The sequence below is a fragment of the Streptomyces sp. NPDC046712 genome (assembly GCF_040645695.1).
GTDB lineage: Bacteria > Actinomycetota > Actinomycetes > Streptomycetales > Streptomycetaceae > Streptomyces.
The window spans coordinates 56860-169158 of record NZ_JBEYYW010000016.1 but is presented as its reverse complement, the minus strand read 5'-3'; the positions used below and the strand labels follow the sequence as shown (position 1 = coordinate 169158).

105 protein-coding genes, 1 tRNA gene and 2 pseudogenes (2 of these 108 cut by a window edge) are annotated in these 112299 nt (G+C 72.1%); 66 read left to right on the top strand and 42 right to left on the bottom strand.

The window, feature by feature from the left end; translation table 11 throughout:
- Positions 1-2472: the 3' portion of a DNA polymerase III subunit alpha gene (gene dnaE, locus ABZ939_RS21860; protein ID WP_361857545.1), read on the top strand. It extends 1068 nt beyond the left edge of the window; the window shows 2472 of its 3540 coding nt (coding positions 1069-3540); the start codon falls outside the window, past its left edge; it ends in the stop codon at positions 2470-2472.
- Between the two features lie 72 nt (positions 2473-2544).
- On the opposite strand, the gene ABZ939_RS21855 is transcribed toward dnaE, so the two are convergent.
- Positions 2545-2718: a hypothetical protein gene (locus ABZ939_RS21855; RefSeq protein ID WP_361857542.1), complete on the bottom strand. Its 174-nt coding sequence runs from the start codon at positions 2716-2718 to the stop codon at positions 2545-2547.
- Between the two features lie 215 nt (positions 2719-2933).
- Between ABZ939_RS21855 and ABZ939_RS21850 the strand changes: the two genes are divergently transcribed.
- Genes ABZ939_RS21850 through ABZ939_RS21835 form a run of 4 tightly spaced genes read left to right on the top strand, consistent with a single transcriptional unit; the run spans position 2934 to position 6721 of the window.
- Positions 2934-4208: an NYN domain-containing protein gene (locus ABZ939_RS21850; RefSeq protein ID WP_361857539.1), complete on the top strand. Its 1275-nt coding sequence runs from the start codon at positions 2934-2936 to the stop codon at positions 4206-4208.
- Between the two features lie 28 nt (positions 4209-4236).
- Entirely contained in the window at positions 4237-5226 is a 990-nt protein-coding gene (locus tag ABZ939_RS21845; RefSeq protein WP_361857536.1) for an ABC transporter ATP-binding protein, read from the top strand.
- 19 nt (positions 5227-5245) lie between these two features.
- Positions 5246-6058: an ABC transporter permease gene (locus tag ABZ939_RS21840; RefSeq protein WP_361857597.1), complete on the top strand. Its 813-nt coding sequence runs from the start codon at positions 5246-5248 to the stop codon at positions 6056-6058.
- Positions 6059-6103: 45 nt separating this feature from the next.
- Positions 6104-6721, top strand: coding sequence for a DUF2567 domain-containing protein (locus ABZ939_RS21835; RefSeq protein WP_361857533.1), 618 nt, complete (start codon positions 6104-6106; stop codon positions 6719-6721).
- A 245-nt stretch (positions 6722-6966) separates the two neighbouring features.
- Here the strand turns inward: ABZ939_RS21835 and ybaK are convergent, their stop codons facing one another.
- From ybaK to ABZ939_RS21815, 4 genes are all read right to left on the bottom strand, one after another.
- On the bottom strand, positions 6967-7470 hold the full coding sequence (gene ybaK / locus ABZ939_RS21830) for a Cys-tRNA(Pro) deacylase (RefSeq protein ID WP_361857530.1): 504 nt from the start codon (positions 7468-7470) through the stop codon (positions 6967-6969).
- A 12-nt stretch (positions 7471-7482) separates the two neighbouring features.
- Positions 7483-8220: an LON peptidase substrate-binding domain-containing protein gene (locus tag ABZ939_RS21825; protein ID WP_361857527.1), complete on the bottom strand. Its 738-nt coding sequence runs from the start codon at positions 8218-8220 to the stop codon at positions 7483-7485.
- A 5-nt stretch (positions 8221-8225) separates the two neighbouring features.
- The gene (locus ABZ939_RS21820; protein ID WP_361857524.1) at positions 8226-9263 is read right to left on the bottom strand and encodes a hypothetical protein; all 1038 of its coding nucleotides are present in this window, start codon (positions 9261-9263) and stop codon (positions 8226-8228) included.
- A 150-nt stretch (positions 9264-9413) separates the two neighbouring features.
- Entirely contained in the window at positions 9414-11015 is a 1602-nt protein-coding gene (locus tag ABZ939_RS21815; RefSeq protein WP_361857521.1) for an oxidoreductase, read from the bottom strand.
- A 174-nt stretch (positions 11016-11189) separates the two neighbouring features.
- Here ABZ939_RS21815 and hisD point away from each other — a divergent pair, with 174 nt between their 5' ends.
- From hisD to ABZ939_RS21765, 10 genes are all read left to right on the top strand, one after another.
- On the top strand, positions 11190-12512 hold the full coding sequence (hisD, locus tag ABZ939_RS21810) for a histidinol dehydrogenase (protein ID WP_361857518.1): 1323 nt from the start codon (positions 11190-11192) through the stop codon (positions 12510-12512).
- A complete protein-coding gene (locus tag ABZ939_RS21805) occupies positions 12509-13639 on the top strand; it encodes a histidinol-phosphate transaminase (RefSeq protein ID WP_361857515.1) in 1131 nt (376 codons plus the stop codon). Before hisD ends, ABZ939_RS21805 begins: the two co-directional genes overlap by 4 nt.
- The gene (hisB, locus tag ABZ939_RS21800; protein ID WP_158986436.1) at positions 13636-14229 is read left to right on the top strand and encodes an imidazoleglycerol-phosphate dehydratase HisB; all 594 of its coding nucleotides are present in this window, start codon (positions 13636-13638) and stop codon (positions 14227-14229) included. The genes ABZ939_RS21805 and hisB overlap by 4 nt, the downstream gene beginning before the upstream one ends.
- 4 nt (positions 14230-14233) lie before the next feature.
- Positions 14234-14401, top strand: coding sequence for a hypothetical protein (locus ABZ939_RS21795; RefSeq protein ID WP_361857512.1), 168 nt, complete (start codon positions 14234-14236; stop codon positions 14399-14401).
- Positions 14398-15048, top strand: coding sequence for an imidazole glycerol phosphate synthase subunit HisH (hisH, locus tag ABZ939_RS21790; protein ID WP_361857509.1), 651 nt, complete (start codon positions 14398-14400; stop codon positions 15046-15048). The genes ABZ939_RS21795 and hisH overlap by 4 nt, the downstream gene beginning before the upstream one ends.
- A gap of 2 nt (positions 15049-15050) precedes the next feature.
- A complete protein-coding gene (gene priA, locus ABZ939_RS21785; RefSeq protein WP_361857506.1) occupies positions 15051-15782 on the top strand; it encodes a bifunctional 1-(5-phosphoribosyl)-5-((5-phosphoribosylamino)methylideneamino)imidazole-4-carboxamide isomerase/phosphoribosylanthranilate isomerase PriA in 732 nt (243 codons plus the stop codon).
- Positions 15779-16189 (top strand): RidA family protein, encoded by a 411-nt coding sequence (locus ABZ939_RS21780; RefSeq protein ID WP_361857503.1) that lies wholly within the window; start codon positions 15779-15781, stop codon positions 16187-16189. The genes priA and ABZ939_RS21780 overlap by 4 nt, the downstream gene beginning before the upstream one ends.
- The gene (hisF, locus tag ABZ939_RS21775) at positions 16186-16941 is read left to right on the top strand and encodes an imidazole glycerol phosphate synthase subunit HisF (RefSeq protein WP_361857500.1); all 756 of its coding nucleotides are present in this window, start codon (positions 16186-16188) and stop codon (positions 16939-16941) included. Before ABZ939_RS21780 ends, hisF begins: the two co-directional genes overlap by 4 nt.
- A 113-nt stretch (positions 16942-17054) precedes the next feature.
- Entirely contained in the window at positions 17055-17642 is a 588-nt protein-coding gene (locus ABZ939_RS21770; RefSeq protein ID WP_361857497.1) for a helix-turn-helix domain-containing protein, read from the top strand.
- Positions 17639-18892 carry an MFS transporter gene (locus tag ABZ939_RS21765; RefSeq protein WP_361857494.1) on the top strand — a complete coding sequence of 418 codons (1254 nt, stop codon included), beginning with the start codon at positions 17639-17641 and terminating at the stop codon, positions 18890-18892. Before ABZ939_RS21770 ends, ABZ939_RS21765 begins: the two co-directional genes overlap by 4 nt.
- A 96-nt stretch (positions 18893-18988) precedes the next feature.
- On the opposite strand, the gene ABZ939_RS21760 is transcribed toward ABZ939_RS21765, so the two are convergent.
- The gene (locus ABZ939_RS21760) at positions 18989-19624 is read right to left on the bottom strand and encodes a TIGR03085 family metal-binding protein (RefSeq protein ID WP_361857491.1); all 636 of its coding nucleotides are present in this window, start codon (positions 19622-19624) and stop codon (positions 18989-18991) included.
- 84 nt (positions 19625-19708) lie between these two features.
- Between ABZ939_RS21760 and hisI the strand changes: the two genes are divergently transcribed.
- From hisI to lgt, 11 genes are all read left to right on the top strand, one after another.
- Complete coding sequence (gene hisI / locus ABZ939_RS21755) at positions 19709-20059, top strand: phosphoribosyl-AMP cyclohydrolase (RefSeq protein ID WP_215074337.1); 351 nt, start codon at positions 19709-19711, stop codon at positions 20057-20059.
- An 11-nt stretch (positions 20060-20070) separates the two neighbouring features.
- The gene (locus tag ABZ939_RS21750) at positions 20071-21561 is read left to right on the top strand and encodes an anthranilate synthase component I (RefSeq protein WP_361857488.1); all 1491 of its coding nucleotides are present in this window, start codon (positions 20071-20073) and stop codon (positions 21559-21561) included.
- Between the two features lie 14 nt (positions 21562-21575).
- Positions 21576-22238 carry a TIGR02234 family membrane protein gene (locus ABZ939_RS21745; RefSeq protein ID WP_361857485.1) on the top strand — a complete coding sequence of 221 codons (663 nt, stop codon included), beginning with the start codon at positions 21576-21578 and terminating at the stop codon, positions 22236-22238.
- A gap of 212 nt (positions 22239-22450) precedes the next feature.
- On the top strand, positions 22451-22699 hold the full coding sequence (locus tag ABZ939_RS21740; RefSeq protein ID WP_361857483.1) for an HGxxPAAW family protein: 249 nt from the start codon (positions 22451-22453) through the stop codon (positions 22697-22699).
- A gap of 308 nt (positions 22700-23007) precedes the next feature.
- On the top strand, positions 23008-23550 hold the full coding sequence (locus ABZ939_RS21735) for a DUF2752 domain-containing protein (protein ID WP_361857481.1): 543 nt from the start codon (positions 23008-23010) through the stop codon (positions 23548-23550).
- A 142-nt stretch (positions 23551-23692) separates the two neighbouring features.
- The gene (gene trpC, locus ABZ939_RS21730; protein ID WP_361857478.1) at positions 23693-24502 is read left to right on the top strand and encodes an indole-3-glycerol phosphate synthase TrpC; all 810 of its coding nucleotides are present in this window, start codon (positions 23693-23695) and stop codon (positions 24500-24502) included.
- Positions 24503-24611: 109 nt separating this feature from the next.
- Entirely contained in the window at positions 24612-24812 is a 201-nt protein-coding gene (locus ABZ939_RS21725; RefSeq protein ID WP_361857595.1) for a tryptophan synthase subunit(beta), read from the top strand.
- A 297-nt stretch (positions 24813-25109) separates the two neighbouring features.
- Complete coding sequence (trpB, locus tag ABZ939_RS21720) at positions 25110-26405, top strand: tryptophan synthase subunit beta (RefSeq protein WP_361857476.1); 1296 nt, start codon at positions 25110-25112, stop codon at positions 26403-26405.
- On the top strand, positions 26402-27217 hold the full coding sequence (gene trpA, locus ABZ939_RS21715) for a tryptophan synthase subunit alpha (RefSeq protein ID WP_361857473.1): 816 nt from the start codon (positions 26402-26404) through the stop codon (positions 27215-27217). Before trpB ends, trpA begins: the two co-directional genes overlap by 4 nt.
- A gap of 64 nt (positions 27218-27281) precedes the next feature.
- A complete protein-coding gene (locus tag ABZ939_RS21710; protein ID WP_361857470.1) occupies positions 27282-28100 on the top strand; it encodes a thioredoxin domain-containing protein in 819 nt (272 codons plus the stop codon).
- 86 nt (positions 28101-28186) lie between these two features.
- Positions 28187-29203 carry a prolipoprotein diacylglyceryl transferase gene (lgt, locus tag ABZ939_RS21705; protein WP_361857467.1) on the top strand — a complete coding sequence of 339 codons (1017 nt, stop codon included), beginning with the start codon at positions 28187-28189 and terminating at the stop codon, positions 29201-29203.
- 99 nt (positions 29204-29302) lie between these two features.
- Here lgt and ABZ939_RS21700 read toward each other — a convergent pair whose 3' ends face one another.
- The 7 genes from ABZ939_RS21700 to ABZ939_RS21670 are packed head-to-tail and all read right to left on the bottom strand — an operon-like array spanning position 29303 to position 37221.
- Entirely contained in the window at positions 29303-30115 is an 813-nt protein-coding gene (locus tag ABZ939_RS21700; RefSeq protein ID WP_361857464.1) for an aldolase/citrate lyase family protein, read from the bottom strand.
- A complete protein-coding gene (locus tag ABZ939_RS21695) occupies positions 30112-31317 on the bottom strand; it encodes a CoA transferase (RefSeq protein WP_361857461.1) in 1206 nt (401 codons plus the stop codon). Before ABZ939_RS21695 ends, ABZ939_RS21700 begins: the two co-directional genes overlap by 4 nt.
- Entirely contained in the window at positions 31314-32234 is a 921-nt protein-coding gene (gene rbsK / locus ABZ939_RS21690; protein WP_361857458.1) for a ribokinase, read from the bottom strand. The genes ABZ939_RS21695 and rbsK overlap by 4 nt, the downstream gene beginning before the upstream one ends.
- On the bottom strand, positions 32231-33631 hold the full coding sequence (locus ABZ939_RS21685; protein ID WP_361857455.1) for an ADP-ribosylglycohydrolase family protein: 1401 nt from the start codon (positions 33629-33631) through the stop codon (positions 32231-32233). The genes rbsK and ABZ939_RS21685 overlap by 4 nt, the downstream gene beginning before the upstream one ends.
- On the bottom strand, positions 33628-34779 hold the full coding sequence (locus tag ABZ939_RS21680; protein WP_361857452.1) for an ADP-ribosylglycohydrolase family protein: 1152 nt from the start codon (positions 34777-34779) through the stop codon (positions 33628-33630). Before ABZ939_RS21680 ends, ABZ939_RS21685 begins: the two co-directional genes overlap by 4 nt.
- The gene (locus ABZ939_RS21675) at positions 34760-36214 is read right to left on the bottom strand and encodes an ADP-ribosylglycohydrolase family protein (protein ID WP_361857450.1); all 1455 of its coding nucleotides are present in this window, start codon (positions 36212-36214) and stop codon (positions 34760-34762) included. The genes ABZ939_RS21680 and ABZ939_RS21675 overlap by 20 nt, the downstream gene beginning before the upstream one ends.
- A complete protein-coding gene (locus ABZ939_RS21670; protein ID WP_361857447.1) occupies positions 36211-37221 on the bottom strand; it encodes an ADP-ribosylglycohydrolase family protein in 1011 nt (336 codons plus the stop codon). Before ABZ939_RS21670 ends, ABZ939_RS21675 begins: the two co-directional genes overlap by 4 nt.
- A gap of 218 nt (positions 37222-37439) precedes the next feature.
- Here ABZ939_RS21670 and ABZ939_RS21665 point away from each other — a divergent pair, with 218 nt between their 5' ends.
- The 3 genes from ABZ939_RS21665 (at position 37440) to ABZ939_RS21655 (ending at position 44588) form a co-directional block, all read left to right on the top strand.
- Positions 37440-38168, top strand: a complete 729-nt coding sequence (locus ABZ939_RS21665) for a VIT1/CCC1 transporter family protein (RefSeq protein ID WP_361857444.1) — start codon at positions 37440-37442, stop codon at positions 38166-38168.
- Between the two features lie 407 nt (positions 38169-38575).
- Positions 38576-43135: a glutamate synthase large subunit gene (gene gltB / locus ABZ939_RS21660; RefSeq protein ID WP_361857441.1), complete on the top strand. Its 4560-nt coding sequence runs from the start codon at positions 38576-38578 to the stop codon at positions 43133-43135.
- The gene (locus ABZ939_RS21655) at positions 43128-44588 is read left to right on the top strand and encodes a glutamate synthase subunit beta (RefSeq protein ID WP_361857438.1); all 1461 of its coding nucleotides are present in this window, start codon (positions 43128-43130) and stop codon (positions 44586-44588) included. The genes gltB and ABZ939_RS21655 overlap by 8 nt, the downstream gene beginning before the upstream one ends.
- A gap of 115 nt (positions 44589-44703) precedes the next feature.
- Here ABZ939_RS21655 and ABZ939_RS21650 read toward each other — a convergent pair whose 3' ends face one another.
- From ABZ939_RS21650 to ABZ939_RS21630, 5 genes are all read right to left on the bottom strand, one after another.
- Positions 44704-45609, bottom strand: a complete 906-nt coding sequence (locus ABZ939_RS21650) for a hypothetical protein (RefSeq protein ID WP_361857435.1) — start codon at positions 45607-45609, stop codon at positions 44704-44706.
- Between the two features lie 124 nt (positions 45610-45733).
- Positions 45734-46774, bottom strand: a complete 1041-nt coding sequence (locus ABZ939_RS21645; RefSeq protein WP_361857432.1) for a hypothetical protein — start codon at positions 46772-46774, stop codon at positions 45734-45736.
- The gene (locus ABZ939_RS21640) at positions 46771-47673 is read right to left on the bottom strand and encodes an alpha/beta hydrolase (protein WP_361857429.1); all 903 of its coding nucleotides are present in this window, start codon (positions 47671-47673) and stop codon (positions 46771-46773) included. The genes ABZ939_RS21645 and ABZ939_RS21640 overlap by 4 nt, the downstream gene beginning before the upstream one ends.
- Complete coding sequence (locus ABZ939_RS21635; RefSeq protein WP_361857426.1) at positions 47670-48395, bottom strand: glucose 1-dehydrogenase; 726 nt, start codon at positions 48393-48395, stop codon at positions 47670-47672. The genes ABZ939_RS21640 and ABZ939_RS21635 overlap by 4 nt, the downstream gene beginning before the upstream one ends.
- Positions 48392-49531 (bottom strand): LLM class flavin-dependent oxidoreductase, encoded by a 1140-nt coding sequence (locus tag ABZ939_RS21630; protein WP_361857423.1) that lies wholly within the window; start codon positions 49529-49531, stop codon positions 48392-48394. Before ABZ939_RS21630 ends, ABZ939_RS21635 begins: the two co-directional genes overlap by 4 nt.
- A gap of 79 nt (positions 49532-49610) precedes the next feature.
- Here ABZ939_RS21630 and ABZ939_RS21625 point away from each other — a divergent pair, with 79 nt between their 5' ends.
- Positions 49611-50306, top strand: coding sequence for a PadR family transcriptional regulator (locus ABZ939_RS21625; protein ID WP_361857421.1), 696 nt, complete (start codon positions 49611-49613; stop codon positions 50304-50306).
- 47 nt (positions 50307-50353) lie between these two features.
- Here the strand turns inward: ABZ939_RS21625 and ABZ939_RS21620 are convergent.
- Positions 50354-50695: pseudogene (locus ABZ939_RS21620) on the bottom strand (flavin reductase family protein); the annotation flags it as partial.
- Between the two features lie 222 nt (positions 50696-50917).
- Between ABZ939_RS21620 and ABZ939_RS21615 the strand changes: the two are divergent.
- Both ABZ939_RS21615 and ABZ939_RS21610 read left to right on the top strand, forming a co-directional pair.
- Positions 50918-52453: a FadD3 family acyl-CoA ligase gene (locus tag ABZ939_RS21615; protein WP_361857418.1), complete on the top strand. Its 1536-nt coding sequence runs from the start codon at positions 50918-50920 to the stop codon at positions 52451-52453.
- Entirely contained in the window at positions 52450-53487 is a 1038-nt protein-coding gene (locus ABZ939_RS21610; protein ID WP_361857415.1) for an acyl-CoA dehydrogenase family protein, read from the top strand. The genes ABZ939_RS21615 and ABZ939_RS21610 overlap by 4 nt, the downstream gene beginning before the upstream one ends.
- On the opposite strand, the gene ABZ939_RS21605 is transcribed toward ABZ939_RS21610, so the two are convergent.
- From ABZ939_RS21605 to ABZ939_RS21595, 3 genes are read right to left on the bottom strand one after another with little or no spacing between them, the layout of a single operon-like run.
- Entirely contained in the window at positions 53471-54247 is a 777-nt protein-coding gene (locus ABZ939_RS21605; RefSeq protein ID WP_361857412.1) for a hypothetical protein, read from the bottom strand. The genes ABZ939_RS21610 and ABZ939_RS21605 overlap by 17 nt on opposite strands.
- Positions 54247-54657, bottom strand: coding sequence for a hypothetical protein (locus ABZ939_RS21600; protein ID WP_361857410.1), 411 nt, complete (start codon positions 54655-54657; stop codon positions 54247-54249). Before ABZ939_RS21600 ends, ABZ939_RS21605 begins: the two co-directional genes overlap by 1 nt.
- Before the next feature lie 28 nt (positions 54658-54685).
- Positions 54686-57739 carry a CHAT domain-containing protein gene (locus ABZ939_RS21595; RefSeq protein ID WP_361857408.1) on the bottom strand — a complete coding sequence of 1018 codons (3054 nt, stop codon included), beginning with the start codon at positions 57737-57739 and terminating at the stop codon, positions 54686-54688.
- 81 nt (positions 57740-57820) lie between these two features.
- Here ABZ939_RS21595 and ABZ939_RS21590 point away from each other — a divergent pair, with 81 nt between their 5' ends.
- From ABZ939_RS21590 to ABZ939_RS21580, 3 genes are all read left to right on the top strand, one after another.
- On the top strand, positions 57821-58540 hold the full coding sequence (locus ABZ939_RS21590; protein ID WP_361857405.1) for a VWA domain-containing protein: 720 nt from the start codon (positions 57821-57823) through the stop codon (positions 58538-58540).
- Between the two features lie 101 nt (positions 58541-58641).
- Entirely contained in the window at positions 58642-59016 is a 375-nt protein-coding gene (locus ABZ939_RS21585) for a VOC family protein (RefSeq protein WP_361857403.1), read from the top strand.
- Between the two features lie 42 nt (positions 59017-59058).
- On the top strand, positions 59059-59571 hold the full coding sequence (locus ABZ939_RS21580) for a pyridoxamine 5'-phosphate oxidase family protein (protein WP_361857400.1): 513 nt from the start codon (positions 59059-59061) through the stop codon (positions 59569-59571).
- Here ABZ939_RS21580 and ABZ939_RS21575 read toward each other — a convergent pair.
- Genes ABZ939_RS21575 through ABZ939_RS21565 form a run of 3 tightly spaced genes read right to left on the bottom strand, consistent with a single transcriptional unit; the run spans position 59566 to position 62683 of the window.
- Positions 59566-60720, bottom strand: coding sequence for an acyl-CoA dehydrogenase family protein (locus ABZ939_RS21575; protein ID WP_361857397.1), 1155 nt, complete (start codon positions 60718-60720; stop codon positions 59566-59568). The genes ABZ939_RS21580 and ABZ939_RS21575 overlap by 6 nt on opposite strands.
- The gene (locus ABZ939_RS21570; RefSeq protein ID WP_361857395.1) at positions 60720-61853 is read right to left on the bottom strand and encodes an acyl-CoA dehydrogenase family protein; all 1134 of its coding nucleotides are present in this window, start codon (positions 61851-61853) and stop codon (positions 60720-60722) included. The genes ABZ939_RS21575 and ABZ939_RS21570 overlap by 1 nt, the downstream gene beginning before the upstream one ends.
- The gene (locus ABZ939_RS21565) at positions 61853-62683 is read right to left on the bottom strand and encodes an enoyl-CoA hydratase (RefSeq protein ID WP_361857392.1); all 831 of its coding nucleotides are present in this window, start codon (positions 62681-62683) and stop codon (positions 61853-61855) included. Before ABZ939_RS21565 ends, ABZ939_RS21570 begins: the two co-directional genes overlap by 1 nt.
- A 48-nt stretch (positions 62684-62731) precedes the next feature.
- On the opposite strand from ABZ939_RS21565, the gene ABZ939_RS21560 reads away from it, so the two are divergent.
- The 6 genes from ABZ939_RS21560 (at position 62732) to ABZ939_RS21535 (ending at position 68620) form a co-directional block, all read left to right on the top strand.
- Positions 62732-63880 (top strand): acyl-CoA dehydrogenase family protein, encoded by a 1149-nt coding sequence (locus ABZ939_RS21560; protein WP_361857389.1) that lies wholly within the window; start codon positions 62732-62734, stop codon positions 63878-63880.
- Entirely contained in the window at positions 63877-64662 is a 786-nt protein-coding gene (locus ABZ939_RS21555; RefSeq protein WP_361857386.1) for an SDR family oxidoreductase, read from the top strand. The genes ABZ939_RS21560 and ABZ939_RS21555 overlap by 4 nt, the downstream gene beginning before the upstream one ends.
- A 15-nt stretch (positions 64663-64677) precedes the next feature.
- The gene (locus tag ABZ939_RS21550) at positions 64678-65298 is read left to right on the top strand and encodes a TetR/AcrR family transcriptional regulator (RefSeq protein WP_361857383.1); all 621 of its coding nucleotides are present in this window, start codon (positions 64678-64680) and stop codon (positions 65296-65298) included.
- An 18-nt stretch (positions 65299-65316) separates the two neighbouring features.
- Positions 65317-66474 carry an acetyl-CoA C-acetyltransferase gene (locus ABZ939_RS21545; protein ID WP_361857380.1) on the top strand — a complete coding sequence of 386 codons (1158 nt, stop codon included), beginning with the start codon at positions 65317-65319 and terminating at the stop codon, positions 66472-66474.
- A gap of 165 nt (positions 66475-66639) precedes the next feature.
- Positions 66640-66843, top strand: coding sequence for a cold-shock protein (locus tag ABZ939_RS21540; protein ID WP_290114082.1), 204 nt, complete (start codon positions 66640-66642; stop codon positions 66841-66843).
- A 124-nt stretch (positions 66844-66967) separates the two neighbouring features.
- A complete protein-coding gene (locus tag ABZ939_RS21535) occupies positions 66968-68620 on the top strand; it encodes a DEAD/DEAH box helicase (protein WP_361857377.1) in 1653 nt (550 codons plus the stop codon).
- Here the strand turns inward: ABZ939_RS21535 and ABZ939_RS21530 are convergent.
- The 5 genes from ABZ939_RS21530 to ABZ939_RS21510 are packed head-to-tail and all read right to left on the bottom strand — an operon-like array spanning position 68617 to position 72950.
- Positions 68617-69519: a tyrosine-protein phosphatase gene (locus tag ABZ939_RS21530; RefSeq protein ID WP_361857374.1), complete on the bottom strand. Its 903-nt coding sequence runs from the start codon at positions 69517-69519 to the stop codon at positions 68617-68619. The two genes, ABZ939_RS21535 and ABZ939_RS21530, sit on opposite strands and share 4 nt — an antisense overlap.
- Before the next feature lie 29 nt (positions 69520-69548).
- Complete coding sequence (locus ABZ939_RS21525; RefSeq protein WP_361857371.1) at positions 69549-70598, bottom strand: nitronate monooxygenase; 1050 nt, start codon at positions 70596-70598, stop codon at positions 69549-69551.
- Positions 70598-71341 (bottom strand): CoA-transferase, encoded by a 744-nt coding sequence (locus tag ABZ939_RS21520; protein ID WP_361857368.1) that lies wholly within the window; start codon positions 71339-71341, stop codon positions 70598-70600. The genes ABZ939_RS21525 and ABZ939_RS21520 overlap by 1 nt, the downstream gene beginning before the upstream one ends.
- Entirely contained in the window at positions 71341-72183 is an 843-nt protein-coding gene (locus ABZ939_RS21515; RefSeq protein WP_361857365.1) for a CoA-transferase, read from the bottom strand. The genes ABZ939_RS21520 and ABZ939_RS21515 overlap by 1 nt, the downstream gene beginning before the upstream one ends.
- Positions 72180-72950 carry an enoyl-CoA hydratase family protein gene (locus ABZ939_RS21510; RefSeq protein ID WP_361857362.1) on the bottom strand — a complete coding sequence of 257 codons (771 nt, stop codon included), beginning with the start codon at positions 72948-72950 and terminating at the stop codon, positions 72180-72182. Before ABZ939_RS21510 ends, ABZ939_RS21515 begins: the two co-directional genes overlap by 4 nt.
- 68 nt (positions 72951-73018) lie before the next feature.
- Between ABZ939_RS21510 and ABZ939_RS21505 the strand changes: the two genes are divergently transcribed.
- Both ABZ939_RS21505 and ABZ939_RS21500 read left to right on the top strand, forming a co-directional pair.
- Positions 73019-73783: an SDR family oxidoreductase gene (locus tag ABZ939_RS21505; RefSeq protein WP_361857359.1), complete on the top strand. Its 765-nt coding sequence runs from the start codon at positions 73019-73021 to the stop codon at positions 73781-73783.
- A gap of 1 nt (position 73784) precedes the next feature.
- Entirely contained in the window at positions 73785-74663 is an 879-nt protein-coding gene (locus ABZ939_RS21500; RefSeq protein WP_361857356.1) for an SDR family oxidoreductase, read from the top strand.
- Positions 74664-74700: 37 nt separating this feature from the next.
- Here the strand turns inward: ABZ939_RS21500 and ABZ939_RS21495 are convergent, their stop codons facing one another.
- Positions 74701-75183 carry a MarR family transcriptional regulator gene (locus ABZ939_RS21495; protein WP_361857353.1) on the bottom strand — a complete coding sequence of 161 codons (483 nt, stop codon included), beginning with the start codon at positions 75181-75183 and terminating at the stop codon, positions 74701-74703.
- Positions 75184-75300: 117 nt separating this feature from the next.
- Between ABZ939_RS21495 and ABZ939_RS21490 the strand changes: the two genes are divergently transcribed.
- Entirely contained in the window at positions 75301-76695 is a 1395-nt protein-coding gene (locus ABZ939_RS21490) for an MFS transporter (protein ID WP_361857351.1), read from the top strand.
- A 30-nt stretch (positions 76696-76725) separates the two neighbouring features.
- On the opposite strand, the pseudogene ABZ939_RS21485 reads toward ABZ939_RS21490, so the two are convergent.
- Positions 76726-76899: pseudogene (locus ABZ939_RS21485) on the bottom strand (NADH-flavin reductase); the annotation flags it as partial.
- A gap of 1 nt (position 76900) precedes the next feature.
- Entirely contained in the window at positions 76901-77851 is a 951-nt protein-coding gene (locus tag ABZ939_RS21480; RefSeq protein WP_361857592.1) for an EamA family transporter, read from the bottom strand.
- A gap of 130 nt (positions 77852-77981) precedes the next feature.
- On the opposite strand from ABZ939_RS21480, the gene ABZ939_RS21475 reads away from it, so the two are divergent.
- From ABZ939_RS21475 to ABZ939_RS21450, 6 genes are all read left to right on the top strand, one after another.
- Positions 77982-78866: a LysR family transcriptional regulator gene (locus tag ABZ939_RS21475; protein WP_361857348.1), complete on the top strand. Its 885-nt coding sequence runs from the start codon at positions 77982-77984 to the stop codon at positions 78864-78866.
- A 139-nt stretch (positions 78867-79005) separates the two neighbouring features.
- On the top strand, positions 79006-80130 hold the full coding sequence (locus tag ABZ939_RS21470) for a Rieske 2Fe-2S domain-containing protein (protein WP_361857345.1): 1125 nt from the start codon (positions 79006-79008) through the stop codon (positions 80128-80130).
- On the top strand, positions 80127-80366 hold the full coding sequence (locus ABZ939_RS21465) for a hypothetical protein (RefSeq protein ID WP_361857342.1): 240 nt from the start codon (positions 80127-80129) through the stop codon (positions 80364-80366). The genes ABZ939_RS21470 and ABZ939_RS21465 overlap by 4 nt, the downstream gene beginning before the upstream one ends.
- Entirely contained in the window at positions 80350-81393 is a 1044-nt protein-coding gene (locus tag ABZ939_RS21460; protein ID WP_361857339.1) for a ferredoxin--NADP reductase, read from the top strand. Before ABZ939_RS21465 ends, ABZ939_RS21460 begins: the two co-directional genes overlap by 17 nt.
- 105 nt (positions 81394-81498) lie before the next feature.
- Positions 81499-81930 carry a ribonuclease gene (locus ABZ939_RS21455; protein WP_361857336.1) on the top strand — a complete coding sequence of 144 codons (432 nt, stop codon included), beginning with the start codon at positions 81499-81501 and terminating at the stop codon, positions 81928-81930.
- Positions 81931-82008: 78 nt separating this feature from the next.
- Positions 82009-83487 (top strand): PE-PGRS family protein, encoded by a 1479-nt coding sequence (locus ABZ939_RS21450; RefSeq protein ID WP_361857333.1) that lies wholly within the window; start codon positions 82009-82011, stop codon positions 83485-83487.
- Here ABZ939_RS21450 and ABZ939_RS21445 read toward each other — a convergent pair.
- Entirely contained in the window at positions 83471-84346 is an 876-nt protein-coding gene (locus tag ABZ939_RS21445) for an IclR family transcriptional regulator (protein ID WP_361857330.1), read from the bottom strand. The two genes, ABZ939_RS21450 and ABZ939_RS21445, sit on opposite strands and share 17 nt — an antisense overlap.
- Positions 84347-84587: 241 nt before the next feature.
- Here ABZ939_RS21445 and hsaA point away from each other — a divergent pair, with 241 nt between their 5' ends.
- The 5 genes from hsaA to ABZ939_RS21420 are packed head-to-tail and all read left to right on the top strand — an operon-like array spanning position 84588 to position 89653.
- Positions 84588-85763, top strand: a complete 1176-nt coding sequence (gene hsaA / locus ABZ939_RS21440) for a 3-hydroxy-9,10-secoandrosta-1,3,5(10)-triene-9,17-dione monooxygenase oxygenase subunit (protein ID WP_361857327.1) — start codon at positions 84588-84590, stop codon at positions 85761-85763.
- On the top strand, positions 85760-86623 hold the full coding sequence (gene hsaD / locus ABZ939_RS21435) for a 4,5:9,10-diseco-3-hydroxy-5,9,17-trioxoandrosta-1(10),2-diene-4-oate hydrolase (protein ID WP_361857324.1): 864 nt from the start codon (positions 85760-85762) through the stop codon (positions 86621-86623). The genes hsaA and hsaD overlap by 4 nt, the downstream gene beginning before the upstream one ends.
- An 11-nt stretch (positions 86624-86634) precedes the next feature.
- Entirely contained in the window at positions 86635-87543 is a 909-nt protein-coding gene (locus ABZ939_RS21430; protein WP_361857321.1) for a VOC family protein, read from the top strand.
- Positions 87543-88004 carry a flavin reductase family protein gene (locus tag ABZ939_RS21425; RefSeq protein ID WP_361857318.1) on the top strand — a complete coding sequence of 154 codons (462 nt, stop codon included), beginning with the start codon at positions 87543-87545 and terminating at the stop codon, positions 88002-88004. The genes ABZ939_RS21430 and ABZ939_RS21425 overlap by 1 nt, the downstream gene beginning before the upstream one ends.
- Positions 88001-89653 carry an FAD-dependent oxidoreductase gene (locus tag ABZ939_RS21420; protein ID WP_361857315.1) on the top strand — a complete coding sequence of 551 codons (1653 nt, stop codon included), beginning with the start codon at positions 88001-88003 and terminating at the stop codon, positions 89651-89653. Before ABZ939_RS21425 ends, ABZ939_RS21420 begins: the two co-directional genes overlap by 4 nt.
- Here the strand turns inward: ABZ939_RS21420 and ABZ939_RS21415 are convergent.
- Complete coding sequence (locus ABZ939_RS21415; protein WP_361857312.1) at positions 89613-91097, bottom strand: ankyrin repeat domain-containing protein; 1485 nt, start codon at positions 91095-91097, stop codon at positions 89613-89615. The two genes, ABZ939_RS21420 and ABZ939_RS21415, sit on opposite strands and share 41 nt — an antisense overlap.
- Positions 91098-91233: 136 nt before the next feature.
- On the bottom strand, positions 91234-92109 hold the full coding sequence (locus ABZ939_RS21410) for a hypothetical protein (protein WP_361857310.1): 876 nt from the start codon (positions 92107-92109) through the stop codon (positions 91234-91236).
- Positions 92110-92250: 141 nt separating this feature from the next.
- Here ABZ939_RS21410 and ABZ939_RS21405 point away from each other — a divergent pair, with 141 nt between their 5' ends.
- A complete protein-coding gene (locus ABZ939_RS21405; RefSeq protein ID WP_361857307.1) occupies positions 92251-93048 on the top strand; it encodes a serine protease in 798 nt (265 codons plus the stop codon).
- 46 nt (positions 93049-93094) lie between these two features.
- Here the strand turns inward: ABZ939_RS21405 and ABZ939_RS21400 are convergent, their stop codons facing one another.
- Complete coding sequence (locus tag ABZ939_RS21400) at positions 93095-94837, bottom strand: beta-galactosidase (RefSeq protein ID WP_361857304.1); 1743 nt, start codon at positions 94835-94837, stop codon at positions 93095-93097.
- Positions 94838-94921: 84 nt separating this feature from the next.
- Here ABZ939_RS21400 and ABZ939_RS21395 point away from each other — a divergent pair, with 84 nt between their 5' ends.
- The 6 genes from ABZ939_RS21395 (at position 94922) to ABZ939_RS21370 (ending at position 102648) form a co-directional block, all read left to right on the top strand.
- Positions 94922-95809, top strand: coding sequence for an AraC family transcriptional regulator (locus ABZ939_RS21395; RefSeq protein WP_361857301.1), 888 nt, complete (start codon positions 94922-94924; stop codon positions 95807-95809).
- 11 nt (positions 95810-95820) lie between these two features.
- A complete protein-coding gene (locus ABZ939_RS21390; RefSeq protein ID WP_361857298.1) occupies positions 95821-96126 on the top strand; it encodes a chorismate mutase in 306 nt (101 codons plus the stop codon).
- A complete protein-coding gene (locus ABZ939_RS21385) occupies positions 96126-97115 on the top strand; it encodes an asparaginase (protein ID WP_361857295.1) in 990 nt (329 codons plus the stop codon). Before ABZ939_RS21390 ends, ABZ939_RS21385 begins: the two co-directional genes overlap by 1 nt.
- A gap of 107 nt (positions 97116-97222) precedes the next feature.
- Positions 97223-99715, top strand: a complete 2493-nt coding sequence (gene pepN, locus ABZ939_RS21380) for an aminopeptidase N (protein ID WP_361857292.1) — start codon at positions 97223-97225, stop codon at positions 99713-99715.
- 111 nt (positions 99716-99826) lie between these two features.
- A complete protein-coding gene (locus tag ABZ939_RS21375) occupies positions 99827-101239 on the top strand; it encodes an aminotransferase class V-fold PLP-dependent enzyme (RefSeq protein WP_361857289.1) in 1413 nt (470 codons plus the stop codon).
- Positions 101236-102648, top strand: a complete 1413-nt coding sequence (locus tag ABZ939_RS21370; RefSeq protein WP_361857286.1) for a SidA/IucD/PvdA family monooxygenase — start codon at positions 101236-101238, stop codon at positions 102646-102648. The genes ABZ939_RS21375 and ABZ939_RS21370 overlap by 4 nt, the downstream gene beginning before the upstream one ends.
- 9 nt (positions 102649-102657) lie before the next feature.
- Here the strand turns inward: ABZ939_RS21370 and ABZ939_RS21365 are convergent, their stop codons facing one another.
- Positions 102658-104457, bottom strand: coding sequence for a 5'-nucleotidase C-terminal domain-containing protein (locus ABZ939_RS21365; RefSeq protein ID WP_361857283.1), 1800 nt, complete (start codon positions 104455-104457; stop codon positions 102658-102660).
- Between the two features lie 134 nt (positions 104458-104591).
- Between ABZ939_RS21365 and ABZ939_RS21360 the strand changes: the two genes are divergently transcribed.
- The 3 genes from ABZ939_RS21360 to ABZ939_RS21350 all read left to right on the top strand — a co-directional run bounded on the left by ABZ939_RS21360 (position 104592) and on the right by ABZ939_RS21350 (position 107831).
- On the top strand, positions 104592-105263 hold the full coding sequence (locus tag ABZ939_RS21360) for an SIMPL domain-containing protein (RefSeq protein ID WP_361857280.1): 672 nt from the start codon (positions 104592-104594) through the stop codon (positions 105261-105263).
- A gap of 123 nt (positions 105264-105386) precedes the next feature.
- Positions 105387-106823 carry a pyruvate kinase gene (pyk, locus tag ABZ939_RS21355; protein WP_361857277.1) on the top strand — a complete coding sequence of 479 codons (1437 nt, stop codon included), beginning with the start codon at positions 105387-105389 and terminating at the stop codon, positions 106821-106823.
- Between the two features lie 54 nt (positions 106824-106877).
- Entirely contained in the window at positions 106878-107831 is a 954-nt protein-coding gene (locus tag ABZ939_RS21350) for a DUF4331 family protein (protein WP_361857275.1), read from the top strand.
- 194 nt (positions 107832-108025) lie between these two features.
- On the opposite strand, the gene ABZ939_RS21345 is transcribed toward ABZ939_RS21350, so the two are convergent.
- Positions 108026-108098, bottom strand: a tRNA-Leu gene (locus tag ABZ939_RS21345).
- A 113-nt stretch (positions 108099-108211) separates the two neighbouring features.
- Between ABZ939_RS21345 and ABZ939_RS21340 the strand changes: the two genes are divergently transcribed.
- Positions 108212-108868 carry a response regulator gene (locus tag ABZ939_RS21340; protein ID WP_361857272.1) on the top strand — a complete coding sequence of 219 codons (657 nt, stop codon included), beginning with the start codon at positions 108212-108214 and terminating at the stop codon, positions 108866-108868.
- Between the two features lie 69 nt (positions 108869-108937).
- Here ABZ939_RS21340 and ABZ939_RS21335 read toward each other — a convergent pair whose 3' ends face one another.
- The 3 genes in view from ABZ939_RS21335 to ABZ939_RS21325 are tightly spaced (at most 5 nt apart) and all read right to left on the bottom strand, a layout consistent with a single transcriptional unit that may run on beyond the window.
- The gene (locus ABZ939_RS21335) at positions 108938-109654 is read right to left on the bottom strand and encodes an ABC transporter ATP-binding protein (protein WP_361857269.1); all 717 of its coding nucleotides are present in this window, start codon (positions 109652-109654) and stop codon (positions 108938-108940) included.
- A complete protein-coding gene (locus tag ABZ939_RS21330) occupies positions 109651-110661 on the bottom strand; it encodes an ABC transporter ATP-binding protein (RefSeq protein WP_361857590.1) in 1011 nt (336 codons plus the stop codon). Before ABZ939_RS21330 ends, ABZ939_RS21335 begins: the two co-directional genes overlap by 4 nt.
- Before the next feature lie 5 nt (positions 110662-110666).
- Positions 110667-112299, bottom strand: partial view of a branched-chain amino acid ABC transporter permease gene (locus ABZ939_RS21325; protein ID WP_361857587.1) — the 3' portion only. 131 nt of this gene lie beyond the right edge of the window; 1633 of the gene's 1764 nt are visible here — the last part of the coding sequence; the start codon falls outside the window, past its right edge; the stop codon is at positions 110667-110669.

The window sequence follows — 112299 nt, the reverse complement described above, 5'->3', positions numbered from 1 at the left end:
TTCCTCGTCGTCGCCGACTTCATCATGTGGGCGAAGAAGCAGGGCATCGCCGTCGGCCCCGGCCGAGGCTCCGCGGCCGGCTCGATCGTCGCCTACGCCATGGGCATCACCGACCTCGACCCGATCCCGCACGGACTGATCTTCGAGCGCTTCCTCAACCCCGAGCGCATCTCGATGCCCGATGTCGACATCGACTTCGACGAGCGTCGGCGCGTCGAGGTGATCCGGTACGTGACGGAGAAGTACGGCGCCGACAAGGTCGCCATGATCGGCACGTACGGCAAGATCAAGGCGAAGAACGCGATCAAGGACTCGGCCCGCGTCCTCGGCTACCCGTACGCCATGGGCGACCGGCTCACCAAGGCGATGCCCGCCGACGTCCTCGGCAAGGGCATCGACCTCAACGGCATCACCGACCCCTCGCACCCGCGCTACAGCGAGGCCGGCGAGATCCGGGCGATGTACGAGAACGAGCCGGACGTGAAGAAGGTCATCGACACCGCCAAGGGTGTGGAGGGCCTCGTCCGGCAGATGGGTGTGCACGCCGCCGGCGTGATCATGTCCAGTGAGCCCATCGTCGACCACGCCCCGATCTGGGTGCGGCACACCGACGGCGTCACCATCACGCAGTGGGACTACCCCCAGTGCGAGTCGCTCGGCCTGCTGAAGATGGACTTCCTTGGCCTGCGAAACCTGACCATCATGGACGACGCCGTCAAGATGGTGAAGGCCAACAAGGGCATCGACCTCGACCTGCTCGCCCTGCCGCTGGACGACCCGAAGACCTTCGAACTGCTCCAGCGCGGTGACACCCTCGGCGTCTTCCAGTTCGACGGCGGACCCATGCGTTCGCTGCTGCGGCTGATGAAGCCCGACAACTTCGAAGACATCTCCGCCGTGTCCGCCCTGTACCGACCGGGCCCGATGGGCATGAACTCGCACACGAACTACGCCCTGCGCAAGAACAAGCAGCAGGAGATCACCCCGATCCACCCCGAGCTGGAGAAGCCGCTCGAAGAGGTGCTCGCGGTCACCTACGGCCTGATCGTCTACCAGGAGCAGGTGCAGAAGGCCGCCCAGATCATCGCCGGGTACTCCCTCGGCGAGGCCGACATCCTCCGCCGCGTGATGGGCAAGAAGAAGCCCGAGGAGCTGGCGAAGAACTTCGTCCTCTTCCAGAAGGGCGCCCGGGAGAAAGGCTACAGCGACGAGGCCATCCAGGCCCTGTGGGACGTCCTGGTCCCGTTCGCCGGCTACGCCTTCAACAAGGCGCACTCGGCCGCGTACGGCCTGGTCTCCTACTGGACCGCGTACCTCAAGGCCAACTACCCGGCCGAGTACATGGCCGGTCTGCTGACCTCGGTCAAGGACGACAAGGACAAGTCCGCGGTCTACCTGAACGAGTGCCGCCGCATGGGCATCAAGGTCCTGCCGCCCAACGTCAACGAGTCCGAGTCGAACTTCGCCGCCCAGGGCGACGACGTGATCCTCTTCGGGCTCTCCGCGGTCCGTAACGTCGGGACCAACGTCGTCGAGTCGATCATCAAGTCCCGCAAGGCGAAGGGGAAGTACTCCACCTTCCCCGACTTCCTCGACAAGGTCGAGGCGGTCGTCTGCAACAAGCGGACCATCGAGTCGCTGATCAAGGCCGGCGCCTTCGACGAGATGGGCCACACCCGCAAGGGCCTGGTCGCCCACCACGAACCGATGATCGACAACGTGGTGGCGGTCAAGCGCAAGGAGGCCGAGGGACAGTTCGACCTCTTCGGCGGCATGGGCGACGAGGCGGCCGACGAGCCCGGTTTCGGCCTGGACGTGGAGTTCTCCGACGTCGAGTGGGAGAAGTCCTACCTGCTCGCCCAGGAGCGCGAGATGCTCGGCCTCTACGTCTCCGACCACCCGCTCTTCGGCATCGAGCACGTCCTCTCCGACAAGACGGACGCGGCGATCTCCCAGCTCACCGGAGGTGAGCACGCCGACGGCGCGGTCGTCACCATCGGCGGCATCATCTCCGGCCTCCAGCGCAAGATGACCAAGCAGGGCAACGCCTGGGCCATCGCCACCGTCGAGGACCTGGCCGGCTCCATCGAGTGCATGTTCTTCCCCGCCACGTACCAGCTGGTCTCCACCCAGCTCGTCGAGGACACGGTCGTCTTCGTGAAGGGCCGCCTCGACAAGCGCGAGGACGTGCCCCGGCTGGTCGCCATGGAGCTGATGGTCCCGGACCTGTCGAACGCCGGGACCAACGCGCCCGTCGTCCTGACCATCCCCACCGTGAAGGTCACCCCGCCCATGGTCAGCCGGCTGGGCGAGATCCTCGGACACCACAAGGGCAACACCGAGGTGCGGATCAAGCTCCAGGGCCCGCGCACCACGACCGTGCTGCGGCTCGACCGCCACCGGGTCCAGCCCGACCCCGCCCTCTTCGGCGATCTGAAGGTGCTGCTCGGCCCGTCCTGCCTCGCCGGGTAGCCGGGAGCCGTCCTACGCGCGGAAGGGGCGCGCCCGTCGTCACGGGTGCGCCCCTTCCGGGGTTTCGCGCGATCAGTTGTGACCGAAGCGCTTCTGCCGGCCCTTACGGGCCATGTCACCGGGAGTCACCTGCGAGGCGCGCTGCTCGGCCTGCGACTCGATCGACGACTGCTGCGCCTGCTGGGCGCCGCGCTCGGCCGGCGAGGACTGCTGCTGACTGCGGTTCTGCTTGCGATTCTTGGCCATGGTGATGCCTCCTCAAGGGGAACTCGGGGCCAGGGCCGCTGCCAGACTCACACACGGGGTGAACCGCCGCATTTTGGATCATTACCGACGGTGAGCGGGCCGCGCGGTGACATTCGCCACGCCGATGATCGAGTTCCGGCCGTCAACCTCCCGACGGTCGGGCAGACTCGGGGGAAATCCGAAGCAACTTCCGATCCCGAGGTTCCCGAAAGAAGGTGGAACACGTGGACCGCTGCGTCGTTCTGGTGGACGCCGGCTATCTGCTGGGCGCCGCCGCGAGCCTCCTCGCCGGGGAACCGGCCCGCTCCCGGATCACTGTCGACCATGCCGCGCTCATCCAGGGACTGCGCGAACGGGCCGAGGCCGACACCGAACAGCCCCTGCTGCGCATCTACTGGTTCGACGGCGCCCCCGACCGCGTGCCCCAGCCCGAACACCGCAGGCTGCGCGTCATGCCCCGGGTCACCGTCCGGCTCGGCGCCCTGACCCGCAGCGACGGCCGCTGGGCCCAGAAGGGCGTCGACGCGGCCATGCACGCCGAGCTCACCGAGCTGGCCAGAAATCGCGCCTGCTCCGATGTGGTGCTGGTGACCGGCGACGGCGATCTGCTGCCCGGTCTGATGTCCGCCAAGGAACACGGCGTCGCCGTCCACCTCTGGGCCGTGCAGGCCGCCGACGGCGACTACAACCAGTCCGAGGACCTCGTCGCCGAGGCCGACGAACGACGGGTCCTCGACCGGGTCTGGATCACCCGGGCCGTCCGGGCCAAGGACCTCTCCGGAATCTGCGCGCCGCCGCCGGCCCCGCGCCCCGAGATCGCCGCGATCCTGTCCGCCCCGCTGCCCGAGTCGGCGCTCGCCGCCTCCGCCGAACGGGCCGCCGAGGCGGCGGCCGCGGCAGCCGCCTCCGTACGCAACGGAACACCGGCCCCCGAGGCTCCCGCGCCCTCCGACGACGGCTCGGCGACCGGCGCGCCCACACCGGCCTCCGGCAAGGTCGTCCCCACCCCCAAGGACCTCGCCGGGCTGCGCGGCCCCGGAGCCCCGGCCGCCGCGCCGGCCGCCAACGCCACCCTGCGCTGGTCCTCCGACAAGGGCTGGATCGAACGCCCGGGCGGCGCACTCGGCGAGCCCCCCGAGACCGCGTCCCTGCCCACCCTCGCCCAGCTCACCAGCGCCGAGCAGCGCTGGGCCGACCGCGAGGAGGACATCACCACCGTCGGCGGCGACCCCTTCGAGGTCGGGCAGGTGTTCGCCCGACGCTGGATGGAGCGGCTGCCCGAGCAGAGCCACGTCCAGAAACTGTCGCTGATGTACCCGCGCATCCCGCACCGCATCGACGGCGAACTGCTCCGGTACGCGGCGAGGTTCGGCCTGCTCGCCCACAAGGACGACCAGATCGACGAGCACGACCGGTACGCGATCCGGGCGGGGTTCTGGCGCGAGATCGACGTCCGGGCGGCCTCGGAACGCGCCCCCGCGGGGGAGTAGGCCGAAGGACCCCGTAGGCTCTTCCTCCGTGAGTACGGTGTGCGTGGTGCGGGACCTGGTCAAGACGTACCCCGCCGCGCGCGCCCGGCGAGGGGCGCCCGCGACCCCCGAGATCCGCGCCACCGACGGGATCAGCCTCGATGTCCGCGGCGGCGAGATCTTCGGCCTGCTCGGCCCCAACGGTGCCGGCAAGTCCACGCTCGTGCGTCAGCTGACCGGGCTGATGCGCCCCGACTCCGGCACGGTCGAACTGCTCGGCCACGATCTCGTACGCCACCCGGAACGCGCCGCGCGCCTGCTCGCCTACCTCGGCCAGGAATCCACCGCGCTCGACGAGCTGACCGTCGCGCTCGCCGCCGAGACCACCGGGCGCCTGCGCGGGCTCACCGCACGGGACGCGCGGGCACAGAAGGACGCCGTCCTGGACGAGCTCGGCCTGACCGAGCTCGCCGGGCGGCCGCTCAAGAAGCTCTCGGGCGGACAGCGCCGACTCGCCTGCGTCGCCGCCGCCCTGGTCGGCGAGCGGCCGGTGCTGGTCCTCGACGAACCCACCACCGGGATGGACCCGATCGCCCGGCGGGCCGTCTGGTCCGCCGTCGACCGGCGGCGCGCCGAGCACGGCACCACCGTGCTGCTGGTCACCCACAACGTGATCGAGGCCGAGACCGTACTGGACCGGGTCGCCGTCCTGGAACGCGGACGGGTCATCGCCTGCGACACCCCGGCCGGGCTCAAGGAACGCGTCGCGGGCGAGGTCCGGGTCGACCTGGTCTGGCGCGAGCGCGCCCCGCTGGAGGTCCCCGAGGTCGCCGCGCTGCACGGGCTCGCACAGGAGTCGGGGCGGCGCTGGACCCTTCGGCTGGCCCCGGACGAGGCGCGGGCGACGGTCGCGGCGGTGACAGGCGGGGCGGCGTTCGCCGCGCTGGACGACTTCACGCTGGCCACGCCGAGCCTGGAGGACGTGTATCTGGCCCTGGGCGGCGAGATCGAAGGAGCCACGGGACTGGTGAAGGCATGAGGAGCTGTACGGAGTGAGTATCGTGCCCGCCGAGGTCGCGCCCGCCCTGGCCGCCAGGACACCGGCCGCGGACGGCGCCGCGCCGCTGGCGCCGCGCGCCCGGCTGCTGCCGGCCCTCGCCGCCGTGTACCGCGCGCAGCTCTCGCGCGCCCGGGTCTCCCGTATCCCGCTGCTGTTCGTGGCGACGTTCCAGTCCGTCGGGATCATGGTCCTGATGCGGGGCGTCGTCGACGGCGGGTCGGAGGCGCGGGCGGTCGTGGCCGGCTCGTCGGTCCTCGTCGTCGCCTTCGTCGCGCTCAATCTGCTGGCCCAGTACTTCGGGCAGCTGCGGGCCACCGGCGGCCTCGACCACTACGCCACGCTGCCGGTGCCTCCCGCGTCGGTGGTGCTGGGGGCGGCGGGGGCGTACGCGTCCTTCACCGTGCCGGGGACCGCCGTGACGGCGGTCATCGGGTCACTGCTCTTCGGGCTGCCGCTCGGGAACCTGTGGATCCTCGCGGCGATCGTGCCGCTGGCCGGGGCCGCGCTGGCCGGGCTCGGCGCGGCGCTCGGGCTGCTGGCGCCGCGGCAGGAACTCGCGACGCTGCTCGGGCAGCTGGGCATGTCGGCGGCGCTGCTCCTCGGGGTGCTGCCGGCGGAGCGGCTGCCGGAACCGATCGGCTGGGCGCGGGACCTGCTGCCGTCGACGTACGGGGTGGAGGCCCTGGCCCGGACCTTCGAGCCGCATCCGGACTGGGCGGCGGTGGGGCTCGACCTCGCGGTGTGCGGGGTGGTCGGGGTCGTGTCGCTGGCGGTGGCGACGTGGGCGTACCGGCGGGCGGCGGTCCGCTGACGATCCGCTGAGGCGGGTCGCTCCCTTACCTGGCACGATGGCGGGGTGACCGCACCTCTGACACCGCCTCACCAGCCGCCGTACGGGTGGCCCTCGCCCTACCCGCCCCTGCCGCCGGACGACGGCGTGCCGAGCGCGGTGAAGGAACTGCGGCAGGCCGCCGTGGTGACCGCCGTCTCGATGGTCGCCGGTGCGGTGCTGGGGCTGCTGTGGCTGTGGCTCGCGCCCCGGGTGACGCTGATCTCCGACGGCAAGGCGGTGTTCCTGCGGCACAGCGAGGGGGAGTCGGCGATCGGCGCGGACGGCACGTTCGTGCTGCTGGCGCTCGGATTCGGGGCGGTGGCGGCGGCGCTCGTCTTCCTCTTCCACCGGCACGGGGGCGTGGCCCTGGTGGTGTCGCTGGCGGTGGGTGGCGTCCTCGGATCGCTCCTGGGCTGGGGCGTGGGCACGCTGCTGGGCCCGACGCACGACGTGGTGGCGCACGCGAAGGAGGTGGGGGCGAACGTGGTGTTCGACGCGCCGCTGAAGCTGGAGATGTGGGCCGGGGGGATGCTGGCGTGGCCGATCGCGGCGATGGTCGTCCACCTAGCCCTGACGGCCCTCTTCGGCCCCCGCGACCCGGAAGACGAGTGGCCCCCACAGGAGGCGCCCCCGGCGGCCTGAGGGGATTTCCCCCACCCCGCCCCTTCCCGAAACTCTGACGAGACCGGGGGCTCCGCCCCGAACCCCCGAAGCGGCAGCTTCGCGCCGCAGCCGACTGACTGGGCCTTCGGGCCCCGCCGCCCGCTGCAGCGGCGGCTGCGTATCGCGAGGCATGGGAGAGTCGGGCGGGACCGTGGCCCCGAAAACCATGCGGCAGCTTCGCGCCGCGAAGCGAGCGGGCTCGTGCCGGGGCCGGAGGACAGGCTCTAGCCGCGGCCGATGGGGGCCAGGACCGCTGAGGTCAGGGTGGCCAGGGCCGTGGGGGTCAGTTCGACCTCCAGGCCGCGGCGGCCTGCCGAGATGCAGATGGTTTCGTGGGTGGAGGCCGAGGCGTCCAGGACCGTGCGGAGGCGCTTGCGCTGGCCCAGGGGGGAGATGCCGCCGCGGACGTAGCCCGTCGTGCGTTCGGCCGCCGCCGGGTCCGCCATCGCCGCGCGCTTGCCGCCGACCGCCGAGGCCAGGGCCTTCAGGTCCAGTTGGCCGGCGACCGGGACGACCGCCACCGTGAGTTCGCCGTCGACGTCCGCGACGAGCGTCTTGAAGACCCGGTCGGGGGAGACGCCCAGCGCCTCCGCCGCCTCCTCGCCGTACGAGGGGGACGCCGGATCGTGGTCGTACGCGTGGAGCGTGAACGGGGTTCCGGACGCCGTCAGGGCCACCGTCGCCGGGGTCCCGCCCCCGTTCGCCTGCTTCTTCTGCTTCTTCGCCACAGGAATCCTTCGTCAGTTCGGGCTCGTCGGCGCCCGCGTCAGGTCCACCGCCGGCAGCGACGGCAGATGCCGCAGCACGGCAGTCTCCGTCCGCAGCAGGGTCAGTTCCTCACGCAGCCGCGTCGCCGTGTCCGGCGCCTGCAGCAGCCGCTGCTTCGCCGGGGTGTCGAGCACCGCCGCCGCCGCGACCAGGTACGACACCACCGACGGATCGTCCGGCAGATCGCTCGTCGTCAGCGACCGCTCCCGCGCACCCGCCAGCCGCTTCTGGTAGTTCCTGAACGCCCGCAGCACGCCCTCGGCGAGCGTGCCCGCCTCGTCGCCCTGCTCCTCCGGGATCTCCTCGACCTCGCCCACCAGGAACGGGCCGCTCGCATCCACCGACAGCAGCTTCACCCGGGTCGTGCCGGTGGCCATCACCTCGAAGCTGCCGTCCGCGCGCTCGCGGATCGTCGCCGCGTCGGCGACGCAGCCGACCCGGTGGAACGCCTGGATGGGGTCCGGGCCGAAGCCCGCGGCGGGTCCCTTCTCCCGCTGAGCCGTCGGGTCCGGCATCCCCGGCTCGGTCGGCGCGACCTCGCGGCCGTCGCGGATCGCGACGACGGCGAAGCGACGGGGCTCGGAGTCGTCGGTCTTGAGCAACTCGCGCATCATGGCGCGATAACGCTCCTCGAAGACGTTCAGGGGCAGCACAAGGCCCGGGAACAGCACCGCGTTGAGCGGGAAGAGAGGCAGGCGAGCGGTGGTCACAGCGGTCAAGCGTAATGGCCGCCGGGCGCGCCCCGTCCGGCCCGTCCCCGTCCGGCTCCGCGCAGCGGGATCGTACGGGCCACTTCGGCCCGCACCGTGTCCCGCGCCTCCAGGAAACCGGCGAGCGGATCGTCCCCGACGAGCGCCCATGGAAACGACGTGGCGTACGGGCCGATCCGGCGGAACTCCTCCAGCGCCTCCCCCGGGCGTTCCCGCCTGACCAGCACGTACACCAGCAGATTGCGGACCTCCGCGGGCCACGGATCACCCACCGGACACTCCGCCGACAGCGCGATGCCGCGGTCGGCCGCCTCGTCGATCCGGTCCTCCTGCACGGGCCCTGCGCCGGCGAGGAGTTGGGCGAAGGCGGCGTTGAGCGGAAGCGACCGCGCCAGGGAACCGGGCGGCGCGTCCTCGGCGGCCTGCTCGGCGAAGTCGAAGCACTCGCGGTGCGAGCCGTACCACTGGGCCGACAGATACCGGAGCGCGGCGACATGGCAGCCGTAGTGGTGCGGGGAGCGGCGCACGGCCTGTTCCCAGAGCGACTCGAACGCCCCATGGCCCGCGTGCGTGCCCCGCGCGTGGTCCAGGGCGAGCCGCCACGGCACCGGGTCGCCGGGCGAGGCCTCGGCGGCCGCGTCGATGAGCGGCCCGAGCTCGCGCAGCCGCTCGGAGCGGGCCGGTGACCCCCAGGCCCTGCGCACCGCGAGCTCCGCCTTGACGAGCAGCGCGTCCGGGTCGCGCGGCGAGACGGCCAGCCAGTGGGTCAGCCAGTCGTCACGGCTGTACGCGAAGGTGGCGAGCCGCGCCACGTACCGGTCCCGCTTCTCCCACTCGGCGGCGTCCCGGGTAGTCGCGAGCAGCTTGGCCGCGGGCTCGGGGTCGGCGAGGGCGGCCGCCACCAGCGCCGGGGCGAGCCTTTCGTCCGGCGCGTCGAGCAGCACGTCGTCGTCCGGCGGCAGGGCGGCGGCGAGCCGAGGTGCATGCCGGACCACTCGGGCGGTGCCGATCAGGGCGCGGAGCAAAGACATGGTGCGGACCATTGAAAACCGCAGGTGAGGGCGGCGCCAGTGGGGGACTGTGAAGCTTTGGTGGCGGCAGGAAAGTTGTCCTGCACGAGGTCAAGACAGGGTAAAGAAAGGGGTGGGGTGTGGTCTGTATGCGACCAGGATCCACCCCTCGCACCCCTCCCGTCACCCCCGCCGCAGCAGCCGCGACGCCCCCGCCGCCACCGTCGTCGCCAGTACCCAGCCCAGGAGGATGAGCACCGTCGCGGCCCACTGCCAGAAGCCCTCCAGACGCCAGTAGCCGTCCTGGCCCAGGTTGATCACCGGCAGCAGCAGATCCAGCGCGTACAGCGTGGCGCTCCACTTCGGGGACTCGTCCCCCTTCAGCGGCACCGGCTCGTAGCGGGAGAACGCCAGCGCCCCCGCCGCCCACAGCACCGCCATCCACAGGGCGGCCCGCGCGGGCCGGTAGCCGTACGCCACCGTCAGGTCCTGGAGGTAGCCCCAGAGCTTGCCGGCCACCGGCAGCGTCTCCCGGCGTCGGCGCTGCTTGGCGAGCAGCACCTCCCGGGCGTCCGCGTCCTCCCCGCTGTTGCGCAGCACCGTCGCCAGACGTTCGTACGGCTCCGGGGCGTACTCCGGGGTCGCCGCCGCGACCCACTCGAGCCGCCGCGCCAGCGGGAAGTGCCCGTACGGCACCAGGTTCTCGTAGACGAAGCCGTTCATCGACAGACCGCCCGGTCCCGGCCAGCTCGTGGAGAGGTCGATCAGCGTCACGACCTTCGCGCCGTTGAGCACCACCCGCCCCTCCTCCGGCGGCTCCCCGTTGAACCGCAGCTCCGGCGTGACGATCCGGCGCAGCGACACCTCCTCGCGCCGCGAACCGTCCAGCACGAACCTCGCGTAGTGCAGGTCCACCGCGTCGCCGAACCGGCCGTCGTCCAGACGCACCCCGCCGTGGCACTCGACCGGCTTGCGTCGCGCCCCGCTCACCGGGGTGTACCCGATGCCGTACGGGGGAGTGGCCGTGGCGTTCCCCGAGCCGTCGTAGACCCACGCCGCGTTCAGATACAGCGAGCGCTCCACCGTCAACTGCGGGGCGTTCAGCGCGCGCCGCTGCTGCGCCCCGCGCAGCACGCTGCCCCGCAGACTCAGCGACACCCCGACCTTCGCCCCGCGCAGACTGAGCTCGCCGTACGTCTCGATCAGCTCGGCCTGGAGGTCCTGCGCCACCGCGAGACCGTCCGCGGTGATCGCCCGGCCACGCCGGTCCGGCCACACCCTGATCTGGTTGATCAGCAGATCCGTGCCGATCTGCGCGTCCGTCAGTCGGATGCCCCGCTCCACGCGGCAGCGCGGCAGATGCAGATCGCCCTGGGTGTGCAGCCGCGCCGCCTCCAGGCGGGGTATCGCGCACTCCACCATCCGCACCGTCCCGAAGTGGGCCTCCGGCAGGACGATCTCCTGGTCGAACCGGCAGCGGTTCAGCTCCACGTACGGGCCTATCGTCCCGCCGGCGAGATTGAGCACCCCCGTGATCCGCACGCCCCGTAGCTTGAGCGCCGCGACCCGCCCGGAGCGCGCCGCCGGCCCGTCGAGCAGCAGCAGCGCCACCACATCGGCGCGCACACTCCGCCGGTCCCCCCAGACGTGCGGGCCGAAGGGATCGTCCCGCGCCGCGTCCCCCTCGCTCAGATCGCAGCTTCTGCCGATCCGGAAGGCCCGCCACATGGCCCGCTCCGGGCCCGTGAGTCCGTCCGGAATTCCGTCCTCGTGCGGCTCGGTCACTGCCGCCCCCTCGCTTTCCACGAACCCGCTTCCCTGGATTCGTACAGCCGTTCTTCCCGCTGAGTGACGGACTGAACGCTAACGGTCAGCTGTGGCGACAAGACGCCACTGTGGCTCGTATCAGCCAGTGATACGGACGTCCGGCGCTTGTGGGGCGTCTGCGAGAATTGACCCGTGATCTCTCGTATCGACCTGCGCGGCGACGCCCTCCCCGAGGGTGGCGCACTGCGCGACCTGCTGCCCCGTGCCGAGTTCGACGTGGAAGCCGCACTGGAGAAGGTGCGGCCCATCTGCGAGGACGTCCATCATCGTGGCGATGCGGCGCTGGTCGAGTACGCGGAGAAGTTCGACGGTGTGAAGCTGGAGCACGTCCGCGTGCCGGCCGAGGCGCTCGCCGAGGCCCTGGAGCAGCTCGACCCGGCCGTCCGCGCCGCACTCGAGGAGTCCATCCGGCGGACCAGGATCGTCCACCGCGCCCAGCGCCGCTCGACACACACCACCCAGGTCGTCCCCGGCGGCACCGTCACCGAGAAGTGGATCCCGGTCCAGCGCGTCGGCCTCTACGCGCCCGGCGGCCGCTCCGTCTACCCCTCCTCCGTGATCATGAACATCGTCCCGGCACAGGAGGCCGGCGTCGAGTCCGTCGCGCTCGCCTCCCCGCCGCAGAAGGAGTTCGGCGGCCTGCCGCACCCGACGATCCTCGCCGCCTGCGCGCTGCTCGGCGTCGACGAGGTGTACGCCGCCGGAGGCGCCCAGGCCGTCGCGATGTTCGCGTACGGCACCGAGTCCTGCGCCCCCGCCAACATGGTCACCGGCCCCGGCAACATCTGGGTCGCCGCCGCCAAGCGGTACTTCACCGGCCGCATCGGCATCGACGCCGAGGCCGGCCCGACCGAGATCGCGATCCTCGCGGACTCCACCGCCGACCCCGTGCACGTCGCCGCCGACCTCATCAGCCAGGCCGAGCACGACCCGATGGCCGCCGCCGTCCTCGTCACCGACTCCGAGGAACTGGCCGAGGCCACCGAGGCCGAGCTGAAGACCCAGGTCGCCGCCACCAAGCACATCGACGACCGGATCGTCCCGGCCCTGGCCGGAAAGCAGTCCGCGATCGTTCTCGTCAGCGACCTGGAGGACGGCCTCAAGGTCGTCGACGCGTACGGCGCCGAGCACCTGGAGATCCAGACCGCCGACGCCGCCGCCCGCGCCGACCGCGTCCGCAACGCGGGCGCGATCTTCGTCGGCCCCTGGGCGCCGGTCTCGCTCGGCGACTACTGCGCCGGCTCCAACCACGTGCTGCCCACCGGCGGTTGCGCCTGCCACTCCTCGGGTCTCTCCGTGCAGTCCTTCCTGCGCGGCGTCCACATCGTGGACTACACGCGGGACGCCCTCGCCGAGGTCACCCACCACGTGGTCACCCTCGCCGAGGCCGAGGACCTGCCCGCGCACGGTGCCGCGCTCAAGGCCCGGTTCGGATGGAAGGTGCCCGGCAAGTGACCTCGTACGACACCGTCGGCATCGACGACCTCCCCATCCGGGACGAGCTCAAGGGCAAGTCCCCTTACGGCGCGCCCCAGCTCGACGTCCCCGTCCAGCTGAACACCAACGAGAACCCCTATCCGCTGCCCGAGCCCCTCGTGGCCCGGATCGCCGAGCGGGTCGCCGAGGCCGCCCGCGGCCTCAACCGCTACCCGGACCGGGACGCGATCGAGCTCCGCACCGAGCTCGCCCGCTACCTCACCCGTACCGGAAAGCACCCGGTCGCCGTCGAGAACGTCTGGGCCGCCAACGGCTCCAACGAGGTCCTCCAGCAGCTGCTGCAGACCTTCGGCGGCCCGGGTCGTACGGCCATCGGCTTCGAGCCCTCGTACTCGATGCACGCCCTCATCGCGCGCGGCACCGGCACCGGCTGGATCTCCGGACCGCGCAACGAGGACTTCACCATCGACGTCGAGGCGGCCGAGAAGGCGATCGCCGAGAACCGGCCGGACGTCGTCTTCATCACCTCGCCCAACAATCCCACGGGCACCGCGGTCGAGGCCGAGACCGTCCTCGCGCTGTACGAGGCGGCCCAGGCCGCCAAGCCCTCCTTGGTCGTGGTGGACGAGGCGTACGTGGAGTTCAGTCACCGGGACTCCCTCCTGCCGCTGATCGAGGGCCGGCCGAACCTGGTCGTCTCCCGCACCATGTCCAAGGCCTTCGGCGCGGCCGGCCTGCGCCTCGGCTACCTCGCCGCCCACGCCGCCGTGGTCGACGCCGTCCAGCTCGTACGCCTGCCGTACCACCTCTCGGCCGTCACCCAGGCCACCGCACTCGCCGCCCTGGAGCACACCGACACGCTCCTCGGGTACGTCGAGCAGCTCAAGACCGAGCGGGACCGCCTGGTCACCGAGTTGCGGGCGATCGGCTACGAGGTCACCGAGTCCGACGCCAACTTCGTCCAGTTCGGCCGCTTCGACGGAGCCCAGGGCTCCCACGCGGCCTGGCAGCAGATCCTCGACCGGGGCGTCCTGGTCCGGGACAACGGCGTACCGGGCTGGCTGCGGGTCACCGCCGGCACCCCTGAAGAGAACGACGCGTTCCTCGACGCGGTCCGTGAAATGAAGAAGGAGCAGAGCGCATGAGCCGCGTTGGAAGAGTCGAGCGCACCACCAAGGAGACCTCCGTCGTCGTCGAGATCGACCTCGACGGCACCGGAAAGGTCGACGTCGCCACCGGCGTCGGCTTCTACGACCACATGCTCGACCAGCTCGGCCGCCACGGTCTGTTCGACCTCACCGTCAAGACCGACGGCGACCTGCACATCGACTCGCACCACACCATCGAGGACACCGCCCTCGCCCTCGGCGCCGCCTTCAAGCAGGCGCTCGGCGACAAGGTCGGCATCTACCGCTTCGGCAACTGCACCGTCCCGCTCGACGAGTCGCTCGCCCAGGTGACCGTCGACCTCTCCGGCCGCCCCTACCTGGTGCACACCGAGCCCGAGAACATGGCGCCGATGATCGGCTCCTACGACACGACGATGACCCGCCACATCTTCGAGTCCTTCGTCGCGCAGGCGCAGATCGCGCTGCACATCCACGTGCCGTACGGGCGCAACGCCCACCACATCGTGGAGTGCCAGTTCAAGGCGCTGGCCCGGGCCCTGCGCTACGCCTCCGAGCGCGACCCGCGCGCGGCCGGCATCCTGCCTTCCACGAAGGGCGCACTCTAACTCCATGACCGGCCTCTCCACCGTCCTCATCGTCGTCGGGCTCTTCCTCGCCGGCGGTGTGTACTCCTTCTCCAAGCAAGAGCTGCCCAAGGGCGTGATCGCCGTCCTCGCCATCGCCTCCGTGATGTGCCTGGTCGCCGGCGTCCTTCGGATTCAGGGAATCTGGGAATGAGCACTGCGAGTACTCCCAAGAAGGTCGTCGTCTTCGACTACGGCTTCGGCAACGTCCGCTCCGCCGAGCGGGCCCTCGCCCATGTCGGCGCCGAGGTCGAGATCACCCGCGACTACGACAAGGCCATGAACGCCGACGGGCTCCTCGTCCCCGGCGTCGGCGCCTTCTCCGCCTGCATGAAGGGCCTCAAGGAGGCCCGCGGCGAGTGGATCGTCGACCGCCGGCTCTCCGGCGGCCGTCCCGTCATGGGCATCTGCGTCGGCATGCAGATCCTTTTCGCCCGTGGCATCGAGCACGGCGTGGAGACCGAGGGCCTCGACGAGTGGCCCGGTACGGTCGAGCCGCTGAAGGCCCCGGTCGTGCCCCACATGGGCTGGAACACGGTCGACGCGCCCGAGGACAGCGAGCTGTTCGCGGGCCTCGACGCCGACGCCCGGTTCTACTTCGTGCACTCCTACGCGGTGCGCGAGTGGAGCCTGGAGATCGGTAACCCCAACATGCGTGCCCCCAAGGTCACCTGGGCCACCCACGGCGAGCCGTTCGTCGCGGCCGTCGAGAACGGCGCCCTCTGGGCGACCCAGTTCCACCCCGAGAAGTCCGGCGACGCCGGAGCACAGCTGCTCACCAACTGGATCGAGACCCTCTGATCATGGCTCAGAAGCTTGAACTCCTCCCCGCCGTCGACGTCCGCGACGGCCAGGCCGTCCGCCTCGTGCACGGCGAGTCCGGCACGGAGACCTCCTACGGCTCCCCGCTGGAGGCCGCCCTCGCCTGGCAGCGCTCCGGCGCCGAGTGGCTGCACCTGGTCGACCTCGACGCCGCCTTCGGCACCGGTGACAACCGTGAGCTGATCGCCGAGGTCGCCAGGGCGATGGACATCAAGGTCGAACTCTCCGGCGGCATCCGCGACGACGCCTCGCTCGCCGCCGCCCTCGCGACCGGCTGCACCCGCGTCAACCTGGGCACCGCCGCCCTGGAGACCCCCGAGTGGGTCGCCAAGGTCATCGCGGAGCACGGCGACAAGATCGCGGTCGGCCTCGACGTCCGGGGCACCACGCTCCGCGGCCGTGGCTGGACCCGCGACGGCGGCGACCTGTACGAGACGCTCGCGCGCCTCGACTCCGAGGGCTGTGCCCGCTACGTCGTCACCGACATCGCCAAGGACGGCACGCTCCAGGGCCCGAACCTGGAGCTCCTGAAGAACGTCTGCGCCGCCACCGACAAGCCCGTCGTCGCCTCCGGCGGCGTGTCGTCCCTGGACGACCTGCGCGCCCTGTCCGGCCTGGTGCCGCTGGGTGTCGAGGGCGCGATCGTCGGCAAGGCGCTGTACGCCAAGGCGTTCACCCTGGAAGAGGCCCTGGAGGCGGTGGCTTCCGTATGACCGCATCGGGACGCGACTCCGTGCGCAAGGTGGTGACCGGCGCTCCCTGGGAGGAGCAGTTCGGCTACTCGCGCGCGGTGGAGCTGCCGAACGGTCTGGTGCTGGTCGCCGGTTGCACGTCCATCATCGACGGCCAGATCGCCGGCGGAGGCCCCTACGAGCAGACCGTGAACTCCTTCAACGTCGCCTTCGACGCGCTGAAGAAGCTCGGCCTGGGCGCCGAGGACGTCGTGCGGACCCGGATGTACATCACGCACGCCCGGGACGTGGACGAGGTCGGCCGCGCCCACAAGGAGCTGTTCGACGCGGTCCGCCCGGCCGCGTCCATGATCATCGTCTCCGGCTTCGTCGACCCGAGCCTGGTCGTCGAGGTCGAGGTCGAGGCCTACAGGAGTGGTGCGGTATGAGTCTCGCCGTACGAGTGATCCCCTGCCTGGACGTGGACAACGGCCGGGTCGTCAAGGGCGTCAACTTCCAGAACCTGCGTGATGCCGGCGACCCCGTCGAGATGGCGAAGCTGTACGACGCCGAGGGCGCCGACGAGCTGACCTTCCTCGACATCACCGCCTCCTCCGGCAACCGGGAGACGACCTACGACGTGGTGCGCCGCACCGCCGAGCAGGTCTTCATCCCGCTGACGGTGGGCGGCGGCGTGCGCTCGGCGGAGGACGTCGACAAGCTGCTGCGTGCCGGTGCCGACAAGGTGGGCGTGAACACGGCCGCCATCGCCCGGCCCGAGCTGATCCGCGAGATCGCGGAGCGCTTCGGCCGCCAGGTGCTTGTGCTGTCCGTGGACGCGCGGCGGACGGCCTCGGGTTCGTTCGAGGTGACGACGCACGGTGGCCGCAAGGGCACCGGCATCGACGCCGTCGAGTGGGCGCACCGGGCCGCCGAGCTGGGCGCGGGCGAGATCCTGCTCAACTCGATGGACGCGGACGGGACGAAGGACGGCTACGACACCGAGATGATCGCGGCTGTGCGGAAGCACGTGACCGTGCCGGTGATCGCGAGCGGGGGAGCGGGCAGGCTCTCCGACTTCCCGCCGGCCATCGAGGCGGGGGCGGACGCGGTCCTGGCCGCCTCGGTCTTCCACTTCGGCGATCTGCGGATCTCGCAGGTCAAGGACGCACTGCGGGAGGCGGGCCACCCGGTCCGCTGAACCACCGCAGCGGAAGGGCCCCCGGCCGGGGGGCCCTTTCCTTCCTCGAGATGTGCAGGATTATTTGTGCAATTTCTGTTGCGCAAGTTTTCCTTCGTATCTACGGTCACGGCATGACCTCGCCCGACAATCGCCGGATCACCGACCTCGGCACACTCAAGGCCATCGCGCACCCGCTGCGGATGCGCCTCTACCGCGCCCTCTTCGTGGCCCGCACCGCCACCGCCTCCCAACTGGCCGACCAGGTCGACGAGGCCGTCTCGCTCGTCAGCTACCACCTGCGCAAGCTCGCCGACCACGGCCTCATCGAGGAGGCCGAGACCCAGTCGGCGGACGGCCGCGAGCGCTGGTGGCAGCCCAGCTCGTACGGGTTCAGCATCCGGGACGAGGACGTCCGCGGGACCCCCGAGCTGGTCGCCGCGAGCGACGCCCTCGGCCGCACCATCAACGAACAGCGCGCCGAACTCCACCGGCGCTTCCTCGACGAGCGGCTGACCTGGTCCGACGAATGGCGCTCCGCCTCCCTCAGCTCCGAGTGGCTGCCCCGCCTGACCGCCGCCGAACTGGCCGCACTCGGCCAGGAGCTGGAGGCCGTCGTGCAGAAGTACGACCAGCGGGCCCGCGCCGCCGAGGAGGCCGGCGACACCGAAGGCCGCGAGAACGTCGCCCTCCACCTCCACGGCTTCCCCTACCGCTCATGACCGTCCTCGCGCCCACCCAGGCGCCCGCCCGTCCCGCCCACCGCGACGGCAACATCCTGCGCTGGCTCGGTGCCTACACCGCCTCCACCCTCGGCGACAGCGTCTACCACCTCGCCCTCTCCTGGACCGTCGTCCGCGGCGGAACCCCCGCGGAGGCCGGGCTCGTCATGGCCGTCAGCGCCGTGCCACGCGCCCTGCTCATGCTCGGCGGGGGAGTGATCGCCGACCGTTTCGGACCACGCCGGGTCGTCCTCCTCTCCGACACCGTCCGCTGCCTCGTCGTCCTCGGCGTGGCCGCCCTCCTGCTCCTGACCAGCCCGGCCCTCTGGGTGCTCGCCACCGTCGCCCTCGTCTTCGGCACGGTCGACGCCCTCTTCCTGCCCGCGGTCGGTGCCCTGCCGCCCCGGATCGCCCCGCGCGACCAGCTCGCCCGCGTCCAGGGCATGCGCGGCCTCGCCTACCGCGCCGGGCTCGTCCTCGGCGCCCCGCTCGGCGGCCTCGCCGTCGCCCTCGGCGGACCGGCCTCGGCGTTCGCGGCGGCCGGCCTCCTCTTCGCGTTCTCCCTGCCACTGCTCCTGACGCTCCGGATCACCCCGCTGCCCGGTGGCGAGCCGTCCCGTGACGGCACCGCCCTGCGCGACCTCGCCGACGGACTGCGCTACATCCGCCGCCACCAGGTCCTCGGCCCGCTGATGATCGTGGTCGCGCTCAGCGACCTCGGCTTCGTCGGCCCCCTCAACGTCGGCCTCGCGCTCCTCTCCGACGAGCGGGGCTGGGGCGCCGCCGGCATCGGCTGGATCCTCGCCGGATTCGGCACGGGAGCGGCCGCCGCCTCCCTGCTGCTGACGGTCCGGGGCCGGATACCCCGCGCCGGGGCCGTCATGGCCTGGACGATCACCCTCGGCGCCGGCTCGATCGCCGCCCTCGCCCTCGTACCGCAGCTTCCCGTCGCCGTGGCCGTGTCCGGCTCGGTCGGCCTGCTCGCCGGCCTCAGCGGTGCCCTGTGCGGCGCGCTCACCCAGACGGAGTGCGACCCCGCGTACCTCGGACGGGTGACAGCGGTGTCCAGCTTCTTCAGCCTGGGCATCGCCCCGCTGAGCTTCCCCCTCACCGGCGCGGCGGTGGGCCTGTGGGGCCTCACCCCGGTGTACGTCGCCAGCGCCACGATCTGCGCCCTCGCCGGCGTGTTCGGACTCTCCGTGCGGTCGTTGCGCCGCGCGGAGCTGCCCGGGGGCGCCGTGAAGGGCTAGGGGGTGCCTCGTCGATCATGCCGGGCTCGCGGCGCCTGGCACCGCAGGATCCAGGGGAAGGCCCTAGGGACCCGGCCATGATCCGCCGGACAGGCCCTAGATCCCCAGCTGCTTCGCCTCGTGCAGGCGGTCGATCGCGTCCTGCTCCCCGTCCAGCTCCACCTTCGCCGCGTCCTGGCGGCCGAACACGAACATCGTCAGCTCGCCAGGCTCGCCGGAGACCGTCACCACCGGCGTGCCGCGGTGCGCCACCGCCGTCTGGCCGTTCGGGCGGCGCAGCACAAGACCCACCGGGGCCTTCCGGCCGAGGAGACGGGCGCCCTTCTCCAGGCGCGACCACAGGGCGTCCGAGAACACCGGGTCCAGCTCGCGCGGGGACCAGTCCGGCTGGGCGCGCCGGACGTCCTCGGCGTGGACGTAGAACTCGACGATGTTCGCCCCCTCGTCCACCTGCTTGATCATGAACGGCGACATCCGCGGCGGTCCCGTACGGATGAGCTGGATCAGCTCCTCGTACGGCTTGTCGGCGAACTCGGCCTGCACCCGGTCCAGGCGCGCCTTCAACGGCGGTACGAGCGTCCCGGCGGCCGCGTCCGGACGGCGCTCGCGCACCACCACATGGGCCGCGAGATCCTGGGTCCGCCAGCCCACGCAGAGCGTCGGGGCGTCCGGACCCGCTGCCTCCAACAGATCGGCGAGCAGAAGGCGTTCACGCTTCGCATGGGTCGACATGCCTGCCAGGGTACGACCGCGCCCCGTGGTCCGCCCAGTGGACGCTCACCCGGACGCACCCCCCGACCACGGCACAATGGCCGCATGAGCAGCAATCTCGACCCGGACATCGCCGCCCGCCTAAAGCGCAGCCCGGACGGACTCGTCCCGGCCATCGCCCAGCAGTACGACACCGGCGAGGTGCTGATGCTCGGCTGGATGGACGACGAGGCCCTCCACCGCACCCTCACCACCGGCCGCTGCACCTACTGGTCACGCAGCCGCCAGGAGTACTGGGTCAAGGGCGACACCTCCGGCCACGTCCAGCACGTCAAGTCCGTCGCCCTCGACTGCGACGCCGACACCGTGCTCGTCAAGGTCGACCAGGTCGGCGCCGCCTGCCACACAGGCGCGCGCACCTGCTTCGACGCCGACGTGCTCCCGCTCTCCCAGTAAGGTCAGCCGCCATGGACCTCGAGACCTTCCGCAAGCTGGCGGCCGACCGCCGCGTGATCCCTGTCAGCCGCCGGCTCCTCGCGGACGGCGACACCCCGGTCGGGCTCTACCGCAAGCTCGCCGCCGAACGCCCTGGCACCTTCCTCCTCGAGTCCGCGGAGAACGGCCGCTCCTGGTCGCGCTACTCCTTCATCGGCGTCCGCAGCGACGCCACCCTCACCGTCCAGGACGGCCGGGCGCACTGGCTCGGCTCCCCGCCCGTCGGTGTGCCCACCGACGGAGACCCCCTGCAGGCGTTGCGCGCCACCGTCGAAGCCCTGCACACCCCCCGCGACCTCGCCTCGGGGATGCCGCCCTTCACCGGCGGCATGGTCGGCTACCTCGGATACGACATCGTCCGCCGCCTGGAGCGCATCGGCGACTCCACCCGGGACGACCTGCAGCTCCCCGAGCTGACCATGCTGCTCACCAGCGACCTCGCCGTCCTGGACCACTGGGACGGCACGGTCCTGCTGATCGCCAACGCGATCAACCACAACGACCTGGAGACCGGCGTCGACGAGGCGTACGCCGACGCCGTCGCCCGGCTCGACACGATGGAGGCCGACCTGGCCCGCCCGGTCGCCAACGCCCCCGCCGCGCTGCCCGCCTCCGAACTGCCGGAGTTCTCCGCCCTGTGGGGCGGCCCGGCCTACCAGGACGCCGTCGAGGACATCAAGGAGCGGATCCGGGCGGGCGAGGCCTTCCAGGTGGTCCCCTCGCAGCGCTTCGAGACCCCCTGCCGCGCCTCCGCCCTCGACGTCTACCGCGTGCTGCGGGCCACCAACCCGTCCCCGTACATGTACCTCTTCCGCTTCGAGAACGGCTTCGACGTCGTCGGTTCGTCCCCCGAGGCGCTGGTCAAGGTCGAGGACGGGCAGGCGATGCTCCACCCCATCGCCGGCACCCGGCACCGCGGCGCCACCCCGCAGGAGGACCACGACCTCGCCGAGGAACTGCTCGCCGACCCCAAGGAGCGGGCCGAGCACCTGATGCTCGTCGACCTCGGCCGCAACGACCTCGGCCGGGTCTGCGAGCCGGGGTCGGTGGAGGTCGTCGACTTCATGTCGATCGAGCGGTACTCGCACGTCATGCACATCGTGTCGACCGTGACCGGGCGGGTCGCGGAGGGGAAGACCGCGTTCGACGTACTCACCGCCTGCTTCCCGGCCGGAACGCTCTCCGGAGCGCCGAAGCCGCGCGCCATGCAGATCATCGAGGAGCTGGAGCCGTCCCGGCGCGGGCTGTACGGCGGCTGCGTCGGCTACCTCGACTTCGCCGGCGACTCCGACACCGCGATCGCCATCCGTACCGCCCTGCTCCGCGACGGCACCGCGTACGTGCAGGCCGGAGCCGGTGTCGTGGCCGACTCGGACCCGGTCGGCGAGGACAACGAGTGCCGCAACAAGGCGGCCGCGGTGCTCCGCGCCGTACACACCGCCAACCGGATGAACGGCGTATGACGGCGTAAGGGATAGTGGGGTACGTGAGTGCTGTTCCCGTACCCCAGCCCCGTGCCGCACGCGTGGGCGGCGCGGCCGCCTCGTCCGGCGGCCGCCGCAGCCTGGCCGCGGCCCTCCTGCTCGGCGCCCTCGGTGCCACCGTCGTGCTGCTCTCCGCGGGCCAGATCTGGGCCGAGGGCACGGCGTCGGTGGGCGGCGGCACCGTGCCGGTGGAGGCCGACGGCGGCACCGTCACCGGTGTCCCGACGGCCCTCGCCATAGTCGGCCTCGCCGCGCTGGTCGCCGTCTTCGCCGTCCGCCGCGCCGGGCGCACCCTCGTCTCCGGGCTGCTCGCGCTCAGCGGCGCGGGCGCGGCGCTCGCCGCGTTCCTCGGCGCGTCCGACACCGACGCCCTGGACGGGGAGGCCGCGCGCATCACCGGCGACACGGCCGCCTCCGTGGCCGGGCTGACCCACACCGCCTGGCCGTACGTCACCGCCGCCGGAGCACTGCTCATCCTCGCCGCGGGCCTGCTCGCCCTGCGGTACGGCAAGAGCTGGCCGGCGATGGGCGGGCGCTACGAGCGGTCCGGCACGCCCCGCGCCCCGCGCAAGGCGCCAGGAGCCGCCTCCTCCGACCGGCCGGAGGACCTGTGGAAGGCTCTGGACCGCGGCGAGGACCCCACGCACGAGGACTGAGCGCGAGAGCGGGCGCGGAGGCCGGGCGCGGAGGCCGGGCGCGGACGCCCGGCGCGACGCGTGATCGTCGCGCCACCCCCGATTCATCGCCGCGCGCCGGTGTGCGGGACAATGTGGCGGGGGCGCCCCCGGACGAAGTCTGGGGCAGAGTGTCCTCGCACGCGAGACCTCACCCCGAGCCACCACCGAGCAACAGCAACGAGGAGCAACTCATGGCGGGCAGCGCCCACGGACACACCCCGGCCGCCTGGACCGGTGTCATCATCTCCTTCATCGGCTTCTGCGTCGCCGGAGTCTTCATGGTGGCGGCCAACACGGCCGGCTTCTGGGCCGGAATCGCCGTCGTCTTCCTCGGCGGTGTCGTCGGCCTCGCGATGAAGGCCGCGGGCCTCGGCATGCCGAAGGACTCGGACGCCGTGATCGCCGCCCGCGAGGTGGCGACCACGAAGGCGCGCGCCTGACGCGCGCGACGCACGACATGCGCGAAGGCGCAGCCCGGCCGTGCCGGGCTGCGCCTTTCCGCGTCAGGGGCGAGAATCACCGGGTGGACGCGAAGCCGACGGCTGCCGCCGTGACCGACGATTCAGCCGTACCCGCCGCCTCCGACCGACCCGCGGCCCCCGACACCCCACCGCCCCTCGCCCCTGCACTGGGCGCGTCGGGCGCCCCCGGCGCTTCCGGCGGGCACGTATCGACGTCCACGTCCGCGTCTGCGCCGGGCTCGTCGGGCACCGACGGTGCCCCTGGCGCCTTCGGCGGGACCGCGCCGATGGCCGCCGCTGCGCCGTGCTTGTCGGGTGTCCCCGGCGCCGCGGGCGCATCTGGAGGACACGCGCCGACGCCCACGCCCGGCGCTCCCGGCGCCTTCGGTGGGCATGCGCCGGGATACGGGCCGTACGTCCCCGCCCCGCCCCGGCCGCTCGCGCGGCGGCTGGTCGCGCCGGTCGGGACGCTCGCGGGCGTCGCCGCCGCCTTCGCCTACGTCGGTACCGTCGACCCCAACGAGCCCGGGCACTACCCGGTCTGCCCGCTGCTGCGGTTCACCGGCATCTACTGTCCCGGCTGCGGCGGCCTGCGCAGCGCCCACGCCTTCGTCCACGGCGAGCTCGGCACCGCCTTCGGTGCCAACGCCCTCGCCGTCGTCGGCTACGGCCTCTTCGCCGCCCTCATGGTCCTCTGGCTGGTTCGCGCCGTGCGCGGCGTGCCCATGAGGCTCGCGATCGCCCCCGTCTGGTGGTGGGGGATCGGTGCCGTCCTGGCCCTGTTCACGCTGGTGCGGAACCTGCCGTTCGGCTCCGCGCTCGCCCCGTGACCGCTCCCGTGAAGTCCCAGCAGGTGGGACGCACCTCGGCCGGATGCGGGTCCGGTGCCGTCCTGCGGATACCATCGACTGTGGCTGAACCTGGTTCATCTACGCAACGTCACCATCACCGTCCCGGAAGGGGGCCTCTCGCGTGAGTGTGCTCGACGAGATCATCGAAGGCGTGCGCGCCGACCTCGCAGAGCGGCAGGCGCGGGTCTCCCTCGACGAGCTCAAGGAGCGCGCCGCCAAGGCGCCGCAGGCCAAGGACGGCGTCGCCGCACTGCGCGGCGAGGGCGTCACGGTGATCTGCGAGGTCAAGCGCTCCAGCCCGTCCAAGGGCGCGCTCGCCGCCATCGCCGACCCGGCCGGCCTCGCCGCCGACTACGAGGCGGGCGGCGCCGCCGTCATCTCCGTGCTCACGGAGGAGCGCCGCTTCGGCGGCTCCCTCGCCGACCTGGAGGCCGTACGGGCCCGGGTCGACATCCCCGTCCTGCGCAAGGACTTCATCGTCACGGCGTACCAGCTGTGGGAGGCGCGGGCGTACGGAGCCGATCTGGCGCTCCTGATCGTCGCCGCCCTCGAGCAGGAGGCCCTGGTCTCCCTCATCGAGCGTGCCGAGTCCATCGGCCTCACGCCGCTGGTCGAGGTCCACGACGAGGAGGAGGTCGAGCGCGCGGTCGACGCCGGCGCCCGGATCATCGGAGTCAACGCCCGCAACCTCAAGACCCTCAAGGTCGACCGCTCCACCTTCGAGCGGGTCGCCCCGGAGATCCCGGCCGGCATCGTCAAGGTCGCCGAGTCCGGCGTCCGCGGGCCGCACGACCTCATCGCGTACGCCAACGCGGGCGCCGACGCGGTCCTGGTCGGCGAGTCCCTCGTGACCGGCCGCGACCCGAAGGCCGCCGTCGCCGACCTCGTCGCCGCCGGCGCCCACCCGGCCCTCCGCCACGGCCGGAGCTGACCCCACCATGACTCCGCGCCGCGCCATGCCGATCGCCACGGGCCACGCCGCCCGGGGCGCCGTCGGCGTGCCCGCGGTGACGGTCACCGACCCGGCCGCCGGCCGCGCGATGCGCACCCGGCTCCGTACCGCCGCCGCGCCCGCGCACGCCCCGCTGGCCCGGGGCTGCCGCCCGCGCGGCTGCCGGGCGCCCGCCCGGCGTGTTCACGGCCGCCGCGTGCGGTACGTGATCGGCGACGAGCCCGGCCAGGTCAACGGCATGCGATGGCGCCCGCGCCCCGCGCGCACCCTCATGACGACCGCCGCCTGACGGCCCCGGCCGCCCCGCTCCCGTTGTGGGCATTCGTTCCGCTGGGGCGGGACGGGTGGGCACAACGGAACGGCGCCCCTGCGGGCGCGTCCGCTCCGTGCCTGCCCCGCCCCGTGACCGCCCCGCCCTCGTGGGCGCCGGGCCCTGGAGCGGAGGCACCCGCCGGGGTGCCGTCCCGTGTGCCCACCCGTCCCGCCCTGCGGGACGATTGCCCACACGGGGAGTGAGGGGTCGCGCGCATACCGTGACCATCATCAGCACGTGACCGGGGCATCCCGCCCCGCGAGGAGCAACCGCATGTCCAGCGAGTTCTTCATTCCGGACCCGGAGGGTCAGGTTCCCACCACCGAGGGCTACTTCGGGGCCTACGGCGGCAAGTTCATCCCCGAGGCCCTCGTCGCCGCCGTCGACGAGGTGGCCGTCGAGTACGACAAGGCCAAGACCGACCCCGAGTTCGCCCGCGAGCTCAACGACCTCATGGTCAACTACACCGGTCGCCCCAGCGCCCTCACCGAGGTCCCCCGGTTCGCCGAGCACGCCGGCGGCGCCCGGGTCTTCCTCAAGCGCGAGGACCTCAACCACACCGGCTCGCACAAGATCAACAACGTGCTCGGCCAGGCCCTGCTCACCAAGCGCATGGGCAAGACCCGCGTCATCGCCGAGACCGGAGCCGGTCAGCACGGCGTCGCCACCGCCACGGCCTGCGCCCTCTTCGGACTCGAGTGCACCATCTACATGGGCGAGATCGACACCCAGCGCCAGGCGCTGAACGTCGCCCGGATGCGCATGCTCGGTGCCGAGGTCGTCCCGGTGAAGTCCGGCAGCCGCACCCTCAAGGACGCCATCAACGAGGCGTTCCGCGACTGGGTCGCCAACGTCGACCGCACCCACTACCTCTTCGGCACCGTCGCCGGACCGCACCCCTTCCCCGCCATGGTCCGCGACTTCCACCGCGTCATCGGCGTCGAGGCCCGTCGCCAGATCCTGGAGCGCGCCGGCCGCCTCCCCGACGCGGCCGTCGCCTGCGTCGGCGGCGGATCCAACGCCATCGGCCTCTTCCACGCCTTCCTGCCCGACACCGACGTCCGCCTCATCGGCTGCGAGCCGGCCGGGCACGGCGTCGAGACCGGCGAGCACGCGGCCACGCTGACCGCCGGCGAGCCCGGCATCCTGCACGGATCGCGGTCGTACGTCCTCCAGGACGACGAGGGCCAGATCACCGAGCCGTACTCCATCTCGGCCGGCCTGGACTACCCGGGCATCGGCCCGGAGCACGCGTACCTCAAGGACAGCGGCCGGGGCGAGTACCGCGCCGTCACCGACGACGCGGCGATGCAGGCCCTGCGGCTGCTCTCCCGTACCGAGGGCATCATCCCGGCCATCGAGTCGGCGCACGCCCTGGCGGGCGCGCTGGAGGTCGGCAAGGAGCTGGGCCCCGAGGGCCTGCTCGTCGTCAACCTCTCCGGGCGCGGCGACAAGGACATGGACACGGCCGCCCGCTACTTCGGGCTGTACGACACCGACGCGGCCCCCGTCGAGGCCGACGCCGCCGCCGAGGACGGCGCGGGCGAGATCCGGAGGGACACCAAGTGAGCGGCAACATCCAGCTCCTCAGCGACACCCTGGCCAAGGCCAAGGCCGACAACCGCGCCGCTCTCATCGCCTACCTCCCGGCCGGATTCCCGACCGTGGACGGCGGCATCGAGGCGATCAAGGCCGTCTTCGACGGCGGCGCCGACATCGTCGAGGTCGGCCTCCCGCACAGCGACCCGGTCCTCGACGGCCCCGTCATCCAGACCGCCGACGACATCGCCCTGCGCGGCGGCGTCAGGATCGCCGACGTCATGCGCACGGTCCGCGAGGCCTTCGAGGCCACCGGGAAGCCGGTCCTCGTCATGACGTACTGGAACCCGATCGACCGCTACGGCGTCGAGCGGTTCACCGAGGAGCTGGCCGCGGCCGGCGGCGCGGGCTGCATCCTGCCCGACCTGCCCGTCCAGGAGTCGGCCGTATGGCGCGAGCACGCGGAGAAGCACGGTCTCGCCACCGTCTTCGTCGTCGCGCCGAGCAGCAAGGACGAGCGGCTCGCCACCATCACGGCCGCCGGCTCCGGCTTCGTCTACGCCGCCTCCCTCATGGGCGTCACGGGCACCCGCGAGTCGGTCGGCGCCGAGGCCGCCGAGCTCGTCCGCCGGACCCGGGCCACCTCCGAACTGCCCGTCTGCGTCGGGCTCGGCGTCTCCAACGCCGAGCAGGCGAAGGAGGTCGCGGGCTTCGCCGACGGCGTCATCGTCGGCTCCGCGTTCGTCAAGCGGATGCTGGACGCCGACGACGAGGCCGCCGGCCTCACCGCCGTAAGGGAACTGGCGGGCGAACTCGCCGCGGGCGTGCGCCGCGTTTCGTAGCCCGAACGGGTGGATCTGAGACCGGGGAGGCGCGGACGCGCCTCCCCGGTTCGTTGCTGAGGGCGTGAGCCAGAAGAACAGTGACGGGAATCGGAGCGCGCGGGAGCGCCTCCAGCAGCAGCGCGAGCGAGAGAAGGCCCGGGAGAAGCAGCGGCGCGTCCTGATCGTGTCGGCCGCGGTCGTCGGCGTCCTCGGCCTGGCGGCGATCGCCGGAGTGATCGCCGCCAACACCGGGGACGACGACGGCGGCTCGGACAAGGCGGGCCCGGTCGTCGCCCCGACCGGCTCGATCGAGGGCGACAAGCCGGCCATCCCGACGGGGAAGACGGACGCCCCGTCGACGCTCGCGATCTGGGAGGACTTCCGCTGCCCGGCCTGTGCGTCCTTCGAGAACGCCTTCCGGGACACCATCCACGAGCTCGAGGCCACCGGCGCGCTCAAGACCGAGTACCACCTCGCCACCCTCATCGACGGGAACATGGGCGGCAGCGGCTCCCTGCGCGCGGCGAACGCCGCCGCGTGCGCCCAGGACGCGGGGAAGTTCACCGCGTACCACGACGTGCTGTACATCAACCAGCCGCAGGAGACCGACGACGCCTTCGGCAAGAACGACAAACTGATCGAGCTGGCGGCGAAGGTCCCGGGGCTCGACACGCCCACCTTCCGCAGCTGCGTCGAGGACGGCACGCACGACAGCTGGGTCGGAAAGTCGAACGAGGCCTTCCGGAACAGCGACTTCCGGGGCACGCCGTCCGTGCTTCTCAACGGAGAATCGATCTTCCCGAGCAAGGGGAACGAGCAGATCTCCCCGGAGAACCTGAAGAAGTGGGTCGCCGAGGCGAACAAGGGCAAGAAGGCGGGCACGGCCTCGCCCACGAGCTGACGCCCGTCCTTGGTCGTCTTAGTTACGCAGACGTTGCCGGGTGGGCTGCCGTGTCACCCGCCCGGCAGGGTAGCGTCGGTTCTGCCATGGACCTTGCCTTCATTCCCAGCCCGTCGACCGGCGTCCTGCACCTCGGACCGGTTCCGCTGCGCGGCTATGCCTTCTGCATCATCATCGGTGTCTTCGTCGCCGTCTGGTACGGCAACAAGCGCTGGATCGCCCGGGGCGGCAAAGCCGGCACCGTGGCCGACATCGCCGTCTGGGCGGTGCCCTTCGGCCTCGTCGGCGGCCGGCTCTACCACGTGATCACCGACTACCAGCTGTACTTCAGCGAGGGTGAGAACTGGGTCGACGCCTTCAAGATCTGGGAGGGCGGCCTCGGCATCTGGGGCGCCATCGCGCTCGGCGCGGTGGGCGCCTGGATCGGCTGCCGCAGGCGGGGCATCCCGCTGCCGGCGTACGCCGACGCCATCGCGCCCGGCATCGCCTTCGCCCAGGCCATCGGCCGCTGGGGCAACTGGTTCAACCAGGAGCTGTACGGCAAGCCGACCGATCTGCCCTGGGGCCTGAAGATCTCCGCCGGTGCGAACCGCGAGGAGGGGATCTACCACCCGACCTTCCTGTACGAGTCGCTGTGGTGCATCGGTGTCGCGCTCCTGGTCATCTGGGCCGACCGCCGGTTCAAGCTCGGCCATGGGCGGGCGTTCGCGCTGTACGTGGCCGCGTACTGCACGGGCCGGGCGTGGATCGAGTACATGCGGGTCGACGAGGCGCACCACGTCCTCGGCCTGCGGCTGAACGTCTGGACGGCCATCGTGGTCTTCGTCCTGGCCGTCGCCTACATCGTGATCTCGTCGCGGCTCCGCCCGGGGCGGGAAGAGGTCGTGGAGCCGGAGCGGGACAAGGACAAGGCCGTGGCCGGCGGCTCCACGGACGGTGACTCGCAGGACTCGGAGGACTCGAAGGTCGAGACCTCCGGCACGGCGGCCACAGACTCGGAGGCCCCCGGCACCGCCGGCGACGCCGAGGCGGCTGAGCCCGAGGACGCCGAGCCCGCCACGAACGGCGCGGACAACGGTGCCGGAGCAGCCGGCAAGAGCTGACCGCCGGCAGAGCGCGGACAGGACGACGGCAGGGGCCGTCCGGTACCGAGAGGTACCGGACGGCCCCTGCCGCATGCGGGCGGCCGTGCCGGACGGGCCCTACGCCCTGGCCGCCAGGGCCAGCACGCGGCGGGCGCCGTCCACGACCGCCGCGTCGATGAAGCGGCCGTCCGGGAGGGCCAGGGCGCCCTCCTCCGCCTCCGCCGCCTTGACGACCTCCTCGGCCGCGGCGACCTCGTCGGGGGACGGGAGATACGCCTGCTCGATGACCGGGAGCTGGCGGGGATGGATCGCCGCCCGGCCGAGAAAGCCCAGGGCGCGGCCCCGCGCACAGCTCGCCGCCAGGCTGTCCAGGTCACGGATGTCGGGGTGGACCGACTGGGCCGGGGGCGGGAGGGCCGCCGCGCGGGCGGCGACCACGAGACGGCTGCGCGGCCAGTCCAGGCCGCACTCGTCCCGTACCCCCAGATCGGCTCGGAGATCCGCCTCTCCGAGGGCGATGCCGCGGACGGCGGGGTCGGCCGACGCGATCGCGTAGGCGTGCTCGAGCGCCAGGGCGTTCTCCAGGAGCGGGAAGAGCGGGATGCCGGGGACCGCTTGCGCGATCCGGTGGATGTCAGTGGCGTGTGTCACCTTGGGAACACGGAAACCGCTCAGCCCGGGGAGGGGCGCGAGAGGGGGGATGTCCCGTGGTGTGTGGATGCGGACGTGGACCGGGACGGGGTGCGGGTCGGCGAGCAGGTCGACGGTGGCGGCCAGGGCGTACGCCTTGCGGTCCGGGGCCACCGCGTCCTCCAGATCGACGATCACCACGTCCGCGCCCGAGACCAGGGCCTTCTGGACGACTGCGGGACGGTCCCCGGGGGCGTACAGCCAGGTGAGGGGGAGGGGCGTACCGCTCGCAGGGCTCATACGGCTCCTTCGGTTCGCAGGGCGCCGATCTCGGCCGGGGAGAGACCGAGCTCGGCCAGGACCTCGGCCGTGTCCGCGCCGTGCGGGCGGCCGGCCCAGCGGATCGCGCCGGGTGTCTCGGAGAGCCGGAAGAGGACGTTCTGCATACGGATCGGACCCAGCTCCGGGTCCGGCACCTCCGTGACGGTGTCCAGGGCGCGGTACTGCGGATCGGCCATCACGTCCCGGACGTCGTAGACGGGTGCGATCGCCGCCTCCGCCTTCTCGAAGGCCGCCATGGCCTCGTCGCGGGTGTGGCGGGCGATCCAGGAGCCGACCGCCTCGTCGAGGACGTCCGCGTGGGCGGCCCGGCTCGCGCCGTCGGCGAACCAGGGCTCGTCGATCAGCTCGGGGCGGCCGACCAGCCGCATCACGCGTTCGGCGATCGACTGGGCTGAGGTGGAGACGGCGACCCAGGAGTCGTCGGCGGTGCGGTACGTGTTGCGCGGGGCGTTGTTGCGGGAGCGGTTGCCGGTGCGGGGCTGGACGTAACCGAGCTGGTCGTACCAGAGGGGGTGGGGTCCGATGACGGAGAGCATCGGTTCGATGATCGCCATGTCGACGACCTGGCCGCGGCCGGTCGTGGTCCTGGCGTGGAGCGCGGTCATCACCGCGTACGCGGTCGCCAGGGCGGCGATCGAGTCGGCCAGACCGAAGGGGGGAAGGGTGGGCGGGCCGTCCGGCTCGCCGGTGATCGCGGCGAAACCGCTCATCGCCTCGGCGAGGGTGCCGAAGCCGGGCCGGTGGGAGTACGGGCCGAACTGCCCGAAGCCGGTGACCCGGGCCAGGACCAACTCCGGGTTGACGGTGGACAGTTCCTCCCAACCCAGACCCCAGCGTTCCAGGGTGCCGGGGCGGAAGTTCTCGACGATCACGTCGGCGTCGGCGGCGAGACGGAGGAGGGTGTCGCGTCCGCCGCGGGTGGAGAGATCGAGGGTGACAGTCCGCTTGTTGCGGCCGAGGACCTTCCACCACAGACCGACACCGTCCTTGGCCGGGCCGTGGCCGCGAGAGGGATCGGGCTTGCGGGGGTGCTCGATCTTGATGACGTCGGCGCCGAAGTCGCCGAGCATCATCGCTGCCAGGGGCCCGGCGAAGAGCGTGGCGAGATCGAGGACGCGCAGTCCGTGCAGGGGCGGTGTGGACTCGGGGGTACGGGTCATACGGCGTCGACCTCCTGGCCGGTGAGGGAGTCGTGGGCCGCGTCGATCTCGGAGCGGTACGGCATCGAGGACGAGGCGCCCTCGTGCTGGACGGAGAGCGCGGCGGCCGTCGAGGCCCAGGCCAGGGCGTCGCGGACGGGCCTGCCCTCGCCGAGGGCGACGGCGAGCGCGCCGACGAAGGTGTCGCCGGCCGCGGTCGTGTCCACCGCGCGGACACGGGGCGCGGGGACCGTGAACGGCTCGCTGCCGCGGGCGGCGTGCAGGCTGCCGGCCGCGCCGAGGGTGATGACCACCTCGGGGACCTGGGCGAGCAGCGCGGCAGCGGCGGCGTGCGGGTCGGCGATGCCGGTGAGTGCGGCGGCCTCGTGCTCGTTGGGGACCAACAGATCGGTGGCGGCGAGGAGTTCGGGGGGCAGCGGCTGGGCGGGGGCGGGGGTGAGGACGGTACGGACGCCGAGCCGGCGGGCGGTGGCGGCGCCCGCCGTGACGGCGGAGAGGGGGAGTTCGAGCTGGAGGAGCAGGGCGTCGGCGGTGCCGATCAGGGCCTCGTCGCCGTGGCTGAGGGAGGTGACGGTGCCGTTGGCGCCGGGGACGACGACGATCGCGTTGCCGCCCTCGTCGTCGACCACGATGTGCGCGGTGCCGGACGGGCCCTCGGCCGTGCGCAGCAGGTCGGTCTCGACCCCGGCCCCCTCCAGCGCGGCCCGGAGCCGTACGCCGAAGTCGTCGGTGCCGACCGCGCCGATCATCGACACGTCGGCACCGGCCCGGGCGGCGGCGACGGCCTGGTTGGCGCCCTTGCCGCCGGGGATCGTACGGAACTCCCGGCCGGTGACGGTCTCTCCGCGAGCGGGGGCCTTCGGTACGAAGGCGACGAGGTCCATGTTGGTGCTGCCGAGCACCACGATGCTGGTCATGGGCGTACTGCCTCCAGATACGTCAGTTCGGCCAGGGCGTCGAAGCCGATGCCGTCGAAGGACGGGACCGAGGTCGAGAGCCGGTTCTTGAGGGGGGAGGTCCAGCGCTCGGGCAGCCGGTCGGGGTGGCCGGCGAGGAGACCGGCGACGGAACCGGCGGTGGCGCCGTTGGAGTCGGTGTCCCAGCCGCCGGAGACCGCCGCGCAGATGGAGCGGGAGAAGTCGCCGTCGGCGTGGGTGAGGGCGGCGGCGAGGACGGCGGCGTTGGGGACGGCATGGACCCAGTGATACCCGCCGAGGGCGGCGTGGAGTCGGTCCACGACCGTGTCGAAGTCGCGGGTGGTACGGGCGGATTCGATGCCGAGGCGGACGGCGGCGGCGAGCCGGGAGCGGGGCGGGACGACGGAGAGTCCGTCGGCGAGGGCGCGGTGGACGTCGGCGGTGCCGGTGGCGGCGGTGGCGATCGTCGCGGCGACGAACATGGCGCCGTAGATGCCGTTGGCGGTGTGGGTGAGGGCCGCGTCCCGGTACGCCTGCGCGGCGGCGCCGGCCGGGTCGCCCGGGTTCGTCCAGCCGTGGACGTCGGCCCGGATCTGGGCGCCGATCCACTCGCGGAAGGGGTTGCGGTGGACGGCGGTCAGCGGGGGTTCGATGCCGTCGAGAAGGTTGCGGTAGGCGACGCGCTCGGCCGTGAAGGTGCGGCCGGCGGGAAGTTCGTCGAGCCAGAGACGGGCGACGTCGGCGGTGGTGAAGTCGCGGCCGTGACGCTGGAGGAGGAGCAGGTTGAGGAGGGGGTAGTTGAGGTCGTCGTCCTCGGGCATGCCGTCGATGTTCTCGGCGAGGGAGGTGGGGGCCGAGCGGCGGTTCCAGGGGTGGGCGGCGAGGAGGTCCTGAGGGACGCCGATTGCGGTGAACCAGGAGGTGAGGGGCCAGTTGCCGGCGGCGCGGGCGAGGGCGCGGATGGCGGGGAGGGGGAGCTTCTCGACAGGCTTGCCGAGCAGACACCCGGCGGCGCGGCCGAGCCAGGCGGCGTGCAGCTGGTCGAGGAGCCGTTCGGATTCCCCCACCCCGCCCTCCCCCGGACTCCGTCCGGGAGAGCGTGGCGCTTCGCGCGCGGGGGTGAGAGGCGTCAAGGCGTGGATGGCGGGGAGGGGGGTGGGTTCGGTGGGGGAGAGGGGGCTTGGCAGGGCCGACAGTTCGTCGAGGAGGGTCTCCGCCAGGGCGCGGAGGGCCGGGCGGGGGGTGGGGGACGCGCCGGCCGTCGGTGGGGCGGGGTGGCCGCCGGCCGCGTGCCAGCGGGTGGCGATCGTGGCGGCGTCGCGGCCGTCCTCCGCCGCCTGACGCAGTTCGTGGCCGACGAGGTCCTCCGGCTGGACCCAGGTGACGCGCAGGTTCATCGGGCCGCGCTCGTCAGGGCCGCGTACGCCGACTCGTGTGCCCGGCGGCGGGCCGTGTCGCGGGCGAAGACCTCGTGTGCGACCACCGCCAGCGCCTGCGCCGGAGCGTGCAGGTCCAGCCGGCTCGCCTCGGACACGTGTTTCGACCAGGTGGAGGGGACGGCGGATTCCCCTCGGAGCGCGCCCACCAAGGCCCCGGCCATCGTCGCGATCGAGTCGCAGTCCCGGCCGTAGTTGACCGCGCCCAGGACCGTACGCCGGTAGTCGCCCTCCCCCACCAGCAGCATCCCCAGCGCGATCGGGAGCTCCTCGATCGCATGGAGCCGGGACGGTCGGCGCGCGCCCAGCGACGGCGCGCGGTAGTCCGGGCCCACCGTGTCGAACGGCGCCACCGCCTTGCGCAGGGGCGCGAGGGCCGTCTCGAAGTCCGTGTGCCCGGACGCGACTTCGCACACCGACTCGATCGCCGCGCGCGTGCCGTCCTTCGCCAGCGAGAGCGAGGTGGAGACGACGGAATCCGGCGTCGCCCCGGGCACGCACGCCGCTGCCACCGCCGCCGCGAACACGCCCGCCGCCTCGCGTCCGTAGGAGGACTGGTGCGCGCCGGTGACGTCCAGGGCCTCCGCGTACGCGGCCTCCGGGTTCGCCGCGTTGACCAGGCCCACCGGTGCCATGTACATCGCCGCACCGCAGTTGACGATGTTTCCGCTGCCCGCCTCACGCGGGTCGACATGGCCGTAGTGGAGGCGCGCCACGAGCCATTTCTCGGCGAGGAAGATGCGCTGGAGGGGGAGCGCTTCGGCCTCCAGCTCCGGGATCCAGCGCGGGTTGGTGAGCAGATCGGGGACGAGGTGCTCCGCCACGGCGTATGCGTCGATGTGGTCGCGGACCTTCTCGTACACCCTGATCAGGGCGTGGGTCATCAAGGTGTCGTCGGTGACGTGCCCGTCGCCCTTGTGGTACGGCGCGATGGGGCGCGCCGTACGCCAGGCGTCGCCGTTCCAGGGGCCGACGATGCCGGTGACCCGGCCTCCGTGGCGCTCCAGGATCTGCTCGGGGGTGTAGCCCTCGACGGGGCCGCCGAGGGCGTCGCCGACGGCGGCCCCGAGGAGGCTTCCGGTGATCCGGTCATCCAGTGTGGGTGTCATGTCGGAATTGTCCACCCGGCGTGGCCAGTTCCGTGTCTCCCAGCAGCCCGGCGAGTTCGACGAGATCCGTGCCGGCGAGGCGGGGGAGCGCGCAGCCCGCGAGTGTGCGGCAGGCGTCGCGCCAGGTGGCGGGGAGGGAACCGGCTCCGCCGAGCGCTCCGGTGAGCGCGCCCACGAGCGCCGGGGCGGAGTCCGCGACACGCGAGAGGCAGGCGGCGGCGGGTACGGCCGCGGACGCCTCGCCGCGCGCGGCGGTGGCGAGGGCGAGGGCGACCGGGACGGTCTCGGCGGCGGCGATGCCGTAGCTGTAGACGTGGTCGACGATCTGGTGCTCGAGGAGGGGGACGAGCTCGAAGGCGCTCGTCGCGTCGCGTGCCATCTTGACGGCCTGTTGGGCGTTGCGGCCGATCTCGGTGGCGGACGGGAGTTGGGCGAGGGCCGCCTCCACCGCCTCGTCGACGGCCGCCCCGCCGAGGGCGGCCGCGATCGCCGCCGCCATCGCGCGGGCGCCGTGGACGCCGTCGCCGTCCTGGGTGTACCGGGCGTCGAACTCGGCGAGTTCGGCGGCGGCGGCCGGATCTCCGGGGTGGACGAGGGCGAGGACAGCGGCTCGGACGCACGCGGCGTCGTCGAAGTAGTGCGGGTTGTCGTGGCCGGTGGCGGGCGGGCGCAGACCGGTGGCGAGGTTGCCGAGGCCCGCGCGGACGGAGATCCGGGCGCGGAGGGGGAGTACGGCGGACTCGACCTCGGGGGCTCGGTCGGAGGCGGCGGCGACCTGGCTCGCGAGGGAGTTCCAGGCGAGGTCGACGGCGGCGCGGAGGCGGCGCTCGGCGGGGAGGGTGGCGAAGAGGGGGCCGTTGGCGGCGAGGACCGCCTCGGCGGTGAAGACCGCCCACTCGGCGTCGTCGGAGGGGCCGAGGCGGAGGGGCTCGGGGGGCTGGTTGAGGGCGATGGGGACGGGGAGGGTGGTGGTGGCGTTCTGCTCGGCGAAGGTGTCGAGCTCGCGGGTGAGGCGGCGGGTCCATTCGGGCATGCGGGCGGCGCGGTGTCTGGCCGCGGGCCAGCCGGCGGCGTCGCCTGCGGCGAGGCCGAGCAGGAGGCCCTCGATGGCCTCGCGCCGCGCGGGGCCGTGGCCCGGGGCGGGCCCCAGGACCCCGTTGGCGCCGTCCTTGTCCGGGGCGCCCGGTCTCGTGGGCTGTGCCCACCCGTCCCGCCCAGCGGGACGATTGCCCACAGCGGGGGTGGGGGCGGGGCGATTGCTCACGGTGGGAGTGGGGGCGGGGCGATTGTCCACGGTGGGAGTGGGGGCGGGGCGGTTGCTCACGGGGGGAGTGGGGGCGGGACGGTTGCCCGCGGTGGGAGAGGCGGGGTGGCGGCTCACCGAGAGGGGGGAGCCCGAGCCGTAGGTGCGGTGCGTCGGGTCCGTCGTCGTCATGCCGCGTCCTCCTCGTCCGTCGTCAGAAGGTCCGCGATGTCCAGGACGTGGTAGCCGCGCATCGAGGGGAGGCAGCTGCCCGTCACCGGGGCGATCGCCGTCGCCCATTCCTCCGGGATCGCCGTGATGCCCGCCGCCGCGCCCGCCAGGGCCCCCGCGACCGCCGCCGTGGTGTCGGCGTCGCGGCCCATGTTGACCGCGGTCAGCACCGCCGTACGGAAGTCTCCGCGGGCCGCCGCGAAGGCGCCGAAGGCCAGGCCGACCGCCTCCGGGGCCAGGTCCGTCCACGGGTAGCCGCCGATGACGACCGCCGAGCGGACCGTCCGCTCGCGCACCAGCGGGTCCGGCTCCACCCGCTGCGCCGCGACCACCGCCCGGCGCATCGAGCGGGCCGTCCAGGAGTCCATCGGGACGACCGAGAGGGCCGCCGCGATGACCGAGGTCACCGACGCGCCGGCCATCGCCGCCGCGACGCCCGCCGCGACCGCCTGGCCCCCGTAGATGCCCTCTCCGTCGTGGCTGACGCTGCCGTCGATCGCGACCAGCCGGGCCGCCTCGGCCGGGCGGCCGGCCGCGAAGACGCCGAACGGGGCGGCCCGCATGGCCAGTCCGTCCGACCAGGCGTGGCGGTGCTGGGCGGAGATCGGGGCCGCCAGGCCGCGGCGGAGGTTCTCCAGCGTGCCCCGCTCGCTGAACCCCGCGCCGCGGAAGGGGCCTTCGTCGAGGTCGGCGATCCAGTGGTGCCAGGCCCGTTCCACATGCTGGACGGTCAGCGCCGAGCCGTGCCGGGCGAGCAGCAGGCCCGAGAAGATCGCGTACTCCGTGTCGTCCGTGCCGGCCGGGCTGTCCGTCACGAAGCCCTCGATCCGGCCCCAGCGGCGGCGGATCTCCGAGGGGCGCATGTTCTCGGCGGGTGCGCCGAGCGCGTCGCCGACCGCGAGACCGAGCAGTGCGCCCCTGGCGCGCTCGCGCGTATCGCATCCCATCGTTCTCGTCTCGCTCACCATCTGGCACCCCTTTCACGGTTGCTGAATCTGTGCCACGTGGGGAGGCGATGACGTCGCAGAAACGTCTCTGTCACCCGGCTGACACCCCGCCAGAAGAGCAAGGTCAGCCTTAGTAAGTACGGCCTGCCTTGCTGGCGGGCCCCTTACATCGCGCGTATTTTCGAGGGTGTTGGGGGTGGCGGGTGCAGCCCGGCCCGCCGGAGAAACAGGGGAGAAGCATGTCCATCATCGAAGTCCACGCGCCACTGCACGAGGCCCACCGCGACAACCACACCCACCGCGATGTGAACGGTGGCTGGCTGCGCCCCGCGGTCTTCGGCGCGATGGACGGGCTCGTCTCCAACCTGGCCCTGATGACCGGTGTCGCGGGTGGCGCGGTCTCGCAGCAGACCATCGTCATCACCGGCCTCGCCGGACTCGCGGCCGGTGCCTTCTCCATGGCGGCCGGCGAGTACACCTCCGTCGCCTCGCAGCGCGAGCTCGTCCAGGCGGAACTGGACGTCGAGCGACGTCAGTTGCGCAAGCACCCCATCGACGAGATGGAGGAGCTCGCCGCGCTGTACGTCTCCCGGGGTGTCGAGCCCGCGCTGGCCCGCGAGGTCGCCATGCAGCTCTCCCGGGACCCGGAGCAGGCGCTGGAGATCCACGCCCGCGAGGAGCTGGGCATCGACCCCGACGACCTGCCCTCGCCGACGATCGCCGCGGTGTCGTCCTTCGGTTCGTTCGCGCTCGGCGCCCTGCTTCCCGTACTGCCGTATCTGCTCGGCGCGACCGCGCTGTGGCCTGCCGTGCTGCTCGCGCTCGTCGGGCTGTTCGCCTGCGGGGCGCTGGTGGCCCGGGTGACCGCCCGCAGCTGGTGGTTCAGCGGGCTGCGCCAGCTCGTACTGGGCGGGGCCGCGGCAGCCGTGACGTACGGGCTCGGCATGTTGTTCGGGGCGGCGCTCTGACCTCGTACGCGTCCTGAGAAGGCCCCCGCCATGCGGCGGGGGCCTTCCGCGTGCATGCTGGGCTGTGACGTATATCCCCTGGGCGGATCCGCCGTTCCGGTGAGACACTATGCACAGCGCAACATATCTAGCCGTTACTCGCTGGTTTCGAATCCTTAACCACCGGGCATGAGGCGTAAGCGCCGCGGGCAATGAGGCCCGCTCTGCGACGGGTCCGTCCGACCCCACAAGATCGACCTGTCCACATGTGAACCAACGCCACCGCTCCGTGTCAGCGGTGTCCGCATGCTGGAATGAGCTATCCGTTCTGCGAGAAGCCAGCCATCATGTAACCTGCACGAAATTTCGCGGAGGGCCAACGTCGTCCCTCGGCTGCTGCATATGCCACGACGACGACGGGAGAGCCGATGCGTTCCGACGCCTGGTCGCCCATGGACGGTCGCCCCGCTCCGCAGGGGATGTACGACCCCCGTAACGAACACGACGCCTGTGGTGTCGGGTTCGTGGCCACCCTGACCGGTGTAGCCAGCCACGCGCTGGTCGAGCAGGCGCTGACCGTACTGCGCAATCTCGAGCACCGAGGCGCCACCGGCTCCGAGCCCGACTCCGGAGACGGCGCCGGCATCCTGTTCCAGGTCCCGGACGCCTTCCTGCGCGAGGTCACCGACTTCGACCTGCCCGCCGCCGGCTCCTACGCCGTCGGTATCGCCTTCCTCCCTGCCGACGGCTCCGCACAGGCCGTCTCGCAGATCGAGACGATCGCGTCCGAGGAGGGTCTGAACGTCCTCGGCTGGCGCGAGGTCCCCGTCGCCCCCGAGCTGCTCGGCGCCTCCGCCCGCGCCACCATGCCGGTCTTCCGCCAGCTGTTCGTCGCCGACGGCAGCAGCGAGGGCATCGCGCTGGACCGCAAGGCGTTCGTGCTGCGCAAGCGCGCCGAGCGTGAGGCCGGGACGTACTTCCCGTCGCTCTCCGCCCGCACCATCGTCTACAAGGGCATGCTGACCACCGGCCAGCTGGAGCCCTTCTTCCCGGACCTGTCGGACCGCCGCTGCGCCAGCGCCGTGGCCCTGGTCCACTCCCGGTTCTCCACCAACACCTTCCCGAGCTGGCCGCTGGCCCACCCGTACCGCTTCGTCGCGCACAACGGCGAGATCAACACGGTCAAGGGCAACCGCAACTGGATGGTGGCCCGCGAGTCCCAGCTCGTCTCCGACCTCTTCGGCGAGGGAAGCCTGGAGCGGATCTTCCCGATCTGTACGCCGGACGCCTCCGACTCCGCCTCCTTCGACGAGGTCCTGGAGCTGCTCCACCTCGGCGGCCGCTCGCTGCCGCACTCGGTCCTGATGATGGTCCCCGAGGCGTGGGAGAACCACGACTCCATGGACCCGGCCCGGCGCGCCTTCTACCAGTACCACTCCACGATGATGGAGCCCTGGGACGGCCCGGCCTGCGTCACCTTCACCGACGGCGTCCAGGTCGGCGCGGTCCTCGACCGCAACGGTCTGCGCCCCGGCCGCTACTGGGTCACCGACGAGGGTCTCGTCGTCCTCTCCTCCGAGGTCGGCGTCCTCGACATCGACCCCGCCAAGGTCGTCCGCAAGGGCCGCCTGCAGCCCGGCAAGATGTTCCTCGTCGACACCGCCGAGCACCGGATCATCGAGGACGACGAGATCAAGGCCGGCCTCGCCGCCGAGCTGCCGTACGCCGAGTGGCTGGAGACCGGCGAGATCGAGCTCGAGGACCTCCCCGAGCGCGAGCACATCGTCCACACCCACGCCTCGGTCACCCGCCGCCAGCAGACCTTCGGCTACACCGAGGAAGAGCTCCGCGTCATCCTCGCCCCGATGGCCCGCCTGGGCGCCGAGCCGATCGGCTCCATGGGTACGGACTCGCCGATCGCGGCCCTGTCCGAGCGCCCCCGGCTGCTCTTCGACTACTTCACCCAGCTCTTCGCGCAGGTCACCAACCCGCCGCTGGACGCCATCCGCGAGGAGCTGGTGACGAGCCTGCGCTCCTCGCTGGGCCCGCAGGGCAACCTCCTTGAGCCGACCGCGGCCTCCTGCCGCTCGGTCACCCTGCCCTTCCCGGTGATCGACAACGACGAGCTGGCCAAGCTCATCCACATCAACGCCGACGGCGACATGCCCGGCATGAAGGCCGCGACCCTGTCCGGCCTGTACCGGGTCTCCGGCGGCGGCGACGCGCTCGCCGCCCGCATCGAGGAGATCTGCGCCGAGGCCGACGCGGCGATCGAGGGCGGCGCCCGCCTGATCGTCCTCTCCGACCGGCACTCCGACGCCGAGCACGCGCCGATCCCGTCGCTGCTGCTCACCGCGGCCGTCCACCACCACCTCATCCGTACGAAGCAGCGCACCCAGGTGGGGCTGCTCGTCGAGGCCGGCGACGTCCGCGAGGTCCACCACGTGGCCCTCCTCATCGGCTACGGCGCCGCCGCCGTCAACCCGTACCTGGCGATGGAGTCGGTCGAGGACCTGGTCCGCGCCGGCACCTTCATCGAGGGCCTGGAGCCCGAGCAGGCCATCCGCAACCTGATCTACGCGCTCGGCAAGGGCGTCCTCAAGGTCATGTCCAAGATGGGTATCTCGACCGTCGCCTCCTACCGCGGCGCCCAGGTCTTCGAGGCCGTCGGCCTCGACACGGCCTTCGTCGAGAAGTACTTCAACGGCACGGCCACCAAGATCGGCGGCGCCGGTCTCGACGTCGTCGCCAAGGAGGTCGCCGCCCGCCACGCCAAGGCGTACCCCGCCTCGGGCGTCCCCTCCGCGCACCGCGCCCTCGACATCGGCGGCGAGTACCAGTGGCGCCGCGAGGGCGAGCCGCACCTGTTCGACCCGGAGACCGTCTTCCGCCTGCAGCACGCCACGCGCAACAAGCGGTACGACATCTTCAAGAAGTACACGGACCGGGTGAACGAGCAGTCCGAGCGACTGATGACGCTCCGCGGCCTGTTCGGCTTCACCTCGGATCGCGAGGCGATCTCGATCGACGAGGTCGAGCCGGTCTCCGAGATCGTCAAGCGGTTCTCGACGGGCGCCATGTCGTACGGCTCCATCTCCCGTGAGGCGCACGAGACCCTCGCCATCGCCATGAACCAGCTGGGCGGCAAGTCCAACACCGGTGAGGGCGGCGAGGACCCGGACCGCCTGTACGACCCGGCGCGCCGTTCCTCCATCAAGCAGGTCGCCTCCGGCCGCTTCGGCGTGACGAGCGAGTACCTGGTCAACGCGGACGACATCCAGATCAAGATGGCCCAGGGCGCCAAGCCCGGCGAGGGCGGCCAGCTGCCCGGCCACAAGGTCTACCCGTGGGTCGCCAAGACCCGGCACTCCACCCCGGGTGTCGGTCTGATCTCCCCGCCGCCGCACCACGACATCTACTCCATCGAGGACCTGGCTCAGCTGATCCACGACCTCAAGAACGCCAACCCGGCCGCGCGTATCCACGTGAAGCTGGTGTCGGAGGTCGGTGTCGGCACCGTCGCCGCGGGTGTCTCCAAGGCGCACGCGGACGTCGTCCTCATCTCCGGCCACGACGGCGGTACGGGCGCCTCGCCGCTCACCTCGCTGAAGCACGCGGGCGGCCCCTGGGAGCTCGGCCTCGCCGAGACCCAGCAGACCCTGCTGCTCAACGGCCTGCGCGACCGGATCGTCGTCCAGACCGACGGTCAGCTCAAGACCGGCCGTGACGTCGTCATCGCCGCGCTGCTCGGCGCCGAGGAGTTCGGCTTCGCGACCGCGCCGCTCGTCGTCTCCGGCTGCGTCATGATGCGCGTCTGCCACCTGGACACCTGCCCGGTCGGTATCGCCACCCAGAACCCGGTCCTGCGCGACCGCTTCTCCGGCAAGGCCGAGTACGTCGTCAACTTCTTCGAGTTCATCGCCGAAGAGGTCCGCGAGATCCTCGCCGAGCTGGGCTTCCGTACGCTCGAAGAGGCCGTCGGCCACGCCGAGCTGCTCGACACCAGCCGCGCCGTGACGCACTGGAAGGCGCAGGGCCTGGACCTGGCCCCGCTCTTCCACGTGCCCGAGCTGCCCGAGGGCGCGGTCCGCCACGCCCTGGTCGAGCAGGACCACGGTCTGGAGAAGGCGCTCGACAACGAGCTCATCGAGCTCGCCGCCGACGCGCTGAACGCCGAATCCGCCGAGGCGGCCCAGCCGGTCCGTGCCCAGGTCGCGATCCGCAACATCAACCGCACGGTCGGCACCATGCTCGGCCACGAGGTGACGAAGAAGTTCGGCGGTGCCGGTCTGCCGGCCGACACCATCGACATCACCTTCACCGGCTCCGCCGGCCAGTCGTTCGGCGCCTTCCTGCCGGCCGGTGTCACGCTCCGGCTCGAGGGCGACGCCAACGACTACGTCGGCAAGGGCCTCTCCGGCGGCCGCGTCGTCGTCCGTCCGGACCGCGGCGCCGACCACCTGGCCGAGTACTCGACCATCGCGGGCAACACCATCGCGTACGGTGCGACCGGCGGTGAGCTGTTCCTGCGGGGCCGCACCGGTGAGCGCTTCTGCGTCCGCAACTCCGGCGCGCTGGTCGTCTCGGAGGGCGTGGGCGACCACGGCTGCGAGTACATGACCGGTGGCCAGGCCGTCGTCCTCGGCGAGACGGGCCGCAACTTCGCGGCCGGTATGTCGGGCGGTGTCGCGTACGTCGTCGACCTCGACCGGGACAACGTCAACTCCGGCAACCTGTCCGCCGTCGAGGCACTCACGGACTCCGATAAGCAGTGGCTGCACGACGTCGTGCGCCGCCACCACGAGGAGACCGGCTCGACGGTCGCGGAAAAGCTTCTTGCCGACTGGTCCGTGAACGTGGACCGCTTCAGCAAGATCATCCCGACCACGTACAAGGCAGTGCTCGCCGCCAAGGACGCCGCTGAGCTCGCCGGTCTCTCCGAGGCCGAGACCACCGAGAAGATGATGGAGGCGGCGACCAATGGCTGACCCCAAGGGCTTCCTGACCACCGGGCGCGAGGTCGCCAAGACCCGTCCGGTGGGCGAGCGAGTCAAGGACTTCAACGAGGTCTACGTTCCCGGCTCCCTGCTGCCGATCATCAGCAAGCAGGCCGGCCGCTGCATGGACTGCGGCATCCCGTTCTGCCACAACGGCTGTCCGCTCGGGAACCTCATCCCCGAGTGGAACGACTACGCCTACCGCGAGGACTGGGCGCAGGCGTCGGAGCGGCTGCACGCCACGAACAACTTCCCGGAGTTCACCGGCCGCCTGTGCCCGGCTCCGTGCGAGGCGGCGTGCGTGCTCGGCATCAACCAGCCGGCCGTCACCATCAAGAACGTCGAAGTCTCCATCATCGACAAGGCGTGGGACGCCAACGACGTCAAGCCGCAGGCGCCCGAGCGTCTGTCCGGCAAGACCGTCGCCGTCATCGGCTCGGGCCCGGCGGGTCTCGCCGCCGCCCAGCAGCTGACCCGGGCCGGCCACACGGTCGCCGTGTTCGAGCGCGCCGACCGGATCGGCGGCCTGCTGCGCTACGGCATCCCCGAGTTCAAGATGGAGAAGCGGCACATCAACCGCCGCATCGAGCAGATGCGCGCGGAGGGCACCAAGTTCCGTACGGGTGTCGAGATCGGCCGCGACATCACGGCGACGGACCTGCGCAAGCGGTACGACGCGGTCGTCATCGCCGCCGGTGCGACCACCGCGCGCGACCTGCCCGTCCCGGGCCGGGAGCTCAACGGCATCCACCAGGCGATGGAGTACCTGCCGCTCGCCAACAAGGTCGTCGAGGGCGACTTCGTGACCCCGCCGATCACGGCCGAGGGCAAGCACGTGGTCGTCATCGGCGGCGGCGACACCGGCGCGGACTGCGTGGGCACCGCCCACCGCCAGGGCGCGGCCTCGGTCACGCAGCTGGAGATCATGCCGCGTCCGGGCGAGGAGCGGGCGGCCGGCCAGCCGTGGCCGACCTTCCCGATGCTGTACAAGGTCACCTCGGCGCACGAGGAGGGCGGTGAGCGGGTCTACTCCGTCTCCACCACCCACTTCGAGGGCGACGAGGAGGGCAACGTCCAGTTCCTGCACCTGGTCGAGGTCGAGTTCGTCGACGGCAAGCTGACCCAGAAGCCGGGCACGGAGCGGAAGATCCCGGCGCAGCTGGTCACGCTGGCGATGGGCTTCACGGGTACGGACGTCGAGAACGGCCTGGTCGGGCAGTTTGGTCTGGACCTGGACGAGCGGGGTAACATCGCTCGTGACGCGGACTTCGCCACCAACGTCGGTGGTGTGTTCGTGGCCGGTGACGCGGGCCGCGGCCAGTCGCTGATCGTCTGGGCGATCGCCGAGGGCCGCTCGGCGGCCCGCGGAGTCGACCGCTTCCTGACGGGCGCGAGCGACCTCCCGGCCCCGATCCGCCCGACGGACCGTGCCCTGACGGTCTGACCATCGGTCCGACCGTCCCCCAAGACGTCCCGTACAACGACGTACGGAACTGAGCGCGGCGCCCCCCGAATGTCCCCGACCGGACGACTGGGAGGGCGCCGCGGCGCGTCCGCCTTCAGGAGGCGGGCGAAGGTGCGGGCGCGGGTGAGGGGACGGGGGCGGGGTCCGGGGCCGGTGTCGTGGGTGGGGCGGTGGTGCCGGAGAGCTGGCGTTCCACCGTCTCCAGGTCCCGAATGGCGTGCTCGACGTCCTCCTCGAGGACCGCGAAGATCCCCGGTGTCTCGGGAGCCGCCTCCCGGAACGAGCGGGCGCGACGCCGCGCCGCGCGGAGGTAGTCGAGGACGTTGCGGGCGTACTCGGCCGGCGGGAAGCCGACGTACTTGCTCAGCAGCGATTCCAGTGTGAGCGAGGCCTTCTGGATGTCGGTCGTCATGACGGCGAACAGGTCCCACGGCTCCTGGTCGTCGTGCGGGATCCTCGCGCGCAGCCACTCGTACGCCTGATCCCGCCGGACCAGCGCCTCGTGCACGTTCCGCCGCACCGAGAGCAGCGCGAGCCGGAGCTCCGGCGGAACCGGATAGGCCTCGCCCTCGTCGATGTCCAGCGCCTTGCGGAGGTCGGCGATGTTGGTGAGGGACTTGTCGATGTCGTCGAGAGCGACGCGCAGGACGCCGATGTTCCGGTAGAACTCGGGGTCCCTGCACTGCAGATCGTGGTACCCGGCCAGCCGGTCCGCCGCCGCCTTGATGTTGCGGTCCACGAGGGCGATCTGCTCGAAGGCCCCGGTGTCCCGCAGGATCTCCAGCGCCTGGTCTCCACGCGACCGGGTCACCGCCTTGGCGAAGCAGAAGCCCGCCAGCGAGAACAGCGTGCCGATGACGAAGTCCTTCTCCTCGTTGAAGATGCTCTGCAGATTCTCGTACGCGATCACGGAGATCAGGACCAGCAGGATCAGGCCGCCAAGTCCCCATCGGTACTGCGCACTTGACGGTCTCTCCCGTTCGAGCATCCGACTCAGCATGCTTCCCCCCTCAGTGGCCGGCCCGGTGGAAGGCCAAGGGTCTTGAGCCGGGGTGGCAGTGTCAAGGGCGTGCGGACGTCGCTCGGACGCGCTCGCGTGCGTGGAACCGGGGGACGACGGAGAACTACTGCGTGCTCATCCGGTGCGGGTGCGACGGGTCCGCCGGGCAGACGAAGGCCCGGTACTCGTCGCGCGCCGCCTTGATCCCGGTCGGCCCGTACAGGTCGACCGGCCGCGTGGGGTCCCGGGCGTCCCGCGCCTCGTCGTACGGAACCCAACTCCGCCCTCCTCCACCGGAGTCGATCGTCAGCAGCAGCCGCATCTCCGTGCCGCAGGCGCCGCAGTACACCCGCATGAGATCCGTCCGGTGCCAGGAGTCCCAGCCGCCGATCTTCCAGCCGGGCGCGAGGGAGAGGTCGTACTGGTACCAGGGCGCCGCGTCCCCGGCCCGTTCCTGGAAGGCGTCCTCCCAGGCGTCGATCCGCTCGACCAACTCCCCGGGAAGGTAGTCCGCGAAGGGGTACTCGACGACCCGCTCGGGGAACAGCACGCACGGGTTCGGCAGATACTCCTTCCGCTCCACGATCGCCGGTTCCGGCTGCTCCGACAGCAGCTCCGTCACGTCCGCGGCCCGTCGCCACCGAAGCCGCGTCGAGGGGCCGTAGTCGTGGAGCGACGCGTCGTCATGTCCCCTGAACGGGCACCACAGCACCTGGAGCAGGTCCGTCCCCGGCGGGGGGAACGCCGCCAGGTCCGGCACGTCCCGGACGTAGAACTGGGCCAGGGCGAGCAGCGGGAGCGGGGAGCCGTCGTGCCGGTCCGGTTGGTAGCCGGACAACGTCATCTCGTCCAGCTCCGCGCGTTCGGCCTCGGTGTACGGCACTTGGCCGGTGTCGTCCGCGCGGGGGCGCGCCCAGGCGGCGGCGACGATCCGCTCGTACCGGCGGGCCCGCTCCGGCCGTACACCCGACGCCCCGCCGTGGTCCGTCCCGCACACCGGCCACGCCTCGTCCGCCGGCCAAAGCAACGGCCCGCCCACCGAACTGTCGCCCGCCGTCGGCGCGCCCGACCGCGGATGCAGCAGCGTCGCGGTGCGGGCGTACGCCTTCAGCTCGGGGAAGGGGATGGTGATGTCGAGCGGGCGGTACGGGGTGGTCGGTCTCATTCGCACAGGCTAGCGAGCCAGGCCGCCGCGCCGGCCAGGGCCGCGTCCGCTTCCGGAAGCACCCCCCTCGCCCCCAGGAAGCCGTGGAAGACCCCGGTGTGCAGCTGGACCTGGGCGCGGACCCCTGCCGACGACAGCCGCCGGGCGTATGCCAGCCCCTCGTCCCGCAGCAGGTCGCAGTCGGCCAGCACGACGAGCGTGGGCGGCAGGCCGGCGAGGTCGGGGGCGAGGCCGGGGGAGGCCGCGACGGGGTCGCCGTCCGGGCCCAGGTACTGCTCCCAGTACCAGCGCATATGGGCCGTGGTGTGGAAGAAGCCCTCCGCGTACGCCTCCGCCGAGACGGAGTCCAGCCGATGGTCGAGGGCGGGATAGAACAGCAGCTGGCCGGCGACCGGCGGTCCGCCTCTGTCCCGGGCGCGCAGCGCCGCGGCCGCCGCCAGGTTGCCGCCGCTGGAGTCGCCCGCCAGGAACAGCGGACCCTCGTACTGCGCGGCGGCCCATTCCAGGACCGTGTACACGTCGTCCTCGGCCGCGGGGAAGCGGTGTTCGGGGGCGCGGCGGTAGTCGACGGACACCACCGACGCGCCGGTGCGGTCCGCCAGTTCGCGGCACAGGCCGTCGTGCGTGTCGAGGTCGCACAGGACCCAGCCGCCACCGTGGGCGAAGACGATGACCGGCCTCGGGTGCGAGGGGTCCTGTGCGGGCACCCGGTTCCGTGGGCGCAACGGGTCGTAGAGGCGTACCCGTACGCCGTTCGCCGACGTCTCGGGCGCCGCGGGCACCTCCCGTACCCCCGCCCTGGCCGCCGCCCGTAGGGCCGGCGCGGAGCCCCCGCCGGGGAAGGCCGCCGACATCGCCTCGCACAGCGCCCGGGCCGCCGGTGTCAGTGGATCCGTCATCCGGTCGTCAGCCCCCCGTCCACCGTGAACTCCGCGCCCGTCACGTACGAGGACGCGTCCGAGACCAGGAAGGCGATCAGCTCCCCGACCTCCTCCGCCCGGCCCATCCGGCCGAGCGGTACGTGCGACCAGTCCTTGGCCGCCACCGCCGCGGTCATCGGCGTGTCGATGGCCCCCGGGTGCACCGAGTTGACGCGGACGCCGTACCGCGCCAGGTCGAGCGCGGAGGACCGGGTGAGCCCGCGCAGCCCGAACTTGGCGGAGCCGTACGCCGCGTGGCCCGGGATGCCGACCAGGCCGGCGGTCGAGGAGACGTTCACGATCGAGCCTCCACCCGCCTCCCGCAGGGCCGGCAGCACCGCCTGGATACCCAGGAAAGGTCCCAACAGATTGACCCGCAGGAGGAGTTCGAAGTTCTGCCGGGTCTCCGACTCCACCGGGGCCGTACGCCACAGCGCCGCGTTGTTCACCAGCGCGTCGACGCGGCCGTACGAGTCGAGGGCGCCCGCGACCACCCCCTGCCAGTCCTCCGCGGACGTCACGTCGTGGCGTACGAACAGCCCAGCGTCGCCGAGACCGGCGGCGACCCCCCGGCCCTCCTCCTCCCGTACGTCCGTGAGGACGACCCGCGCGCCCGCCGCCACCAGCAGGCGGGCCTCCGCCGCCCCTTGGCCGCGCGCCGCGCCCGTGACGATCACGACCTTGCCGGACAGGGAGTTCACGAGGCCGCCCCCGAGCGCGTGCGGAAGTGGGGAATGACCTTCTCGCCCCACTGGCGGATGGTCTCCATGCAGACCTCCTGAGGGACGGTGCCCATCTGGATCAGGCACATCACCTCGTCCACGCCGATCTCACGCAGCTGCTCGACGTAGGCGATGGCGGTGTCCGCGTCGCCGTAGGCGTGATCGGTGTTGTACGTGCCGGTGTCCACCGGGCGCGCCGGGATGTTCGCCTCGTGGAGCCGGGCGACCAGTTCCTCGCGGCCCCGCTCCAGCGCCGCGACGTGGTCGATGGTCTCCTCGTCCTCCGCGTAGCCCGTCGGGGCCGGGGCGTTGCCGTACCAGTGGGCGATCGACTCGGCGAAGAAGCGCTGACCGCGGGTGCCCAGCCGCAGCGCCCGCTCGGCGTCGTCCAGGACGATCGTCGGGCAGAGCGCCGAGAAGTGGTTGTTGACCTCGGAGGAGACGAGCCGGGAGCCGTCGCGTACGGCGATGGCCTCGTCGTACACCTTGCGCATCTCGCGGACGTCGTCGGCGCCGGCGAAGCCCATCACCAGTGCCCCGATGCCGAGTTCGGCGGCGAGCTTGAGCGTGTCGTGCTTCGAGCAGGCCATGAAGAGGGGCGGGTGTGGGTCCTGCACCGGCCGGGGCAGGACCGCGCCGGGGCCGATGTCTATGGAACCGTGCCACTCGAACTCCTCCTCGCGCCAGGCGTGGGAGAAGATCCGCAGGGCCTCCTCCATCTGCGGGTACGTGTCCTCGGGGCGTACCCCGTACATCCGCATCTCCTGACGGGTGGCGCCGCGGCCGGCGCCGATGTCCACCCGTCCGCCGCTGAGGACGTCGAGCATCGCGGCACGCTCGGCCACCCGCACCGGATGCTGGTAGCCGAAGGGCATGGTCACCACGCCGTGGCCGATCCGGATCCGCTCCGTACGGGCGGCGACCCAGGTCAGGAAGATCTCGGAGGCGCTCATGTGCGCGTACTGGGTGAGGGAGTGGTGCTCGACCGCCCAGATCCGGTCGAAGCCCATCTTCTCGGCGTGGACGGCCTGTTCGACGCAGTCGTGGATGACCTGACGCTCGCGCTCCGGAGTGGGGTCGACGAGCTGGGCCTCGAAGATCATCGAGAACTTCACAGTGAACTCCTCTATTTCGAATAGGAATACTTCTAGCAGGCATACCTGGGGTGGGGAAGGGGGTCGTAGACTTCGCTCCGTGGCGGACAAGAAGACGGCGGGCCAGGAAGAACAACCGGAGCTTCCGGGGTTCCCGGCGACGAGCTGGGCGGTGCTCGGACTGCTCTCCTTCGGGGAGGAGCTGTCCGGCTACGACCTCAAGAAGTGGTCGGACTGGTCACTGCGCTTCTTCTACTGGAGCCCGTCGTTCAGCCAGATCTACAGCGAGCTCAAGCGCCTGGAGAAGGCCGGCTTCGCCACCTCGCGGATGGTCGCGCAGGAGACGGGCAGCCGCGACAAGCGGGTCTACCGGATCACGGACGAAGGCATGACCGCCGTCCGTGCCTGGGCCCGCACGGCGCCGGTCGACCCGCCGGTGCTCAAGCACGGGCCGATGCTCCGGCTGTGGCTGGGGCATCTCCTCGAACCCGAGCAGATGCGTGAAGTCCTCGCCCGGCACCGGGAGTTCGCCGAGGCCATGCGAGTGCGCGCGGAGGCCGACGTGGAGGGGGCGAAGGCCGAGGAGGCGTGGGCCTATCCCACGCTCACCCTCAAGTGGGCCGAGCGGTACTACGCCTCCGAGCGCGATCTGGCGGACGCCATGCTCGCGGACATCGAGGAGCTGGAGAAGACGCGCGCGGGTTCTGGTGGCGCGGACGGGGGCTCGGGCACGGACAGGGGCGCGGACGGGGACTCGGGCGCGGACAAGGACGCGGGCGAGGGCAGGCGCCCGTAGGTGCGCCGGAAGAAGAGCAGCGGGCCGGTGGCCCGGTGCGCGGTCAGGGCGGTGACCCTGCCGAGCGCGATGGCGTGGTCGCCGCCGTCCAGGACCGCGTCGAGCGTGCACTCGACCGTCGCGAGCACCCCCTCGATCAGCGGTGCGCCGTTGGAGCCCGACCGCCAGGCCGTCCCGGCGAACTTGTCGCCGCCCGTGACCGCGAAGCGCCGGCACAGCTCCTCCTGATCGGCGGCGAGCACGTTCACCGCGAACCGGCCCGCCGCCCGGATCCGCGGCCAGGTCGACGAGGTGTGCGCCGGGCAGAAGCAGACCAGCGGCGGATCGAGCGAGACGGACGAGAACGACTGCACCGCCATGCCGACGGGCCGTCCGCCGTCCGGATCCATCGAGGTGACGACGGTGACTCCCGTACAGAAGCCGGCCAAGGCGGACTTCATGTCCACGGGGCTCGTGGGGCTCATGGGACCTCCTGAGGAATGTTTCTACTAGGTATATGCCTAACCGAAACACCTGTGATTGGATACCGGCCACGCTCGCACGTCAAGTAGGGAGGGTCAGTGATCAGTCCCCAGCAAGTGCCACAGCAACTACCCCGCACACTCGCCGAGTTGCCCGCCTGGGCAGCCGCCGCGCACCCGGACCCGGCCCTCGAAGCACTCGTCGACGGCGAGGTCCGCTGGACCTTCGCGCAGCTGCGCGACGAGATCGCCGCCGCCGCACGTGCCGCCGTGGCCCACGGCATCCGGGGCGGCGACCGGGTCGCGATCTGGGCCCCGAACAGCCGCCACTGGATCACCGCCGCACTCGGCGCGGTCGCCGTCGGAGCCGTCCTCGTCCCGGTCAACACCCGCTACAAGCCCGCCGAGGCCGCCGACATCGTGCGCCGCAGCGGCGCCCGCGTCCTCTTCACGGAGCACGACTTCCTCGGCACCGACTACGCCGCCGCCCTGCACGCCTCCGGCGAGGACCTCGGCGCCCTGCGCTCCACCCTCACCCTCCACGGCCCCGACTGGGACTCCTACCTCGCCGCCGGCGCCACGGTCCCCGACGGCGAACGGATCGCCCGCACCGCCGCCGTACGCCCCGACGACCTCTGCGACATCCTCTACACCTCCGGCACCACCGGCCGGTCCAAGGGGGTGATGACCACCCACGCCCAGACCCTGCGGGTCTACGCCGACTGGTCCCGCCTCGTCGGCCTGCGGCCCGGCGACCGGTACCTGCTGGTCAATCCCTTCTTCCACACGTTCGGCTACAAGGCGGGCGTCCTGGCCTGCCTGCTCAACGGCGTCACCATGCTCCCCGAGACCGTCTATGACGCCGACCGCGTCCTCGAACGGATGGCGGCCGAGCGTGTCACCTGTCTGATGGGGCCGCCCACTGTCTTCCACGGCCTCGTCCACCACCCGCGCCGTGCCGCGCACGACCTGTCCGCGCTCCGTCTCGCCGGGACCGGGGCGGCCACCGTCCCCGCCGCGCTCGTCGAGGAGATACGGACCGAGCTCGGCGCCCCCGACGTCTTCACCGCCTACGGGCTCACCGAGTCCTGCGGTGTCGTCTCGGTCTGCCCGACCGACGCCGACGCCCACACGGTCGCCCACACCGTCGGGCTGCCCCTGCCCGGCACCGAGATCCGGATCGCCTCACCGCTCGGGGAGCCGCTCGGCCCCGGGGAGCACGGCGAGATCCAGGTCCGCGGCCACCACGTCATGCGCGGCTACCTCGACGACCCGGCGGCGACCGCCGAGGCGGTGGTGGACGGCGGCTGGCTGCGCACCGGGGACATCGGCACCCTCGACGAGCGCGGCTACCTCGCCGTCACCGACCGGCTCAAGGACATGTACGTGGTCGGCGGCTTCAACGCCTACCCGGCCGAGATCGAGCACGTCCTGCTGCGCCACGAGGCCGTCCTCGACGCGGCGGTGGTCGGAGCACCCGACGACCGCCTCGGCGAGGTCGGGGTGGCGTTCGTGGTCACGGACGGGGTGCTCGACGAGGACGAACTGACCGCCTGGGCCCGCGAACGGCTCGCCAACTTCAAGGTGCCGCGCCGCTTCGTCCCCGTGCCGGAGCTTCCCCGCAACGCGGGCGGGAAGCTCCTCAAGGTCGCACTGCGACGCGCCGCGAGAGGAGAGGACGCATGAGGCCGACGCGTGAGCAGGAGGAACTGCGGACGGCGGTACGGAGCGTCCTCGCCCGGCACGAGGGCGCGGCCGCCTGGGGCCCGCTCACCGAACAGATCGGCGTCGCGGCGCTCGCCGTACCGGCGGCGTACGGCGGACTCGGCTGTGGGCAGGCGGAGATCGCCGTGGTGGCCGAGGAGTTGGGGAGGTCGCTGAGCCCGGTCCCGTATCTGGGCTCGGCCGTCCTGACCGTGACCGCGCTCCTCGCCTCGGGCGACTGGGAAGCCTGCGCCCGGCTCCTCCCCGGGCTCGCCGACGGCTCGGCGGTCGGGGCCCTCGCATGGGCGGAGACAGGCGGCTGGGAGCCGGCGGCGATCGGGACCGTGTCGGAGGGCTCGTGTCTGTCCGGCCGCAAGGAGTACGTTCTCGCCGGCCCCGCGCGTCCCGATGTGCACCTCGCCTTCGCCCGCGAGAACGGCCGACTCGGACTCTACGAACTCCTCGGCCCGGGCGTCACGTTCACTCCCGTCACCACCCTGGACCGCACCCGGCCCCTCGCCCGCGTCGAACTCGACCGGGCCCCCGCCCGCCTCCTCGCCGCCGACGGGGATGCCGTCCTCGCGCGGGTACGGGACGTGGCCGCGACCGTCCTCGCCGCCGAGCAGGTCGGCGGCGCCGAACGGGCTCTGGAGGAGACCGTGCGCCACGCGCGGCAGCGGGTCCAGTTCGGGCGGTCCATCGGCTCCTTCCAGGCCGTGAAGCACCGGCTCGCCGATCTGTACGCCACCGTCGAGGCCGCCCGCTCCCTCGCCCTCGCCGCCGCGCACACCGACGCCGAGCCGCAGGCCGCGGCGGCCGCGAAGGCCGTCTGCTCGGAGGCGTACGAGACGGTGGCGGGCGAGATGATCCAGCTCCACGGGGGGATCGGGATCACCTGGGAACACCCGGCGCACGACCACCTCAAGCGCGCCCACGGGTCCGCCCGGCTGTTCGGCCCGCCCGCCGTGCACCGGAGCCGTATCGCCGACGCCCTCGGACTCAACGCCCCTTGTTGAGCAGCTCGTTGATCAGCGCGCCGTCCGCCGGAAGCACCCGGTCGTGCCGCAGCGGCACGCCGAGCACCTCCGCGAGACCCCGCAGGCCCGTGTCCACGGCCGCCTCGACGGCCTCGGTCAGGGCCACGACGGCCACCCGTCCCTCACGAAAGCCGGTGAGGGCGAGGCCGGCCGCGACCACCGCCGCCGGCCACCACCCCGCCACCGCGGCGAGGGCGCCGTACGGCACCGTCCACGCGGTCCGCAGCGCCGCCGCCGCATAGCGGTCCCAGGCCGCGTTCACGTCCTGCCGCGTGCCCTCCGGCGCGAGCTGCCACAGGCGCGGCCACACCAGCGACATGTGGACGCCGTGCTGGACCCGTATCCGCTCCTCGACCGCGCCGAACCGGCCCCCGATCCAGGTCGCCCGGGCCGGCACGTCCGTACGCCCCCGCAGCCGTCCCGCCGCCCGCCGCATCCAGCGCGCCCGCCCCGCCCACAGCCGGCCGACACCCGATGCCAGCCAGTCCGCGCCCAGCGCCGAGCCGGCGACCGCGAGGAGCAGGATCACCAGCGCCGCGGCCCGGCCGGACGGCGAGACGTACCGGCCCGTGCGCAGCCGCTCCAGCCACTCGATCGTCGCCGTCACGTCGACCGGTCCCGAGCGGCCGGGCGTCAGGGCCACGGTGCAGGCCACCACGAACAGCAGCCCCGGCAGGACCAGTCGGGTCAGCCAGCGCTCCGTGACCTTCTTGCCGACCTCCGAGAGGAACCCGTCCATCAGCCCGGGCCCCCGCCCGAGGGCTGCGCCGACGCCGCCGGCCTGAGCGGCACGCCGTCCGGATCGTCCGGGTCGAGGTAGCACATCGGCCAGCCGCCCGACTCGTCCCGCGAGCGCCGGGCCGTGCAGCGGCCCGTCGCGCGCGGACAGCGGAAGACACTGCTCACCTCGGTCTCCTCGCTCCACAGCCCGGCCGCGCCGACACCGTCCTTGCGGCGCTCGCCGAGCACCAGGCCGGGATCGTGGCCGAGCCGCCGCATCGCCTCCAGGGCGCTCCCGCCCTGACGGACCTCGTCGAAGACGTCCTCGAACTCGTCGAGCGCGTCGTCCTCCTCGAAGTCCCCACGGACGCTGAGGTACTGGTCGCACAGCCAGGTGCGGGCGCGTTTCTCCAGGGCGCGGTCGGTCATCTTCTCCTTCTTCTTCCGGTGAGCGGGGTCAGGCTCCGACGTGGATGTACGGCATCCAGACCTTCGGCTGGTGCGGATGCTCCGCGCGCAGCTCCGCGAGCGTGGCGTGCAGGGCCCGCGGCGCCCGGGCGGCTTCCAGGACCCCGTCCCGTACGAGCCGCCCGTACACGGCGTCGGTCACGGCCGGGGCGCTCGCGTCCTGTACGGGATACAGGCTGGCCAGCACATGGCGGAAGCCGCCGAAGTGCAGCACCGCCGCCGGATGGGTCGCCTCGTCGGGGACCTCCGGGTCCGGTACGGCGGTGTCGCAGGCCGACAGGAACGCGAACTCCGCGTCCACGGCCGGGATCCGGGCGAGCTGGAGCGGGGTGAGGATCTCACCGCCGCCGATCCGCAGACCCTCGCGGGCGATGCCGTGGCAGACGGCGTGGAAGCGGGTGTGGTCCGGCAGGAGGCGGGTCACGGCGTCGACCGTGGCGCGGTCGTCGTGCAGCCTGACCACCCCCGGCACATGGCGTGCGACGACCTCCGCCTCGGTGCCGACCTCCGGCAGATCCGGCTCGGGCACCGTCAGCAGGAGCAGCCCTCCGTCCGTGCGCGGAGCCTGCCGGGGGCGGCGGGCGTGCAGCAGGGAGGTGAGCGTGGGCGCGTACGAGGGAACGACCCGGCCCGGCACCGACTCCCGTACGCCACCACGCCGGGAGCCGGCGGCGTGCAGCGGGAGATACGTGGCCAGGCCGGTCGGACACCACCAGAGCCGCGGCAACTCGCCGTCGTCCGTGTCGAGTTCGGGCAGAGCGTCGAGGACCGGCCGGGTGATGGTCTCCCACAGCCAGTCCAGCATCCGGGCGCTCGTCCGCGTCCGCCGCATCTCGGCCCGGATGACGAGCGCCTCGGCGGCGGCGACGGCGTCGCCGCCGGATCCGGTCGCCGTCGCCGTGTCCTCCCGTGCCAGCCGCAGGGCCGCGTGTGCCTCGACCAGGCGCTCGTCGGCCTTCTTCGCACGCTCCAGGGCCTCGGTCGTCGCCTCGTGCGTCACGGTGTCCAGCGGTATGACGGTCGGGGGACCCTCGTGGCGCACGACCAGGGCGTGGCAGCCGAAGGCGGTGATGTTCACGACCACCACCGGGCCCTCGGCCGCGGCCGCGCGCAGGGTCGCGTACTCCGGGGTCCGGAGCAGGCCCGCCTCCCTGGTCCGGGTCTCCCACTCGCGGGCCAGCGCGGTACGGCGCTCCGACTGCGCCGGGTCCTCCGCCCCGCCCTCCGGGAGGGGCGTGTCCAGCTCCTCCCGTATCGCGTCGAGGCGCGCGAAGAGCTCCGGGTCGTCCGCCCGCAGCCGGGTCAGCTCGGTCGTCCGCAGGTCGAGCAGCTGCGACCACATCACGGTACGGCCCCGCTCCAGGATCTCCACCGCCTGCTCGGGCCGGCCCGCGCCCACGGCGACGGCCGCCGCGTCGACCGCGAGCTCGTCCAGATCGGCGAGCAGGGCCCGCTGGTCGCCGTGGTCGACACCGCGCCACACGACCAGCGGCAGCAGCTCCACGGCCAGCGCGAACCCGTCGGCTCCGGAGGCCCACAGCCGTTCCTCGGTCGCGCCCACCCGCTCCCGGGCCACCCGGCCGGCGGCGATCTCCACGGCCGTCCCGGCGGCGAAGATGCCCCACATCCGAGCCGCCTGCAGTCGCACCTCGGCAGGCACGGCCGGGTTCTCCGCCGCCGCCCTGAAGGCGTCCGTGGTCTCCTCCCACAGCGTGGGGACGGGATCCGGGTCCTCGTTGACCAGATCCAGGAGCACGGTGCCCAGGAGATAGCGGTACGAGCCCTCCTCTCCCGTCCCCGGCTCCGCCCCGTCGGCCAACTCCTCGGCCAGTCCGCGCGCCTCGGCCAGCGACGCAGCCCGCGGCCCCTCCCCAGGTGCCTCGGTCAGGGCGGCGATCAGCTGGTAGAGACACCCGTAGTCGTCGGACCCGGCTTCGAGGGCGACGCCGGCGCGCAGGGCCGCCACGGCCGCCTCCCACGCCGCGATGCCGCCCTTCCCCTCCCGGACACCGCGAATGTGCTGCCGGCCCAGATTGCGCAGCGCGAACACGCTGGGGCCCTTCGCCCACGGGCGGGAGCGCACGGCTCGTTCGGCGATCTCCACGGCCTCCCGGAGATCGTCCTCGTCGCCGCTCAGATCGAATCGGGCGCCCAGGGCGTCGCTCAGCTGGATGAGGTACGGGCGATCGTCGACGCCCCTCAGCCTGCGGGGCGCGGCCAGCACCTCGCGGCGGATCAGAATCACCTCGTCGAGCGCCGCCGAGCTGTGCGTGTCCTCGTAGCGCTGCCACAACGCGTCGCCGAGGTGGTCCCGCAGCGACCAGACGAACTGCCCGGACCCCAAGCTCCGGAGCACCTGCATTTTCGCCAGTCCCTGCCGGGCCGCCGCGAGGCCCGCGTCCAGCGACTCCATGTCCTCGGTCCGGTTCAGGTGGTTGATCAGCGCCCAGCTGTCGAGGGCCGCCATCATTCCCTCGTTGAACGCGGTCACGCTCGGCAGCCGCCGGGGCCTGCGCAGCGGCGCGGTGACGGCCCGGAGAGCCTCCACGTCACCCGCCCGCATCGGCCTGCTCGCCGCCCGGAACAGCAGCACCCGGAGCACCATGTGTCGGCCCTCGTAGTGGAGCAGCGGAGCCCAGACCAGGAGGGGGACGGCCAGGGCGAGTGCCAGCAGCATCAGCTCGCGGAACTCGACCGGGGTCCTCTCCCACACCTCCCGCGGGCCGTCGACGAGATCGAAGCCGAGCCCCAGGACGGCGCCGCGCGCTGCGAGTGCCACGAGGGCGAGGCACACGAACGCGGCGGCGTAGCCCAGGGGGAGCAGCACTCGCAGCAGGGGCGGTGTGTACCGCCAGCTCTCCGGGATCAGTGGCTCGTACGCACAGCGGACGAGCATCCCGCCCGCCGGCGGGCCGAACAGGACCAGCGAGACCGCCTGCACCATCGTCATCCCGGGCGGCGGGCCGTCCAGATACACGAACAGGCCGCACGCGCCCGGCAGTACGGCGTAGACCGCCCCCAGGATCCATAAGCCGATACGCATGGGGTCAGTCTTCCAAAGGGCGACCGGCCCGTGATCACGTACCCTCGGCATCCTGTACGCGAAGAGGGAGGGGAGGGGCCCATGGCCCTCAGTCTGCGCAAGGTCGAGGAAGCCGCGCCCGCGCTGGTGAGTCTCTACAAGTCGGCAGGGGTCTCCCTCCAGAAGCACGGTATGAGCGGGCAGCGCGTCGCCGTCTATCTGGTGCTCGACTACTCGGGCTCGATGAAGCCGTACTACCAGGACGGCAGCGTCCAGGCGCTGGCCGACCGGGTGTTGGGGCTCTCCGCCAACCTGGACGACGACGGCCGGGTGCCGGTGGTCTTCTTCTCCACCGACATCGACGCCGAGACCGACATCGCGCTCGCCGACCACCAGGGGCGGATCGACCGGATCGTCGCCGGGCTGGGTCATATGGGGAAGACGAGCTACCACCTGGCGATGGACGCGGTCATCGACCACTACCTCGACAGCGGGGCCACCGCCCCCGCGCTGGTCGTCTTCCAGACGGACGGCGGGCCGATCAACAAGCTCGCCGCCGAACGGTACTTGTGCAAGGCGGCGAAGCTGCCGCTCTTCTGGCAGTTCATCGGCTTCGGCGACCCGAGCAGCCGGCAGTTCGAATTCCTTCGCAAGCTGGACGAGTTGGCCGTGCCGGGCAAGCGACCGGTGGACAACGCGGGGTTCTTCCACGCCGGGAAGGACCCGCGCCGGGTCCCGGACGCGGAGCTGTACGACCGGATCGTCGCGGAGTTCCCCGCCTGGCTGGCCGCCGCACGGGCGCAGGCCATCGTCCGGTCATGAGGAGTACGCCGGTTCTGCGGCTGCGGCTGCGGCTGCGGCTGTGACTGTGGCTGGGCGAAAGGCGCTGGCCCGGCGGGTGTTGATCAGGTGATAGTGACGCCATGGCATCTCTTGTGCGACATGTGACGATCGACTGCGCCGACGCGTACACCCTGGCCACCTTCTGGGCCGCCGTGCTGGACTCGAAGGTGTCCGACGAGGACCGGCCCGGCGACGACGAGGCGCTGGTGGAGACGGCGGGCGCGAGCCTGCTCTTCATCCGGGTACCGGAGAAGAAGTCGGTCAAGAACCGGGTCCACCTCGACATCCAGCCGCAGGACCGCACCCGCGACGAGGAGGTCGAGCGGCTGCTCGCGCTCGGCGCGACCCTGACCGGCGACCACCGGAACGCGGACGGGACCGGCTGGGCGACGCTGGCCGATCCGGAGGGCAACGAGTTCTGCGTGGAGCGGTCGCGTTCCGAGCGCTCGGAGTAATCCAGACAGAAGGTGTCGGGTATCCGGTGTTTCCTGGAAACCATGGGAGACACCGGAACCGGAAACACCTGGGCGGCCTTCGAGGCCGCCGAGCCCGAGCTCGCCGAGACCGTGCGGGAGCGCTTCGGGCAGCACACGCACCATGTCCTCGGCACCCTGCGGAAGGACGGCTCGCCCCGGCTCAGCGGGATCGAGGCGGACTTCCGCTGGGGTGAGCTCTGGCTCGGCATGATGCCGAACTCCCGCAAGGCCCTCGACCTGCGGCGCGACCCGCGTTTCTCGCTGCTGGCCAATCCGGGGGCGGGGACGGACATGGGCGGCGGCGACGTGCGGATCTCCGGACGGGCGGTCGAGATCACGGACGCGGAGGCGCTGGAGCGGTACGCGGAGGCGGTCGGGATGCCGCTGCCGTTCCATGTCTTCCGGGTGGAGCCGGCTGAAGTCGTCCGTGTCTTCGTCGACGGGGACGACCTGGCCGTCCACACCTGGACGCCGGGGCGGCCGGTGCGGACGATCCGGCGCGGTACGGACGACAGCCCGCCGCGCGAGTCATGAGCCGCTGAGCACCTGGGCACGGCACCAGGACGGGCTGCCCCAGGCGTCCCGGAGGGGCCGGGCCTTGCGCAGCCAGAGGGAGAGGTCGAGCTCCTCGGTGTAGCCGACGGCGCCGTGGATCTGGAGGGCGGTGCGGGCGGCGGCGTAGGCGGCCTCGCCGGCCGCGACCTTCGCGGCGGCGAGATCGGCGCTGTCGAGGGTGAGGGCGGCGCCGAAGAGGAGCGGCCGGGCGAACTCCAGGCCGAGGAGGGTGTCGGCCAGGCGGTGCTTCACCGCCTGGAAGGAGCCGATCGCCGTCCCGAACTGTGTGCGCTGCTTGGAGTACGCCACGGTCCGGTCGAGGAGGGTGAGCCCGACGCCGAGCGCCTGCGCGGCGGTCGCGAGCATGGCCCAGCCCTGGGCGTGCGTGGCGGCCTCCCGTACGGCGGGCCCGGCGGCGAGCAGCTCCCCACCGGGCGCGGGCCGGGCGAGCCGCCGCGCGGGGTCGGCGGAGACCCGTACCCCCTCGTGCCCGGGAGCCAGCCACAGCTCGTCCCCCCGTACGACGAGGACGGCGTCGGCGACGTCCGCGTCCAGCGCGAGGCCCGGCGCGGCCTCCTCGCCCCGCCCAGCCCGTGTGGGCAACTGTCCCGCTGGGGCGGGACGGGGCGGCGCCCCTGCCGGGCCCAGGCTCCCCGCGCCCGCGGTGCCCGCGGGTGCGGCGCCGTCGTGGGTTGTGCCCACCCGTTCCGCCCTGCGGAACCGGAGGGGTGTGGCGGGAGGCGAAGCCATCGCCAGCGTCGCCACCGTTTCGCCCGTCGCCAGCCCCGGCAGGAGCCGCTTCGCCGGGCCCGCCTCGCCCAGGCGCGCAAGCTCCGTCAGGAGGCCGGCCGCCGCCACCGTCTCCACCGTCGGGCCCGGCACCCCGTGGCGGCCCAACTCCACGAAAGACATCGCCACTTCGACCGGGAGCGGGCCCACGCCCTCGTGGCGCTCCGGGATCGCGAGGGCGAAGACGCCCGCCTCCGCCAGGCGGGACCACAGGGCGCGGCCCGGTGCCGGGTCGCCCGCCGCCCAGGACCGTATCGCCGCCGGCGTCTCCGCCGCCGTCAGCATCGCGTCCAGCGAGCGCGCGAAGTCGCGCTGCTCCTCCGTCGGCAGGAATCGCATCAGCGCCGCCCCTTCGGCAGGCCGAGCAGCCGCTCGGCGATGATGTCGCGCTGGATCTCGTTGGTGCCCGCGTAGATCGGGCCCGCGAGCGAGAACACGTACCCCTCCGCCCACTCGCCCTCCGCCGACTCCCCGCCCAGCAGATCGAGCGCCGTCTCGTGCAGCGCGATGTCGTACTCCGACCAGAAGACCTTGTTCAGGCTCGACTCCGCCCCGATGGTCGCCCCAGCCGCGAAGCGCGAGGCACCCCCCGCCGTGAAGAGCTGGTACGCCCGCGCCCCGATCACCGCGTCCGCGACCCGGTCCCGGAGCCCCCGGTCCTCGCCGGTCGCGCGCCACAGCCGTACGAGACGGTCCGCGGCGGCCAGGAAACGGCCGGGGGAACGGAGCATGAGCCCGCGCTCGTTGCCGGTCGTGGACATCGCGATCCGCCAGCCCTGGCCGGGCTTGCCGATCACGTCCTCGTCGGGCACGAAGACCTCGTCGAGGAAGAGCTCGGCGAAGGCCGGCTTCCCGTCGAGGCGTCCGATGGGCCGGACGGTCACGCCGGGCGCCCGCAGGTCGAACATCAGATACGTCAGGCCCCGGTGCGGCCGGTCGGCCTCCGGGTCGGTGCGGAAGATGCCGAAGGCCCGGTCCGCGAAGGCCGCCCGCGAGGACCAGGTCTTCTGCCCGGACAGCAGCCAGCCGCCGTCCGTCCGTACCGCCCGCGAGGTCAGCGAGGCCAGGTCCGAGCCGGACTCGGGCTCGGACCATGCCTGTGCCCAGACGACCTCGCCGGTCGCCATCGACGGCAGCACCCGGGCCCGCTGCTCCTCCGTCGCATGGTCGAAGAGGGTGGGGGCGAGGAGGTTGATGCCGTTCTGCGAGACCCGGCCCGGCGCCCCCGCCGCGTAGTACTCCTCCTCGAAGATCAGCCACCGGAAGATGTCGGCGTCCCGGCCCCCGTACCGCTCCGGCCAGGACACCACCGACCAGCGGTCGGCGGCCAGTTCCGCCTCCCAGCCCCGGTGGGCGGCGAAGCCCTCCTCCGTCTCCAGGGACGGGAGTGGCTCCTCCGGCACATGGGCGCGCAGCCACTCCCTCGCCTCCGCCCGGAAGGCGTCCTCCTCGGCGCTGTACGACAGGTCCATCAGACGCCCGCCTCCTTCATCGCCGCCACGTCCATGCCGCCGAGCGCGTCCGCGGCGGTCTCCGCGTTGTGCGCGTGGGCGAGATGGTGCAGGCCGAAGACGGAGTCCATCCCCGCGTGCATCCCCTGCAGGTCCTCCGCCTGGTTCACCGCCCGCTTGGTCAGGGCGAGCCCGAGCCGGGGCATCTCCGCGATCCGCAACGCCAACCGCTCGGTCTCGCCGCCGAGTTCCGCGTGCGGGACGACCCGGTTGACCATGCCGATCTCGTACGCCCGGCGGGCGGTCATCCGGTCTCCGGTGTAGAGGAACTCCTTGGCGACGCGCGGCGGCATCACCCAGGGGTGGGCGAAGTACTCGACGCCCGGGATCCCCATCCGTACCACCGGGTCGGCGAAGAACGCGTCCTCGCTCGCCACGATCAGGTCGCAGACCCAGGCCAGCATCAACCCGCCGGCCACACAGGCTCCCTGGACCGAGGCGACGACCGGCTTGGGCAGGTCGCGCCAACGCCGGCACATGCCCAGATAGAGCTCGGACTCGCGGGCGAACCGGGATTCGGCGCCCTGCCGGTCGGAGTGGTCCCACCACAGTCCTGCGCGCCGCTCGAAGGGGAGATGGGCGTCGCGTTCGGGGGTGCCGATGTCGTGGCCCGCGGAGAAGTGGTCGCCCGCCCCGGCGAGCACGACCACCTTGACGTCGGTGTCTGCCGCCGCCCGGTAGAAGGCGTCGTCCAGGGCGTAGGTCATCGCGGAGTTCTGGGCGTTGCGGTAGCGGGGCCGGTTCATCGTCACGTACGCGACGGGGCCGCGACGCTCGTACAGCACGGGCATCTCTCGCGCTCCTTCCCTAACAAGTGTTTGGTAGGTTAGCGTACGGCCATGAGCAGCGCCATGAGCAGCGTCGAGGAGTTCCGCACCGAGATACGGGACTGGCTACAGGCCCACCTCGGTGGCGAGTTCGCCCAGCTGAAGGGTCGCGGCGGACCGGGCCGGGAACACGAGGCGTTCGCCGAACGCCTCGCCTGGGAACGGCACTTGGCGGCCCACGGCTGGACCTGCGTCGGCTGGCCGAAGGAGTACGGCGGCCGCGGCGCGAGCATCGAGGAGCAGATCGCCTTCCACGAGGAGTACGCCCTCGCCGACGCCCCCGCACGCGTCAACCACATCGGCGAACAGCTCCTCGGGCCCACCCTCATCGCCCACGGCACCGAGGAGCAGAAGGCCCGCTTCCTGCCCCCGATCCGCGCCGTCGAGGAGCTCTGGTGCCAGGGCTACAGCGAGCCCGACGCCGGCTCCGACCTCGCCGCCGTCCGCACCCGCGCCACCCGCGACGGTGACGCCTGGGTCGTCGACGGCCAGAAGATCTGGACCTCGCTCGCCCACGAGTCCCAGTGGTGCTTCGTCGTCGCCCGCACCGAGCCGGGGTCGAAACGCCACGCGGGACTCTCGTACCTCCTCGTCCCGATGGACCAGCCGGGGGTCGAGGTCCGGCCGATCGTGCAGCTCACCGGTACCAGCGAGTTCAACGAGGTCTTCTTCGACGGCGCCCGCACGGACGCCGCGAACGTCGTCGGCGAGCCCGGCGACGGCTGGCGGATCGCGATGGCCACCCTCGGCTACGAACGCGGCGTCTCCACCCTCGGTCAACAGGTCGGATTCCGCCGCGAGCTGGAAGGGCTGATCGACCTCGCCCGGCGCAACGGAGCCCTCGCCGACCCCCTCGTCCGCGACCGGCTCGTCCGGGCCTGGACCGGGCTGCAGGCCATGCGGGGGAACGCCCTGCGCGGCGCGGAACCCTCCATGGCCAAGCTGTACTGGTCCCACTGGCACCGCGACCTCGGCGAACTGGCCATGGACATCTGCGGCGCCGCCTCCACCGTCGTCGCCGCGGAACCGTACGAACTCGACGAGTGGCAGCGGCTGTTCCTCTTCTCCCGCGCCGACACCATCTACGCCGGATCCAGCGAGATCCAGCGCACCATCATCGCCGAGCGGGTGCTCGGCCTCCCCAAGGAGCCGCGCCCATGACCCCACCGCCCGCCTACGTACCCGGCCACGGACTCCTCGCCGGCCGCGGCGCCGTCATCACCGCCGCCGCCGGAGCCGGCATCGGCGGCGCCACCGCCCGCCGCTTCCTGGAGGAGGGCGCCCGCATCCTCATCAGCGACGCCCACGCGCGCCGCCTCAAGGAGACCGAGGCCGCCCTCGCCGCCGAGTTCGGCGCCGCCCGGATCGACTCCCTGCCCTGCGACGTCACCGACGAGACACAGGTCCACCAACTCTTCGACACGGCCGTACGCCTCCACGGCGGCCTGGACGTCGTCGTCAACAACGCCGGCCTCGGCGGCACCGCCCAGCTCGTCGACATGACCGACGACCAGTGGACCCGCGTCCTCGACGTCACCCTGAACGGCACCTTCCGCTGCACTCGCGCCGCCCTGCGCCACTTCAAGGACGCCGGCGCCGGCGGGGTGATCGTCAACAACGCGTCCGTCGTCGGCTGGCGCGCCCAGGCCGGCCAGGCCCACTACGCCGCCGCCAAGGCCGGCGTCATGGCGCTCACCCGCTGCGCCGCTATCGAGGCGGCTGCCTACGACGTCCGCGTCAACGCCGTCTCCCCGTCCCTGGCCATGCACCCGCACCTGGTCAAGGTCACCTCCGCCGAGCTGCTCGCCGAACTCACCGAACGCGAGGCCTTCGGCCGGTACGCCGAGCCCTGGGAGATCGCCAACGTCATCGTCTTCCTCGCCAGCGGCTACTCCTCCTACATGACCGGCGAGACCGTCTCGGTCAGCAGCCAGCACGCGTAGGACCAGAATGGACGTGTGCCGAAGACTGCCAGCAAGAAGAAGACCCCGGTGACCGCCTCGCCCGAGCGGCGCCGAGAACTCCTGGACATCGCGGCCGAGGTGTTCGCCGCCCAGGGGTACAACGCCACGACCGTACGCAAGATCGCCGACGCCGCCGGCATGCTCGCCGGCAGCCTCTACTACCACTTCGATTCCAAGGAATCGATGCTCGACGAGATCCTCTCCACCTTCCTGACCGAGCTGTGGGAGGGCTACGACGCCGTCCTCGCCGCCGACCTCGGGCCCAGGGAGACCATCGAGGCCCTCGTCACCGAGTCCTTCCGGGAGATCGACCGGCACCGCGCCGCCGTCGCCATCTACCAGAAGGAGTCCCGGCACCTCAGCGACCAGCCCCGCTTCCACTACCTCTCCGACTCGCAGGTGAAGTTCGAGAAGGCGTGGCTCGGCACGCTGGAGCGGGGCGTCGAGGCCCGGGTCTTCCGCGCCGACCTCGACATCCGGCTCACCTACCGGTTCGTGCGCGACACCGTCTGGGTCGCCGCGTCCTGGTACCGCCCGGGCGGACAGCACAGCCCGGAGGAGATCGCCCGCCAGTACCTCTCGATGGTCCTGGACGGTATCGCCGTACGTCCTTAACCCTGTGAAGGAGCAGTCATGGCCGAGGCCTACATCGTCGAAGCGGTCCGCACCCCGGTGGGCCGCCGCAAGGGAGGACTGGCCTCCGTCCACCCGGCCGACCTCGGCGCCCATGTCCTCAAGGCCCTCGTCTCGCGATCGGGCGTCGACCCGGCCGCCGTCGAGGACGTGGTCTTCGGCTGCCTCGACACCGTGGGCCCGCAGGCCGGCGACATCGCCCGTACGGCCTGGCTGGCGGCCGGCCTCCCCGAGGAGGTCCCCGGCGTCACGATCGACCGCCAGTGCGGCTCCTCCCAGCAGGCCGTGCACTTCGCCGCCCAGGGCGTCCTGTCCGGCACCCAGGACCTCGTCGTCGCGGGCGGCACCCAGAACATGTCGATGATCCCCATCGCCTTCGCCTCCCGGCAGGCCGCCGAACCCCTCGGCCTGACCGAAGGCCCCTACGCCGGCTCCGAGGGCTGGCGGGCCCGGTACGGAGACGCGCCCGTGAACCAGTTCCACGGTGCCGAGCTGATCGCGGAGAAATGGGGCATCACCCGCCGTGACCAGGAAGAATTCGCCCTCCGCTCGCACGAGCGCGCGCTGCGGGCGATCGACGAGGGCCGCTTCGGGCGGGAGACCGTGCCCTACGGGGACGTGACCGTCGACGAGGGCCCGCGCCGGGACACCACCCTGGAGAAGATGGCCGGCCTGAAGCCGGTCGTCGAGGGCGGCACCATCACCGCTGCCTGTTCCTCCCAGGTCTCCGACGGCGCCGCGGCGATGCTCCTCGCTAGCGAGCGGGCCGTACGGGAGCACGGACTCACCCCGCGCGCCCGCATCCACCACCTCTCCGTCCGCGGCGAGGACCCCATCCGGATGCTCTCCGCCCCCATACCGGCGACCGCGTACGCCCTGAAGAAGACCGGCATGACCATCGACGACATGGACCTCGTCGAGATCAACGAGGCCTTCGCCCCCGTCGTCCTCGCCTGGCTGAAGGAGACGGGCGCGGACCCCGCCCGGGTGAACGTCAACGGCGGCGCGATCGCCCTCGGCCACCCGCTGGGCGCCACCGGCGTGAAGCTGATGACCACCCTGCTCCACGAACTGGAGCGCACCGGCGGCCGGTTCGGCCTCCAGACGATGTGCGAGGGCGGCGGTCAGGCGAACGTGACGATCATCGAGCGGTTGTGACACTCGTCGCTGTCCCGCCCGTCCGGGCGGGACAGCGTGCTAGTCTTCAGGTGTTGCTAGTTGGTACCCATGAACTTTATGTGCGCCTGACGGGAATGTTCCTCAGGCGCAGTTTTGTTTTCCGGACTCTCCGGGATGGGACCCTTACCTATTCAGGAGAAAATTATGGCCACCGGAACTGTGAAGTGGTTCAACGCCGAAAAGGGCTTCGGCTTCATCGAGCAGGACGGCGGCGGCGCCGACGTCTTCGCCCACTACTCCAACATCGCGACCTCCGGCTTCCGTGAGCTGCAGGAAGGCCAGAAGGTCACCTTCGACGTCACGCAGGGCCAGAAGGGCCCGCAGGCGGAGAACATCCTCCCCGCCTGATCGCCGTACGCGATTCTCGCAGCCGGGACCCGCACCGCGCAGGTGCGGGTCCCGGCTCGCGCTGTGCTCAGGCCCAGGAAGGCATTTCCGTATGACACGCTCCGAAAAGCGGCCCCGTCGGGCCGTGGAATCCACTTCCGGAACCCCGTCCGGAAATGCCTCGGGCCGCCCCGCGCGCGGCTCGGGCAACGCCGGCGCCCGCCGTGGCGCCGCCGCCCCGAAGGGCAAGGCCAAGGGGGCCGGCCGCGGCCGTGGACCGGCCACGCCGCCGCCGCCGCGTGAGTTCACCCTGCCCGAGACGCTGACGCCCGCGCTCCCGTCGGTCGAGTCCTTCGACGCCCTCGACATGCCCGCGGCCCTGGTCAAGACGCTCGCCGCACAGGGCGTCACCGAGCCGTTCCCGATCCAGGGCGCCACCCTGCCGAACTCGCTCGCCGGCCGGGACATCCTCGGCCGCGGCCGTACCGGCTCCGGCAAGACCCTCGCCTTCGGCCTCGCCCTGCTCGCCCGCACCGCGGGCCGCCGTGCCGAGCCCAAGGCGCCGCTCGCCCTGGTCCTCGTACCCACCCGTGAGCTCGCCCAGCAGGTGACCGACGCCCTCGCGCCGTACGCCACCTCCGTGCAGCTGCGGCTCGCCACCGTCGTCGGCGGCCTGTCGATCACCAAGCAGGCGAACTCGCTGCGCCGTGGCGCCGAGGTGCTCGTCGCCACGCCCGGACGTCTCAAGGACCTCATCGAGCGCGGCGACTGCCGGCTCGACCAGGTCGCGATCACGGTCCTGGACGAGGCCGACCAGATGGCCGACATGGGCTTCATGCCCCAGGTCACGGCGCTGCTCAAGCAGGTCGAGCCGGACGGACAGCGGATGCTGTTCTCGGCGACGCTCGACCAGAACATCGACCGGCTGGTGAAGATGTTCCTCACCGACCCGGTCGTGCACTCCGTCGACCCCTCCGCCGGTGCCGTCACGACGATGGAGCACCACCTGCTCTACATCGCCGACGAGACCGACAAGAAGGCCGTCACGATGAAGATCGCGGCCCGCGACGGCCGCACGATCCTCTTCCTCGACACCAAGCGCGCCGTGGACCGGCTGGTCAAGCGGCTCCTCGCGAGCGGTGTCCGGGCCTCCGGGCTGCACGGCGGCCGCTCGCAGCCGCAGCGCAACCGGACCCTGGACCAGTTCAAGAACGGCCAGGTCACCGCGCTCGTGGCGACCAACGTGGCGGCCCGCGGCATCCACGTCGACGACCTCGACCTGGTCGTGAACGTCGACCCGCCGATCGACCACAAGGACTATCTGCACCGCGGCGGCCGCACCGCCCGGGCCGGCGAGTCCGGCAGCGTCGTCACGCTCGTGCTGCCCGAGGAGAAGCGGGACATGAGCCGGCTGATGTCGAACGCCGGCATCAACCCCCGGACGGCACAGATCAAGTCCAGCGACGAGGAGCTGACGCGGCTCACCGGCGCCCGGGAGCCCTCCGGCATACCGGTCGTCATCGAGGTCCCGCAGCCGACGCAGCCCGCCGCCGCCCGCGGCGGAGGCCAGCGCTCGCGCCGGGGCGGTGGCGGCGGCGGTGGCCGTTCGCGCTCCTCCCAGGCCAACGGCCGTACGGGCACGGGCACCGGTACGCGTACGGGTACGGGTACGAGTGCCGGTACGCGCACGGGTACGGGAACGAGTGCCGGTACGCGGACGGGTACGGGTGGTTCGTCCACCCGCACCCGCAGCGCCGGCGGGCGTGGCCGCCGCACGGGCGGCGCGGCCCAGAGCTAGTCGACCAGCCGGTCCTGGAGCTGCGCCAAGGTGCGCAGCTCCAGGCCCAGGCCCTCGGTGAGGTAGCGGAAGAGGCTGCCGTACCCGGCCCTCACCTCGTCGAGCGCGGTGTTCAGATACTCGGTCCGCACCTCCTGAAGCGGGATGATCAGATCCGGGTTCTGCATCAGCCCGCCCTGCTTCAGACCCTCCCGGACCTTCGCGTCGTACGCGGCCCGGAAGGTGTTGGAGGCCAGGTAGTCCCCGACGGCCGTGGCCTCCGGTACCCCCAGGGCCGTGAGCAGCAGGTAACTCGTCCAGCCCGTACGGTCCTTGCCCGAGGTGCAGTGGTACAGCGAGGGCGTGGAGCCGAGGCCGGCCAGTTCGCGGAGCGTGGTGCCGAACTGGGCGCGGTTCGCGGCGCTCGTGACGAAGGTGCGGTACACCTCGCGCATGAAGGCGGCGGCCCGGCCGCCGCCGAGCATCTGTTCCTGGCGGACCGGATCGCGGGAGCCGATCGCCGCCAGCAGCTGCCCGAACAGGCCGTTGTCGGTGATCGGCCGGGACACTGGTGCGACTCCGGCGGGGAGCCGGTCCGCGCCGTCGTACTGGACCTCCAGCGGGATCCGGAAGTCGACGGCCCGGCCCAGGCGCAGCCCGGCGAGGGTTGTGAGATCGGCGTCGGTGAGCTTGCTCAGGGCGTCGGCCCTGTACACCAGGCCGTGCCGGACCCGGTCGCCCGTGTACGTGAGGTATCCGCCCAGGTCACGGACGTTGACCGCGCCCTGGAGCGGGATATGACGTATAGCCGTGGCCGTGGCCGTGGCGGTGCGCGGCCGGGCGAGAGCCGTGGGGGCGACGGCCGCCGTGAGGACGGCGGCCGTCGCGGTGCTCAGCAGTGCGCGTCTCGACAGAGGCATGACTGAACTCCCTTGCGGGGGATGAGGGTTCACCCTGGTGATGGCAGGGTGCGCAGTGCGTGTGCGGCCTCGGACATGACCCGCAGGACGAGTTCCTCGCAGCTCGGGAGATCCTCGATCAGCCCTGCGACCTGCCCGGACGCCATGACACCGAGGTCGGTGCGGCCCTCGACCATGGACGCCTTGAGGAGCATGGGGGTGTTCGCGGCGAGCAGGACCTGGCTCCACGACAGGTCCTTGCCGTGTTTCATCGCGAGACCGTCGCGGACCATCCGCGACCACGACAGTCCCGAGATCCTTCGGAAGCCGGCCGCGCGGCGGACGGCTTGCGCCAACGCCCGTACACGGCCGGCCCGTTCGAGAGCCGCGACCATCTCCGTACGGAGCATCCGGTGCGGCAGTCCGTCGACGGCGGTCGTCACCGTCACGTCCTTGACCGTCGCCGCCAGATACCTCGCCTTGACGGCGTCGGGGACGGTCGAGTCGGAGGTGAGCAGGAAGCGGGTGCCCATGGCGATGCCTGCCGCGCCGTAGGAGAGCGCGGCGACCAGGCCGCGGCCGTCGTGGAAGCCGCCGGCCGCGACCACCGGGATGTCGACCGCGTCGACCACCTGCGGCAGCAGGACGGTCGTGGCCACCTCCCCGGTGTGCCCGCCGCCCTCGCCGCCCTGCACGATCACCGCGTCCGCGCCCCAGGCGGCGACCTTCTCGGCATGCCGACGGGCCCCGATCGAGGGGATGACGACAACGCCCGCGTCCTTCAGCTCGGCGATCAGCTCCCGGGACGGGGCGAGGGCGAAGGAGGCGACCCGTACGCCCTCGTCGATGATGATCCGCACCCGTTCGCGGGCGTCGCCGGCGTCGGCCCGCAGATTGACCCCGAAGGGCCGGTCGGTACGGGACTTCACCTCACGGACCGCCGCCCGCAGCTCGTCCACGGTCATCGTCGCCGAGGCGAGGATGCCCAGAGCGCCGGCGTCGGCCGAGGCCGAGACCAGCCGCGGTCCGGACACCCAGCCCATACCGGTCTGGACGATCGGGTACCGGACGCCGGTGAGTTCGGTGAGCGCCGTCTTCATCAGGCCCGGACCTCCCGGTCCCGCAGCCCGTCGGGGTCGATCACCTCGCGGATCAGCCGCAGCTCCTCGGCGGTCGGCTCGCGGGTGTACGGGACGTCGTCGCCGATCACCAGCTCGAAGCCGGTGGCCTGCCTGACCTGGTCCACGGTGACGCCCGGGTGGAGCGAGGCAAGGCGCATCGAGCGGTCGGGCGTCTCGAAGTCGAAGACACCCAGGTCGGAGACGACCCGGGGGATCCGGTGGAAGCGGTCGGCCCCGGCGGCGGCCGCGCGGTCGTAGCCGACGCCGCTGACCATGTCCACGCGCTCGACGAAGACCCGGGGCGAGTGTTTCGGAATCCAGTAACTGACCGGATTGTTCAGGGTGTTGACCGGGGCGCCACGGACGCCGAGGAGCTGGCGGGCGGGCCGGGACCAGTCGCCGATGCAGGAGATGTTCTGGTTGCCGTGCCGGTCGATCTGGCTTGCGCCCATCATGACGTGGCGCTTGCCGCCGGTGACCATCGTGAGATGGCGGCGGTACGGCAGCCAGCCCTCGACCTCCCCGTCGAGTCCGACGAGCATCGCCTCGCCGTCGGTCAGCAGCAGGTCGGGGGAGAAGGAACGCTTGGCGAGCCGGGCCCCGAAGGAGGAGACCGGGGCCATGGCGGCGGCGAGGATCTCGCCGTTGTCGCGCCAGGCCTCGGCGCAGGCGACGACGCAGTATTCAGGGCGGGTGGGCGGGAGGAGGGGGGCTCGACTCATCACTGCTGCTCCTCGTGCCAGGTGCGTACGGCCTGCTGGTAGTCGTCCTCGCTCTTGCCGGAGAGGAACCTCTCGGCGAACTCGGGCCAGGGGGTGGTCGCGTACAGCTTCTGGAAGGGTTCGTCGCGGCCGTGGTCGGGGGCGCAGGAGGTGAAGTGCGCGCCGTTCGGGGTCTCGACGACCCCGGTGACGCTGTGCCGGCCGACGAGCAGGGACTGCGGCGCGGCACCGTGGAAGTCGTCGACGAGCTTCTCGCACGAGACGTACGCGGTGTCGGCGGCCTCGCAGAAGAGGTCGTCGAAGTACGGGTCGGGACCCAGGTACTGGCCGTTGCCGTGCCGGTCGGCCCGGTTGAGGTGGACCAGGGCGGCGTCCATGCGCAGGGCGGGTACGGCGACGAACGTCTCCCTGTCCGCGTACGGCGAGGTGACCGTCCGCAGCTCGGGGTTGACCGTCATCACGTCCGAGCCGAGACCGGCCCGCACGGGCAGGAAGGGCAGCCGGTTGGCGGCGGCGTGCAGGCCCCACATGAACATGGCCTCGTCGAGTTCCGTGAGGGCGAAGGCGCCGCGCTCACGGGCGGCGCGGAAGTGCGGTTCGAGAGGGATGGAGTCGAGGGTGGTGAAGGCGGCCACCAGCCTGCGGATCCGGCCGGCGGCGGCGAGCAGGCCCACGTCCGGGCCACCGTAGGAGATCACCGTGAGATCGGTGATCTCGGACCGGAGCAGCGCTCTGACCAGGGCCATCGGCTTGCGGCGCGAGCCCCAGCCGCCGATGCCGATGGTCATGCCGCTGCGCAGACGGCCCACCACCTCGTCGGGTGTCATCGTCTTGTCGGTCACGAGCCGGCCTCCCTGGCCTCGTCCTTGCCGAAGGTGTCGCGGACACGGTCGGCGACCCCGCTGAGGTTGGCCTCGAAGGTGAAGCCCTGCTCGAAGCGGTAGCTGCGGCGCACGTCCACGGGGTCGATGCCGTTGATGGCGGCCTTGGCGAGGCGGATCAGATACCCGTCCTTCCGGGCGATCTCGCCGGCCAGCTCCAGTGCCGCGTCCAGGAGTTCCTCGCGCGGCACGACCTTCCAGACCGAGCCGTGGGCGTGCAGCTCGGCGGCGGTGGCCGTGCGGGAGGTGTAGTACAGCGCCCGCATCAGATGCTGCGGGACGAGCCGGGCGAGATGGGTGGCGGCGCCGAGCGCGCCCCGGTCCAGCTCGGGCAGGCCGAACGTGGCGTCCTCGGAGGCGACGATCGCGTCGGCGTTGCCGACGAGTCCGATCCCGCCGCCGAGGCAGAAGCCGCCGACGGCCGCGACGACCGGGACCTCGCACTCGTAGACCGCCGAGAACGCCTCCGCACAGCCGTGGTTGGCGCCGATGAGCGCGGTGTGCCGCCCGGTGTCGTGCTCGCGCTGCATCTCCTTGATGTCGACGCCCGCGTTGAAGCCCCGGCCGGAGGCGGTCAGCACCACGCAGCGGACCTCGGGGTCCCGGCCGGCCGCGCGGACGGCGTCGGCCAGGTCGTACCAGCCCCGCACGGGCAGGGCGTTGACGGGTGGGAAGTCGACGGTGACAAGCGCGATGCCCTTGTCCGGGCTTGAGGTGGAGACACCCATGAGCGGATCAGCTACCTTTCCACCAAACATTTGTTAGGTGACTGCTTGGTGAGGAAAGGTAGCAGCCGATGGAGCTGGACGGGAGGGTTGTCGTCGTCACCGGCGGCACGCGAGGGGTCGGCGCGGGCATCGCCCGGGCGTTCCTCAGGGCCGGGGCGCGGGTGATCGTCTGCGCGCGCAGACCACCGGACGATGCCGTGACGGACGGGGGCCGGGAGGCCGCGTTCATCCCGCTCGACCTGCGGAAACCCGCGGAGGTCTGTGCCTTCTTCGCGGACGTCCGCGAGCGGTACGGACGACTGGACGTGCTGGTCAACAACGCCGGCGGAACGCCGTACCGGCTCCTCGGCGAGGGGGACGCCGAACGGCACGCGCGGGTCGTGGAGTTGAACCTGACCGCCCCGCTGACCGTCTCCCTCGCCGCGTACGAACTGCTGCGGGCCTCCCGGGGGTCGGTCCTCATGATCGGCAGCGTCAGCGGGACCCGGCCCTCGCCGGGCACGGCCGCGTACGGCGCCGCGAAGGCGGGCCTGGAGAACCTGGCCCGGTCCATGGCCGTGGAGTGGTCCCCCGAGGTGCGGGTCAACACCCTCGTCCTCGGCATGGTCCGCACCGAGCTGTCCCACCTCCACTACGGCGACGAGGACGGCATCGCCGCCGTCGGGGCGACGGTGCCGCTCGGCCGGCTCGCGGAGCCCGCCGATGTGGGGGAGGCGGCGGTGTTCTTGTCCTCCGACCGGGCCGCGTACGTCTCGGGGGCGTCGCTGCTGGTGCACGGGGGCGGCGAGCGCCCCGCGTTTCTGGATGCCGCAACTGTCAACAAGGAGAGCTGAGATGGGAATCTGTGACGGCCGGGTCGTGATCGTGACGGGCGCCGGGCGGGGGCTGGGACGCGCCCATGCGCTGGCCTTCGCGGCGGAAGGGGCGAGGGTCGTCGTCAACGACCTGGGGGTGGGGCTCGACGGCTCGGCAGGGACCGGTTCGCCCGCCGGGCAGGTGGTGGAGGAGATCCGCGCGGCGGGCGGTGAGGCCGTCGCGCACGGCGGCGACATCGCCACGGAGGAGGGCGCGGCCTCGCTGGTCGCCGCGGCCCTGGACTCCTTCGGACGGCTCGACACCCTCGTCAACAACGCGGGGTTCCTGCGCGACCGGATGCTCGTGAACCTCGGCGAGGACGACTGGGACGCGGTCATGCGGGTGCATGTGAAGGGTCACTTCCTGCCGCTCCGGCACGCGGCCGCGCACTGGCGGGCCGAGGCGAAGGCGGGGCGCGAGGTGGTGGCGCGGGTCGTCAACACCACGTCGGGCGCGGGTCTGTCGGGCAGCGTCGGGCAGGGGAACTACGCGGCGGCCAAGGCCGGCATCGTCGGCCTCACGCTGGTCGCGGCGGCGGAGATGGGCCGGTACGGGGTCCAGGTCAACGCGATCGCCCCGGCGGCCAGGACCCGGATGACGGAGCAGGCCTTCGCGGGCCTGGAGGGCGTACCGGAGGACGTCTCGCCGCTGGTGGTCTGGCTGGGCTCGGCGGCCTCGGCGGGCGTGACCGGCCGGGTCTTCGAGGCGGAGGGCGGCCGGATCACCGTCATGGAGGGGTGGCGGCCCGGCCCGACGGCCGACAAAGGGGCGCGCTGGAGCCCGGCGGAGGCGGGCGAGGCGGCGCTGAAGCTCCTGGCGGACGCGGAGCTGCCGCGGCCGGTGTACGGCGCGTCCTGAGGACGGCGGTCGGGGAGGCGCCAGGGCCTCCGGCGGATCAGGGTCGGACCGGGCCCTCATCGGTGAGGCGTCTCGTCGCGGCGCGCTGGCGGGCGGTCGCGCCGGTCAGGAAGCGCGTGATGGTGACGAGCTCCTCGGTGGTGAACTCCTCGTAGAGTTCGTGCACTTCACGTGCCCAGTCGTCGAAGAGCGGGGCGAGCTCGGCCAGTTTCTCGGGCCGGGGCTCGATCAGCACCCGGCGCTTGTCCGTCGGGTGCTTCACCCTGCGTACGAAGCCCTTGCGCTCCAGGCGGTCGACGAGGCCGGTCACGGAGGCCGGTGCGAGACCGGAGTGCTCGGCCAGCTCCTTGGCGGTGAGCGCGCCGTGCCGCTGGAGGAGGTCCAGGGTCTTGGTCTCGGTGGGGCCGAGATCCTGCTGCGCCGCGACCGCCGTGTGGAAGGCGACGGAGGCGGCGCTGGAGTCGCGGCCGGCGGCGGTCAGGGCGGCGACGACCTCGGCCCGCTGGTTCTGCTCGCTCATGGTCGCATTCTAACAAGTCTTTCGTTCGGCCGAACGAAAGACTTGCGATCACGGGCGACCCTGTGTCAGATTTTATTTCGTTCGCCCGAACGAAATAAATCCTCGGAAGGGGCCGCGATGTCCGCGACCGCCGTCACCACCACGACCAGCGGTGACTCCGTCACCGTCCACCCGCGCCGCTGGGCCGCCGCCGTCGTCATGATGGTCGCCGCCCTGATGGACCTGATCGACGTCACCATCGTCAATGTCGCCCTGCCCTCCATCGGACACGGGCTCGGCGCCTCCGAGAGCGCGCTGCAATGGACGGTCTCCGCGTACCTGCTGGGGTTCGCGGCCACTCTGATCGTCGCCGGGCGGCTCGGCGACCGCTACGGCCGCAAGGCGCTCTTCCTCGTCGGCACTGCGGGCTTCGGGCTCGCGAGCCTCGCCTGCGGAATCGCCCAGACACCGGGCCAGTTGATCGCCGCGCGTGCCGTGCAGGGCGTGACGGCGGCCGTCCTGATGCCGCAGGTCCTCGGCTCCTTCCACGCCCTCTTCCAGGGCAAGGAGCGCGGCAAGGTCTTCGGGATGTACGGGGCGGTGGCCGGCTTCGCCTCGGCGGTCGGACTCCTCCTGGGCGGAGTGCTGACCGACGCCGACCTCTTCGGTCTGGGGTGGCGGAGCATCTTCCTCGTGAACGTGCCGGTCGCCGTGGCGACCCTGGCCGCGGCGGTCGTCCTCGTACCCTCCACCCGGGAGCGTTCGGCCGCCCGCCCGCCGGTGCTCGGCAGCCTCGTGCTCGCGGCCGGCCTCGTCGCGATCGTGCTGCCGCTGGTCCAGGGACACGAGCACGGCTGGCCGCTGTGGGGCTGGCTGCTGCTCGGCGGCGGCGTGCTGGCGGTGACGGGTCTCGCGGCGCGCGGTTCCGTGCTGCCGGGGCGGGCGTTCCGCGTCCCCGCGTTCTCGTACGGGCTCGCGGTGCAGCTGCTCTTCGCCCTCGGGATGCAGGGCTTCTTCCTGGTCTTCGCGATCTGGCTGCAGGGCGAACAGGGGTACGCGCCCCTGGAGGCCGGCGTCCTGATGGTCGCCTTCTCCGCCGGTGGCTTCCTCACCGCCCCTGCCGCGGACCCGCTGGCGGCCCGGTTCGGCCGGTTCGTGCCGGTGGCCGGGGCGGTCCTCATGGCCGGGGGCTACGGCTGGGTCTGGTACGCGATGACCGCCGCGGCCCCTGTCCACACCGGCGCCTGGCCGCTGGTCCCCGGTCTCGTCGTCGCCGGCGCGGGCCTGGGCTTCCTGGTCGTACCGCTGGTCACCATCGTCCTGTCGTCCGTGCCGGGGGAGATGGCGGGCGGGGCGTCCGGCGTCTTCTCGACGGCGCAGCAGTTCGGCGGGGCGCTGGGGGCGGCGGCCATCGGCACGGCGTACTTCGCGGACCTGTCGGTCGGGGCGGCGATGCCGTGGGTGATCGCGGCCTATGGGGCGGCGGCGCTCCTGAGCCTGCGCCTCCCGTCCGGCGCCGCGGCGGCGTCCTGACGCCGCACCTCCGGGCGGGGGGACGCGGAGTCAGTAGCCGACGGCGAAGTGGCGTTCCTCGCCCGGGTTCTCCAGCTCGTCGACGACGGCCATCGCGAGGTCCTCCGCCGAGATCCGGGACGAGCCGTCCGCCGCCACCACGAGCGTGGTGGCGGCGCGCCGGTATCGGCCGGTCCGGACGCCGGGCTCCAGAAGGGCCGCGGGCTCAGATTCGGGTGATCCTTTCCTCGGAGGACTTCGGAGCCTGGGTGGACGTCGAGTCCTTGGTGGACGTCGGGTCCTCGGTGGATGTCAGGCCCTTGGTGGGCGTCGGGTCTTCGGTGGACTTCTTCTTCGGGGTGATCTGGCCCGCCGCGATCGCGGCGAGTGCGAGCGCGAAGCCGACCAGCTGGACCGGGCCGAGGGACTGGCCGAGCAGCACCGCGCCCAGCAGGGCGGCCATGATCGGCGACAGCAGGACGAGAACGGCGACCGAGGTGACCGGCAGTGTGGTGACGCCGCGGACCCACAGGACGTAGGAGACCAGGCCGCCGATCAGGCCGAGCCAGAGGTAGCCGAGCGCGGCGCTCGCGTCGATCGCCGGCGGCGCGCCCTCGAACAGGAACGTCACCGGCGCCAGGAACAGGCCGCCCGCAGCCAGTTGCCAGCCCGCGAACGCTGTCGGGCCGACACCCTGCGGGCGACCCCAGTGTTTCGTGAGCGTCACGCCGAGAGCCATCGAACCGGCGCCGCCGAGACCCGCCAGGATCCCGACTGTGTCGAATCCGGCGTCAGGGCCGATGACCACGAGACCGACGCCCACGACCCCCGTGATCCCCCACGCGAAGCTCCACACCGACGGGCGCTGCCGAAGCACCGCCACGGCCAGGATCGCCACGATCAGCGGCTGCGTCGCACTCAGCGTGGCGGCCACGCCGCCGGGCAGCCGTTCGGCGGCGACGAACAACAGCGGGAACAGCACACCGATGTTGAGCACGCCCAACGCGGCCGCCTTCGGCCACCACGCCCCGCGGGGCAGCGCGCGGGTGATCGCCAGCGCGATCAGGCCCGCGGGCAATGCGCGCAGGAGCCCCGCGAACAACGGGTGCCCCGCGGGCAGGAGTTCGGTGGTGACCACGAACGTGGTCCCCCACACGACGGGCGCGGACGCCGTCATGGCGGTGCCGGCAAGACCGGCCGGGCTCGGTGACGTCACCAGGTTCTTCACGCGATCAAGCCTCGGCGCACGTGATCGATGAGTCCAACACATGTTCGTCACGCGATCGATCGTGATTCACGATGGATGGATGGAGCTTCAGCAGATGCGGTACGTCGTCGCCGTCGCCGAGACGAACAGCTTCACCCGCGCCGCCGAGCGGTGTCTCGTGGTCCAGTCCGCCCTCAGCCACCAGATCGCCCGCCTGGAGCGTGAATTGGGCGCCCGACTCTTCGAACGCACCAGCCGCCGGGTGCGGTTGACTCCGGCCGGTGAGGCGTTCCTCCCGGCGGCCCGGCAGTGCGTCGACGCCGCCGAGCGGGCCGCTGCCGAGGTCGCCTCGGCCGTCGGCGAGATCCGCGGGCGGCTCACCGTCGGTGTGATCCCCACCGTCGCGGCGGTCGACGTCCCGGCGGCCCTGCACGCCTTTCACCAGCGGTATCCCCATGTCCGCATCGGCCTGCGCGTCGGCGCCAGCGAGGAACTCGTCGACCTGGTCAAGGAAGGAGTGCTGGAGATCGCCTTTCTCGGCCTGCCGGTGACGGCCCGGCCCGACGGGGTCGGCGGCCGGCTGCTGGCCCAGGACCGGCTGGTCGCCGTGGTCGCCCCCGGCCATCCGCTCGCCGGGGAGGCCGCGGTCGACCTCGCCCGGCTGTCCTCCGAGGCGTTCGTGGACAAGCCGGCGGGAACGGCGGGACGCGTCCAGTCCGACCAGGCGTTCGCCGCGGCGGGCGTCCGGCGCGAGGTGGCCTTCGAGGTGACCGACGCCGGGTTCATGACGCGGCTCATCCAGCAGAACCTCGGCATCGCCCTGCTGCCGTCCCGCTACACCCGGCACCTCACGGGAGTGGTCACGGTCCCGGTGACGGACGCCCCCACCCGTAGCGAGCACATCATCTGGAGCCGATCCACCCGCACCCCCGCGGCGACGGCCTTCCTCGCGGAACTGGACATCGCGGGGGACCCGGCGCCCTGACAGGGCGCCGCCGCGGCAGGTTCCCGCAGAGTGGGAAACGGGGCTCCGGCAAACGCCGCCGCCCCGCCTAGCCTCCCCGCATGCTCACACCCCCAGCGCTCCGGCGCGCCGAGAGCTCCCGCCAGAAGGAGAACGCACGATGACCGCACTCGACCACGAAGCCCGCGTCATCGAGGCCGCCCCCCTGCCCACCCGCTTCGCCCGCGGCTGGCACTGCCTCGGTCTCGCCGCGGAGTTCAAGGACGGAAGGCCGCACGAGATCGAGGCCTTCGGCACGAAGCTCGTCGTCTTCCGAGGGGAGGAGGACGGCCGGCTGCACGTCCTCAACGCGTACTGCCCCCACATGGGCGGCAACCTCGCCCACGGCACCGTGAAGGGCGACGCCGTCGCCTGCCCCTTCCACGACTGGCGCTGGGCGGGGAACGGCCGCTGCGCCGGCATCCCGTACGCCCGCCGCGTCCCGCCGCGGGCCAGGACCCGGGCCTGGACCACCCTGGAGCGCAACAAGCAGCTCTTCGTCTGGCATGACCCCGAGGGCAACCCGCCCCCTGCCGCCGTCACCATCCCCGAGATCGAGGGCCTCGACAGCGGCGACTGGTCCGAGTGGTCCTGGAAGACCGCGCGTGTCGACGGCTCCAACTGCCGCGAGATCGTCGACAACATCGTGGACATGGCGCACTTCTACTACGTGCACTACGCCTTCCCGACCCGCTTCACCAACGTCTTCGAGGGTCACATCGCCAGCCAGTACCTGGAGTCCACCCCGCGCCGGGACATGGACCTCGGCAACCTCAGCGCCCCGCTGCGCTCCGACGCCTCCTACTACGGACCGTCGTACATGATCGACCGCGTCTGGTCGGACATCGGCGGAGGTGTCGAGATGGAGAGCGTCCTGATCAACTGCCACTACCCGATCGACTCCGACAGCTTCGTGCTGCTCTACGGGACGACCGTGAAGAAGCTGCCCGGAATGAGCGACGAACAGGCCGCCGAGGCGGCCGAGTTGTTCACCTCCGGCCTGGCCGTCGGCTTCGAGCAGGACATCGAGGTCTGGCGGAACAAGACCCGGATCGACAACCCGCTGTTGAGCGAGGAGGACGGGCCGGTCTACCAACTGCGGCGCTGGTACGAGCAGTTCTACGTGGACGTGGGCGACGTCAAGGACGAGATGGTCGAGCGGTTCGAGTTCGAGATCGACACCACCCGGGCCAACGAGGCGTGGGAGGCCGAGGTCGCCGAGAACCTGGCAAGGCGCCCGCGGTGATGCGCCCGGTGGAGTGCCGCACCTGCGGGAACCAGGTGCTGTGCGAGAAGTTCAGCCCGGCCCACACGGCCGTGCAGTGGTCCGGTCCGTCGGCGGTCGCCTGCCCGGCCATCGGGGCCCGGGTCGCGGCGGGTGAGCCGGCCGGCCGGGTCCGCGCCTGTGAGGATCTGCGCCGGTCGATCGACGCGGCGGTGGCGAGCGGCGCACTGGAGGTGACCGGTGCCGACCTCCCGTGACGGCCGGACCTCCCGTGACGGCCGTACCGTCAGGACCATCCGCGTACGCGTCGCCGAGGTGATCCCCGAGACCGCGGACGCCGTCTCCCTGGTCCTCGACGCCGACTTCCCGTACCGGCCCGGCCAGTTCCTGACCGTGCGGCTGCCCGGCGGCGGCGCCCGCTGCTACTCGCTCGCCAGTTCACCGGACACCGGCGAGGCTCCGAAGATCACGGTCAAGAAGGTGCCGGGGGGACGCGGCTCCGGCTGGCTGTGCGAACAGGTCGCGGCCGGGGACGAGCTGGAGGTGCTGCCACCGGCGGGGACCTTCACCCCGGCCGTGCCGGGCCGCGACCTGCTGCTGGTCGCCGGTGGCAGCGGCATCACCCCCGTCATTGCGCTCGCCAAGTCGACCCTGGTGGCGGGGGAGGGCCGGGTCACGCTGCTCTACGCCAACCGCGACCAGTCCTCCGTCATCTTCCGCGACGAACTGCGCGAGCTGGCCGAGGACTTCGCGGGCCGGTTCTCCCTCGTCCACTGGCTGGAGTCCCTCCAGGGCCTGCCCACCGCCGAACTGCTCGCGCCCGTCCTCGCCCCGCACGCCGTCCGGGACACGTACCTCTGCGGCCCGGCGCCGCTGATGGACGCCGCGGAGGCGGCCGTACGGTCGGCGGGCGGCGGCGCCGTCCACCGCGAGCGGTACTTCTCGCTGTCCGACGACGTCTTCAGCCGTGAGGAGGCGGCCTTGGGGGAGGCCCCGCATCCGGCCGAGGTCTCGTACACGGCCGAGGTCCGTCTCGACGGAGTCACCCACCGGGTGACCGGCGGTCCGGCCACCCCGCTCCTCGACGCCCTCCTCGCGGCCGGGGTCGACGCCCCGTACTCCTGCCGCGAGGGTGCCTGCGCGGCCTGCGCCTGCCGGATCACGGCGGGCGAGGTGAAGATGGGCCGCAACGAGGTCCTGGACGCCGACGATCTGGCCGAGGGCTATGTGCTGGCGTGCCAGGCGGTACCGCTCGGGGAGCGGGTGGACGTGACGTACGAGTGAGGGACGCACACGCCGTCCCCACATCCGGTGGATGAAGTTAACGTCCGGAAAATTGAAGGGAGTTGGGCTGTCCGGGCGTGCTCTACGCGCGTCATCATCATGGACATGCGAATCCCCCCACGATTCTCCGTCATCGGCGGCGCAGCCGCCCTCGTCTCGACCCTCCTCCTCGGCGCCCCGGCAGGCGCGGCCGCCGCCCCGCCCGCCGTCTCCACCGCCCCGGTGGCCGCGTCCGCCTTCTCGGCCGCCGCCGTCGGCGAGATCTGCTACTCCGATCTCCCCTCCCAGGCACACGACACCCTCCGCCTGATCGAGCAGGGCGGCCCGTTCCCGTACAGCCAGGACGGCAGCGTCTTCCAGAACCGCGAAGGCGTCCTCCCGGCCCACTCGACGGGCTACTACCACGAGTACACGGTGAAGACCCCGGGCTCCTCCACACGCGGCGCCCGCCGGATCGTGACCGGCGACGCGTACCAGGAGGACTACTACACGGCCGACCACTACGCCACGTTCGACCTCGTCGACCACGGCTGCTGAGCCGCCCGACCCACCAGCCCCCGGTCCGCGGCCGGTCCCCCCACGTCAGCCGGCCGCGGACCGGGCAGGATGGTGCCCATGACACTCGACGAGCCGACGGAGCCGGTCGAGGGCTGGGACCATCTGGGCTTCAACCGGGCGGCGCCCGAGGACCTGTTGATCCGGCTGCTCGACGTCGAACCTCATTTCCTGTTCCGGCGCGACCTGCCGCCAGTCGTCGTCGACGCCGCCGCCGACCACCCGGATCGGAAGGTGCGCGCCGTCCTCCTCGACGCGCGCCAGAAGCTGACCGCCGAGCAGTGGACGCGAATCCTCCTCGCGGAGACGAGCGGTGCGCGGCGGGCCGTGTTCGTCGAGGACGCCGTGCACGCGGGCACGCCGCTGACCGCCGCAGGCTACGAAGCACTCGCCGCCGACGCCTCCCCGCTCGTCCGAGCCGAGGTCGTCAGGCTGCCCGGACTGCCCACGGTCCTGCTCCACGCCCTCGCTGCCGACCCTGTTCCCGCCGTCCGGGCGGCCGCCTGCGACACCGCGTGGTCTCAACTCACGCCGGTCGTACGCGAAGGGCTGCTCGCCGATCCCGACGAGCACGTCCGTACGGCCGCCCTGCTGCGCCACCATCAGGACCACCCGCTGGACGAGGCCGCCTTCGAGCAGCTTGGCAGTGGGGTACTCGACACCTGCCGCCTGACGCCCGGACTGGCCGCCCGCCTCGCGCAGCACGAGGATCCGGCGGTCCGGGCGCGGCTGGCGCGCAATCCGCGTCTCGACCCGGCTGCCGTCGCCGCCCTCCTCGATGACCAGTCCGACGACGTTCGGTACCCCCTCGCTCTGCGGCCCGACCTCACCGAGGAGCAGCGGGCCATTATCCGTGTGGACATCCCGCAGCGCGACCGGCACCCCTACGCCGTGCCCTGGGTCGCCGCACTGCACGACGACCCGGCGGCCATGCGCCGCCTCGCCGCCTCCAGCCATCCGTTCGTCCGCAGCAGCGTCGCCCGCGCCCGCCGCCTGCCGCCGGACGTCGTCGCACGGCTCGCCCGCGACGAGGACCGGGTCGTGCGGCTCTTCCTCGCCGAGTCCTGCGACGACGCGCCCCCGGAGATGCTCCTGGAGGTCTGGCACTGGTGGGACGGCAGCTACTCCTTCCCCGGCCGGCCGCGCACGCACCCGAACTTCCCGCGCACCGGCCTTCTCCGTCACGCCACCGACCCGAACCCGAGGCTGCGCCGACTCGCCCTGAGCGACCCGGAGTCCACGCCCGAGCTGGTCGAGGAGCTCAGCCGGGACGAGTCCGAGGAGGTGCGGCAGGACGCGGCGGAGGACCCGAGGCTGACTCCTGCGGCGGCCGTTCGCCTGCTCGACGACCCGGAGAGGTCGGTACGGGTCCGCGCCGCCCGGAACCCCGCCCTCCCGCAGGAGGTCCTGCTCCGGCTGCTGGGCGATCCGAGGACCGCCCGCGACGCCGCCGCGAACCCCGCGCTGCCCGTGCCCGTGATGCGCCGGATGGTCGACCTGCTGGTGGAGCGGGCGGAATCGGCTACATCCACTCGCTGAAGCGCAGCCACCCCATCATCGCGTCCATCTCCCCTTCCGGGACACGGGACGTGGGGGCGGGGGCGACGGGCCGTGCCTCGGCCCGGGTCCTCCCCGGGCCGAACAGGTCCTGCCACACCCCTCGCGTACACGCCCCCACGACCGGGGCCAGCCGGTCCAGTTCGCGGTGGATGCCGTGGCCCGAGACGGAGACGGCGGCGATGGCCCGGCCCGCGCCGCGCAGCGGGGCGGCCACGCAGGAGACGCCCCGGAAGGTCTCCTCGCGGTCGAAGGCGGCGCCCCGCTCCCGGGCCGCCGCCAGCTCGGAGCGGAGCGCGACCGGGTGGACCAGGGTCCGTGGGGTGAGCGGGCGCAGCCGCCCGGCCAGGAGCGCGGTGAGGGCGGCCGGGTCGCCGAAGGCGAGCAGGGCCTTGCCCGCGGCGGTGGAGTACGCGGGCATCCTGCCGCCCGTGCGCGAGGGGACGGTCGAGTCCTCCGAACCGCCGATGCGCTCCAGGCAGACGACCTCGGTCCCGTCGAGGACGTACAGATGGACCAGGTGCCCGGTCGACTCGTGGAGCGCGTGGAGGCGGGGGAGCGCGGCCCGGCGCAGCCGGTTGTGGTGTGCGGCGAGCGCGCCGAGTTCCAGCATGCGCATCCCCATGCGGTAGTCCCGGCCCTCGCGGTCCAGCCAGCGCAGCTGGACGAGCTGGTCGAGGATGCGATGGGCCGAGGAGCGCGGGATGCCGGAGCGGCGGATCACCTCGGTGAGCGAGAGCCTCGGCTCGGGCCCCTCGAAGGCCGCGAGCACCCGGGCCGCCTTCTCCAGCAACGAGGGAGGTGCCGACGGGGCGGGTACGCCGACGAGCTCAGCGGTCATGGACGTCTCCCGTGTTTCCGTGAGGTTGCGCCGACCCTGCCACGGTGTCCGGGCCCGGGGGAAGACAGCTGCACCCACTATTTCTAATAGGTATATACGGGGCGGGTGTCGGGTCGCCCGGTTCGGCGGCACGGGCCTCTGAGCGCCGGGTTCCCGCTCAGCGGGAACCCCTTGTGCCGTTCCGGAACACCTCGGGCGTACGGTCCAGCCACTTCCGATTCCCTCCGAGAGAGGACACGCGATGAGCGACGCCACCGGAGCCGTCCTCGAGGCGGTCCGCGCCCTCGCCCCCGCCCTGCGCGAGCGGGCCGCCGAGGCCGAGGCCGCCCGCAAGGTCCCCGAGGACTCCGTCAAGGAGCTTGCCGCGACCGGCTTCTTCAAGCTGCTCCAGCCCCGCACCTACGGGGGCTTCGCCGCCGACCCCGTCACCTTCTACACCGCCGTCAAGGAGATCGCGAAGGCCTGCGGCTCCACCGGCTGGGTCGCCTCCGTCGTCGGCGTCCACCCCTGGCACGTCGCCCTGTACGAGCCGAAGGCCCAGGAGGAGGTGTGGGGCGCCGACCCCGACACCCGGATCTGCTCCTCGTACGCCCCCACCGGCAAGGTCACCCCCGTCGAAGGCGGCTTCACCCTCAGCGGACGCTGGCACTTCTCCTCCGGCTGCGACCACACCGACTGGGCGCTGCTCGGCGGCCTCGTCACCGACGCCGACGGCCGCCCCGTCGACATGCGCACCTTCCTCGTCCCGCGTACCGCATACCGCGTCGACGAGGTCTGGGACACCGTCGGCCTGCGCGGCTCCGGCTCCAACGACGTCGTCTGCGAGGACGTGTTCGTTCCCGAGCACCGCGCGCTGAGCTTCGGCCCGGTCACCGCTCTCGACGCGCCCGGCCGCGCCGCCAACCCCGAGCCGCTCTACCGGCTCCCGTACGCCGCCGTGTTCACCACCACCATCTCCACCCCGATCGTCGGTATCGCCGAGGGTGCGTACGAGGCCCACCTCGCCGCCACCCGCGAACGGTTCCGCATCTCCTACGGACAGCAGGTCGCCGAGGACCCCTTCGCCCAGGTCCGCATCGCCCGCGCCGCCGCCGACATCGACGCCTCCTGGCTCCAGCTCACCCGGAACATGACCGAGCTGTACGAACTCGCCCGCAGCGGCGCGCCGTTGCCGGTGGAGCTGCGGGCCCGCGCACGCCGCGACCAGGTCATCGCGACCGAACGGGCCGTCGCCGCCGTCGACCTGCTCATGGAGAACGCGGGCGGCGGCGCCATGCGCACGGGCGACAACCGGGTCCAGCGCGCCTGGCGCGACGTCCACACCGGCCGCGGTCACGCCGCCAACGACCCCGAGCGGGCCCTCGTCCTCTACGGCCAGGCCGCCCTCGGCCTCGACATCCAGGACACGATGCTGTGACCCTCACCTACGAGAGCACGTCCCGGACCGTACGGGCCGGCGGCCTCAGCCTGCACTTCCACGAGGCCGGGCCGGCGGACGCACCCGCGGTCGTGATGCTCCACGGCGGCGGGCCCGGAGCCTCCGCCTGGTCCAACTTCGGCGCCAACCTGCCCGTCTTCGCCCAGCATTTCCGCACGCTCCTGATCGACCAGCCCTGCTTCGGCCGCTCCGACAAGCCCGAACCGGACCGCGACTACTTCTCCTTCAGCGCCCGTGCCGTCGCCGCACTGATGGACGAACTCGGCCTGGAGAAAGCTCACTTCATCGGCAACTCGCTCGGCGGCGGCACGGCGACCCGGCTCGCCCTCGACCACCCCGACGAGGTCGCCACGCTGCTCCTCATGGGCCCCGGCGGGATCTCCGCCAACCTCTTCTCGCCCGACCCCACCGAGGGCATCAAACGCCTCTTCGCCTTCAACGCCTCGCCCGACCCCAGCCGCGAGCAGATGCGGGAGTTCCTGCTCACCATGGCCTACGACCCGGCGATCGTCACCGACGCCTTCGTCGAGGAGCGGTACACGCAGGCCATCGACCCCGAGGCCCGGCTCGGCACCGCCCGGATGGCCGCCGCGTTCGCCACCTGGCCGCAGGAGTCGCTGCTCTGGCGCGAGGCCCACCGCATCACCCAGCCCACCCTGCTCACCTGGGGCCGCGAGGACCGCACCAACCCGCTCGACGGAGCGCTCCTCGCCCTGCGCACCATCCCCGACGCCCGGCTGCACGTCTTCCCGCACTGCGGCCACTGGGCACAGGTCGAGCGGTTCGACGAGTTCAACCGCCTGGCCCTCGACTTCTTCACGCACCGGTCGACGCACTAGGAGCACGACTCATGGACATCCGCTCGCTCGGCTACCTCCGCATCGAGACCACCACGCTCGCCGAATGGCGCGCCTACACCCTCGACATCCTCGGCATGGCCGAGGCCCAGGACTCCACGGACACCGTCCTGCACACCCGGATCGACGACCGGATCCGCCGCCTCTCCTTCGTCGCCGGCGCACGCGACCGGCTGCTCGCCGCGGGCTTCGAGGTCCCGAACGCCCGCGCGCTCAACGAGGCCGCCGAAGAACTCGAGGCGTCCGGCTTCCCCGTCAAGCACGCCGACGACGCGACCCTCGCAGAGCGCCGCGTCCAGGGACTCCTCCACGTCGACGACCCGGCGGGCAACCCCCTGGAGCTCTACTGGGGACAGGCCCAGGACCACACGCCGCTGCCCGCCCGGTACGGCAACCGATTCGTCACCACGACCCCCGCCGGCCAGGACCTCGGCCTCGGCCATGTCGTGCTGCCCGCACCGAACATGGACGGGACCGTCGCCTTCTACGAGCACCTGCTCGGCTTCCAGCTCCGCGACCGGATGAAGCTGCCCCCGGTCGCCGTCCCCACCGGCGAACCCGGCCAGGACTTCTACTGGATGAACTTCCTCAGCCCCAACGCCCGCCACCACAGCCTCGGCCTCTACCCCGGCGCCCTGCCGCCCGGCATCGTCCACTTCATGGTCGAGACCGACTCGCTCGACTCCGTCGGATACTGCCTCGACCGCATGAACGCGGCCGACATCCCCATCGCGTCCACCCTCGGCCGCCACTCCAACGACCGCATGGTCTCCTTCTACGCCCAGGCGCCCGGCGGCTTCCAGGTCGAGTACGGCTGGGACGGACTGATCGTCGACCCGGCGACCTGGACCACGAAGGAGATCACCTCCGACAGCCTCTGGGGCCACCAGTGGAACGGCTGATGAAGCACGTCCTCGGCCACTTCGCCAGCGGCATCACGGTGGTCGCCGCCCTGGACCCGACCGGCCGGCCCGTCGGCCTGGCCGTGCAGTCCTTCGCGTCCCTCTCCCTCGACCCGCCGCTGGTCCTGCTCTGCGTGGCGAAGACCTCCACCAGCTGGCCCGGGGTCCGGGCGGCCGGCCGCTTCGGGATCTCCATCCTCGCCGAGGACCAGCGCGAGGTGTGCGCGGCCCTCGGCCGCAGCGGCCCGGACAAGTTCGCCGGAGTCCACTGGACCACGACCGAGGACGGGGCCGTCCACGTCGACGGCGCGCTCGCCACCCTCGACTGCGCGGTCCACGCCGTCCACGAGGCCGGCGACCACCTCCTCGCCACCGCCCGCGTCCTGGCCCTCGACGCCCGCGAGGACGGCACCCCGCTCCTCTACTTCCGCAGCGACTACGCGACCGGAGTGTTCACATGACCACGGACACGCACGAGTACGACGTCGTCGTCGTGGGCTCCGGCGCCGCCGGATTCGCCGCCGCGATCACCGCGCGGCTGCGCGGCCTGACCGCCCTCGTCGTCGAGAAGACCGACCGCTACGGCGGCTCCACCGCCCTGTCCGGCGGCGCGATCTGGGTTCCGGGCAACCACCATCTCGACGAGGCCGCGCTGGGTGACACGTACGAGAAGGCCCGCGCCTACCTCGACGCGACCGTCGGCGACCGTGTCCCGGACGCCCGCAAGGACGCCTACCTGACCCATGGCCCGCGCATGGTACGGGAGTTCCACGACCGGACCCGGGTGCGCTTCATGTACACCCCGGGCTACGCCGACTACTTCCCCGAGGCCCTCGGCGGCATGGCCCAGGGACGCTCGATCGAGCCGCGCATCATGGACCTGAAGCGCCTCGGACCGCTCGCGGCGACCATGCGCCGGGCCGGACTTCCCACCTACGGCCTGACCATGACCTCGTACGACTTCCGCTTCCTCAACATGGTCGCCCGCACCTGGGCGGGTCGGAGGGCCGCCGTCCGGGTCGGCGCGCGGGCCGTCGGCGCCCTGCTCACCGGTCGGAAGCCGCTCTCCCTCGGCGAGGCGCTGATCGCCCGGATGCGGCTCTCGCTCGACGAGCTCGGCGGCGAGCTGTGGCTGAACGCCCCGCTCGCCGGGCTCCTCGTCGAGGACGGCCGGGTGACCGGAGTGGAGCTCGCGGACGGGCGGACCGTACGCGCGCGGGGAGGGGTCGTCCTCGCCTCCGGCGGCTTCTCGCACGACCAGGAGCTGCGCGAGAAGCATCTGCCGGCGCCCACCTCAACGGCCTGGACGCACGCCTCGGAGGGACAGACCGGCGACGCGCTCCGCATCGGCGAGGAACTGGGCGCGGCGACCGACCTGCTGGACAAGGTGTGGGGCGCGCCGTCGGTCTGCCCGCCCGGGGAGAAGCCGTTCTTCCTCGTCGCCGACCGGGGCATCCCGGGAATGGTGATCGTCGACGCGGCGGGGGAGCGGTACGCCGACGAGGCGGCGCCGTACCACCGATTCGTGGACCGGATGTACGCCTGCGACCGGCCGGAGGCGACGACGGTCCCGTCCTGGCTGATCCTCGACGCCCGCTCCAAGGCGCGGTACATCTTCGCCGGCCTCTTCCCCGGGCAGCCGTTCCCGAAGCGGTGGGAGGGCTTCGTGGTCCAGGCCCCGACCGTCGCCGAACTGGCGCTCCGGATCGGCGCCCCGGGCCTGGAAGCCACCATCACGCGCTTCAACGGCTTCGCGGCGAAGGGCAAGGACGAGGACTTCGGGCGCGGTGACTCGGTCTACGACCGTTACTACGGCGACCCGACGCTGCCGAACCCGAACCTGGCACCGCTGGACAAGGGACCCTTCTACGCCGTGCCGGTGCACCCCGGTGACATCGGCACCAAGGGCGGTCTGGTCACGGACGGCGACGCGCGGGTGCTGCGGGAGGACGGCGGTGTCATCGAGGGTCTGTATGCCGCGGGGAACTGCTCCGCGGCCGTGATGGGGGAGACGTATCCGGGGCCGGGCGCCACGATCGGGCCGGCGATGGCGTTCGCCTGGGCGGCGGTCAACGACATCGCGGGCTCGTCCACTCCAGGCGGGTCCTGACCCGATCGTCCCGGACGTACTCGACGGCGGCGAGCGCGGTGTCCCGGGCGGTCCCGTCCGGGTCCCCGTCCGCGAGAATCCGGGCCAACACCTCCACGGCCCGCGGATCCTGACGCATCACCAGTCCACGCGCCGCCTCGGCGACGACGTCCGGATCCTCGTCGTCCAGCCGGGCCGCGAGCGCCTCCCGCAGTACGGGCGTGTCCTCGGGCACCTCCGCGAGCGCGAGCGTCGCCCAGTCCCGCACCCCGTGGTCGTGGTCGCGACTCAGCGCGATCAGCGTCTCCACGGCCACCGCGTCCCCGGCGGGCACGGGGCCGGTGAGCGCGCACCCGAGTGCGCGCCGCACCTCGGCATCGGGGTGCGAGGCGAACGCCAGCATCTCGGGCACGGCGGCCGGATCCCCGCACTGCCCGAGCGCGGCGACCACGCAGAGCGCGGGCTCCCGCGCGGCCGGCGGTGCGGACCCGCCCGGCCACGTCTCAGCCGCCAGGCGGCGCAGCACCGGCACCGCCCGCGCCGTGAAGCCGTCGAGCGGGCCCAGGACGCTCGCGCCCAGGGCCCGCCGCAGGGGTTCCTCGCTCGCGCACCAGGCGGCGGCCGCCCCGAAGGTCTCCTCGTCGGCGCGGTCGACCAGGGCGCGGACCGTCTCGGTCCAGTCGTCCAGGTCCGGGTCCCCGCACCGCAGGGCCCGCCCGGCGAGCTCCTCGGGCGGAGTGCGCAGGCCCAGCGCGCGCTCCAGGAGCGTGGCGATCGCCGCGTGACCGGTCTGCTGCTCGTTGCCGCTGCCCGGGGCGCCGTCCGCACGCAGCAGTTCGACGACGACGGTCACCCCGCCGTCCTCGTACACGCGGCGCACCACGGTCTCGCCGGACGCGCCGCCCCCGCTCGTCTCGAGCAGCCCGCGCCGCAACTCCTCCGCGATGTCGACGCCGATCCAGCGCCGCGCCTCGCTCAGGGCGTCCTCGACCGGCCCCGCACCGTGTTCGAGCAGAGCCCGCACGCTCCCGGACGAGCCGCGCCGGGCCGCCGCCACGAGCGGGGGGAGTCCGTCGGGGCCCGGCCGGCCCGGGTCGGCACCGTGCTCCAGGAGGACCCGCACCGTCTCCACATGCCCGAGCCGCACGGCCCAGTCCAGGGCGGTGAACCCGTACGCCTCCGCCTGGTCCGCCCGCGCCCCGCCGGACAGCAGCGCCCGCACGACCTCGGCGTGCCCGCCGCACGCCGCCCCGCACAGCGGCAGGTCCCCGGCCTCCTCTCCGCTGCCCCGCGCGGGATCGGCGCCGGCCGCCAGCAGAAGCCGTACGATCCCGGCCTCGTTCGCGAGGGCCGCCCGGTACAGCGCGCTCTCCCCTTCGTCGTCGGCCTCGGGGGACATCCCGGCCCGGAGGGCGCGCACGACCGCGTCCTCCCCCTCGTGAATGGCGTCGAACAGCGTGCTCATCCACCGACCTTCACCCGCCGGGCACGGACGGCGCAAACGAATACCGCGTGGCCTTCTCCGCCCTCCGCAAGCGGACACGACCCAGGGCCTCTCGTTCGGATCTTGCCGGGCTCCGGCCTGATCCGAACGAAAGACCCTAGGTGTCACACTCCAGGACCGACCCGCACACCCCGCACCTCGCCCGGACCTGCCGGCCCGTCGGCACCCGCAGCCGCTGCCGGCACACCGGGCACGGGAACGAGACCCGGACGGAGGTGCCCGTCCCCTCGAAGGCGTATGGAGCGTCCGCCGCCGCCCGTCCGTAGCGGCGGTCCTTCGCATAGCGGTGCCGCGCCGCCCACCCCGCGGCCGCCAGCGGCGGTCGGCGGCTGTCACGGGCCGCCTCCTCCCGTCCCCGCGTCCACGCCTCGTACGCGCGCGGGCTGGTGAACCACGGCGACGGATCCTCCCCGAACACCGCCGCCCGCTTCGCCAGGACGTACCCGAACTCCTCCGGCGTCAGGTACCCCAGCTTCTGGCTGGACACCCCGTCCTCCCGGAACGCGTCGAGCAGCAGCCATCCCGCCCCCAGATAGGCGGTCACCACATCGGTGAGGATCTCGTTCTTCCGGGTGTCCGGGAAGCCGAGGTCGAGGCGGTGCAGGAACACATGGGCGATCTCGTGGGCGAGCGCGGCTCCCACGTCCCTGCGGTGCAGCCGGAAGCGGTCGTTCAGCTCGACGAAGTACTCGGGTCCCGCGGCCAGTTCGACGCTCGCCGCGTGCCTCATCTCGCGGAAGCTCACGATCATCCGTGCCTCGGGCAGCCCCAGGTGGTGCACGAGGGCCCGGGCCACCCGCTGCGCCCCGAGGTGGAGGTCCTCCTCGTCCCCGAAGGCCACATCCGCCGCCGGCACGCTCGTCGCATACCGCCGCACCCCGTCCGCCGACAGCCTCCGGTACAGCGCGGTGATCGAGGCCCGGACCTGGTCGAGGTGCGGAAACCCATGGACGACTGCGTTGCCGTTCGGCACGTCACACCCCCTTTCCTTCACTGTACGGGGGCGGCCGGGCCCCGTCCGATGGCCGAAATCGCGTTCTTGTGGCCCCTGTGAGCCTTGTCCATAATCCGGACCAAGCCTTGACGGGCACATGCCATCAGGGCTCAACCCCCCATGAAAGGCAGACACTTGAAGAAGAACAGGTTCGTCCGCGCCCTTCAGAGAATCGCCGCGGCCGGCGCCGTCGTCCTCGCCGCCGTCAGTCTCCAGCCCTCCACCGCCTCCGCCGCGCCCACCCCGGTCGTCGGCGGAACCCGCGCCGCCCAGGGCGAGTTCCCCTGGATGGTCAGGCTCTCCATGGGCTGTGGCGGCTCGATGCTGACCCCGCAGATCGTCCTCACCGCCGCCCACTGTGTGAACGGCTCCGGCAACAACACCAGCATCACCGCCACCGCCGGAGTCGTGGACCTGAACTCCAGCAGCGCCATCAAGGTCAGGTCGACCAAGGTCCTCCAGGCCCCCGGCTACAACGGCACGGGCAAGGACTGGGCCCTGATCAAGCTCGCCTCGCCGATCACCTCGGTACCCACCCTCAAGATCGCCGAGACGACCGCGTACAACAGCGGCACGTTCACCGTCGCCGGCTGGGGCGCCACCCGCGAGGGCGGCGCGCAGCAGCGGTACCTGCGCAAGGCGACGGTGCCGTTCGTCTCCGACGCCGACTGCCAGGACGCGTACGGCAGCTCCCTGGTCCCGGGCGAGGAGATCTGCGCCGGCTTCAACGAGGGCGGCGTCGACACCTGCCAGGGTGACTCCGGCGGCCCGATGTTCCGCCGTGACAACGCCGGTGCCTGGATCCAGGTCGGCATCGTGAGCTGGGGCGAGGGCTGCGCACGGCCCGGCTACCCCGGCGTGTACACCGAGGTCTCGACCTTCGCCGCCGCGATCAAGTCGGCCGCGGCGACGCTCTAGTACGGACCCCGAGGTGTACGGGGGCGACCGCCCGCCCCCGTACACCTCAGGCCATCCGTACGTCCCCCGCCCCGCCCTCCAGCTCGAGCACCCACACCTCGTTGCCGCCCTCCCGCAGCACCGGGCCCGGCACGAACAGCGACCGCTGCGGCCCGGCACCCCAGTACCGCCCCAGACAGAAGCCGTTCACCCAGACGAAGCCACGCGTCCCGCCCGGCACGGACAGCGTGGCGTCACCCGGCCCGGCCACCTCCACCACCGCCCGGTACAGGCCCCGCCCGGCATCCACCGTCACCGGCCGGAACGGCACCTTCGCCACCGCCCCCGCCTCGAAGGCGTCCACCCGCAGCCCCCGGGCCCGAACCCCGTGCACATACTGCCGCTCGTGCCGGACCCCGCCCGTGATCCCCTTCGGCTCCGCCTGCCGCGGCCCGTAGTTCACCCGGCCCAGCGACTCCACCCACAGCTCGACCACCGCCGGCCCCGCCACCGGCTCCGCGAGCACCGCGTCCTCCGACGCCAGCACCCCGGCGCGCACCCCGTCCACGTACACCACCGCGCGGTCGCGCAACCCCGTCACGGCGAGCGGATACGGCTGCCGCGGTCCCGGGATCTCCAGGCGGTAGCGCACCAGCCCCCGGTCCACGCCCAGCTCCTCGAACGTCGGCGGCAGCGGCGTCCGCGACTCCTCGTCGCCGAGCACCTCGAGGACCTCCGCCAGGGGAGCCCACTCCGCCAGGACCGCGTCGACCGGCCCCGCGATCCGCCGCGGCGGCGCCGGCACCTCCGGCAGCGGACCCTGCGCGAACTCCGCGAGCACCTCGCGGAACCGCCAGAACTTCTCCGTGGGCAGCCCCGCCTCGTCCACCGGCGCGTCGTAGTCGTACGAGGTCACCGTCGGCCGCAGCTCGCCCTCGTGCAGCGCACCGGCGCGGTTCGCCCCCGCCCAGCCCGCGAAGTTCGTCCCGCCGTGCGCCATGTAGACGTTCACCGACGCCCCGCACTCCAGGATCTCCCGCAGCGTCGCCGCCGCGTCCTGAGCGTCCCGTACGGAATGCTCCGTGCCCCAGTGGTCGAACCAGCCGCACCAGAACTCCATGCACATCAGCGGCCCCGACGGCTGATGCCGCCGCAGCGCCGCGAACGCCTCCCGCGCCCCCGAGCCGAAGTTCGCCGTCGCCAGGATCCCGGGCACCGACCCTCCGGTCAGCATGTGGTCCTCGGGCCCGTCCGACGTGAACAGCGGCACCCCCACCCCGCAGTCGAGCAGCAGATCCGCCACCCGCCGGAGATACCCCTGGTCCGAGCCGTAACTCCCGTACTCGTTCTCCACCTGGACCATGATCACCGGGCCGCCGCGGTCGATCTGCCGCTCCACGACCTGCGGCAGCAGCGTCCGGAACCAGCGCTCCACATGGCCCAGATACTCCGCGTCCTCCGTCCGCACCCGCCGCCCCAGCCGCCCGGTCAGCCAGTGCGGAAGCCCGCCGTTCTCCCACTCGGCGCAGATGTATGGCCCCGGCCGCACGATCGCCCACATCCTGGCCGCCGCCACCGCGTCCAGAAAACGGCCCAACGCGGCCACGTCCCCGTACCGGCCGGGCTCCGGCTCGTACAGGTTCCACGGCACGTAGGTCTCGACACAGTTGAGCCCCATCGCGCGGAGCATCCCCAGCCGATGGCCCCACTGGTCCTCGTGCACCCGGAAGTAGTGCAAAGCCCCCGACAACAGCCGCACCGGCCGCCCGTCCAGGAGAAAGTCCTCGTCACCCACAGCGAACGTGCTCATGGCCTCACCTTCGCCCTCTGGCGGCGGACGGGTCCATGGACAAAGATCGTCGCTGTTTGGACGGAAGAAAGGCAGGCACGGCGGATGTACCACACCTGGATGCGCTACTTCACGCCCAGCCCGGTCCACCACCGCCTCGGGCTCGTCTGCCTCGGCGTCGGACTGCAGCACGGCACCCTGCCCACTGTCGGCCCCCGTACCCTCGACCACCACGTGGCCGTCGTCGTCAGCGCCGGCAGCGGCTGGTACCGAGGCCCGGACGGGCGGCGCACCACCATCACCGCGCCCGCCCTGATCTGGCTCACCCCCGGCGTACCGCACCACTACTCCGCCGACCCCGAAACCGGCTGGGACGAGTCCTTCGTCGACTTCGGCGGCCCCGCCACCACCACCTACACCGAGCTCGGCTACATCGAACCGGACCGGCCCGTCGTCCCCCTCTCCGACGCCGCGGCCCCCCGCGCCGCCATCGGCCGCATCGCCCGCGCCGCCCGCCGCGGCAACCCCCTCCTGGAGGTCGAGACCGGAGCCGCCGTCCACGAGCTCCTCGTCGCCCTGCGCCGCGCCCGCGCCGACACCAACGCCGACGGCGACCCCGTCCTCACCGCCCTCGCCCGCGACGCGTTCCAGCCGCTGTCCGTCGCCGAACACGCCGCCCGGCACGGCATGACGCCCACCGAGCTGCGCACCGCCGTACGGCGCGCCGCAGGCTGCAGCCCCAAGGACTATCTGCTCTCCATCCGCCTCGGCCGCGCCAAGGAACTCCTCGCCGCCACCGAACTGCCCGTCGCCGCCGTCGCCCGCCGGGTCGGCTACGACGACCCGGCCTACTTCTCCCGGCTCTTCAACCGCCGGGTCGGCACCGCCCCCATACGCTTCCGGGAACAACAGGGGCGGACCGTCCCGGGCGGCTGGAGCAACCGGATCCCGGATCCCGAACACCCTCCGACGATCGCCTCCCGATCCGTCTAAGCTCGCTGCTCATGAGTGAGATCGACGAGTCCGTACAAGCGGAACTGACCCGGCTGCGCGAAAGCATCGACAACATCGACGCGGCGGTCGTCCACATGCTCGCCGAGCGCTTCAAATGCACCCAGCAGGTCGGCGTGCTCAAGGCGAAGCACCAGCTGCCGCCCGCCGACCCGGCCCGCGAGGCCAGCCAGATCGCCCGGCTGCGGGAACTGGCCGAGAGCGCGAAGCTGGATCCGGCGTTCGCGGAGAAGCTCCTGAACTTCATCATCGCGGAGGTCATCCGCCACCACGAGACGATCGCGGACGGAGCACGCTGATGGGCCGGGTCACGGTCTTCACCCTGGGCGGGACCATCTCCGCGCGCGGCGGGGACGCCTCGCGCATGACGGGCGCGGAGGTCCTGGCCGGGCTCGGCCTCATCGACGTCGAGGTGGAGCTCCGTGACTTCCGCCGGCTGCCCAGCTCCTCGCTGTCCTTCGAGGACCTCGCCGCGCTCGCGCACGAGGTACGGGAGACCGTCGCGGCCGGCTCCGGCGTCGTCGTGGTCCAGGGCACCGACACCCTGGAGGAGACCGCCTTCCTCCTCGACCTGCTCTGTGTCACGAGCGAGCCGATCGTCGTCACCGGCGCGATGCGCCGCCCCGACCTGCCCGGCGCCGACGGCCCCGCCAACCTGGCCGCCGCCATCGCCGTCGCCGCCGGGCCCGGCTGCCGGGACCTCGGCGTCCTGGTCGTCCTCGCCGACGAGATCCACGCCGCCCGCCTCGCCCGCAAGACCCACACCACGTCCGTCACCACCTTCGCCTCCCCGGGCTCCGGCCCGCTGGGCACGGTCGTCGAGGGCGAGCCGCGCATCCTGCTGCGCCCCACCGGCACCAGCGCGATCCACCCGCTCCGCTTCGACCCGGCGGTACGGGTCGCCCTGATCACCCTCACCGCCGGTGACCGCGGCGAACTCCTCGAAGCCGTCGACTCCCGCTTCGACGGCCTGGTCGTCGCCGCCTTCGGCGCCGGCCACGTCCCCACCTGGCTGGTCGAGCCCCTGGCCGCCCTCGCCGACCGCATCCCGGTCGTCCTCGCCTCCCGCACCGGCGCCGGCGCCACCCTCTCCCGCACCTACCGCGGCCCCGGCTCGGAGTCCGACCTCCTGCACCGCGGCCTCGTCCCCGCCGGCCCCCTCGATCCCGCCAAGGCCCGCCTGCTCCTGCACGCCCTGCTCTCCTCCGGCGCCAAGGGCCCCGCGGGCTACGACCGCCCCGGCATCACGGCCGCCTTCGCCCACCTGAACGGAACCGGACTCGCCTAGGGGTGCCTCGGGCCTGCCCGGTGGGCCTGTCCGGGCGGCATGTCCCTGCTGAGCTGTCAGCGGAACCCCCCTGCCCCGGAGTGGCCTCATCAGGCAGCATGGGGCCCATGTCCGTACTGACGCGCGACGAAGCGCAGACCCGTGCCCAGCTCCTCGACGTCGAGCACTACACGGTCGACCTCGACCTCACCACCGGCGACGAGACCTTCGAATCCACGACCGAGATCCGGTTCACCGCCCGCACCGCCGCGGACACCTTCGTCGAGCTGAAGCCCGTCACGCTCCACTCCGTCCACCTCGACGGCGAGCCCCTCGACCCCGCGCTCCTGGACGAGAACCGGCTCCCCCTGACCCTCACCGAGGGCGAGCACACGCTGCGTGTCAGTACGACCATGCGGTACTCCCGCACCGGCGAGGGCATGCACCGCTTCACGGACCCCACCGACGGCGAGTCGTACGTCTACACCCAGCTCTTCATGGAGGACGTCCAGCGCGTCTTCGCCGCCTTCGATCAGCCCGACCTCAAGGCCGTCTTCGACGTGGCGGTCAAGGCCCCCGAGGGCTGGACCGTCCTCGCCAACGGCATCACCGAGCAGCAGCCCGACGGCCGCTGGAAGGCCGCCACCACCCCGCTCCTCTCCACGTACTTCGTCTGCGTCGCCGCCGGACCCTGGCACTCCGTCCGCACCGAGCACGCCGGACTGCCCTTCGGCATCCACTGCCGCCGCTCCCTCGCCCCCCACCTCGACGCCGACGCCCACGAGATCTTCGGCATCACCAAGGCCTGCTTCGACCGCTTCCACGAGAAGTTCGAGGAGCCCTACCCCTTCGACTCCTACGACCAGGCCTTCGTCCCCGAGTTCAACGCCGGCGCCATGGAGAACCCCGGCCTCGTCACCTTCCGCGACGAGTTCGTCTACCGCTCCGCCGTCACCGTCACCGAGCGCCAGACCCGCGCCATGGTCATCGCCCACGAGATGGCCCACATGTGGTTCGGCGACCTGGTCACGCTGCGCTGGTGGGACGACATCTGGCTGAACGAGTCCTTCGCCGAGTACATGGGCTACCAGACCGTCAACGAGGCGTGTTCCGACCGCTTCCCCGACACCTGGATCGACTTCGGCATCGAGCGCAAGGCCTGGGGATACGACGCCGACCAGCGCCCCTCCACCCACCCCGTCGCCCCCGACCCGGACGCCGTCCCCGACACCGCCTCCGCGCTGCTCAACTTCGACGGCATCTCCTACGCCAAGGGCGCCTCGGCCCTGCGCCAGCTCGTCGCCTGGATGGGGGAGAAGGACTTCCTCACCGGCATCAACACCCACTTCAAGCGCCACAAGTTCGGCAACGCCACCCTCGCCGACTTCATCGACAACCTCGCCTCCGCCACCGACCGCGACGTCCACGCCTGGGCCGAGCAGTGGCTGCGCACGACGGGCGTCGACACCCTCACCCCCGAACTCGGCGGCGACGAGACCCGCACCACGCTCACCGTGCGCCACGACGGCAGCCGCCCGCACCGTATCGCCGTCGGCGTCTACGACCGCGACCTCGTCGACGGCCGCCGGCTCCTGCTGCGCGAGCGTCTGGACGTCGACGTGCCGCAGACGGCGCCCGTGGAACTTCGCGGCCCCCGCCCGGCCCTCGTCGTCCTCAACGACGGCGACCTCAGCTATGCCAAGGTGCGCCTGGACGAGGACTCGCTCGAGACCGGCCTGCGTGGCATCTCCGCCATCCCCGACGCTCTCACCCGCGCACTCGTCTGGAACACCCTGCGCGACATGGTCCGCGACGGCGAACTTGCCCCCGGCGACTACCTGGCGACGGCGCACGCCCACCTCCCCGACGAGACCGAACTCGCCGTCGTGCAGGGCGTCCTCGCCTTCGCCCGCACCCAGATCGCCGACCGCTACCTGCCGGCCGAGGAGCGCCCCGCCGCACTGGCCAAGCTCACCTCCCTCGCCCGCGACCTCATCCGCCGCACCGAGGACGGCGACGCCCCCGGCCTGCGCCTGACGGCCGTCCGTACGTTCATCAGCAGCGCCACTCAGCCCGACACCATCGCCGCCTGGCTCGCCGACGGAACCGTCCCCGGCGGCCCCGAGATCGACCCGGAACTGCGCTGGCGCATCCTCGCCCGGCTCAGCGTCCTCGGCGCCGTCGACGAGACCGTGATCGCGGCGGAGCTGGAGAGCGACCCCAGCGCCACGGGCCAGGAGGGCGCCGCCCGCTGCCGCGCCGCCCTGCCGGACGCGGATGCCAAGGCGGCCGCCTGGTCCCGGCTCTTCGACTCCGACGACCTGTCCAACTACCTGTTCACGGCGACGGCCCAGGGCTTCTGGCAGCCCGAACAGGCCGATCTGGTACGGGAGTACGTGCCCCGCTTCTATCCGGCGGCCACCGCCCTCGGCGCCCGCCGCGGCCCCGCGATGGCCGAGGCGGCGGGCCGCTACGCCTTCCCGGCGTACGCGATCGACGCGGAGTCCCTTGCCCTGGGCGACCACCACCTGACGACGGACGCCCAGATCCCGGCCCTCCACCGCAAGCTCGTCGACCAACTCGACGACCTGCGCCGGGCCTTGAAGGTCCGGAGCGCGTAGCCACGAACGCCCACCACGAGGGACGGGGCCTTGTCCAGACCCCGTCCCTCGTTCGGGTTGCGTGAACCCTCTCACCGGACAAACCCCCAGAACCCCCGGCAGGGTGGTGCCATGTGTGCCGCGCCCACCCCCGACGCCCCATCCCTCGCCGGAGGCGAGACCGGCCCCGACGCCCTGCGCCCCCTTCTGGACACCGTCCTCGACGCCCTGCGCGCTGGCGCCCGGGCACGTGGCGGGCCGATTCCGGCCGGCGGACCGGACGAGGTCGCCGCCCGTGTGCGGGAGGCACTGGGAGACCCCCTCCCACCCCACGGCACCACCCCCGCCACCGCCCTCCACACCCTCGTCGCCGCCCTCGCCGCGGGCGCCGCGGACCCCGCCCATCCCCTCTGCGCCGCGCACCTCCACACCCCGCCCCTCGCGCTCGCCGCCGCCGCCGACCTCGCCGCCTCCGCGCTCAACCCCTCCATGGACTCCTGGGACCAGGCCCCCGCCGCCTCCGTCCTGGAGGACCTGGTCACCAAGGCCCTGGCCGGCGCCGTCTACCCCACCGCACCCCACCCCGACGCCCTCGTCACCACCGGCGGCACCGAGGCCAACCAGCTCGCCCTTCTCCTCGCCCGCGAGCGCCACGGCCCCGGCCATCCCCTCCAGGTCGTCGTCGGTGCCAACGCCCACCACTCCTTCCACCGCGCCGCCTGGCTCCTCGGCCTGCCCGAGCCGGTGACCGTGCCCACCCCCAACGGCACCCTCGACCCCGTCGCCCTCGACGAGGCACTGACCGATCTCCACGGTCCGCTCCTCGTCGCGGCCACCGCCGGCACCACCGACACCGGCCGCATCGACCCCCTCCCCGAGATCGCCGCGCTCTGCGAGGCCCACCGCGCCGAGCTCCACGTCGACGCGGCCTACGGCGGCGCCGCCCTCTTCAGCGACACCCACCGTCCCCTCCTCGCCGGCCTCGACCGCGCCCGCTCCGTCACGCTCGACCTGCACAAACTCGGCTGGCAGCCGGTCGCCGCCGGGCTCCTCGCCGTCCGCGACACGGCCGACCTCGCCGTCCTCTCCCACACCGCCGACTACCTCAACGCCGACGACGACACCGAGGCCGGCCTCCCCGACCTCCTCGGCCGCTCCCTGCGCACCACCCGCCGCCCCGACATCCTCAAGACCGCCGTCACCCTGCGCGCCCTAGGCCGCGCCGGACTCGGCGCGCTCGTCGACCGGGTCTGCGCGCTCGCCCAGCACCTCGCCGACCTCGTCGAGAAGGCTCCCGGCCTGGAGCTGTACGAGCGGCCGACGCTGACCACCGTCCTGTTCCGGCCGACGGGCGCCGACGACTCGGACGTCGCCGCGATCCGCCGGACCCTCCTCACCCAGGGCCGCGCGGTCCTCGGCCGGGCGCACGAGGACGGCCGGCTCTGGCTCAAGGCCACCCTGCTCAACCCTCACGCCACCCCCGGCGACCTCGAAGAGATCCTCGCGCTCGTAGAAGCCCAGACGGAAGGCAGCACCGACCGATGACCGGCAGCACCCCCCAGCGAGACCTCGATCGGCCCCACGACCTGGTGGGCATCGGCATCGGCCCCTTCAACCTCTCCCTCGCCGCCCTGGCCCACGGCGTCCCCGGTGGTCTGGCGGCCACCTTCTACGAGCAGAACCCGGCCTTCCACTGGCACCCCGGGCTCCTCATCGAGGGCGCCACCCTCCAAGTCCCGTTCCTCGCCGACCTGGTGACCCTCGCCGACCCCGCCAGCCCCTGGTCCTTCCTCAACTACCTGCGCACCCGCGAACGGCTCTTCCCCTTCTACTTCGCCGAGAAGTTCCACATCCAGCGCGCCGAGTACGACGCCTACTGCCGCTGGGTCAGCTCCCGCCTCCCCGGTCTGCACTTCGGCCACCAGGTCGACTCCGTGCGCTGGAACCCCGAACGCACCCTGTTCGAGGTCGACTTCACCCAGCTCGACGCGGCGGGCGAGGCCGAGGCGCTGGGCCGCGCGTACACCCGGAACGTCGTGCTGGGCGTCGGCACCGAGCCGTACGTCCCGGAGCCGCTGAAGCCGCTCGCCGTCGCCCCGAACGTCCCCGTCATCCACTCGGCGGAGTATCTCGACCACCGTGAGCGGCTCCTCGCCGCCGAGCACGTCACCGTCATCGGCTCCGGCCAGTCCGGGGCCGAGATCTTCCTCGACCTGCTCAGGGCCCGGCCCGCCGGCGCCGAGCGGATCCACTGGCTGGCGCGGACGGAGGCGTTCGCTCCGATGGAGTACTCCAAGCTCGGCCTGGAGCACTTCACCCCCGACTACACCCGCTACTTCCACTCCCTGCCCGAGTCGGCGCGCAACGAACTCGTGCCCCGCCAGTGGCAGTTGCACAAGGGCATCGACGCCGACACCATCGCCGCCATCCACGAGGAGCTCTACCGGCGCACCCTGCACGGCGGCTGGCCGGACGCCGTCCTCACCCCCGGCGTCCAGGTGCGCACCGCCGGCCGGGTCGCCACCACCAAGGTGGAGCTGCACCTGGAACACGTCCAGGAGGGCAGCCGCTCCCGGCTCACGACGGACGCCGTCGTCCTCGCCACCGGCTACAAGGAGCGCCCGCTCGGCCGGATGCTCGCCGGACTCGACCCGTACACGCGCCACGACTCGGCCGGGCGGCCCAGGATCGACGGCGAGTTCCGGCTCGTCCTCGACGAGTCCGTCACCGGCTCCGTCTACGTACAGAACGCCGAGAAGCACACCCACGGCGTCGGCGCGCCCGACCTCGGGCTCGCCGCCTGGCGCAGCGCGACCATCCTCAACTCGCTCACCGGCAAGGAGCCCTACCCGCTGCCGCGCCGCACCGCCTTCACCAGCTTCGGCCTGGAACGGCGAGAGGCGCCATGCATCCCGGCCCAGGGCCAGGCGCTGACGCCTCTCACACAGAGCTGAGCGAGCCGGTCAGAAGACGGGCGTACCGTCCCGGGTCAGCTTCCAGTCCACCGACGCGAACTGCCCCGGGTCGATCGACCCCTTCGCCTTCACCCACTGGATGATGGTGTTGCGGATCTCGTCCGAGTTGGCCCACAGCTGCTTGGCGGCCGCGACGTGCGGGAACGCACCGCCGCCGCTGGCACGGTAGTTGTTCACGGCGAGCACGAACTGCGCGGCCGGGTCGATCGGCTTGCCGCCGAAGGACAGGTTCACGATCCGCGAGCCGGCCGGCTTGGCGATGTCGATGTCGTACGTCACCCCGTACACGGCGTCGTAGTTGTAGTCCGGGGTGCCGTTCGCGTTCGTCAGCTTCGCGGGGTCCACGGGCGCGCCGGCCGGGGTCTGGACGTAGTACCGCGCCGAGTACTCCAGGTAGTCCTTGATCTGGGCGCCCGTCATCAGTCGGGCCTCCAGGGTGTTCTCGAAGACGTAGAGCCCGGCCGCGTCCCTGATGGTGACCTGACCGGCCGGGATCGCCGCCGTACGGGAGAAGCAGGAGGCCTGCGACAGGACCGGCAGGGCCGCGTACTCGCCGCCGGCCAGCGCCGCCTTCACCGTCTCCGCCTGGACGTGGTTGATCAGGTCGATGATCGGCTCGTCCTTCCACGGCGCTTCGGCCGTGGCCATGGTCGCGGTGGAGGTGCCGATGATCTGGTTGACGTACGCGACGACCTTCTTGTGCTCGTCCGCGAGGAGCCCGACGATCTCCGGGTCCTCCTCCACCGCGTTGGAGTTCAGGACCTGGGCGGCGACCTTCTCGACCGTCCAGCTGCCCTTCTGCCACACGAGGTCGAAGTCGAAGAGGGTGAGGCGCTGGCCCCACTTCAGCGGCTCGGAGAGCACGACGTCCTTGCCGGTCTCCTTGTTCGTCACCCGGTACTCGGGGATCTCGGTGTGGGCGTGCCCGACGAGGATCGCGTCGATCCCCGGGACCTGCTCGGCCACGAGCCCGGCCGCGTTCTCGATGTGGGGGAGCTGGTCACCGTACGAGGACGTGCCGCTGGAACCGGAGTGCGCCGACACGACGACCACATCGGCACCCATCGACCGCAGCTTCGGCACCCACTTCGCCGCCTGCTCCTCCAGGCCGGGGAAGACCATCCGGCCGGTGACGTTGGCCTTGTCCCAGATGGCGATCCCGGGGTTGGTCAGGCCGAGGACCGCGACCTTCACGTCCCGGCCGTGCGGGGTGCGCAGCCGGTGCATGCTGTACGGCGGGAAGGCGGGACGCAGGGTCTTCGCGTCGAGTGCGTTGGCGCCGAGCAGCGGGAAGTCACACTGCTCCTCGAACTTCCGGAGCACCGGTATGCCGTAGTTGAACTCGTGGTTGCCCAGGGCCGCGGCGTCGTAGCCGATGGCGTTCATGGCCTGCGCCATCGGGTGGACGGGGCCACCGGCCTGGGTGATCGGGTCGACCTTGGCGTAGTAGTAGGACAGCTGGGTGCCCTGGATGGTGTCACCGGCGTCGATGAGGAGGGTGTTGCACTTCCCCTTCGCCTCACGCACCTGGTTGACGAGGGTGGAGATCTTCGCGAGGCCGACGTCGTTGTGCGCCTTGTCGTCGAACTCCTTGTCCGTGAAGTAGTCCCAGTTGAAGACGTTGCCGTGCAGGTCGGTGGTGCCCATCACGGTGAAGGAGTACCGCTTGACCGGCTTGGGGTGATGTCCGTGGGCCTGCGCGGGGGCGGCCGCGACCCCCGTGGTGAGGGCGGCTCCGGCTCCGACGGCGACGGAGCTCTCCAGGAACGTCCGGCGGTTCAGCGGCATGTGTTCTCCTTGGTTCAATGGCGCACAACGCGCGTAGATTCTGGCTCACCCGCCCCGTCGGCAACAGAGCTTTCGGGTTACGGAGTGGGAAAGTGTTCGGGACCGCAGCCGTCGTTCGCACGAGGGAGCCCGCAGTGACGACCCCACACCCGACCCCGGAGGCACCGCAGGTGGCCGTCCGAGGGGAGGCACGACTCGAAGTCGACCCCGAGATCGCCCGCATCGGGGTGACGGTGAGCGCCCGTGGCACCGACCGGGCCGCGACCCTGGCCGATCTCACCCGGCGCAACGCCCTCGCCCTCGACCTGGTCAAGTCCTACGGCGAGGGCGTCGAGAAGGTGGAGACGGGCGCCTTCTCGATCGCGCCGGAGCCGAGCAGGCACGGCCGGGGCGAACGGGTGCGCGCCTACCAGGGACGCGTCCATCTGACCGTCGAACTCAACGACTTCACCGCCCTCGGCGAACTCGTGACCCGCCTCGCCGACCTGGAGCTCACCCGCGTGGACGGGCCCTGGTGGGCGCTGCGCCCCGACTCCCCGTCGTACGAGGAGGCACGCCGCACGGCCGTGGGGGAGGCGGTCCGGCGCGCCCGCGCGTACGCGACGGCGCTCGGGACCTCCCTCTCCGCCCTGTTGGAACTCTCGGACACGGGCCTGGTCCCGCCGCCCGCCCCCATGGGCGAGATGCGGATGGCCTTCGCGGCGGAAGCCGTCGACACGGCCCCACCCCTCGACCTCGAACCCCAGCGCCAGGCCGTCACCGCCGAGGTCATGGCCCGCTTCACGATGACCCCACCGACGCTCTGAACATGCTCATCGGAGCACCCGTCTGCACAGATTCAAGACTTGTCAACAACCTTTCACTCAAAGGTTGTTGAACAGACATGCTCGGCCACTTCTCTACCCATCGGTAAGCCCTAGGCTCGAACCATGCGCCGAGCGAAAATCGTTTGTACCCTGGGCCCCGCCACCGACACATACGAGCTGATCAAGGCACTTGTCGAAGCCGGCATGGACGTCGCCCGCCTCAACCTCAGCCATGGCACCTACGCCGAGCACGAGGAGCGCTACCAGCGCGTACGCAAAGCCGCCGACGAGACCGGCCGCAGCGTCGGCGTCCTCGCCGACCTTCAAGGCCCGAAGATCCGCCTCGGCCGCTTCCGTGAAGGTCCCGTACTCCTTGAACGCGGCGACGACTTCACCATCACCGTCGAACCCGTCGAGGGTGACCGCCACATCTGCGGCACCACCTACGACGGGCTCGCCGCCGACGTCACCACCGGCGAACGCATCCTCGTCGACGACGGCCGCGTCACCCTCGAAGTCACCTCCGTCGAAGGCCCCCGGGTCCACACCCGTGTCGTCGAAGGCGGCATGGTCTCCGACCACAAGGGCCTCAACCTGCCCGGAGTCGCGGTCTCCGTCCCCGCCCTCTCCGAGAAGGACATCGACGACCTCCGCTGGGCCCTGCGCACCGGAGCCGACGTCATCGCCCTCTCCTTCGTCCGCAGCGGCCGCGACATCGAGGACGTGCACCGCATCATGGACGAGGAGGGCCGCCGCCTCCCCGTCATCGCCAAGATCGAGAAGCCCCAGGCCGTCGAGAACATCGACGACATCGTCGCCGCCTTCGACGGCATCATGGTCGCCCGCGGCGACCTCGGCGTCGAGATGCCCCTCGAACAGGTCCCCATCGTCCAGAAGCGCGCCATCAAGCTCGCCAAGCGCAACGCGAAGCCCGTCATCGTCGCCACCCAGATGCTCGACTCGATGATCGACAATTCCCGGCCCACGCGTGCCGAGGCGAGCGACGTGGCCAACGCCGTCCTCGACGGCACCGACGCCGTGATGCTCTCCGGCGAGACCAGCGTCGGCAAGTACCCCGTCGAAACCGTCCGCACCATGGGCCGGATCGTCGAGGCCGCGGAGGAGGACGTGCTCGCCAAGGGCCTGCCGCCGCTGACCGAGCGGAACAAGCCCCGTACCCAGGGCGGAGCCGTCGCCCGCGCCGCCGCCGAGATGGGCGACTTCCTCGGCGCCAAGTTCCTGGTCGCCTTCACCCAGTCCGGCGACACCGTCAAGCGCCTCTCCCGCTACCGCTCGCCGATCCCGCTCCTCGCCTTCACCCCGGACCCGGCCACCCGCTCCCAGCTCAACCTCACCTGGGGCGTCGAAACCTTCCTCGGCCCGCACGTCGACTCGACCGATGCGATGGTCGCCCAGGTCGACGAGGAACTCCTCCGCATCGGCCGCTGCCGGAAGGGCGACATCGTCGTCATCACCGCCGGCTCCCCGCCCGGCGTCCCCGGCTCCACCAACCTCGTCCGTGTCCACCACATCGGCGAGGACGACAGCCCGAAGGAGTGACCACCGCGGCCCCGTCGCCGTACGACCACACCCCCGTACGGCAACAGTGGCGCCATGTCACACCACCTCAGCGGCCCCCACCTGCGCAGCCCGATGGACGACGCCCGCCTGGACCTCACTGACCTCTTCGCCTTCACCGTCCCCGGCGGGCGCACCGCGCTCATCATGAACGTCAACCCCATCGCGCCCACCGGTGGCACCGCGTTCCACCCCGACGCGGTCTACCGCATCAACGTCGACACCGACGGCGACAACCAGGCCGACATCGCCTACAGCTTCACCTTCTCCGACCCCGCGGATGACGGCGAGCAGACCCTCGCCCTGCACCGCGCTACCGGCACCGAAGCCCGCAGCCACGAGGCCGCCGGCACGCCCCTCTTCACCGACGTCCCCGTCTCCTTCGGCCGCGAGCTCTCCGTCACCGAGGCCGACGGCTACAAGGTCTCCGCCGGACTCCGCAGCGACCCCTTCTTCGCCGACCTCGACGGCATCGTCGCCGAGTTCCAGTGGACCGGTACGGACTGGGGCGCCGACAAGAACGTCTTCGGCATCGCCCTCGAGATGCCCGACTCCGAACTCGGCGACGACCCCCGGATCGGCGTCTGGGCCCGCGTCAGCCTCCACACCGACGGCGAACTGAAGTCCGTCGACCGCGGCGCCCACCCCTCCCTCACCGCGTACCTCAACGCCGACGACGCCAAGGACGCCTACAACGCCGGCGAACCGGCCGACGACTGGGCGACCTACCTCGAACCCTGGAAGGCCGCCCTCGCCCACACCGGCGGATACACCCCCGACGCCGCCGAGGAAGCCCTCCGCACCGTCCTCCCCGACGTCCTGCGCTACGACCGCACCAAGCCCGCCGCCTACCCCAACGGACGTACGCTGACGGACGACGTCACCTCGGCCCGGCTCGCCATGATCTCCAACGGCAAGGTCACCTCGGACCACATCGGCCCCCACACCGACCTCCTGCCCCACTTCCCCTACCTGGGAACGCCCCACTGAGCCGGGCTGACGGAGGGGCGTCGCAGGTGGGGAGGGCTGAATCTACGGTTCCGCAGAAATGTGGGAGAACTCCCCGGGAGGCCCGCGGAGGACGATGACGCGTCACATCGCGCGGTCGGCGCTCCGGTTGCTCACTCACCGGGACGGTCGAAGATCACCGACCGGAAGTTCAAACCTTTAAATCGAAGGTAAAGTGCCCCGGGTGGGATTCGAACCCACGCTGGATGGTGTTTGAGACCACTGCCTCTACCGCTGGGCTACCGGGGCATCCTTCGGAACGAAGATCGGCGGTCACCCGCCGTGCCCCCACCTTACAGGAGGTGGGTAGGCTCTTGGGGAGCTGTATCCGCCTTGGAAGAGGCCTTGAACGAGGAGCCCCCGTGACCGCCCCCGAGTCGCCCCAGCCCGCCGACGACGCCGACGCGTCGCACGTCCCGCCGCTGACGACCCGTGTCGTCATCGCCGAGGACGAGGCCCTCATCCGCCTCGACCTCAAAGAGATGCTCGAAGAAGAGGGCTACTCGGTCGTCGGCGAGGCCGGCGACGGTGCCACGGCCGTGGAGCTCGCGCGGGAGCACCGGCCCGACCTCGTCATCCTCGATGTGAAGATGCCCGTCCTGGACGGGATCTCCGCGGCGGAGAAGATCGCCGGGGAGTCCATCGCCCCCGTCCTGATGCTCACCGCCTTCTCGCAGCGCGACCTCGTCGAGCGGGCGCGTGACGCCGGCGCCATGGCGTACCTCGTGAAGCCGTTCAGCAAGAGTGACGTCGTGCCGGCCATCGAGATGGCCGTCTCCCGCTTCGCGGAGCTGCGCGCGCTCGAGAAGGAGGTCGCCGACCTCTCGCAGCGGTTGGAGACCCGCAAGCTCGTCGACCGGGCGAAGAGCATCCTGCAGACGCAGTACGGCCTCACCGAGCCCGCCGCGTTCCGGTGGATCCAGAAGACCTCCATGGACCGCCGCATGTCGATGCAGCAGGTCGCCGAGGCGGTCATCGAGGACGCCGAGGAGAAGAAGGCGGCGAAGGGCCAGCAGTAGCGGTCCCGTACGACAGGAGAAGGCCCGCCCCACATCGTTGTGGGGCGGGCCTTCTGTCTGTGGTGCGGTCTACTCCTCGCCGAGGTACGTCTTGCGGACGTCGTCGTTGACGAGCAGATCCTGGCCGGTGCCGGACAGCTTGATGTGGCCGACCTCCAGGACGTAGCCGTAGTCCGCGAGGGACAGGGCCGCCTGGGCGTTCTGCTCGATGAGCAGGATGGTCATGCCCTCGGCCTTGAGCGTGGCGATGGTCTCCATGATCTTCTGCATCATGATCGGGGAGAGACCCATCGAGGGCTCGTCCAGCATGAGCAGCTTGGGCTGGGACATCAGGGCCCGGCCCATCGCCAGCATCTGCTGCTCACCGCCGGAGAGGGTGCCTGCGGCCTGCTTGCGACGCTCACCCAGGATGGGGAAGAGGTCGTAGGCGCGCTGGACGTCCCGCTCGATGCCGTCCTTGTCCCTGCGGAGGAAGGCTCCGAGCTGGAGGTTCTCGGCGATGGTCAGCTTGGGGAAGATGTGCCGGCCCTCGGGGGAGTGGGCCATGCCGAAAGAGACGACCTTGTGGGCCGGGATCCCGTTGAGGACCTGGCCGTCGAAGGTGATCTTTCCGCTCGAGGGCTTGATGAGGCCCGAGAGCGTGCGCAGGGTCGTGGTCTTGCCGGCGCCGTTGGTGCCGATCAGGGTGACGACCTGACCGGCCTCGACGGAGAAGGAGATGCCCTTGACGGCCTCGATCTTGCCGTAGGCGACCCTGAGGTCCTCGACCTCGAGAAGAGCGGTCACTTGGAGTCTCCTTCGGTGGTGCTTTCCGCGTCCTCGGACGCGGTTTCCGGAGCGTCGGCCTCGGGGGCCTCGTCGGCCGGGGCCTCGTCGGCGGGAGCCTCTTCGGCCTCCGCCTCCGCCTCGACCTCCGCCTCGGCTTCGGCCGCAGCTTCGGCCTCCGCCTCCGCGTGCGCCTCCGCGGCCTCGACCTCGGCGACCTCCTCCGCGCCCGGCGCACCCTCGAAAGGCGTGCCGAGGTAGGCGGCGACGACGCGCTCGTCGCCCTGGACGACGTCCGAGGTGCCCTCGACGAGCTTCTCGCCCTGGACCAGCACCGCGACGCGGTCGCACAGGTTGAAGATGAACTTCATGTCGTGCTCGATGACCAGGACGGCGATGCCCTTGTCACGGATCGCGAAGACGAGCTCCTCGGTCGTGCGGGTCTCGTTCTGGTTCATGCCGGCCGTCGGCTCGTCGAGGAGCAGCAGGCCGGGGTCGCTCGCCAGCGCCCGGGCGATCTCCAGCTTGCGCTGCTCGCCGTAGGGCAGGTTGCGGGCGAGGTGCTCCGCCTTGCTGTCCAGGCCGACGAACTCCAGGAGTTCCATGGCGCGTTCGCGGGAGGCGACCTCCGCCTTCTTGAAGCCGGGGCCGCGCAGGAGCGCGGACCAGAGGCCCTCCTTGGTCCGGGTGTGGCGTCCGACGAGGACGTTCTCCAGGACCGTCATGTTGGAGAAGAGGCGGATGTTCTGGAAGGTGCGGGCGATGCCGGCCTTGGTGACCAGGTGCGGCTTGGGCGGCAGCACGGTCCCCTTGTAGCTGACCTGTCCCTCGGTGGGGACGTACAGACCGGTCAGGCAGTTGAAGAAGGTCGTCTTGCCGGCGCCGTTGGGGCCGATGAGGCCGACGATCTCGCCCTCGCGGACGGTGAGGTCCACTCCGCGTACGGCGGTGAGTCCGCCGAAGCGCATGGTGACACCGCTGGCGTCGAGGACGGTGGCGGCCGTGGCCGTCGTGGTGGTGGTCGTCATGGCGTTCACGCACCCGCCTTCGAGGTTCCGACGATGGGGTCGGCGGCGGGCCGCTGCTCCGGCATGTCGAGCTTGTCGGCGGTCTCGTCGTGCTCGTGGTACTCGAGCTGGGCGCGCCGGTTGGGGATGAGGCCCTCCGGACGGAAGCGCATCAGCAGGATGAGCGCGAGACCGAACGCGAGGAGCTGGTAGTCCTTGAGGAAGGCCAGCTTCTCGGGGATGAGGAAGAGCAGCGCCGCGCCGAGGAGCGGGCCGCGGATGGTGCCCATGCCGCCGAGGATGACGGCCGCGAGAAGGAACGCGGAGTTCGGGGCGACGGGGCCGGCGAACACGTACATCTCGGGGAGGACGGTGCCCTGGAAGTGCGCCTGGACCGTGCCGGCGACGCCGGCGAGGGTGGCGCCGAGGGCGAAGGCGATGAGCTTGACCCGGAAGCCGTTGATGCCCATGGCGGTCGCCGCGGTCTCGTCCTCGCGGATGGCGACCCAGGCGCGGCCGATACGGGAGTCCTGCGCCCGGCTGAAGACCAGGACGACGAGGACCATCACCAGCAGCATCAGCAGGTAGTAGTTGGCGTACGAGCCGAGTTCCACGCCGAGGATGGTGTGGGTCTCGCCGAAGTCGTAGCCGAAGATGTTCAGCGCCGGGATGTTCGGGATGCCGTTGGGGCCGTTGGTGATCTGCGGTCCGTTGTCGCCGTCCATGTTGTTGACGGTGATGCGGAAGATCTCACCGAAGCCGAGCGTCACGATGGCGAGGTAGTCGCCGTGCAGCCGCAGCGTCGGAGCGCCGATGATCACGCCGAAGATCAGCGAGGCGATGGCGCCGATGATCATGGCGACCCAGAACGGGAGCTGGATGTCGAACGCGGAGGCCGTGGACCCGGAGACGAGGGCGGCCGTGTAGGCGCCGACGCCGAGGAACGCGACGTAGCCGAGGTCGAGCAGACCCGCCAGACCGACGACGACGTTCAGACCGAGGGCGACCGTGGCGAAGATCAGGATCTGCACCGCGATCACGGTGAACGTGTCGGTGGTCTGGGTGAAGGGGAAGACGGCCGCGGCGGCGAAGGCCGCGACCGCTGCGACCTGCTTGTTCTTCGAGGCGATGGCCGAGATGCGGCCCATCAGGCCCGACTTGTTGAGCGCGCCGGCGCCGAAGCCCGCGAGGAGCAGGTAGCCGATGAACAGCTCGGGGTACTCGGTGGAGATGCCGTACGTGACGGCGTACATGCCGATCGCGAACGCGGCGACGATGATCAGGATCTCCGCCCAGGAGGGGATCTCCTGCGGCTTCGCCGGCTTGCGGCTGTCGTCCTTGAGCTTGAACGCGGCCAGCGGGATCAGCGTGGCGACGGCGGCGACGAAGCCGCCGGGCTCCAGGTGCGCGAGGCCGCCGAGCTGGGCCGCGATGGCGACGACGGTGTACCAGGTGGTGGCGAGCGTGCCGAGGGCGAGGAAGATCAGCGCCTTGCTGGACCCGGAGGGGGTGAGCCAGCGCAGGCCCTTGATGCCGAGCCCGGAGAGGGCGAAGAGCGTCAGCAGGAGGCCGCCGACGAGGGTGAGGACCTGGAGGCCGCCGGGGTAGCCGGTGACGGTGAGGTCGCCGGGGAATTCGGTGGTGTAGGTCCAGGCGAGG

Coding starts and splice junctions, on each gene's coding strand:
- ABZ939_RS21430 (WP_361857321.1), top strand. CDS start 86,635: ATGGACATCCGCTCGCTCGGCTACCTCCGCATCGAGACCACCACGCTC.
- ABZ939_RS21330 (WP_361857590.1), bottom strand. CDS start 110,661: ATGACGACCACCACCACGACGGCCACGGCCGCCACCGTCCTCGACGCC.
- ABZ939_RS21560 (WP_361857389.1), top strand. CDS start 62,732: ATGAGCAGCGCCATGAGCAGCGTCGAGGAGTTCCGCACCGAGATACGG.
- ABZ939_RS21530 (WP_361857374.1), bottom strand. CDS start 69,519: ATGCCTCTGTCGAGACGCGCACTGCTGAGCACCGCGACGGCCGCCGTC.
- ABZ939_RS21695 (WP_361857461.1), bottom strand. CDS start 31,317: ATGACCCGTACCCCCGAGTCCACACCGCCCCTGCACGGACTGCGCGTC.
- trpB (WP_361857476.1), top strand. CDS start 25,110: ATGTCCAGCGAGTTCTTCATTCCGGACCCGGAGGGTCAGGTTCCCACC.
- ABZ939_RS21495 (WP_361857353.1), bottom strand. CDS start 75,183: ATGAGCGAGCAGAACCAGCGGGCCGAGGTCGTCGCCGCCCTGACCGCC.
- ABZ939_RS21650 (WP_361857435.1), bottom strand. CDS start 45,609: ATGCTGAGTCGGATGCTCGAACGGGAGAGACCGTCAAGTGCGCAGTAC.
- ABZ939_RS21390 (WP_361857298.1), top strand. CDS start 95,821: ATGAGTGAGATCGACGAGTCCGTACAAGCGGAACTGACCCGGCTGCGC.
- hisI (WP_215074337.1), top strand. CDS start 19,709: ATGAGCAGCAATCTCGACCCGGACATCGCCGCCCGCCTAAAGCGCAGC.
- ABZ939_RS21580 (WP_361857400.1), top strand. CDS start 59,059: ATGGGAGACACCGGAACCGGAAACACCTGGGCGGCCTTCGAGGCCGCC.
- ABZ939_RS21595 (WP_361857408.1), bottom strand. CDS start 57,739: ATGCGTATCGGCTTATGGATCCTGGGGGCGGTCTACGCCGTACTGCCG.
- ABZ939_RS21565 (WP_361857392.1), bottom strand. CDS start 62,683: ATGCCCGTGCTGTACGAGCGTCGCGGCCCCGTCGCGTACGTGACGATG.
- ABZ939_RS21540 (WP_290114082.1), top strand. CDS start 66,640: ATGGCCACCGGAACTGTGAAGTGGTTCAACGCCGAAAAGGGCTTCGGC.
- ABZ939_RS21680 (WP_361857452.1), bottom strand. CDS start 34,779: ATGACACCCACACTGGATGACCGGATCACCGGAAGCCTCCTCGGGGCC.
- ABZ939_RS21385 (WP_361857295.1), top strand. CDS start 96,126: ATGGGCCGGGTCACGGTCTTCACCCTGGGCGGGACCATCTCCGCGCGC.
- ABZ939_RS21655 (WP_361857438.1), top strand. CDS start 43,128: ATGGCTGACCCCAAGGGCTTCCTGACCACCGGGCGCGAGGTCGCCAAG.
- ABZ939_RS21570 (WP_361857395.1), bottom strand. CDS start 61,853: ATGGACCTGTCGTACAGCGCCGAGGAGGACGCCTTCCGGGCGGAGGCG.
- ABZ939_RS21500 (WP_361857356.1), top strand. CDS start 73,785: ATGGGAATCTGTGACGGCCGGGTCGTGATCGTGACGGGCGCCGGGCGG.
- hisH (WP_361857509.1), top strand. CDS start 14,398: ATGAGCACTGCGAGTACTCCCAAGAAGGTCGTCGTCTTCGACTACGGC.
- ABZ939_RS21370 (WP_361857286.1), top strand. CDS start 101,236: ATGACCGGCAGCACCCCCCAGCGAGACCTCGATCGGCCCCACGACCTG.
- lgt (WP_361857467.1), top strand. CDS start 28,187: ATGGACCTTGCCTTCATTCCCAGCCCGTCGACCGGCGTCCTGCACCTC.
- ABZ939_RS21645 (WP_361857432.1), bottom strand. CDS start 46,774: ATGAGACCGACCACCCCGTACCGCCCGCTCGACATCACCATCCCCTTC.
- ABZ939_RS21415 (WP_361857312.1), bottom strand. CDS start 91,097: ATGAGCACGCTGTTCGACGCCATTCACGAGGGGGAGGACGCGGTCGTG.
- ABZ939_RS21770 (WP_361857497.1), top strand. CDS start 17,055: ATGACCTCGCCCGACAATCGCCGGATCACCGACCTCGGCACACTCAAG.
- ABZ939_RS21475 (WP_361857348.1), top strand. CDS start 77,982: ATGGAGCTTCAGCAGATGCGGTACGTCGTCGCCGTCGCCGAGACGAAC.
- gltB (WP_361857441.1), top strand. CDS start 38,576: ATGCGTTCCGACGCCTGGTCGCCCATGGACGGTCGCCCCGCTCCGCAG.
- ABZ939_RS21400 (WP_361857304.1), bottom strand. CDS start 94,837: ATGAGCACGTTCGCTGTGGGTGACGAGGACTTTCTCCTGGACGGGCGG.
- pyk (WP_361857277.1), top strand. CDS start 105,387: ATGCGCCGAGCGAAAATCGTTTGTACCCTGGGCCCCGCCACCGACACA.
- ABZ939_RS21365 (WP_361857283.1), bottom strand. CDS start 104,457: ATGCCGCTGAACCGCCGGACGTTCCTGGAGAGCTCCGTCGCCGTCGGA.
- ABZ939_RS21610 (WP_361857415.1), top strand. CDS start 52,450: ATGAGGCCGACGCGTGAGCAGGAGGAACTGCGGACGGCGGTACGGAGC.
- ABZ939_RS21420 (WP_361857315.1), top strand. CDS start 88,001: ATGACCACGGACACGCACGAGTACGACGTCGTCGTCGTGGGCTCCGGC.
- ABZ939_RS21350 (WP_361857275.1), top strand. CDS start 106,878: ATGTCACACCACCTCAGCGGCCCCCACCTGCGCAGCCCGATGGACGAC.
- ABZ939_RS21750 (WP_361857488.1), top strand. CDS start 20,071: ATGGACCTCGAGACCTTCCGCAAGCTGGCGGCCGACCGCCGCGTGATC.
- ABZ939_RS21505 (WP_361857359.1), top strand. CDS start 73,019: ATGGAGCTGGACGGGAGGGTTGTCGTCGTCACCGGCGGCACGCGAGGG.
- ABZ939_RS21525 (WP_361857371.1), bottom strand. CDS start 70,598: ATGAAGACGGCGCTCACCGAACTCACCGGCGTCCGGTACCCGATCGTC.
- ABZ939_RS21725 (WP_361857595.1), top strand. CDS start 24,612: ATGCGCACCCGGCTCCGTACCGCCGCCGCGCCCGCGCACGCCCCGCTG.
- ABZ939_RS21470 (WP_361857345.1), top strand. CDS start 79,006: ATGACCGCACTCGACCACGAAGCCCGCGTCATCGAGGCCGCCCCCCTG.
- ABZ939_RS21665 (WP_361857444.1), top strand. CDS start 37,440: ATGTCCATCATCGAAGTCCACGCGCCACTGCACGAGGCCCACCGCGAC.
- ABZ939_RS21780 (WP_361857503.1), top strand. CDS start 15,779: ATGACCGCATCGGGACGCGACTCCGTGCGCAAGGTGGTGACCGGCGCT.
- ABZ939_RS21510 (WP_361857362.1), bottom strand. CDS start 72,950: ATGGGTGTCTCCACCTCAAGCCCGGACAAGGGCATCGCGCTTGTCACC.
- ABZ939_RS21670 (WP_361857447.1), bottom strand. CDS start 37,221: ATGGTGAGCGAGACGAGAACGATGGGATGCGATACGCGCGAGCGCGCC.
- ABZ939_RS21795 (WP_361857512.1), top strand. CDS start 14,234: ATGACCGGCCTCTCCACCGTCCTCATCGTCGTCGGGCTCTTCCTCGCC.
- priA (WP_361857506.1), top strand. CDS start 15,051: ATGGCTCAGAAGCTTGAACTCCTCCCCGCCGTCGACGTCCGCGACGGC.
- ABZ939_RS21600 (WP_361857410.1), bottom strand. CDS start 54,657: ATGACCGACCGCGCCCTGGAGAAACGCGCCCGCACCTGGCTGTGCGAC.
- ABZ939_RS21765 (WP_361857494.1), top strand. CDS start 17,639: ATGACCGTCCTCGCGCCCACCCAGGCGCCCGCCCGTCCCGCCCACCGC.
- pepN (WP_361857292.1), top strand. CDS start 97,223: ATGTCCGTACTGACGCGCGACGAAGCGCAGACCCGTGCCCAGCTCCTC.
- hisB (WP_158986436.1), top strand. CDS start 13,636: ATGAGCCGCGTTGGAAGAGTCGAGCGCACCACCAAGGAGACCTCCGTC.
- ABZ939_RS21445 (WP_361857330.1), bottom strand. CDS start 84,346: ATGACCGCTGAGCTCGTCGGCGTACCCGCCCCGTCGGCACCTCCCTCG.
- ABZ939_RS21405 (WP_361857307.1), top strand. CDS start 92,251: ATGAAAGGCAGACACTTGAAGAAGAACAGGTTCGTCCGCGCCCTTCAG.
- ABZ939_RS21490 (WP_361857351.1), top strand. CDS start 75,301: ATGTCCGCGACCGCCGTCACCACCACGACCAGCGGTGACTCCGTCACC.
- ABZ939_RS21685 (WP_361857455.1), bottom strand. CDS start 33,631: ATGAACCTGCGCGTCACCTGGGTCCAGCCGGAGGACCTCGTCGGCCAC.
- ABZ939_RS21555 (WP_361857386.1), top strand. CDS start 63,877: ATGACCCCACCGCCCGCCTACGTACCCGGCCACGGACTCCTCGCCGGC.
- ABZ939_RS21820 (WP_361857524.1), bottom strand. CDS start 9,263: ATGGTCCGCACCATGTCTTTGCTCCGCGCCCTGATCGGCACCGCCCGA.
- ABZ939_RS21375 (WP_361857289.1), top strand. CDS start 99,827: ATGTGTGCCGCGCCCACCCCCGACGCCCCATCCCTCGCCGGAGGCGAG.
- ABZ939_RS21700 (WP_361857464.1), bottom strand. CDS start 30,115: ATGAGCCCTGCGAGCGGTACGCCCCTCCCCCTCACCTGGCTGTACGCC.
- hsaA (WP_361857327.1), top strand. CDS start 84,588: ATGAGCGACGCCACCGGAGCCGTCCTCGAGGCGGTCCGCGCCCTCGCC.
- ABZ939_RS21575 (WP_361857397.1), bottom strand. CDS start 60,720: ATGCGATTCCTGCCGACGGAGGAGCAGCGCGACTTCGCGCGCTCGCTG.
- ABZ939_RS21545 (WP_361857380.1), top strand. CDS start 65,317: ATGGCCGAGGCCTACATCGTCGAAGCGGTCCGCACCCCGGTGGGCCGC.
- ABZ939_RS21760 (WP_361857491.1), bottom strand. CDS start 19,624: ATGTCGACCCATGCGAAGCGTGAACGCCTTCTGCTCGCCGATCTGTTG.
- ABZ939_RS21520 (WP_361857368.1), bottom strand. CDS start 71,341: ATGAGTCGAGCCCCCCTCCTCCCGCCCACCCGCCCTGAATACTGCGTC.
- ABZ939_RS21590 (WP_361857405.1), top strand. CDS start 57,821: ATGGCCCTCAGTCTGCGCAAGGTCGAGGAAGCCGCGCCCGCGCTGGTG.
- ABZ939_RS21425 (WP_361857318.1), top strand. CDS start 87,543: ATGAAGCACGTCCTCGGCCACTTCGCCAGCGGCATCACGGTGGTCGCC.
- ABZ939_RS21855 (WP_361857542.1), bottom strand. CDS start 2,718: ATGGCCAAGAATCGCAAGCAGAACCGCAGTCAGCAGCAGTCCTCGCCG.
- ABZ939_RS21450 (WP_361857333.1), top strand. CDS start 82,009: ATGACACTCGACGAGCCGACGGAGCCGGTCGAGGGCTGGGACCATCTG.
- ABZ939_RS21585 (WP_361857403.1), top strand. CDS start 58,642: ATGGCATCTCTTGTGCGACATGTGACGATCGACTGCGCCGACGCGTAC.
- hisF (WP_361857500.1), top strand. CDS start 16,186: ATGAGTCTCGCCGTACGAGTGATCCCCTGCCTGGACGTGGACAACGGC.
- ABZ939_RS21455 (WP_361857336.1), top strand. CDS start 81,499: ATGCGAATCCCCCCACGATTCTCCGTCATCGGCGGCGCAGCCGCCCTC.
- rbsK (WP_361857458.1), bottom strand. CDS start 32,234: ATGACCAGCATCGTGGTGCTCGGCAGCACCAACATGGACCTCGTCGCC.
- ABZ939_RS21740 (WP_361857483.1), top strand. CDS start 22,451: ATGGCGGGCAGCGCCCACGGACACACCCCGGCCGCCTGGACCGGTGTC.
- ABZ939_RS21480 (WP_361857592.1), bottom strand. CDS start 77,851: ATGACGGCGTCCGCGCCCGTCGTGTGGGGGACCACGTTCGTGGTCACC.
- ABZ939_RS21395 (WP_361857301.1), top strand. CDS start 94,922: ATGTACCACACCTGGATGCGCTACTTCACGCCCAGCCCGGTCCACCAC.
- ABZ939_RS21735 (WP_361857481.1), top strand. CDS start 23,008: ATGGCCGCCGCTGCGCCGTGCTTGTCGGGTGTCCCCGGCGCCGCGGGC.
- ABZ939_RS21605 (WP_361857412.1), bottom strand. CDS start 54,247: ATGGACGGGTTCCTCTCGGAGGTCGGCAAGAAGGTCACGGAGCGCTGG.
- ABZ939_RS21675 (WP_361857450.1), bottom strand. CDS start 36,214: ATGACGACGACGGACCCGACGCACCGCACCTACGGCTCGGGCTCCCCC.
- ABZ939_RS21640 (WP_361857429.1), bottom strand. CDS start 47,673: ATGACGGATCCACTGACACCGGCGGCCCGGGCGCTGTGCGAGGCGATG.